Genomic DNA, 111,349 nt, shown 5'->3' on the forward strand with positions numbered 1-111,349 from the left:
TGGTCATGTCATTTCTCCTCCGTTTTGTCGTCATTGCTCACTTGCGCGCGAGGCCTCCTCCCCGCGGCGGCCGAAGCCGCTGTCGACCGGGGCCGGGCAGCGCCCAACCCCGGCCAAAAGGTTCAATGGCCCGCGGCAAACGCCTCGACCGGTGCCTGCCGGCGCGTGCGCACCAGCACCACGGCGACGGCGGCGAGGACCAGCGGCACGGCGAGACCGGCGAAGTAGCCGCTGGTTCCGCCTGCCTGCAGCAGCCAGCCTCCCGCCGCCGAGCCGACGATGGCGCCGGTGCGGCCGATGCCGATTGCCCAGCCGGTGCCGGTGGCGCGCAGCTCGGTCGGATAGGTGCTGGAGATGAGGTAGTTCAGCGCGATCTGCTGGCCGCCGATGCCGAACCCGGCCAGGGCGACGAGCGCAAAGACCACGGTCCAGCTGGTGTTCACCAGGGCCAGCCCGGCGCAGACCGCGATGCCGATCATGAACATCACCGTCAGCGTGCGGCGCACGTCGATGCGCGGCAGGAAGATCGACAGTGGAATGGCGAAGACGATGAAGGCGGCGTTGACGATCACCGTTCCGAGCGCGGCGGTCGGCTGGTCGAGGCCCATGCCGGTCAGGGCCGTCGGCAGCCACAGCAGGAACATGAACCAGGCGATCCAGTTGAGCAGGTAGATGGACCAGATGGCGATCGTACTGGTGCGGTACTCCGGCGTGAACAGGGCTGCGACCGAACCCTTGCCGGCCACTGGCGGAACCATGAAGACCGTGCCATCGGCGATGGGCTTGCCGGCGATGCGGGCGACCAGCCTGCGGGCCCGGGAGAGGTCTTCAGGCCGGCCGCGCGAAGCGAGGAACTGCGCCGATTCCGGCAGGAAGGCGAGGCAGATCAGCAGCACGACCAGCGGGATCGCGCCGCCGACGATGTAGATGCCCTGCCAGCCGATGACCGGCATCCAGCCGGCGGCGAGCACGCCGCCGACCATGGCCCCGGCCGGCAGGCCGAGAAGCACGCCGGTGAGCACCGCACCGCGCAGGCGCGAGGGGCTGTATTCCGCAGCCATCGCCAGCAGGACCGGCGTCGCGCCGCCCATGCCGAGACCGGTCAGGAAGCGCAGCGCCACGATCTGGGTGGGCGACTGGGCAAAGGCGATGGCCAGAGAAAAGACGCCGAACAGCACGATCGAGCCGAGGATGGCGACACGGCGGCCGATGCGGTCGCCGATCATGCCGAGACCCATGGCGCCCAGCGCCATGCCCAGCGTGCCGGAAATGAAGATGTAGGTCATGTCGCCTGGCGACATGCCGAACGCCTTGGCGATGGCCGGGCCGGTGTAGGCGATGGCCTGGGTGTCGAAGCCGTCAAGCAGCGCGACGAGAAAGCACAGGAAGAAGACCCGCAATTGCAGGCTGCTCACCGGCCGCTCGTCCAGCACTTGCCGGATATCCAGTGTCGTGGTTCGCACGTCTATTCCTCCTGTGGGAACTTGCTGTTTGGTCCGGCGAGTTCCCGCCGCACTCCGTTGGTTTGTCCGGGCAGGGGCACGCCTGCCCCCGCGGCGCAGCTTCAGCCGCTGTCGCCGCCGCCCACCGGCAGGATTGTGCCGGTGAGGTAGGAGGCCTCATCCGAGGCCATGAACAGGATGGCGCTGGTCTGTTCAGCGAGCGTGCCGTAGCGCTTCATGAAGCTGGTGGCCTTGGTCTGGTCGACCACCTCCTGCATCCAGGCCGCGTCACGTTCGTCCTGGGCCGAGGTGTTGCGCGGGATGCGGCGCACCGGCGCCTCGGTGCCGCCAGGCGCCACGGCATTGACGCGGATGCCGCGCTCGGCGTTCTCCATGGCAAGCGCCACCGTCAGCGCGTTGACCGCGCCTTTCGAAGCCGAATAGGGCACGCGGTTGATGCCGCGCGTGGCGATCGACGAGACGTTGACGATGGCCCCGCCGCCGGCCTCGATCATCAACGGGAGCACGGCGCGACAGCACCACATGGTCGGAAACAGCGAGCGGCGGACCTCCGCCTCGATCTGCGTCTCGTCGAAATATTCGAACGGCCGCATCCAGATCGCGCCGCCGACATTGTTGACCAGCACGTCGACCCGCCCGAGGGCTGCGCGCGCCTCGTGGATCGCGCCTGACGCGCCCTGCCAGCTTTCGAGGTCGGCCAGGATCGCAATTGCCTTGCCACCGCTGGCGACGATCTCGGCCGCGGCTTCCCTGACCAGGTCCGAGCGGTCGACCAGCGCCACAGCGGCGCCCTCGGCCCCAGCTTCGATCGCCACCTGGCGACCGATACCTTGCGCGGCCCCGGTGACGACCATCGCCTTGCCGGCGAAGCGTTTCATTCGATCCGTCACGATGCGGCCTCCGCGGCTACGAATTTCTCGTGGTAGAAGGCGGCCGGCTTCACGCCGATCTTGTCGAAATGCGCCTTGACGGCGTCGACCATCGGCGGCGGGCCGCAGAGATAGACGTCGGCCTCGCCGTCGTTGAGGTCGGCGGCGCCGAAGTGGTCGGTGACGAAACCAGTCAGGCTATGCGTGCTCGCCTTGTCGGAAACGCAGACGTCGAAGGTGAAATCCTCCATCGCCCCGGCGAAGCGCTCGAGCTTTTCGACCTCGACCATGTCGACGTCGCGGGTGACGCCGTAGACGAGCCTGACTGGGTGGGCGGGGCCGCCCTGCTCTTCCAGATGTTCGAGCATCGCGAGGAAGGGCGCGAGGCCGGTGCCGCCGGCGAGGAACAGCGTCGGCCGGCGGATCTCGCGCAGGTAGAAGGCGCCCACCGGTCCACGCAACGTCAGCCGGTCGCCCGAGGCCGCCTGGCTGGACAGGTAGGTCGACATCAGCCCGCCGGGGATGTTGCGGACCAGGAAGCCGGCGCGGCCACCCGAGATGCAGGTGGAGAACGAATAGGCGCGGCTCTCGGCCGTGCCCGGCACCGAGACCTGCATGTACTGGCCGGGCAGGAAGCTCAGCGCGTCGGGCTGCTCGAGCGCGACGGTGAAGCCGATGGTCGTTTCGGAGAGCTGGCGCACGTCGGCGAGTTCGGCCTCGAACACCGCCGGCCCGCTCTTGCACAGCGCCGACGTCGCCGGAATGCTGATGACGCAGTCGCTGTCGGGCCGCAGCTGGCAGGTCAGCACGAAGCCTTCCGACGCCTCGTCCTCGGTCAGCGCGTCCTCGATGTAGTCGCCCATCCTGAAGCGGCCTGATTCGCACTTGCTCTTGCAGGTGCCGCAGGCGCCGTCGCGGCAATCCATCGGGATGTTGAGGCGGGCGCGATAGGCTGCATCGGCCACGACCTCATTGCCGTCGCATTCGATGAAGCGGGTGACGCCGTCTTCGAAATTCAAAGCGATCCTGTGTGCCATGGCCCGATCCTCCCTGGCCTGTCAGACGTGGTAGATGTCGATGACGTGGTGGATGTAGTCGTTGGTCAGCACGACCTTCTTGCGGGCGATCTTCAGCCCGTCGTCGCCGGTCTCCAGCGTGTAGAAGGAGGCGCCGTAGTAGGAATCGGTGGTCTTGTAGCGGAAGTTGAAGGTCAGCCAATTGAAGCGAACCTCGAGCTTCTCCGCGTCCTGCTCCAGGATCTCGACATTGGAGATGTGGTGGATGGTGCGCGGCTCCGGCAGGCTGGTGGCGCTGGAGCGCTCGGTGCGGATGCGGAAGATGCGGTCCTCCAGCCCCTGCTTGGTCGGGTAGTACATCAGCGAGATTTCGGTCTGCGGGTCCTCGACGAGCGTTTCGTCGTCGTCCCAGGACGGCATCCAGAACTCGGCATGCGGAGCGTAGAGCGCGAGCCACTCGTCCCACTGCCTGTCGTCGAGAAAACGGGCCTCGCGATAGAGGAACTCTTCCACCTCTTGGCGTGAAATGGTCATGACGTCTCCTTCCGCAGACCGGGCTCGGTCCGCGCCGTGCGGGCTTGATGCTTGAAAGGCGGCGAGCCGGGCTCGCCAGGATCAGTCGCGGGTCAGCCGGTCGGATCCTTGCCGACCGCCTTCTCCAGCGTTTCCTTCCAGTATTTGTGCTGGATCACGAACAGTCCTTCGTCCTCGGTCTTGGCGCCGGAGAGCCGCGGCTTGAGGCCGATCGCCTTGGCGCCTTCGTCGGCGCCCTCGATCCAGTGGGCGGCACCGCGGCTGAGGTCGTTCCACGCCGCCTGCCGCGCCTGGTAGCCGATCTGGCAGGAGCGGAACTCCTCGAGATCGTCGGGCGTCGCCATGCCCGACGCGTTGAAGAAATCCTCGTACTGGCGGATGCGGCGGGCGCGCGCCTCAGCCCCCTCGCCCTTGGGCGCGATGCAGTAGATGGTGACCTCGGTCTTGTCGACCGAGATGGGCCGGTACATGCGGATCTGCGAGGAGAACTGATCCATCAGGTAGACGTTGGGGTAGAGGCACAGGTTGCGCGAGCGGTCGATCATCCAGTCGGCCCAGGACTGGCCGAACTTCTCGGTCAACTCGCCGCGCTTCTCGGCCAGCGGCCGGTCCTCCGGGTTGCTCCAGCGGGTCCAGAGCAGCAGATGACCGTGCTCGAAGGAGTAGAAGCCGCCGCCCTGCTTGGCCCAGGACGAGGCGTCCATGGCGCGGGTGACGTCGACGCCGGCGGCGGCCGCCAGCGCGTCCTTGCGATGGTTTGTCGTCGCCGCATAGTTCCAGTGCACGGACGAGACGTGATAGCCGTCGGCGCCGTTCTCGGTCTGCAGCTTCCAGTTGCCGTCATAGACATAGGTCGAGCCGCCGCGCAGCACTTCCAGCCCGTCGGGTGACTGGTCGACGATCATGTCGATGATCCTGGCGGCCTCGCCGAGATGCTGTTCGAGCGGCAGCACGTCGGCATTCAGGCTGCCGAACAGGAAGCCGCGATAGTTCTCGAAGCGGGCCACCTTGGTCAGGTCGTGCGAACCGTTCTTGTTGAACTGCTCGGGATAGCCGGCGCCGTCGGGGTCCTTGGCCTTGAGCAGCTTGCCGCTGTTGGAGAAGGTCCAGCCGTGGAACGGGCAGGTGTAGGTGCTCTTGTTGCCGCGCTTGTGGCGGCACACCATGGCGCCGCGATGCGAGCAGGCGTTGAGGAAGCAGTGAAGCTCGCCCTTGCGGTCGCGCGAGATGACGATGGGCTGGCGGCCGATGTGGCCGGTCAGGAAGTCGTTGGCGTTCGGGATCTGGCTTTCATGGGCGAGATAGACCCAGTTGCCTTCCCAGATGTGCCGCATCTCGAGCTCGAACAGGTCGGGATCGGTGAAGATGTCCCGCCGGCAGCGGTAGGCGCCGGTGGCGGGGTCGTCGACCACGGCAGCCTCGAGCGTTTCCTCGATGTGCCGATTGGCGTTTGAATCCAGCATCTTGAAATCCTCCACAAGGGCTTCGCGCGCCGCCTCCCGCACGGCGCGCCGGTTGCTGCCGTCAGGCCGAAACGCGCTCGCGCTCGACCACGGTGTCCGTCACGCCTTCCACCTGAGGCATCAGCACGAAGTCGAAATCGATGGAGGCGAAAGGCTCCTGCACCTGGCGCTCGGCCAGCACCTTGGGGTCGCTGACGCGGGCAACCGGCGGGATCAGGTCGTTGCGCGTGCCGAAGGCGAAATCCTCGAACAGGTATTCGTCGCCTTCGATGTTGATCTGCGTCGTCAGGTGGCGGTAGCCGGGCGCCGAAACGAAGAAGTGGATGTGCGCCGGACGATGGCCGTGGCGGCCGAAAGCGAACATCAGCTGTTCGGTCGAGCCGCCCGGAGGCGTGGCGTAGCCGCTCGGCATGATCGAGCGGAAGCTGTAGCGCCCCTCGGCGTCGGTCTGGATGCGGCGGCGCAGGTTGTAGGCGGCCTGCTGGGGGTCGAAATGCGAATAGTTGCCGCGCGTGTTGGCATGCCAGACGTCGACGATGGCATCGGCGACGGGCTTGCCGTTCTGGTCGCGGACCTGGCCCTGCATGAACACGACCTCGCCCTTGTCGGAACCGTCGTCGAGGCGTGCGGTGCCCTTGGAAAGCGGCGCGCCGGCGATGTAGAGCGGTCCTTCGATGGTGCGCGCGGTGCCGCCGGCAAGACCGGCGCGGCGCTCGGCCTCGTCGAGGCGCAGGTCGAGGAAATGCTCGAGGCCGATGCCCGGGGCGATCAGGCCGAGTTCGTTGTTGCGCGCGGCCTGGCCGAGATAGGCGACCGCGGACCAGACCTCGTTCATGCTGATGTCGAGATCGTCGATGGCGGTGAACAGGTCGCCGAGCAGCCGGTTGGCAACGGTCTTCAGGCGCTGGTCGCCGCCCGGCTGGTCAAGACCGCTGGCGCGGCTGGCGAGATCGGCGATGACGGACTTTTCAATGAGCTTGCTGGACATGGGAACCTCCCTTTCTGGCTCGCATTTCTGCGCGTTGACTAGAACCCGCTCCCTTGCTCCCGCTCTGCCTGCGCGGAAGGGAGCACCTGCCGGCGCCTAGGCGCCGTCGTCGGCGATCGCCGACCCGTGGCGGCAGAGCGCCTTCACTTCGATCTTCATGAACGGGAACAGCGGCAGCCCGGACAGGATTTCGTGCAGTTCGCCCGGCCCCCTGACATCGAAAATGCTGACATTGGCGTAGCGCCCGGCAACGCGCCAGAGATGGCGCCACTTGCCGTTTCGCTGCAGTTCCTCTGCCCGTGCCTTCTCCGTCGCCTTCAGCCTGTCCGCCACTCCGGCAGGCAGGTCATGCGGCAGCTCGACGGTCATCTCGACATGAAACAGCATGACGTCACCTCACCACGCGCAGGGACGCGGACGCAGCGGTCCGGTCGCGGCGGAAGCGGCTCACAGCCGCGTCGTCCAGTTCGATTCCCAGGCCGGGCCCGGTGGGAACCTCGAGTTCGAAATCGGCGTAGCCGAGCGGCTCGGTCAGCAATTCCTCGGTCAGCAGCAGCGGCCCGAACAATTCGGTGCCCCATTCGAGGCTGCGAACGCCGGCAAACAGATGCGCCGCAGCGATCGTACCGATCGGTCCCTCGAGCATGGTGCCGCCATAGACGGCGATGCCTGCCGCTTCGGCGACCGAGATCACCTTCGATGCCGCAAACAGGCCGCCGGCCTGCTCGATCTTGACGGAGAACACGTCGCCAGCGTGCTTCGACGCTGCTGCCAGGGCACTTTCGGGCCCGGTCAGGATCTCGTCGGCCATCAGCGCGATGCGCGACTTCGCCTGCAGCCGGGCCAGCGGCTCGACACCCGCGACGGGCTGCTCGACCAGCACGCAACCTGCATCCGCAAGTGCGGCAATGCCGTGGGCGGCTTCACGTTCGCGCCAGGCCATGTTGACGTCGACGCGGACGCTGGCGAGGTCCGGCAGCGCCTTGCGGATGGCCGCGACATGGGCAACATCCTGGTCGACCGGGCGCTTGCCGATCTTGAGCTTGAAATCCTTGTGGCGGCGGGCTTCCAGCATGCGCTGAGCCTCTTCGATGTCCTTGGCGGTGTCACCCGAAGCGAGCGTCCAGGCCACCGGCAGGCTGTCGCGCCTGGCCCCCCCGAGCAGTTCCGACAGCGGCAGGCCAAGGCGGCGTGCCTGCGCATCCAGAAGTGCCGTCTCGACCGCGCATTTGGCGAAGTGGTTGCCCTTCACGGCCGCATTGACCTTGTCCATGGCAAGCCCGACGCGGGTCGCGTCGGCGCCGATGAGCAGGGGCGCGATGTACTGGTCGATGGCGAGCTTCATGCTTTCGGGGCTTTCGGCCCCATAGGCGAGACCGCCGATCGTGGTGCCTTCGCCGAGCCCCGAAACCTCGTCGGAGCAGCGCAGCCTGACGATCATCATCGTCTGGCCGCTCATCGTCACCATCGACAGCGCGTGCGGCCGAATGGTCGGCACATCGAGCAGGATGGTATCGATTTCGATGATGCGAATGCCAGAATTCACGGAACTTTCCTCCGAACTTCCTAGGCAAACGCTAGCTTTGAGCCGACAAACAGTCCAAGACTATCTCGGTCGATTTCGATACCTGGAAGGTATAGTGTCATGGACATGCGCCAGCTTCGCTACTTCGTCGCCGTCGCACGCGAGCGCAATTTTTCCAGGGCCGCCGAGGTCCTGCACATCGCGCAACCGCCGCTCAGCCGACAGATCCAGCAGCTCGAGGAGAGCCTGGGCGCCGTGCTGATCGACCGGTCAAGTCGGCCGCTGGCGCTGACCGAGGCAGGCCGGTTCTTTTATGAGCAGGCGAGCCAGATGATCACCCGGATGGAGCATATCCGCGAGCAGACGCGTCGCATCGCGCTGTCGCGGCGCGAGATCTTCATCATCGGCTGCGTCGGCTCGACGCTCTACAGCGGCATCCCCGACCTTGTCCGCCGCATGCGGGTGCGCTGGCCGGAACTCGGCATCGAGTTTCGCGAGATGATGTCGGTCGAGCAGATCGCCGCGCTGAAGGACGGGCGCATCGATCTCGGCTTCGGCCGCGTCCGGCTCAGCGACCCCGATGTCGAGCGGATCACGCTGCGCGAGGAGCGGCTGGTCGTCGCCTTCCCGAAGAACCACCCGAAATCGCTTTCGACCGCGCCGATCGCCCTCAAGGACATCGAGGGCGAGACCCTGGTGATCTATCCCTCGAAGCCGCGACCGAGCTTCGCCGACGAGGTGCTCGGGCTGTTCGCGGAGCTCAATGTCGAGCCCGGCATCGTCGAGGAGGTGCGCGAGATACAGACCGCGCTCGGCCTGGTGGCCGCGGCGGCGGGCCTGTGCATCGTTCCGGCGGCCTCGCAGCGCCAGCGCCCCGACGATGTCTGCTACCGCATCCTGTCCGACGAAAAGGCAACGTCGCCGGTGATCATGAGCTACCGGCGCAACGACCGCTCGGGCCGCATCGACGCGATCAAGGAACTGATCCGGGAAATGTATGCCGACAACCCGCCATGGCTGCAGCTGTCCAACATCACCTGGTAGCCGGGGCAGACTGGCCGGGCGCTGTGGCAGACCTATCTTCAACCGAGAGCCGAAAACAACAAAGCGGCCTTGCGGGCCGCTTTCGGTGGACATCTTCATGAAGGTGATTTGGTGGAGCCAAGCGGGATCGAACCGCTGACCTCCTGCATGCCATGCAGGCGCTCTCCCAGCTGAGCTATGGCCCCACACCCGGCCTAGACCGGTGCCGTTTCCGGCGAATGTCGGCGCGAATTTGTCATCCGCGCCGCATTTGTTGGCGGCTTCTAGCGCCGCATTCGACCCTTGGCAAGCCTTGATCGAAACCTTTTTTCGGTTTCCCGAAAAGGCGTGTCAGATCTCGTCTTCGTCGTCGCCGACGCCGATCATGTCGGAAACGTCGTCGTCTTCCTCTTCCTCGTCGGCGAGGAAGGTATCGTCATCGTCGTCACCGAGGTCGACATCGTCGTCGTCGTCGAGATCCGGCAGATCGTCGCCACCGCCCTTGGCCTCTTCGTCGGCGTCCTCCAGGGACACGACTTCGGCGCCTTCTTCCTCGGAGTCGAGCTCCTTGGCTTCGACTTCCTCATCCTCTTCCTGCATGGCCGAGGCCTTGCCATCATCGAAGTAGGAGCGCGGATAGCTCTTGCCGGTATACGGCGAAACGATCGGGTCTTTGTTCAGGTCGTAGAATTTGCGACCCGTCTCCGGGTCGATACGCTTTGTGCCAAGCTCGGATTTTGCCACGTCAGGCCTCTTTTTCTCGATTTTGGTCCCCTTAACCGCAGTTTGTGGCGCTGTCAAAGCCAAATCCCCAAGCCGGGCAAATGGGGATGACCGCTGCTGCAATCGATGCTACGACACCGCCGCAATCTTGGGAAAAGCCCGGTTTCGTGGTCATCCCGCATGAGGAACCACCATGTCGCATCAAGCTGTGCCACAGCCGGCCGTCGCCCGGAAGTCGAAATCTCTGTCTGGAACCGCCCGCGTTCCGGGCGACAAGTCGATTTCGCACCGCTCCTTCATGTTCGGCGGCCTCGCCTCGGGCGAAACCCGCATCACCGGCCTGCTCGAGGGCGAAGACGTGATGCGCACCGGCGACGCCATGAAGGCGATGGGCGCGCATATCGAAAAGCGCGGCGCGGAATGGATCATCACCGGCACCGGCAACGGCGCCCTGCTGCAGGCCGAAGCGCCGCTCGACTTCGGCAATGCCGGCACCGGTTCGCGCCTGACCATGGGCCTGGTCGGCACCTACGACATGGCAACAACCTTCATCGGCGACGCCTCGCTGTCGGGCCGGCCGATGGGCCGCGTGCTCGACCCGCTGCGCCAGATGGGCGTGCAGGTGATCGACGCCGCGCCCGGCGACCGCATGCCGCTGACGCTGCGCGGCCCGCGCCAGGCCGCCCCCATCACCTATCGCGTGCCGATGGCCTCGGCGCAGGTGAAGTCGGCGGTGCTGCTCGCCGGCCTCAACACGCCAGGAATCACCACCGTCATCGAGCCGGTGATGACGCGCGACCACACCGAGAAGATGCTGAAGGGCTTTGGCGCCAACATCGAGGTCGAGACCGACGAGCAGGGCGTGCGCCACATCTTCATCGAAGGCCAGGGCAAGCTGACCGGCCAGGTCATCGCCGTGCCGGGCGATCCGTCCTCGGCCGGCTTCCCGCTGGTCGCAGCGCTGATCGTGCCGGGCTCCGACATCATCATCGAAAACGTGCTGATGAACCCGACGCGTACCGGGCTGATCACCACGCTGATCGAAATGGGCGGCAAGATCGACATCCTCAACCCGCGCAATGCCGGCGGCGAGGACGTGGCCGACCTGCGCGTGCGCGGCTCGGAGCTCAAGGGCGTCAAGGTGCCGGCCGACCGCGCGCCGTCGATGATCGACGAATATCCGGTGCTCGCGGTCGCCGCCTGCTTCGCCGAGGGCGAAACCCTGATGCAGGGGCTAGAAGAATTGCGCGTCAAGGAATCAGACCGGCTGGCGGCGGTGGCCCGCGGGCTCGAAGCCAATGGCGTCGATTGCACCGAAGGCGAAATCACCCTTTCGGTGCGCGGCGTCCCCGGCGGCAAGGGCCTCGGCGGCGGCACGGTCAAGACCCATCTCGACCACCGCATCGCCATGAGCTTCCTGGTCATGGGGCTGGCCTCGGAAAAGCCCGTCACCGTCGACGACCAGGCGATGATCGCCACCAGCTTCCCCGAATTCATGGGTCTGATGGCCGATCTCGGGGCGGAGATCGACCAGTCCCCGGCCTGAGCTGACACCCCGAAAGGAGAACGGCATGACCACCAAGGTAGCGATGATCGTCGGCGGCGGCAGCGGCATGGGCGCTGCGGCGGCGAAGAAGCTGGCGGCCGACGGCTATCAGGTCGCCGTCCTGTCCTCGTCGGGCAAGGGCGAGGCGCTGGCCAAGGAACTCGGCGGGCTGGGCTTCACCGGCTCCAACCAGTCGAATGACGACCTCAAGCGCTTCGTCGACCTGACCATGGGCAAGTGGGGCCGCATCGACGCGCTGGTCAACGGCGCCGGGCATGGCCCGCGTGCGCCGCTGCTGGAGATCACCGACGAGCAGTGGCACACCGGTATCGACGTCTATTTCATGAACGTCGTGCGCGCGACGCGCCTGGTGGCGCCGATCATGGTTGCCCAGAAGGGCGGCGCCATCGTCAATATCTCGACCGCCTGGGTGAGCGAACCGGCGGCGATGTTCCCGACCTCGGCGGTCGCGCGTGCAGCGCTCAGCGCCTACACCAAGCTCTTCGCCGACCAGTATGCCCCCCACAATGTGCGCATGAACAACGTGCTGCCGGGCTGGATCGACAGCCTGCCGCAGACCGACGAGCGCCGCGACGGCGTGCCCATGCAGCGCTACGGCACGTCGGAAGAGATCGCCGCCACCATCGCGTTCCTGACTTCGGATGGTGCCGGCTACATTACCGGCCAGAGCCTGCGGGTCGACGGCGGCCTGATGCGCAGCATCTGAAATGCAGAGCGCGCGAGAAATGCCCGACACCATCACCATCGCCATCGACGGCCCCGCCGGCGCCGGCAAGGGCACGCTGGCGCGGCGCCTGGCGGATTATTACCACCTCGCGCTGCTCGACACCGGGCTGACCTACCGCGCCGTCGCCCACATGCTGATCGACAAGGGCTGGCCGCTCGACGACGTCGCGCACGCCATCGAGGCGGCGAAGCTCGTCGATCTCGGCCATCTCGACCGCAAGGTGCTGTCGGCGCACGCTGTCGGCGAAGCGGCATCGAGGGTTGCCGTGATCCCCGACGTGCGGAAGATCCTGGTCGAAAAGCAGCGCCAGTTCGCGCGCTCGCCGCAAGGGGCGGTGCTCGACGGCCGCGACATCGGCACCGTCGTCTGCCCCGACGCCGACGTGAAGCTGTACGTCACGGCCAGCGCCGAGGTGCGGGCCCAGCGCCGCCTCGCCGAGATCGAGGCCAATGGCGGCACCGCCGATTTCGCCGGCATCCTGGCCGATATCGAGCGCCGCGACGAGCGCGACACCGGCCGCGCCGACTCGCCTTTGAGGCCCGCCGACGACGCGCACTTGCTCGATACGTCGGAAATGGATATAGAAGCCGCGTTTTCTGCAGCCAGGGACATCGTCGATCGGGTCCTCGGAAGCTGAGAACAGGCTGAGCCCCCAGGGGTTTCGCCACTTAACCGACCTGCCAGCATTCTTCTTGCGCCGATTTGCCGCTTCAGGCGGCCAAGGGCTTTCAGCCCGGAATGCAGGCAGGCCAACGCAACGCTAACCCACGGCGCCGCTCCCGCAAGGCGGGACGCACCAGGAGATCCAATGTCACAAGCTAATCCCTCCCGCGACGATTTCGCGAGCCTGCTCGAAGAGTCCTTCTCGGACGGTCATTCGGGCGAAGGCCAGGTCGTCAAGGGTATCGTCACGGCCATCGAAAAAGACATGGCCATCATCGACGTCGGCCTGAAGGTCGAGGGTCGCGTTCCGCTGAAGGAATTCGGCGCCAAGGCCAAGGACGGCTCGCTCAAGGTCGGCGACACCGTCGAGGTCTATGTCGAGCGCATCGAAAACGCACTTGGCGAAGCCATGCTGTCGCGCGACAAGGCTCGCCGCGAAGAGAGCTGGGTCAAGCTCGAAGAGAAGTTCACCAAGGGTGAGCGCGTCGAAGGCGTCATCTTCAACCAGGTCAAGGGCGGCTTCACCGTCGATCTCGACGGCGCCGTTGCCTTCCTGCCGCGTTCGCAGGTCGACATCCGTCCGATCCGCGACGTCACCCCGCTCATGCACAACCCGCAGCCCTTCGAGATCCTCAAGATGGATCGCCGTCGCGGCAACATCGTCGTTTCGCGCCGTACCGTTCTCGAAGAGAGCCGTGCAGAGCAGCGCTCCGAGATCGTGCAGAATCTCGAAGAGGGCCAGGTTGTCGAGGGCGTGGTCAAGAACATCACCGACTACGGTGCGTTCGTCGACCTCGGCGGCATCGACGGCCTGCTGCATGTCACCGACATGGCATGGCGCCGCGTCAACCACCCGACCGAAATCCTCAACATTGGTCAGTCGGTCAAGGTGCAGATCATCCGCATCAACCAGGAAACCCACCGCATCTCGCTCGGCATGAAGCAGCTCGAGTCGGATCCGTGGTCGGACATCGGCACCAAGTTCCCGATCGGCAAGAAGATCACCGGCACCGTCACGAACATCACCGACTACGGTGCGTTCGTCGAGCTCGAGCCGGGCATCGAAGGCCTCATCCACGTTTCGGAAATGTCGTGGACCAAGAAGAACGTGCACCCCGGCAAGATCCTGTCGACCACCCAGCAGGTCGACGTCGTCGTGCTCGAAGTCGATCCGGCCAAGCGCCGCATCTCGCTCGGCCTCAAGCAGACGCTTGAGAACCCGTGGGAGGCTTTCGCCCGCAACCACCCGGCTGGTTCGCAGGTCGAAGGCGAGGTCAAGAACAAGACCGAATTCGGCCTGTTCATCGGCCTCGACGGCGACGTGGACGGCATGGTGCACCTCTCCGACCTCGACTGGAACCGTCCGGGCGAGCAGGTCATCGAAGAGTACAACCGTGGCGACATGGTCAAGGCTCAGGTCCTCGACGTCGACATCGACAAGGAGCGCATCTCGCTCGGCATCAAGCAGCTCGGCCGTGACACCGTCACTGAAGCCGCGACCTCGGGCGAACTGCGCAAAAACGCCGTCGTCACCTGCGAAGTGATCGCGATCAAGGATGGTGGCCTCGAAGTCCGTCTCGTCGAGAGCGGCATCGAGACCTTCATCAAGCGTTCCGACCTGTCGCGTGACCGTGACGAGCAGCGCCCCGAGCGCTTCGTCGTCGGCCAGAAGGTGGACGCCCGCATCATCGCCTTCGACAAGAAGACCCGCAAGCTGCAGGTCTCGATCAAGGCGCTGGAAATCGCCGAAGAGAAGGAAGCAGTCGCTCAGTACGGCTCGACCGACTCCGGCGCTTCGCTCGGCGACATCCTGGGCGCAGCCCTGAAGAACCGCAACAACTGAGCCATTCGCTCATTGTCGTGAACTGAAGAACCCCGCCGGAGCGATCCGGCGGGGTTTTTCTTTGCAGCCGGTGGGCCGGAAGTGATGCCGGAATGCTTCACGGCGCCTCCGAATGCTTCCGGGCCGCCTGCGTTCGGCGCCTCCGAGGTTGCCGCGGCCGGGATTTGCTGCTCTTAAGTCCGCGAAGCCCTGTCCCGCGTCCCGAGCCCGGCCCATGACCAAGTTGCGTTTTCTGACCTTCTTTCTTGTGCTCGTGGTGCTATCCGGTTGCGGCGGGCGCGCCGTTCTCGGCCTCGGCGACGGCAAGGAAGGCGATTCGGCCGCTGTCGTGCCGATCTATGTCTCGACCATGCGGGCCCGTTCGAAAGACCTGTCGCTGCCCTATTCGGCCGAACGCGCCAAGCAGCTCAACTTCGCCAAGTTCGAGATCGGCATTCCCAAGACGCACGCCGCCGGCGAGGTGGAGAGCGCCAGCCGCGCGCCCAGCCCGGCTCGCAATTTCGTCGCCCGCACCTTCCAGCCCTATGACGAGAAGGCTGAGTTCGTCGCCGCGCTCGATGCCGACCTGATGCGACGCCCCGAGGCCGAGCGCGAGATCTTCATCTTCGTGCACGGCTACAACAACAATTTCGCCGACAGCATCTTCCGCAACGCCCAGATCGTCCACGACTACAAGGTCAAGGCGGTGGCGCTGCACTATGCCTGGCCGTCGGCCGGGTCGCTGCCGCTCTATGTCTATGATCGCGACAGCGCCGCCTACAGCCGCGACGGCCTCGCCGACACCATCGAGATCGCCGCGCGCACCAGGGCCAAGCGCATCGTGCTGGTCGGGCATTCGATGGGCAGCTATGTCGTGATGGAGGCGTTGCGCAGCCTGTCGCTCAGCGGCCGCGACAAATATATCGGCCGCATCAATGGGCTCGTGTTGGCAGCACCCGACATCGACATGGACGTCTTCCAGAGCCAGTTGCGTGACATCGACGACCTGCCGAGCCCGTTCACCATTCTCGTGTCGACCCGCGACAAGGCGCTCAACCTGTCGGGCGGACTGACCGGCGGCCATCCGCGCGTCGGCTCCGGCGCCGATGTCGCCACCCTCCAGGCCGCGAACATCACCGTGCTCGACACGTCCAATCTCGACGGCGGCAGCCACGGTGTTTTCGCCAGCTCGCCGACGCTGATGGCGCTGACGGCGAAGGGCGGACTGATGAACGACGTCACCGAAAGGGGCGAAGGCGCGCCGGCCGAGACCATCCTGGCCGACGGCACTTCGGTCATCCAGGGCGCCGCCTCGCTGGTCATCTACCTGCCGGCAAAATTGCTCGGCGTGCCGAATGGCGGCCTGACGCGCTAGGAATCGCTCGACGGCGACGCAGGGCCGCGCCCAGGCGAGCCCTTATGCGCGCCCGTAGATCGCGGCCACCGTGCCGCTTGTGACCAGATTGGCCGGCGAGGCAAGCTGCGCAATCGCGGTCGCCGCTGCTTCGAGGCTGACCCACTTGGCGAAATCCGCCTTGGGCATGGCGTCGCGGTTGGCCCTGGTGTCGAGGGTTGAAGGCGCAACCGCATTGACCAGGATGTCGGCGCCCTTCAGTTCTTCGGCCAAGGCCACGGTCAGCGCCGCGACGGCTGCCTTGCTGGCCGCATAGGCCGCCATGCCGCCGCCCTTGCGCGGCTCGATGCCTGCCCGCGCCGAGACGTTGACGATGCGGCCACCGGCCTTGCCGGCGAGCATCGCGCGGGCCGCCGCGCGGCAGCAGAGGAAGGCGGTCCTGGCGTTGATGTCCATCATCTTGCCGAACTGGTCGGCATCGACGGTTTCGATCGACCCCATGTCGAAGCCACCGGCAGAATGGATCGAGGCCCAGAGGCCGGGAATGGCGCCGTAGAAGGCATCGACGGCCTTTGCATCGGTCAGGTCCACGCCGGTGGCGATGTGGACGCGATCCTTGCCGGCGAATTCGAAACCGGCGGGCGCTTCGGGCCGGCTGATCGGCAAATGGCAGATGGCGCCTTCGCCAAGCAGGTAGCTTGCCACCGCTGCGCCCAGCGCACCGGTGGCGCCTGACACAACGACATGGCGGCCTTCGAAACTCTTGATCATGGTCAACTCCCGCGACAGGCCGCGACGCGCGACCCTATTCGACGGAAACTTCTATCAGACAGGGCTTTCCCGTCGAGCGCGCCTTTTTCAATGCGCTGCCGAGCGCGCCGACATCCCGCAGGCGCTCGGCCCGAAGCCCATAGGCCTGGGCGATCAGCAGGAAGTCCGGCGGCACCGGCGAAACGCCCACGGGCTCCAAGCCGGCATCGAGCATCGAAGTTTCGATCTCGCGATAGCCGCGGTTGTTCCAGACGACGAAGATGACGGGCGCATTCGCATCGAGCGCCGCGCCCAGTTCCGGCAAGGTGAACTGGAACCCGCCGTCGCCGCTCAGGCACACCACCGGCGCATCTGGCACCGCCAATGCAGCCCCGATCGCCGCCGCCGGGCCATAGCCGAGCGCACCGTAGCCGGTCGCCGCATTGAACCAGCCGCCCGGCCGGTCGTGGTCATAACAGAGATTGGCGGCATAGACCGGCTGGGTCGAATCGCCGACGATGATCGCGCCCGGCAGGGCGTCGCGAATAACCTCCACCGCACGAACCTGCGCCTGCATCGCCGGGCCGATTTCAGTCCAGGCGCCTTCCCGCGTCGCCTTGGCGCGTGCGGCGCCGCCGGCCTGGCGCGCGTTGCCAATGTCGGCGCCCAGACGCGCAAGCGCGGCGCCGGCATCGGCAAGGATCGAAACCGCCGCCGGACGTCGGCCAAGCTGCATCTCGTCGATGTCGATGCGGATCATGGTCTTCGGCAGCACAAAGCCGCCATCGCCATACATGTCGTAGTCGGTCGGGCCGAACTCGGTGCCGACGGCGATCACCAGGTCGGCATCCGCCATCAGCGCCCGCACCGCCTTGAGGCTCGGGCTCGCCGGCACGGCGAGCCGATGCCCGTGCATCAGCCCGCGGCCGTTGGCGGTGGTGACGACCGGCGCGTCGAGCCTTTCGGCCAGCACCGCGAGTTCGGCCTCGGCCCGTCGCGCCCCGCCGCCGGCGAGGATCAGCGGCCGGTTCGCGGCGTTGACCAGGGGCCTTGCTTCGGCGAGCGCGCGCTCGCTCGGAACGGGTGCCGTCGCGCGCTTGGGCAAAGGCACCAGCCCTTCCGCCGGCTTGCCCATGACGTCGAGCGGAACCTCGATGTGCACCGGCCCCGGCCGCCGCGACACAAACATCTCGAATGCCCTGGCAATGGCGCCAGGCAGTTCGGCTGCCTCGCTCACCCGCCGCGACGACAGCGCCACCTTCTCCATCATGCCGCGCTGGTCAGGCAGCTCGTGCAGGTAGCCCAGCCCCTTGCCCAGGGAAGGCAGGCCGTTGACGCCCGAAATCACAAGCATCGGCACCGAATCGGCGCGAGCCTGGGCCATGGCGGTGATGGTATTGGTGAGCCCCGGTCCGGTGATGACAAAGGCGACACCCGGTCGGCCCGAGGCGCGGGCATAACCGTCGGCCATGAAACCGGCACCCTGCTCGTGGCGCGGCGTGACGTGGCGGATGTTCGACCGCGCCAGCCCGCGATAGAGCTCGATGGTGTGCACGCCCGGAATGCCGAACACGGTATCGACGCCATGCGCCTCGAGCAGCTCGATCAGAGCTTCGCCGACCGTCGTCATGCCACCTCCCTTTCACCGCGCAATCGCAGGCCGAGCATCGCTTCCACCGAGCCGATGCCGATCTCGGCCAGTTCGCCTGTCTCGAACATGTCGCCGGCGAGGCAACCCTCGAGCCAAAGCCCGTCGATGACGGCGTTGACGGCAATCGCCAGGCGGCGCAATTCCGCCGGGCTCGCATGCCGTCCGGAGCTTGCAAGGGCGTCCGCGACAAGCGTCTCGACCTCGTCGCGAAAGCCGAGGTAGCCGGCCCGGTGGGCAATGCCCAGCGCCGGGTCGGAGCCCGCCCGGCCGATGAAGCTCGCCCAGATCGAGAATGTCCCGGTGTCGACCACCGGTGGTGCAAGGTTCGCCGCGACGAAGGCGGCGAGCCGCCGCCCGGGTTCATGCTCGACGGTCGCAAGCGCAGTCTTGGCCAACTCCGTCATGCGCTCCATGACGGTGACGTAGGCTGCCTGCAGAAGCTCTTCCTTGCCCGGAAAATAGTGGCGGATCAGGCCTGCCGTGACGCCGGCGCGCAAGGCTATCGCCCGCACAGTCGCGCCCTGCAGGCCGTGTTCGGCGACACAGTCGAGCGTCGCCTCGATCAGGTCCTGCCGCCGACGCTCCTCGCCTTCTCGGCGGAATTTTCTCCGCGCGGCGACTGCCATGTCCACCTTCGCTTCATCTGGAAAAAACGGCCGACCCCGGCTCCGGCAAATATTTATACACTTGCATAACAACGCTGCAAGTGCCGTAATGGGAGCATAAAAGAAGCGGGAACTGGTGCCGTTGACGCCGCAAGGCGGAAAGGTCCATCTTCACCGCCCAGGGGAACATCGCGACGCGACCATGAGCAGCCTGATGCAAGCTGACGGGAAGACGTTCACGCGCCGGGGCCATCGCTGATGGCTGCGGGTCATGCAGCCCAGCACCCTGTCCAATCAGACGGCCAAGCCGCCGAAGCCATCCATGTCGAGAACCTGCACAAGAAGTTCGGCCAGTTGCACGTGCTGAAGGGCGTGTCGCTGTCGGCGCGCGACGGCGAGGTGGTGGCGATTATCGGCGGCAGCGGTTCGGGCAAGTCGACGCTGCTGCGCTGCATCAACTGCCTGGAGAATCCGACCAGCGGCATCATCCGCGTCAATGGCGAGGAGATCCGCCTCAAGCCGAACAGCCTGGGCGACAGCGTGCCGGCCGACCGGCGCCAGATCGAGCGCATTCGCTCGCGCCTCGGCATGGTGTTCCAGAGCTTCAACCTGTGGAGCCACATGACGCTCCTGGAAAACGTCATCGAGGTGCCGGTGCATGTGCTTGGCGTCAAGCGCAGCGATGCCATTGCCGAGGCCGAACGGCTGCTGGCCCGCGTCGGCCTTGCCGAAAAGCGCGACGTCTACCCGGCCTATCTCTCCGGCGGCCAGCAGCAGCGCGCGGCGATCGCGCGCGCGCTCGCCGTCCAGCCGCGGGTCATGCTGTTCGACGAACCTACCTCGGCGCTCGATCCCGAACTGGTCGGCGAGGTGCTGAAGGTGATCGGCGACCTCGCCCGCGAAGGCCGCACCATGGTGCTGGTGACGCACGAGATGAAGTTCGCCCGCGAGGTGGCGACCCATGTGATCTATCTCTGGAACGGGCAGGTCGAGGAGGAAGGCCCGCCGGAACAGCTGTTCGGGTCGCCCAGGTCGGAGCGGCTCAAGCAGTTCATCCGCAACATCGGCTAGCCTGCAAGAAATCGGGAACATCAAGAACAACGACAAACGGGAGTGACAGCATGAAAGCACTGCTTGCAACTGCGGCCTTGGCACTGGTCCTTGGCCTGAGCGCGGGAGCCGCCAGCGCCCAGGCGATCAAGGTCGGCATGGCACCCGAACCCTATCCGCCCTTCGCCTCGCCCGACGCATCGGGCAAATGGGGCGGCTGGGAAATGGACATGATCGACGCACTCTGCGCCGAGGCCAAGCTCCAGTGCGAGGTCACCATGACCGCCTGGGACGGCCTGATCCCGGCGCTCAACTCCAAGAAGATCGACGCCATCATCAACTCGATGTCGATCACCGACGAGCGCAAGAAGTCGATCGACTTCTCCGACAAGTACTACAACACACCGACCGGCATCATCGGCTCCAAGGACGCCAAGTTCGACGCCACGCCGGAGGGGCTGAAAGGCAAGATCATCGGCGTGCAGGTGTCGACCGTGCATGAGGCCTACGCCAAGAAGCACTTCGGTCCCACCGCTGCCGAGATCAAGATCTACCAGACCCAGGACGAGGCCCAGGCCGACCTCGCCGCCGGCCGCATCGACGCGGTGCAGGCGGATTCGCTGTCGCTCAACACCTACCTCGCCACCGATGCAGGCAAGGCCTGCTGCGACGTGAAGGGCGATGTCGCAGAAGATCTCGAAGTGCTCGGACCGGGCGTCGGCGTCGGCCTGCGCCAGGGCGACACCGAGCTGAAGGACAAGTTCAACGCCGCGATCAAGGGCATCCGCGACAACGGCAAATACGCCGAGATCACCAAGAAGTATTTCGACTTCGACATCTACGGCAAGTGATCCGCTGAGCGCGGACGCGCGTTCCGCCTACTGATTGAGGTGCGACGCCGACGCCCTCCCTCCCCCTTGTGGGGAGGGATAAAGGGTGGGGGTTCACCAAGCGCCGGTTGCGCGGGCAGTCACCCCCACCCCTGGCCCCTCCCCACAAGGGGGAGAGGAATTCCGTCTTCTTCAGCTCTCAAGAGGACCACCGCCATCGAGCACCTGCTGAACCCGCTGCTGCAAACGAGCGCCGTCGAGTTGCTGGCGATTTCACCGCCCGGCTGGGGCGGCAACCTGCTGCGCGGGCTGGCGAACTCCGTCCAGATCGCGCTGGGCGCATTCGGGCTCGGCCTCGCCATCGGCGTCGCCGGCGCCTGGGGCAAGCTCTATGGCAGCCCCATCGTGCGCGACCTGATGGAGATCTACACCACGGTCGTGCGCGCCGTGCCGGAGCTGGTGCTGATCCTGCTGCTCTATTATGCCGGCACCGACCTGATCAACCGGGCGCTCGACAGCTTCGGCTACGCCCCCATCGACATATCGGGGCTCGTCGCCGGCATCGGCGTGCTTGGCATCGTCCAGGGCGCCTACGCCACCGAGGTCATTCGCGGCGCCATCCTCGCCATACCGCAGGGCCAGATCGAGGCTGCGCGCGCCTATGGCATGCCGCCCGGCAAGATGCTGCGCCGCATCACCCTGCCGGCGATGCTGCCCTTCGCCATTCCCGGCCTCGCCAACCTCTGGCTGATCGCCACCAAGGACACGGCACTGCTGGCCGTCGTCGGCTTCAACGAGCTGACCCAGGAAACCCGCCAGGCCGGCGCCACCACCAAGGCCTATTTCACCTTCTTCGTCGCCGCCGGCGTGCTCTACCTGCTGCTCACGCTGTTCTCCAACGTCATCATCGGCCGCATCGAGCGCTGGGCGCGGCGCGGCATGCCGCCGATTGCGGAGTCCGGCCGATGAGTGCTGCCGCGCCCGCATCGACGACCTCCACCAGCCGTTCGGAATGGCTGCAGCCGCACCGCATCGTGCTGATTGGCATTGGCGCAGCCCTGGTGTTTTCGGCAGCCGTCTTCATGCGCTGGGACTGGCTGCCCAATTACTACGACCTGGCCCTGCTCGGCATCTGGCGCACCATCTGGATCCTCGCCGTCACCGTGGTGCTCGGCTTCATGCTCGCCGTGCCGCTCGGCCTCGCCCAGGCCGCCGGGCCGTTCTGGCTGGCCTGGCCGGCCAAGGCCTTCTGCACGGTCATCCGCGGCACGCCGCTGCTGCTGCAGCTCTGGCTGCTCTATTACGGCCTCGGCTCGCTGTTCCCGCAATTCCCCTGGATCCGGCAGTCCGAGCTGTGGCCGATCCTGAGGCAGGCATGGCCCTATGCCGTGGTTGCGCTGACCCTGTCCTACGCCGCCTATGAAGGCGAGGTGATGCGCGGCGCCTTCGCCGGCGTGCCGAGGGGGCAGCTCGAGGCCGCCCGCGCCTTCGGCATGAGCCCGTGGAAACGCTTCCGCCGCATCTGGCTGCCGCAGGCGATCCACCGGGCGCTGCCGACGCTCGCCGGCGAGACCGTGCTGCAGCTCAAGGCGACGCCGCTCGTCGCCACCATCACCGTCATCGACATCTATGCAGTCGCTTCGCGCGTCCGACAGGACACCTTCATCGTCTACGAGCCGCTGTTGCTGCTCGCCCTCATTTATCTGATCATCACCGGCATCCTGGTCTTCGCCTTCCGCAAGCTGGAGGCGAAGATCCCGGCCAGACTGGGGTAAGCCTATGCCGCAGACAAAGACAGAAACGGTCACGCTCAGCCTCGACGAAGCCCGCGCGCTCTGCATTTCGGCCGCCATCGGCGCCGGCGCCAGCGAGGAGACGGCGCAGTCGATCGCGCTCGCCGCAGTCGCCGCCGAAGCCGACGGCCAGGCAAGCGTCGGCCTGTCCCACTATGTCGACTATCTCGAGGCGCTCGAGGCCGGGCGCATCGACGGCAAGGCCGAACCGGTCATCGCCCGGCCGGCGCTGGCGATCTACCTGTCCGACGGACAAGGGGGCGCGGCCCATAACGGCTTCGACCGCAACTTCGACGAGATCGCCAAGGCGGCGCGGCTGTTCGGCGTCACCGTCTTTGCGCAGAAGAACGCCTATACCTGCGGTTCGCTCGGCTATTTCACCGGCCGCCTCGCCGAGGCCGGCCTTGTCGCCCTCGCCGCCACCAACGGACCGGCACTCGTTGCCGGCTCCGGCTCCACCAAGCCGGTGTTCTGCACCAATCCGATCTCGCTCGCGGCTCCCACGGCCGACGGCCCGCCGCTGATCATCGACCAGTCCTCCAGCGCCACCGCCTTCGTCAATGTGCGCAAGGCGGCCGTGACCGGGGAGGAAATCCCCGAGGGCTGGGCGCTTGACGCCAGGGGCAAGCCCACCACCGACGCCAAGAAGGCGATGAAAGGCGTGCTGCTCGCTTTCGGCGGGGCGCGCGGGGCCAACATCGCGCTAATGGTCGAAGTGCTTGCCGCCGGCATTTCGGGTGCCAACTGGTCGATCGACGCGCCGTCGATCACGGCGGGCGACCAGACACCCGGCGCCGGCCTGTTCATCGTCGCCCTCGACCCCAAGCTGTTCGATCCCGGCTTCGAGGCGCGCATGCGGGCGCAGCTCGACCGGCTGTCGAGCCAATACCACGTCCACATCCCCGGCCCGGCAAAGGCTGCGGCGCGCGCCCGTGCGGAGGCCGGCGGCATAGCGATCCCCATAGCCCTGCACGCCCGCATCGCCGAGTTTTCGGCGCGGCAGGCAGGGTGAGCGGGAGCGTTCTCGGTTCCGCTTGACCGTTGGGAACGCGAAGCCTGGACCGCAGCAGCGGTGTCACCGTCACGGCATGGCAACTGTGTTCATGCCGTGATTTCTCCGGTGCTCCGGTGGTTCCGAACCACGCCTCGGAACACCCCGCGAAACTCCCGCGAAAATAATTCGAACTCCCTGTGAACCTTTCCCGCCGCCGCCGCGACCCAGTCATGTCCAGGGCGAGGTGAGCTCGCCAGATCAACCGGGGGGAACCCAAACCGAAGATCGTTCCGACGTGGAAGCCAGAGCGTTTCCGCGACCCCGAAACGCAACCTCGAAAGGGAAATGACCATGAAAGCCAAGATCACCATCCTGACCGCCGTTCTGCTGCTTGCCGGCGCCATCGGCAGCGCCAATGCCGCAAGCTTCTCGGCCGGGTCGGGCGGCGGCGACCGTCCGTCGGGTCCGAGCGACATCTCCGACGCACCGGGCGGCAACGGCCCTTCGGGCCCCGGCGGCTTCTCCGACAAGCCGGGCAACGACAAGCCGTCCGGCCCGAGCGGCAAGGCTTCGTCGGGCAATGGCGGCGCCACGGAAGACAAGTACTGCAAGAACGGCTCGAGCAAGTTCCCGGATTGCAACACCAAGTTCATCCAGGACTGCAAGGCCGCAGGTGGCAACATGTCGGGCCAGCAGGGTTGGGGTGGCAAGACTTGCCGGGAACCCTCCTGATGCCAAGGGCATGATCCCGAAAAGTGGTAGCCGGTTTTCGGGATCATGCCCAGCGAGAAGGCGTCGGCCTCGCTCGAGCGTCGGTCGCCTGCATTCTGCCATCCGGAAAACCCCGCAGTTTGCGGGGTTTTCTGCGCTGGGCTCGACAATGAAAAAGCCCCGCAGGCTTGCGGGGCTCCCGTCTGCCGCGCCAATGCGGCCATGTTGCTCAAAGACGGTTCAGTGGCGCGAAAGCCAGGTGTCGATATCCTTTTCGGCCTCGTCCTGCGCCTGGCCGTAACGGGCTTGCAGCCTGCCGGCGAGCTCCTTGCGCTTGCCCTTGATGACGTCGAGGTCATCGTCGGTCAGCTTGCCCCACTGGGCCTGAACCTTGCCCTTGAACTGCTCCCAATTGCCTTCGATCTGGTTCCAATTCATCGCGTTCTCCTTCTCGGGATTGGCACGACAGGTCCGCCGCACTGGGGGATCAACGCCCTTCCGCCGGTCGAGTTCCCAAATTTTGTCAAACATGAGCAGGTCAATCATCTTTCATTCAATCCTTGTTGACTTGACCGTGACGGCGCCTTTGCGGCGTTGGTGCATTGCAACATTTTTTGAGCAGAGCCCCGCAAACGGAGACATGTCCTTGACCCTGACGACCGAAACATCCGGCCGCCGACTTTTCATTCCCGCGCTTCGCGGAATTTATTCGAGCCTGCATGACTCCGCCGAAACGATCGTGCGCATCGTCGCCGGCCTTGCGCTTGTCGCCCATGGCGCCGGCAAGATTGCCGACCCGTTCGGCGCGGCGGAAATGGTCCAGAGCCTCGGCTTCTACCCCGGCGCCTTCTGGTCGCTGCTTTTGTCCTGCACCGAGTTCTTCGGCGGCATCCTGATCGCCATCGGCCTGTTCACACGGCCTGCCGCGCTTGCCGCGACGGTCGTGCTGGCGGTCGCCGCCTGGTACCACTGGGTCACCCTGGGCCAGGGCTACCTGATGGCCGAGAAGGCGATCATCTGGGCCGCGGTCTGCCTGTTCTTCGCCATTCGCGGCGGCAACCGCCACTCGGTCGACGCCCGCATCGGCCGCGAATTCTAGAACCTGCCTCCCAAGGCAAGCCACAAGCCCGCGCCAGATCGGCGCGGGCCGCTCCGCATGCAGCCTCGATGATTGCCTTTTCCGCGAAACGGGCTAAGAACGGCGACGTCCCTGCCCCTTTTGGCGACCGGAGCCAGCGATGACCGAAATTCTGCAGACCCCGCAACTCGTGACCGTATTCGGCGGCTCCGGCTTCCTCGGCCGCCATGTCGTGCGGGCGCTGGCCAAGCGCGGGTACCTGGTGCGGGTCGCCTGCCGCCGCCCCGACCTCGCCTTCCACCTGCAGCCGCTCGGCAATGTCGGCCAGATCCAGCCGGTGCAGGCCAATCTGCGCGTGCGCTGGTCGGTCGACCGCGCCGTCCAGGGCGCATCGCACGTCGTCAATCTCGTCGGCATCCTGCATGAAGGCGGCCGCCAGCGTTTCTCCACGGTCCAGGAATTCGGTGCCCGGGCCGTGGCCGAGGCCGCACGCGCGGTCGGCGCTTCGCTGACCCATGTCTCGGCGCTCGGCGCCGGCGAAACCTCGCATGCGACCTACGCCCAGACCAAGGCGCGCGGCGAAAAGGCCGTTCTGGCGACCGTTCCCGAGGCGGTGATCTACCGCCCGTCGATCGTCTTCGGCCCCGAGGACCAGTTCTTCAACCGCTTCGCCAACATGGCGCGCTTCTCGCCGTTCCTGCCGCTGATCGGCGGCGGCGAAACCCGCTTCCAGCCGATCTATGTCGGCGACGTCGCCGAGGCCATCGCGCGCGCCGTCGACGGCAAGGTCAAGGGCGGCACCATCTATGAGCTCGGCGGCCCGCAGGTGCTGAGCTTCAAGCAGTGCATGGAGCAGATGCTCGAGGTCATCGACCGCAAGCGCAGCCTGGTGGCGGTGCCGTGGTGGGCTGCCAACCTGCAGGCCTCGATCCTCGGCCTGCTGCCTAACCCGCTGCTGACCAAGGACCAGGTCACGCTGCTGCGCTCCGACAATGTCGTGTCGAAGGCGGCGCAGGACGAAGGCCGCACCATCGCGGCCATCGGCATCGCGCCCAAGACCACGGCGTCGATCCTGCCGAGCTACCTCTGGCGCTACCGCGCCGCCGGCCAGTTCACCCGCCGCACGGAAGCCTGACCGGCCGAGGGCGCACAGGCGCCCTCACCAGAAATTTCAGCAAGCGCCTCATCGGTCGCAGCGCACGGCCCGTTGAGTCACGGGGTGAGTGGCCGCGGCCGAATACCCGCCACGATGGCTTCTCCAAGCGTGAGCCCGCTCGAATGAGCGCCAGAGGCGCGTAATAGCGCATCAGGTGGCCGGCAAAGTGGAGTCGGCGACCGGTTCTCAGCCCCAGACCGTCAGCGCGATCAGGCCAATGCCACCGACGATCAGGCGCCACCAGCCGAACAGCGAATAGCCGTTGCGCGAGACGTAATCGAGCAGGTGGCGCACCACCAGCAGCGCCATGACGAAGGCCGCGATGAAACCGACGCCGATGACGGGCAGGTCGGCCACTGAAAGGATGTCGCGGTTCTTGTAGAGGTCATAGGCAAAGGCGCCCGCCATGGTCGGCATGGCGAGGAAGAAGGAGAATTCGGCGGCCGCGCGCTTCTCCACCCCCATCAGCAGCGAACCGACGATGGTCGCGCCCGAGCGCGAAGTGCCGGGGATCATCGCCAGGCACTGGAACAGGCCGATCTTGAGATAGACCGAGAACGGAAAGTTGGTGACGTCGCCATAGCGCGGCTTGAGGTCGAGCTTGTCGAGCAGCAGCAGCACGAAGCCGCCGAGGATCAGCATGACGCAGATCAGCCGCGGCGATTCGAACAGCACCGTCTTGATGAAGCCATGCGCAAACGCGCCGATCAATGCGGCCGGCAGGAATGCAATCAGGATGCCGGCAACGAAACGCTGCGTCTGAGGGTCGCGCGGCAGGTCGACCAGCATTCGCCACAGCCGGGCCCAGTAGACCGACAGGATGGCCAGGATGGCGCCGAGCTGGATCAGGATCTCGAAGGTCTTGCCGGTCGAGTTGAAGCCGAGGAAATGCCCGGCAAGCAGGATATGGCCAGTCGAGGAGACCGGGATGAATTCGGTGAGCCCCTCGAGCAGGCCGAGCAGCAGCGCGTCGATGATAGTCTGGCTTTCCATTCCAGTCCCCGCGGGATCGTTCATTCGCGATTGCTTGTCATGGGGCAGAACTCACCCTATAGGTCGGGTCGCCCGAGAGCCCGGTGCGCCGGGCCCAGAAGCTCTAGCGGCGCGGCCGGCGATTCGCCAGAGCGCCATCGATCACGAATTTCGCAGGACCATGCTGACTCTTTTCCACCACCCGATGTTCGCCACATGCCGCTTCGTCCGCCTGGCGTTCGGCGAATATGGCGAGGAGCTGGCCCTGATCGAGGAAAAGCCGTGGGCGCGGCGCAAGGAATTCCTGTCGCTCAATCCGGCCGGCACGCTGCCAGTGCTGCTGGCCGAGGGCGACGTGCCGATCGTCGGCGCGATGATCATCTCGGAATATATCGACGAGACCCGCGGCGTGCTGAAGCGCGAGCGCCGGCTGTTTGCCGAAGACCCGATGGAACGCGCCGAGATCCGCCGCCTCACCGACTGGTACCTGACCAAGACCGAGAGCGAAGTGACCCGGCATCTGGTGCGCGAACGCGTGCTGAAGCCGCATATGCCCGAGGCCGCCGGCGGCGGCTCGCCCGATTCGGCGGCGATCCGTGCGGCACGCGCCAATATCCGCCAGCACATGAAATACACCAACTGGCTGGCCGGCACCCGCCACTGGCTCGCCGGCACGCGCATCACCTATGCCGACCTTGCCGCCGCAGCCGCGCTGTCGGTGCTCGACTATCTCGGCGAAATCGACTGGCGCGAACACGCCTCGGCGCGCGAATGGTACACCCGGGTCAAGTCGCGGCCGTCCTTCCGGCCGCTGCTCGGAGACCGGGTGCGCGGCCTGGGCCCGGCATCGCATTATGCGGACCTCGATTTCTGATACGGCGCTGCGCCAGCTGATCGAGCGCGAAGCGAAACGCGCCGGCTTTGCCGCAGTTGCGGTGACGCGACCGGACGCGATCCCGCTCGCCCCCGCCCGCCTTGCCCAGTTCGTCGAGGAAGGCCTGCACGGCTCGATGGGCTGGATGGCCGAGACGCTGGAGCGCCGCGCCGAACCCTCCGTGCTGTGGCCCGAGGTGCGCTCGATCATCGTGCTCGCCATGAACTACGGGCCCGACACCGATCCGCGCGACCTGCAGGCCATGCCCGACCGTGCCGCGATCTCGGTCTATGCCCGCAACCGCGACTATCATGACGTCATGAAAGGCCGGCTCAAGGAGATCGCCGGCAAGATCGTCGCCCGCGCCGGCGGCGACGTGAAGGTGTTCGTCGACACCGCCCCGGTGATGGAAAAGCCGCTGGCCGAGGCCGCCGGGCTCGGCTGGCAGGGCAAGCACACCAATCTCGTCAGCCGCGAGTTCGGCTCCTGGCTGTTCCTGGGCACGATCTTCACCACCGCCGAGCTCGTCCCCGACGAGGCCGAGGCCGATCATTGCGGCTCGTGCCGCGCCTGCCTCGACGCCTGCCCAACGGACGCCTTCCCCGCGCCCTACCGGATCGATGCGCGGCGCTGCATCTCCTACCTGACCATCGAGAACAAGGGGCCGATCCCGATCGAGTTCCGCGAGCGGATCGGTAACCGCATCTATGGCTGCGACGACTGCCTTGCCGCCTGCCCGTGGAACAAGTTTGCCCAGTCGGCCTCGGAAGCGAAGCTTGCGGCCCGCGACGACCTGCGCCAGCCGCGCCTCGCCGACCTGCTCCAACTCGACGACGCAGCCTTCCGCAGCTTCTTTTCCGGTTCCCCGGTCAAGCGCATCGGCCGCGAACGCTTCATCCGCAACGTGCTGATCGCAGCCGGCAACTCGGCCGACAGCGCGCTGGGCTGGCCATGCCGGGCGCTGCTGTCCGACGCCGCGCCACTGGTCAGGGGAGCTGCCGTCTGGGCGCTGTCGCGGCTCGTTACGCCGGAAGCGTTTTCGGCCCTTGCGCTTGAAGCGCTGAAAGCCGAAACCGAACAAGACGTGATTGCCGAATGGCAGGCGGCGCTCACGCAGGCTGAACCCGCACGGACGCAGGCATGACCCAGCAGAACATCTTCATCTTCGGCGCCGGCTATTCCGGCAAGGCATTCGGGCGCGATCGTCCGCAGGGCACCCGTGTCGCCGGCACGACCCGATCCGCCGGAAAATTTGCCGAGCTCCAAGCCGCAGGCATCGAGCCGTTTCTGTTCGACGGGCACCTGACGCCCGAAATCCGAGCAAAGCTCGCCGAAACCACGCAGCTGGTGGTGTCGGCAGCGCCCGGTGCCGACGGCGACCCGGTGCTCGACGTCGCCCGCGACGCCATCCTCCACCACATGCCGGCACTGCGCTGGATCGGATATCTCTCGACCGTCGGCGTCTATGGCGACTATGGCGGCCAATGGATCGACGAGACCGCCGCCTGCCGGCCCAAGCCAGGCCGTTCGCAGGCCCGGCTCGACGCCGAACAGGCCTGGCACGACCTTGGCGAAGAGGTCGGGCGCCCGATCGCGATCCTGCGCCTGTCGGGCATCTACGGCCCGGGACGCAACGCCTTCGTCAACCTCGAAAACGGTACCGCCAAGCGCCTGATCAAGAAGGACCAGGTGTTCAACCGCATCCATGTCGACGACATCTCGGGTGCGCTCTGGCATCTGCTCGAGGCGGACCGTGGCGGCATCTACAACGTCACCGACGACGAGCCGGCGCCGCCGCAGGACGTGGTGAGCTATGCCGCCGCGCTGATGGGCGTTGCCCCACCCCCCGAAATTGCCTTCGAGACCGCCCAACTTTCGCCCATGGCCCGATCCTTCTATGGCGAGAACAAGCGTGTCGCCAACACCGAGATTCGGGCCACGGGGTATGAGTTCCGCTTCCCGAACTACCGGACCGCATTCGATCGGATGTGGGCCGAAGGCAGCTGGCGCGGCGAAGGGGAAAACGACAAGCGCAGCCCGATCAGGCAAGGCTGAGCGGGGACGGTCGTGCAGCGAAATGACCGGGTTGCAGGCCCCGGAATTTACCATTCAGTAACCGTGGCGGCCCAAGCTGGCGGAGAGGACAAAACTCCATGACGGCATTTTTCAGCGGAATTCTGGGCAAGGCGGCGCGGCTCGCCATGGCGATCGCCACCCTCGGCCTTGTCGGTCTCGACATGCAGGCGGCAAGCGCGGCGGAACTCGCCAAGGACCTGTTCGGCAACAAGAGGCTGCCGGCGGCGGTTGCCGCGCGCTCCTATGGCTTCTACTCCAAGGGCTGCTTCTCGGGTGGGATGGCGATCGCCACCGACGGGCCGACCTGGCAGGCCATGCGCCTGTCGCGCAACCGGCGCTGGGGCCATCCCAAGATGATCGCGCTGATCGAAAAGCTGTCGCGCGAGGCCACCGCCGACGGCTGGCCCGGCCTGCTGATCGGCGACATCTCGCAGCCGCGCGGCGGCCCGATGCTGACCGGCCACGCCTCGCACCAGATCGGCCTCGACGCCGACATCTGGCTGACGCCGATGCCCGACCGCAGGCTGTCGCCGACCGAGCGCGAGAACATGAGCGCGATCTCGATGGTCAACGAGAAGACCCACCTGGTCATCGACAAGCGCTGGACGCCGGCGCATGCGCGCCTGATCGAGCGCGCCGCCAGCTATCCCGAAGTCGAGCGCATCCTGGTCAATCCGGGCATCAAGAAGAAGCTCTGCGAAACCGTCACCGGCGACCGCTCGTGGCTGCGCAAGGTCCGGCCGTTCTGGGGCCACGACTACCATTTCCACGTCCGCATCGGCTGCCAGGCCGGTTCGAAGGGCTGCAAGGAGCAGGATCCGACGCCGCGCGGCGACGGCTGCGACAAGTCGCTGGCCTGGTGGTTCACCGAGGAACCATGGCGCCCCGCCACCGGTCCGGCCAAGCCCAAGGCACGCGACATCATGACGATGGCGAGCCTGCCCAAGGAATGCCGCGCCGTTCTCGATGCGCCCTCGCCCGTCAACGAGGCAGCGGTGACCTACCATGGCAAGGGCGGCGCACCGACCGCGGTCGTCGCGGCACCCTCGCCTGAAGAACCGGAGGTCGCGGATACGCCCATCATCACCGATGGCGGCACCCCGGCTGCGGCAAACGCTTTTGCGCCCCGGCCTTCGGTCGACATTCCGCTGCCGCGTCCACGCCCGAAAACGCAGTAACGCCGAAACTGCAGGCCGATCGCGGCGCCGATGCCTTGGCGCTTCCAAAGAAGCGGAAATCGGTCTATGGATTTCAACCGATTTAGTTCTTCTGGATGAGCCCGAGTGACACCTGCATTGCGTCTCGCCCTGATCGCCCATGACGAGAAGAAGGACGACCTGGTCGCTTTCGCAAGCGATCACATCGAGTTCCTGAAGACCTGCCACATCGTCGCCACCGGTACCACCGGGCAACGCATCCTGGCTGCCTGTCCGGGCCTCAACCTGACGCCGCTGAAGAGCGGACCGCTCGGCGGCGACCAGCAGATCGGCGCCCTGATCAGCGAAGGCAGGATCGACCAGTTGATTTTCTTCGTTGATCCGCTGACGCCGATGCCGCATGACGTCGACGTGAAGGCATTGATGCGGCTTGCCATCGTCTACGACATTCCCATGGCGTTGAACCGGGCGACGGCCGAGATCATGCTCGAGAACCAAGAGAACGGCTGAACGCCGACGCAGGGACGGAACCGGGAATGTCACATCAGAGCGACCAGGCGCAGGCTCTCCCGTTCCCGATCCTGATCGGCGACATCGGCGGCACCAATGCGCGCTTCGCCATCGTCGAAAGCGCCGACACGGATGCCGGCGAGCCGCGCATCGTCCAGACCGCCAGCTATGCCAATATCGACGACGCCATTCTCGCCGTGCTCGACGGCGCGCCGGTGCGGCCGCGCTCGGCGGTGCTCGCGGTCGCCGGCCCGGTCGAGGGCGACGAGATCGCGCTGACCAATTGCCCATGGGTGGTGCGGCCCAAGGAGATGTTTGCGACCATCGGGCTCACCGACATCCTGGTGCTCAACGATTTCGAGGCCCAGGCGCTTGCGGTCGTGGCGCTCGGCGACGAACACATGGAAAAGATCGGCCCCGGCGAGCCGGAAGAGGGTGCCGGGCGCGTCGTGCTCGGGCCGGGCACCGGCCTTGGCGTCGCTGGCCTGATCCATGCGCTGGGGCGCTGGATCCCGGTCCCCGGCGAAGGCGGACACATGGACATCGGCCCGCGCTCCGCGCGCGACTTCGAAGTCTTCCCGCATCTCGAAAAACTCGAAGGCCGCATCTCGGGCGAGCAGATCCTGTGCGGCCGCGGGCTGGTCAACACTTACCGCGCCGTCGCCCTCGCCGATGGCAAGACGCCGACGCTGACCCTGCCGGCACAGGTCACGGCGGCGGCCCTCGCCGGCACCGACCCGATCGCCGAGGAGGCGCTGGAACTGTTCGTCACCTGCCTCGGCCGCACCGCCGGCGACCTGGCGCTGGTGTTCAAAAGCAAGGGCGGCGTCTTCCTGACCGGCGGCATCGCCCAGAAGATCGTGCCGGCGTTGAAGCAGGGCAATTTCCGCGAGGCCTTCGAGGACAAGGCGCCGCATCGCGAACTGATGGCCTCGATGCCGGTCTACGTCATCACCCATCCGCTCGCAGCCCTTGCCGGCCTCGCCGCCTATGCCCGCACGCCATCCCTGTTCGGCATCGAGACCGGGGACCGGCGCTGGCGCCTCTGACCGCGGCCAAAAGGCGGTTTCCCCCGCGGGCGTCATGCTCTATGAGGGGCGCAGTTTTTGCGTAGCGACAGGACTACCTGTTTGACCACAGCCCAGATGGAAAAGGCTAAGGCCTCGCGCAGCGAGATCGTCGGCGTGATCCGGCGAGTCGCCGCCGAGAATGGCCGCGCCTACGCCTGGCAATACGGGCTCGCCGCGCTGTTCCTGCTCATCATCGCCGGCAGCACCGCCTTTACCGCCTGGGTCATGCGCGACGTCATCGACGAGATCTTCTACCGCCAGCGCGCCGACCTCATCGCCCTGATCTCGCTGGCGATCCTCGCGTCCTTCGCGCTGCGCGGTGTCGCCACCTATGGCCAGGCGGTCATACTCGCCAAGATCGGCAACAATCTCGTCGCCCGCTACCAGCGCCGCATCTTCGACCACCTGATGAAGCTCGGCATGGACTTCTTCTCGGCCCAGCGGTCGTCCCAGCTTGTCGCGCAGATCAACCAGAACGTCGGCGGCGTGCGCGACCTGCTCAACATCACCGTCACTTCGATCGCCCGCGATGCGGTCTCGCTGGTCGCGCTGGTCGGCGTCATGGTCTACCAGGATCCGGTGCTGTCGATGATCGCCTTCCTGATCGGCCCACCGCTGGTGCTGCTCGTCAGTCATCTGATGCGGCGGCTGCGCAGGCTCAACCGCGACGCCATCCTGGTCAATTCGAGGCTGTTCGGCGCGGTGCAGGAAGCCGTCCAGGGCATTGCCATCGTCAAGGCCTTCACCATGGAAGACCAGCTGTCAAAGCAGATGGATACCCTGGTCAACGACGTCGAGGCGCGCTCCAACAAGATCGCCCGGGTTTCGGAACGCCTGTCGCCGATCTCCGAAACGCTGGCAGGCGTCGTCGTTGCCGCGGTCATCGCCTATGCCGGCTACCGCTCGACCATGGGGGCCCAGCCGCCCGGCGCGGTCTTTTCCTTCATCACCGCGCTGCTGCTCGCCTACGACCCGGCACGCCGCCTCGCCCGCACCCAGGTGGGGCTCGAGCGCGCGCTGGTCAACGCCCGCATGATCTACGAGATCCTCGACACCGAACCGCGCCAGGAAGACGCGAGCGATGCCGGCGCCATCAAGGTCGGCAAGGGCGATATCCGCTTCGAGGCCGTCTCCTTCTCCTACGGGCCGGACGTACCGGTCCTGCACGATCTGAGCTTCACTGCTCCGGGTGGCAAGACGACGGCCATCGTCGGCGCCTCGGGAGCCGGCAAGTCGACGCTGGTCGCACTGCTGCAGCGCTTCTACGACGTCGATGGCGGCCACATCGAAATCGACGGGCAAGACATCGCCCACGTCACCAAGCGCTCGCTGCGCCAGTCGATCGCCTATGTCTCGCAGCATCCCTACCTGTTCGAAGGCACGATCCGCGACAACATCCGCTATGGCCGCGCCGACGCCACGAACGACAAGGTCCAGTTGGCTGCCGAACAGGCCTTCGCCGACGAGTTCATCCGTCAGCAACCCGACGGCTACGACACGCCGATCGGCGAAGGCGGCGCCACGCTTTCGGGCGGCCAGCGCCAGCGCATCTCGATCGCCCGTGCCCTCGTGCGCAGTGCACCGATCCTCCTGCTCGACGAAGCCACATCGGCGCTCGACAACGAGTCGGAGGCGCGGGTCCAGCAGGCGCTTGCCGCCGCCACGCAAGGGCGCACCACCATCGTCATCGCCCACCGCCTGTCGACCGTGGTCAGCGCCGACCATATCGTCGTGCTCGAGCAGGGCCGGCTGGTCGAACAGGGCACGCATGCGGGCTTGATGAGCGACCCCAACAGCGTCTATGCCCGGTTCCACAACCTGCATGACGAAGCCAGTCTCGGACTGGTGGACGATACCGGCGAGACGACGAAAGAAGAGGCGCAGCGCGCAGGCGCTGCCGCAGGGAGCTTGCGATGAGCGACATGGGTCTGGTTGTGGTCGGCGCCGCCGGCCGAATGGGTCAGGTGCTGCTGCGCACCGTCCATACGATGGAGGGCGTCCGTGTCGTCGGCGCCATCGAGCGCAGCGGCTCGCCCTATCTCGGCAAGGATGCGGGCGAACTTGCCGGCATCGGCACCATCAATGTCGCAATTTCCGACGACCCGCTTGCGGCCTTCGCCAAGGCCGACGGCGTGCTCGATTTCACCGCGCCCGCCGCGACCGTCGAATTCGCCGGCTATGCGGCCCAGGCGCGCATCGCCCATGTCATCGGCACCACCGGCTGCGCGGCCGAGGACGATGCCAGGATCGCCGCCGCGGCGCGCCATGCCACCATCGTCAAGTCGGGCAATATGAGCCTCGGCGTCAACCTGCTCGCCATCCTCGTCGAGAAGGCGGCGCAAGCGCTCGGCCCCAGCGACTTCGACATCGAGGTGCTGGAAATGCATCACCGCCACAAGGTCGACGCGCCGTCGGGCACCGCCCTGCTGCTCGGCGAGGCGGCAGCCGAAGGCCGCAAGATCGCGCTGGCAGACAGGAGCGTCCGCGTCCGTGACGGCCACACCGGCGTGCGCGAGGCGGGCACCATCGGCTTCGCCACGCTGCGCGGCGGCTCGGTGGTCGGCGACCATTCCGTCATCCTCGCCGGCACCGGCGAGCGCATCACCCTGTCGCATCAGGCCGAGGATCGCACGATCTTCGCCCGCGGCGCGGTCAAGGCGGCGCTGTGGGCGCATGGCCGCAAGCCCGGCCTTTATTCGATGCGCGACGTGCTCGGCCTCTAGATCAATCCACCGTCCTCACCCACAAGGGAGCTAAAATGTCCGGTACTCTCGTGCTCGTCCGCCACGGCCAGAGCGAATGGAACCTGAAGAACCTGTTCACCGGCTGGCGCGATCCCGGCCTGACCGAGCAGGGCCACGCCGAGGCCAAGGCCGCCGGCGAGAAGCTCAAGGCGCGCGGACTGAAGTTCGACATCGCCTTCACCTCGGCGCTGTCGCGCGCCCAGACCACCTGCCAGCACATCCTCGACGCGCTCGGCCAGAGCGACCTCAAGACCATTCGCAATGCAGCGCTCAACGAGCGCGACTATGGCGACCTCAACGGCCTCAACAAGGACGACGCCCGCGCAAAGTGGGGCGAGGAGCAGGTCCATATCTGGCGCCGCTCCTACGATACCCCGCCGCCCGGCGGCGAGAGCCTGAAGGACACCGGCGCCCGCGTCTGGCCCTATTACATGCACGATATGCAGAAGCATGTGCTTGCCGGCGGCACGGTGCTGGTCGCTGCGCACGGCAATTCGCTGCGCGCGCTGATCATGGCGCTCGAAGGCATTTCGGGCCCGGACATCGTCAAGCTCGAGCTCGGGACCGGCGTGCCGATCGTCTACAAGCTCAACGCCGATTCGACTGTCGCTTCGAAGGATGTGCTGGCCTGAGCCGCCACGGGAGCCTCCGATTCGTGGCTCCCAACCTCTTCGCCGGCTATGCCGCGAGACATGCCGCAACGTCATGCGGCATGCCGGAACGCGACAAATCGGTCCTGTCGCGGCATTCGTCGGCAAAAGCTGAAAATGCGCGTTGACACAGTCGCTTCGCCCGCTTACATCAGCGCCCACCAGCCCAGATGGCGGAATTGGTAGACGCGCACGGTTCAGGTCCGTGTGCCGCGAGGCGTGGAGGTTCGAGTCCTCTTCTGGGCACCAGTTTCCAAGGTCAAGCCTCGACTTGACCCCTTGAATTTCAAGGACATCAAAGCCCGGCTCTCACGAGCCGGGCTTTTTCGTTTCTGCGGAATGCTTGATTCCTGGCGACCGGCACCTCGATCTGCGCCGTTCCCCCGAGGTTCGCGTCGCAATTCGATTGACCCCGACGACAACTTCAATTCGTCCTCGCTTGGCGCCTGCCACACCCTTCATCATCGACCGAAAGGCCGGCTTCCGGCAGGCCCCATGCCGGTGGTAATATCAGGTTGCGCTAATATTTTTCGCACAACCTCTTGAGGAGCACGCCGATGCTGCGCTTTGCCCTTTTCGCCGGTGCCCTGGCCCTCGCTGCCGGTACTGCAGCCAGGGCCGAAGACAAACCGCAGGCCGCGCCGACCGTGGTCGAAGGCGTGACCGTCGCGGAATTCCAGGACATCATGACCAAGGCCGGATACCAGGCCAAGGTCGGCACCGACAGCGACAACCTGCCGGTCATCGATTCCAAGGCCTCGGGCATGAACTTCTGGGTCTATTTCTACAATTGCGACGGCGAACCGCAGAAATGCCGGCGCGTGCAGTTCCAGAGCAGTTTCAAGACCGACAAGACGATGCAGGACAAGGCGCTCGACTGGAACAACAAGAAGGTCGCCGGCCGTGCCTCCAACGAAAAGGACAACACCTATTTCGACTATCTGGTCGATTGCGGCGGCGGCGTCTCGTCCGGCAACCTGTCGCAGAACCTCGAGCGCTTCGACACGCTGATGGCCGAATTCACCACCTATATCGGCTGGCGCTGAACAGCACGGCGTCAGCCGCGCGAAGACATGCAAAGGGCGCCGGTCGGCGCCCTTTGCATGTGAGGCTACGGCAAGGGTCCCATCCCGCCGAATGAGGGACCCCAGCCAGGCCGCCTTGCTCACGCCTCGAGGTTGCGGTTGCGGTCCTGCCAGAGTTCCAGGACGGCCAGCACCGCCACGGCGATGCCGAGGCCGACATGCCAGTTGCGCAGCACGCCGCCATATTCGAAGACGAAGGGCTGCACGACCATCCAGACACCGCAGAACAGCACCAGGATTTCCTCCCAGCGCCGCAGGAAGATCTGCTCCAGTCCGGAAAGCACGACGATCGCGGCGCCGACGAGCGCCGTCACCGCCATCATGGTCGGCATGCCGGTTTCGCCGAACCACATCGGCGACACGATGATCGCGGCGCCGAGGATCATCGAAGCGATGTCCTCCCAGCGCCGGTGTTGCGACAGTCCCAGGGGACCCATTACGTTGAGCGTTGCCATGATCAAAATCCTCTCAGGCTACATTTGAGTTCTCTGCTCAAACGCCCGTGAGGACCAAGTGCGTGGCTGTCGAACTCCTCAGTCGGGCGTTCTTCGCACTGGCGCCATTATCTCAAAAAAGAGCAACAAGTTCAATGGATCCGGTTGCGGCGGACGATCACACCAACGCTACCGGGCTACTCGCCGGTGACCTCCGCATAGAGCCGTGAGCGCGAGCCGAGCAGGCCGAGTATCCGGCCTGCCGACCAACCCGACGCACGCGCAAGGGCAAGCACGCCAGGACCGCCGCGGACCGGCACCGTAAGCGCGGTGACGGCTGTGGCAAGCAGCCGGAAGGCGAGCAGCACCGCAATCGACGCGGCCCTGCGGTCGCCGCCCCTTCCCTTGCGGGTGAACGACGCCAGGGATTGATCGCGGGCGCGCCTGAACTGGTAGGAAAAGGTCAGGCGCGACGGCGGCATCGTCTCGTACACCATGGCCCGGTCGGCCCATGCTTTGGCCAGTCCACGGCGCGTGACCTCGTGATCGAATGCCGAGTCGCTGCCACCCGACATCGGATCGCGCTCGTCGAACCGCAGCCGGTGGACCACGAACAGATCGCGCTGCGCGAGCCAGTTGTTGGTGACGATGGTGATCCGCTCCGGCCTGCCCGCCGCGCTCTGGCGCCGGGCCACGGCTGCCTTGTGGCGGAACCGCTGCTGCACCCCGCGCAAGATCGCCCTGCGCCACCGCGACAGCGGAACCGCCGGCGGCTGCGCCTCCACCGGACCGCCGATCAGCAGCGCCCGGCTGCGGCGATACTCGGCGACGAGCTCGACGAGCCAATCCGCGGCGACGCGTTCGTCGTCATCGACGAAGGCGACAAGATCGGCCCCGGATTCCAGCGCATGCTCGACCGCGCGATTGCGCGCGAAAGGAATGCCGATGCAGGGCTCGAGACGATAGTCGAGTTCCAGACCCTTGGCCGCGCCAAGCACGATGTCGCGACAATCGGGCTGCGCGGAATTCTCGACCACGATGAAGCTGACATCGGTGAACGGTGGCATCTCGCAGGCGGTCCATGAGGCGAGAAGCTCGCCGAGCATGATCGGCCGCTGCCGCGTGATCGCAGCAACGCACAGCCGCAGACGCGGCATCGATTTCGAGGACATTGCCCTTGCTCCGCAGGTTTGCGTCGCCCGGGCAGCGGCAACAGGTCTCAAGTGCGGGGGCGGCTCCGTTTCCCACAATTGAACACCTATTGCAAGTAGAAATTTTTATGCGATACAACCGCAGAATCGAACCGGCCCCGAGCGGCCGAAGCAAGCGCGTGAGTTTTTCAATGAGACCGATCCTGTCGTACTGCATCCCGGTTCAGGACCGGGCGGATGACCTCAGGCTGACCCTGCGGACAAATCTCGACCAGAACCGCCCGTTCCAGACGCTGGTGGAGTTCGTCGTCGTCAGTTTCGACCGGGACGATGAGCTGGACCGCTGGATGCGCGAGAGCTTTGCCGCGGACATCGCGTCCGGATACCTCAAGCCGAGGCGCGCCGGCCACCTGGATCCATGGCATTTCGGCCGGGCAAAAAACGTGTTCCGCGACCATCTCGAGGGCGCGATCTATTCCAGCCTCGACGCCGACAATTTCGTGTCGCCGCACGAGACACGGCAGATCCTCGACCTGCATGCCGAGCATGGCGGCAAGATGCTGATCCATCATTTCAGCGGCCACTGGGGCGACGGAACCTGCGGCAGGGTCACGCTGCCGGCAAATCTCTATCGATCCGTCGGGTATGACGAGCGGGCCTTGCCGCGCCAGTTCGACGAGATCGACCTGATCCTTTCCGCGCTCAGGGCCGACCCCGATCTCACCTACGTCTCGCACCTCCCGGGCGGCGCGCTGCAGAAGTCGAAGGCCACGGCAGGATTCCTGCACGGCGAAGGCATGGCGGTGAAGAACCTGGTTGTCGACGACCTGCGCGCCACCAAGCCGCTCAACCCGAGGAACAAGGGTTATGCCGATGACTGTGGCCTTCTCGGCGCCATGCAGCGCTTCAACCGCGCATCGAGCTTCGCCAAGAATGCCGGCAAGGCCGACAGCAAGGAGCGCTATTTCGCCGAAGCCATGCAGGCGGTGCGCGATGCCATAGCCGCACAGGGACCGGCAGAGACGCTGCAGTGCTTTTTCGGCGAACCGGGCCGGCCGCTTCCGCAACTCGTCGACGGCAAGGTGCCGGTCTTCGCCTGCGTCAAGGACGACACCTTCGTGCTGGAGGAGTGGTACAGGCATTACCGCGGCATCGGCTGCGGACCGTTCTACATCATCGACGACCACTCGGCCGTGCCGGTGGCCGAGACCCTGCCCTATCGCGATGTCCTGACGCTGACGCCCAGGGTTGGCCACTACCGAACCTGCAAGAGCGCCTGGCTGATGGCCGCGATGAAGGCCGTGCTGCCTGAAGGTCGATGGGCGCTGACCGTCGACGCCGACGAATTCGTCGACGTTCCGCCTGCGCTCGGCACCACCATGGCGGACGTGACCGTGGCGGCGTCAGCCGCGGGCCGGTCCTGGCTGCCGGGAATGCTCGTCGACATGCTGCCGGCAGCATTGGAGCTGTCGAGCGGCCCGGCACGGGCATCCTTCCTGCGCGCGTTCGATCGCCATCTGCTCGATGGCAAGGGCGACAGCACAGCCTACCGCTGCAATAAGTCGGTTCGCTGGGCCTTCGGCGACCGATGGCGCGCCAGCTATTGCATCGATGCGCGCTACCGCATCGCCGGCACGGTCGACGTGCTGCGCAAGGTACCGCTGGTGAAGTACCGCCAGGATATCAGGATCCATCACGGCTTCCACGATCTCGGCTACTCCGACCAGCCGAACGTCCAGCCCGACGACTGGCGCGGCCCGCTGCTGCTGCCGATGCGCCATTACAAGCTGGTCAAGCTCTTCGATGCCGAGGAGCGCCGGCGCATGGCCGAGCATGCGGGATTGTCCTTTGTCCACGACCGCAAGACGACCGCCAATCTGCGCACGCTCGTCGCCGGCGACCGGTCTACGGCCTGGGAAAAGCTCGAAACACTTGAGACGGTCGAATACGACCCCAGCCTGTTCTCCGACCCGGAATTCTTCCATGCGGTGCCGGGCATGTCGGGCGGATGGGGCTCTTTCCTGCGGCGGGGCATCCGGGCGATGCGCGGCAAAGACGAGGCACGGCGCACGACATAGATCACGGTCGACACACGCCGGAACCGGTTTCCGCAACATGGGGCAAACCGCCCGTTTTGGCGGTGCCGCCGCCGGTGCAATGCTTATTGATTCAACCGAACCATTTTCTGGACGTTACCGATATTTCCTTCGGTGATCGGCGCATGGCAAAGTATACACAAGTAATAATCGCTGCACGTTACATGCACCATGATTCACGGACATCTGAGGCTCACCTCGGCAAGAGGTCGAATTTTGTGAATAAATTCCTTACAGAATCACGGAATCTGGCTGACAAACTGTTACCTTGAGACTCCAAACGTGTGCAGCCGCCACGGAACCGCCCGAAGCTTGCCCCATTCGCTGCCACATTTGAGGTGAAACCGCTCCGTGTGTGCATCAACGGAGCATTAACCAGAAGATGAAGAAGAGCGCCAAGCCCGCGATCGCGGCGGCCACCCTTGCCGCCGGCATGATGATTGCTTTCACCGGTACCGCCTCGGCCCAGTGCGGCAAGGCTTCCTGGTACGCGCTGACCTCGAAGACCGCTTCGGGCGAACGCATGAATCCATCGGCCATGACCGCAGCGCACCGCTCGCTTCCCTTCGGCACCAAGATCCGGGTGACCAACCAGAAGAACGGCAAGAGCGTGGTGGTTCGCATCAACGACCGCGGCCCGTTCATCAAGGGACGCGTGCTCGACCTGTCCAAGGGTGCAGCCCAGCAGATCGGCTTCATCAAGTCCGGCCACACCTCCGTCTGCATGCAGCGCACCTGACGCCTGCGCGGCGATGCGGCACCGACGAAGCTAGCCGATACGCCGCGCCGCCGTCTCGGCCATCGCCTCGACGAGGCCGAGGTGCCATTCGGCCCGGCAATAGGCCCGGAAATCGAAGCATGGCAGCCCGGGGCAAACCTCGAACTCGATGAGGTGGACGGTGTCGTCGGCCTCGACGCGGAAATCGAGCGAAAAGACATCGCGCAGGCCGAGCCCGGCCATCAGCCGCGCCGCGATCCGCCTGATCTTTTCGGCAGCGAGCGGCTGCACCGCATCGACATGAACGAGCTCCGGCTCGCTGTAGCGCCCGGCGGCCCTGGCCGCGGTGCCGGTGTCGCCGTACAGCGCCATGCTGTCCGCCATGGTCTGGAAGTCGCCGCCTGAATCGACAAAGACAATGCCCAGCGCCTCGGGCCCGGCATCGGGATCGATGGCCAGGAAGCTGGCGCGCACGTTGCGCCCGGCGACATAGGGCTGGACGACGACATCGTCACGATAGGCATCGAACACCCTGCGCCCGAGCGCCAGCGCCTCGTCCGCCACGCGGATGCGCGAATCCGCCCAGATGCCGATCTTGGCGCCGAGCCGGTTCGGCTTGACGAAATAGCCCGTCGAAGACGCCGGCGGTTCGACCAGCCAGGTGCCGCCGCGCACAAGGCCTGCCTGCGGCACGGGCAGGTCGAGCGCGGCAAGAACCGCGCCTGCCCTGAACTTGTCCTGGCACAGCGCAAACAGGCTGTCGTCGGCGCCGATGGTTCGCAGGCCATTCAGCCTTGCCAGCGCCGGGGCCGCGCCACCGCGGAAATAGGCGATGCCGTCGGTCAGCGTCCACACCAGGCTGCTGCGGCGGTCGCATGTCGCCAGGACCTCGGCAGCGTCGTCGAGCTCGACGGCACGGAAACCGAGGCCACGCGTCGCGCAGGCTGCGGCGAGCGCATCGAACTCCGGCGCCAGGTCGGTCGACTGCGCCAGATAGGACGAAACCTCCGTCGCCGCCTGGGCCGAAAACCCGTCGGCCCGCAGCCGGTCGAAGCAGGCGCGCTCCGGTTCGTGGACGAGAATGAGCGTCGGGCCTTGTCCAGTCATCGGGCACGCTTCCAGCTGGCATGGCGAAGCAGACGTGCAGCGCCATCAACCGACAATGGCATCCCCGATCCACCCGTCATGCCGGAAAACCGACCTGTTGCCACTGCTCGGGCGACAGGTGGAGCGCGAGCCACGAAAGCGCAGGGCCCGTTTGATAACTCGCCTGCCGAGACCGGCAGGGTAGAGTTTGCAAACAGACCTCAGACCAGGACGTTCGGCTCGTGCCGCCCATTGACGACGACGTCGAGCAGGAAGGTCTTGCCGGCATGCGGGTCGGCCCGCAGCGCCTCGGCGCTCAAACCTTCAGTCGCACTCGTCACCGCCAAGCGGTCCGCCGCGGCGCCGACAAATGCCGGGCAGGTGGCCTGGCCTGCCGGCACCGGCACGCTGCGCAGCAGGCTGCCATCGGGCGCATAGGCGTCGAGGCGACCGCCGCCCCAGCAGGCATTCCACAGCACGCCGTCGCGGTCGACCACCGAGCCGTCGATGCCGCCCTTGTCGCCGCGGCGGTCGACGAACAGCTTCGGCTCGCCCAGCGGCAGGCCGGTGTCGGCATCGCAGTCGAGACGGTAGAGCAGGTTGACGGCGGTATCGACGAAATAGGCGGTCTTGCCGTCGGCGCTGAAGCAGATCGAGTTGGGAATGCTGATCGCGGGAAACAGCAGCCGGAGCTCGCCACGGAAATACCAGTAGATGGCGCCCGCGCCGGCCTCTGCGTTCTTGCCCATGGTGCCGAACCACAGCGCACCGCAAGGGTGCACGCGGGCATCGTTGGAGCGCGTGCCGGTGTTGGCGGCCTCCACCGACATGTGCGGCGTCAGCTTGCCGGTCGCGGCGTCGCGGATATGGAGCCCGGTCTCGGTCAACAGCAGCTGGCGCTCGCCGTCGATCGTGGCGATGGCACTCGCCATCTCGCCAAGCTGATGGGTGCGCGTCGCTCCGCCCGACAGCTTCCTTTCCAGCATCCGGCTGGCCAGAATATCGAACCAATAGAGCGTGTCGGTGGCCGGATCGTAGGTCGGCCCCTCGCCCAGGCTGCAGGCTTCGTCGGACAGGATCACGGTGGCCATGGTCAGGCTCCCTTGCCGATGGCGTCCCAGCCGGCGACGGCGGCACGGGCGCGCTCGCCGACTTCGGCTGCAGCCATGCCCGGCTTGTACAGGCTCGAGCCGAGGCCGAACAGTTGCACGCCGACCTTGGCATAGGCGTCGAAATCGGCTTCCGAAACGCCGCCGACGACGCCAACCTGCGTCTCCTTGGGCAGCACGGCGCGAATGGCCGAAATGCCACCCGTGCCGAGCACGCTTGCGGGGAAGAACTTCAGCGCCGAAGCGCCGAGCTTGAGGGCGAGGAAAGCGTCGGTCGGCGTGAAGACGCCTGGCATCGTCACCATCTTGTGCACGCCGGCGCGGCCCATCACCTCGGCGTCGATGTTCGGGCTGACCAGCAGGCGCCCGCCGGCGTCGTGGAGCCGGTCGACATCCTTGGCCCACACCACCGTGCCGCCGCCGACCAGCGCCGTGGGCAGCGCCTTGGCCAACATCTCGATCGAGCGGAACGGATCGGGCGAATTGAGCGGCACCTCGATCGCCTCGATGCCGGCGTCGAAGACGGCGCGGCCGACGTCGAGCGCCTCCTCGGGTTTCAGGCCGCGCAGGATGGCGACGAGGCCGCGGCCAAGTTCCGGAAATGGAGCCGTTACAGTCATGTCGTCATCCCTCAGCAAGCATTCCATTGCGCCGCGCCGCGGCCACCAGTCCCGAAAGCACCGCCTTGTCGGCATCGGCGATGCGCACCGCCAGCCCGCCGAGCGTCAGCGCCTCGGCATAAAGCGCGCCGAGCGGTCCCGAACCGACGAGCACCACCGGCGTTTCGCGCTTGCCGAAGCGGCGTGTCGCCGAGGCGATCTCGGCGCCGATCAGAAGGCCCGACAGGGCGGCTGCGGCATCGGCCTGTCCGAGGCCGGACAACAGGCCGGCAGCGCGGATGCCGAACAGGCGGGCGCCGATATCGCCATCGCTCAGCGCCTCATTGCACCAGTCCCGGAAGACGGCATTGTCGGGCGCCACCGGTGCCGGCTTCTCGCCGAGCGAGTGGCGCAGGATGGAATGCTGGGCAAAGACCGAAAACATCTCGCCGGTCGGCCAGGTGCCGAAGCCGGCGACGGTGCCGTCGTCGACGCCGACCCATTTGCAGTGGGTGCCGGGCATGCAGACGAGATGGCTGCCGGAGCCGACCTCGGCGGCGACGCCGGCCAGCTGGGTCTCCTCGCCGCGCATCACGTCGGGCGCGCCTTCCTTGCGCTGGGCAAGCCCCGGCACGATGCGCACGTCACGGCCGGCACCGGGGACCGGCACCGCGGCGCCCAGGATGTCGCCGAGCGACGCCGGCACCTCGACATAGGGCGCCTCGATCCAGCCCTGACGGGCGCCGGCCATGCCGCAGACGATGGCCGGCAGGTCGGCGGGCGCCCCCATGCTGGCGAGATGACCGTCGAGGACCGGCGCAAAACCCTTGTGCTGGGCGGTGAGCAAGCCTTCGTCGCTGCGGCGCTCGTCGACGACAGCGCCCGTCGCGTCGAGCAGCCAGACGCGCATCCGCGTGGTGCCCCAGTCGACGGCGGCGATTGTTGGCTTCGGACTCACAGGATACCTCCATCGACGATCAGCGTTTGCGCCGTCAGCATCCTCGATGCGTCCGACGCCAGGAACAGCACGGTGCCCACCATGTCTTCGGGCAGCATCGTGCGCTTGATGCACTGCCGCGATATGTGCGCCTCGAGCGCCTTCTCGCTGACCCACAATTCGCGCTGCCGCTCGGTGATGACCCAGCCCGGCGCCACCGCATTGACCCTGATGTTGTCGGGGCCGTAGCGGCCGGCGAGGCCCTTGGTCAGGCCGACGATCGCGGCCTTTGCCGCGGTATAGGCCGGCATGGCGCCAATGTTGAGCATGTAGGAGGTCGAGCTGAAATTGACGATCGAGCCGCCGCCGGCCTTGACCATGCCCGGCGCCACCGCCTGGATGGTGAAGAAGTGCGGCCTGAGGTTGACCGCCTGGTTGTCGTCCCAGCTCTCCGGCGTGACCTCCGCCACCTCGTGGCGCACGTCGTTGGCGGCGTTGTTGACCAGCACTGTCACCGGCCCATGCTCCTCCTCCGCGCGGCCGACGGCCCGGCGCAACTCGGCGATGTCGGTGAGGTCGGCGCGCAGATAGAGCGGCCGGTTGCCCGTCGCCTGCTCGATCTCGTCGCACAGGTCTTGGCTCGGCTGCAGGGCGATGTCGATGAAGGCGACCTTGGCGCCCTGGCGGGCGAAGGCTTCGGTCAGCGCGGCGCCAATGCCGCTGCCGCCGCCGGTGATGAGCACCGACTGACCTTCGAGATCAGGAAATCGTGCCGATGGCATCATGATCTTTCCCCCGGGCAAGGCTGGCCGCGCAGCGCGCCTGTATTAGCCCATCGACCTGCAAAGCGGAAACGCTTTTCGGCCGCCGGAGACGTCTTTTTCAAACGATTGAAGAAGCGATGAAACGTTGCAACCGGAAGCGGCAGAGCGGGCGCCGAAGCCCCTGCCCTTGCTCAGATCGCCCGTGCGTAGGCCGCGCCGCGATGGGCCTCGCGGAGATAGCCGAGCGTCGCGTCGGCATCGGCCGGGCGGCCGAACAGATAGCCCTGCCCGCCGGCACAGCCGAACTGCACCAGCCGCTCGGCCTGGGCTTCCATCTCGATGCCTTCGGCAACGACATCCATGCCGAGGCCCTCGCACATCGCCAGGATGGCGCGGATGATGTGCTCGGACGGCCGGTCCTCAAGGATCGAGGCGACGAAGGCGCGGTCGATCTTGAGCTTGTCGAAGCGGAATTCGCGCAGGCGGCCGAGCGACGACTGGCCGGTGCCGAAATCGTCGAGCGACACGCGGATGCCGACGCGGCGCAGGTCCTCGACGATCTTTTCGGCCGAAGCCGGATCGGTCATCAGGCCGGTTTCGGTGATCTCGATCTCGAGGCGGCGCGGGTCGAAGCCGGTGCGTTCGAGGATCGACAGGATGTGCAGGCCGGTGTTCTGGTCGACGAGCTGCGACGGCGACAGGTTGAACGACAGGAACATGTCCTGCGGCCAGCTGCGCGCCGCTTCCGCCGCCTTGCGCAGCACCAGCTGCGACAGCGGGCCGATGATGCCGCGTTCTTCGGCGATGGGAATGAACACGGCCGGCGACACCGGGCCGAGATCGCGGTCGGTCCAGCGGGCCAGCGCCTCGAAACCGATGGTGCGGCGGCTGTTGAGGTCGACGATCGGCTGGAAATGCGGCGCGACCTCGCCGGCCGCTACGGCGCGGCGCAGCGCCTGCTCGATGCGGGTGACGCGCTTGGCCGCCTCCTCCATCTCGCGGGTGTAGACGACGACGCGGCCGCGGCCCGAGCGCTTGGCGTGGTAGAGCGCGGTCTCGGCCTTGCGCACCAGCGTCTCGGTGGTGTCGTCGCTGGAATGGAACAGCGAGCAGCCGACCGAGGCCGACAGGCGCGCGGTGCGCTCGCCGACATCGTAGGGCGCCGACAGTATCTCGATCAGCATGCGGGCCTTTTCGGCGGCCGCATCCTCGGAGAACACCAGCGGATAGAGGAAGGCGAATTCGTCGGCGCCGATGCGCGCCACTGCCGAATAGCCGTCGCAGGCGGCACGCAGGCGCATCGCCACCTGGATCAGGATATCGTCGCCGGCCCGATGGCCGAACAGGTCGTTGATCGGCTTGAAGCCGTCGAGATCGAGGATGCCGACGGTGAACGGTGCCGGGTCCTCGGCGCGGTCGTCGATCAGCCGTTCGACCTTGTCGAAGAACCGGCGCTGATTGCCGAGCCCGGTCAAGGCGTCGGTGAAGGCCAGATCCGCCGTGTCCCTGTCCGAAAAGCTCGCGCCGAGTGACATGCCTGGTCTCTGTTCTTCCATTGATTGCAATCGTTGCAGGACACTGGCAGCAAAGCGTTTAGGAATTGTATTCAATCCGTCATTTACGAAACCGGTTTCAATCCCTGCCCCTGGCCCCGGTTCGCCGGCGCTTCGCGGTACTCCTGCAAAGCCGCGTCAGGCGATTGCGCAGCGCCAAGACACCGTCCTGCCATTGCATAAGGCGGCCAAATTGCTACATCCTCGTCACCCAGGCGTGCGGCCGGTTCCGCTTGTCCGCGCCATCACCATCGACCAGCCGCGCCGGAGACCTCCATGCCGCTCAAGATCGCCGTCCAGATGGACCATATCTCCACAGTCAACATCGCCGGCGACACGTCGTTCGCGCTGTCGCTGGAGGCCCAGCGCCGTGGCCACGAGCTCTACCACTACACGCCCGACCGGCTGTCGATGCGCGACGGCAAGGTCTTTGCCCGCATCGAGACGCTGGACGTGCGCGACGTCAAGGGCGACCATTTCACCCTCGGCGAGCCGGTCCGCACCGACCTGTCGGAGATGGACGTGATCCTGTTGCGCCAGGATCCGCCCTTCGACATGAACTACATCACCACCACCCACATCCTCGAACGCATCCATCCGAAGACGCTGGTCGTCAACGACCCGGCGTGGGTGCGCAACAGCCCGGAAAAGATCTTCGTCACCGAATTCGCCGACCTGATGCCGGAAACCCTGATCACCAAGGACCCGGCAGAAGTCACCGCCTTCCGCAAGGAGTTCGGCGACATCATCGTCAAGCCGCTCTACGGCAATGGCGGCGCCGGCATCTTCCACCTGCACGAGGCCGACAGGAACCTGTCGTCGCTGCTCGAAATGTTCGGCCAGATGTTCCGCGAGCCCTACATCGTCCAGCGCTACCTCAAGGACGTGCGCAAGGGCGACAAGCGCATCATCCTGATCGACGGCGAACCCGCCGGCGCCATCAACCGGGTGCCGGCCGAGCATGACGCCCGCTCCAACATGCATGCCGGCGGCCGCGCCGAGAAAACAGAGTTGACAGCCCGCGAACGCGAAATCTGCGCCCGCATCGGCCCGTCGCTGCGCGAACGCGGCTTCATCCTCGTCGGCATCGACGTCATCGGCGACTACATGACCGAGATCAACGTGACCTCGCCGACCGGCATCCGCGAGGTCAAGAAGTTCGGCGGCGCCGACATCGCCGCGCTGTTCTGGGACGCAGTGGAGAAGAAGCGGGCCTGATCGGCCCGCCTCCGTCCTCGCTAGCGCTTCCCGAGCAGCCTGAGGCCGCCCAGCGTCGCCAGCGCCATGACCGCGCAATAAGCCGCCAGCGGCCAGGCCGTGTCGCCGCCGAGCATGACGATGACCAGCGTGCCGACGATGCCGACGATCAGGCTCTGGACGCAGAAATAAAGCGCGACGGCTGCGCCCGCGGCATCGCCGAACGCTTCGAGCGCGCCATTCGCCGTCACCGCGCCGGCGAAGACGATGCCGACCGAAATCGCCCACATCGGCACGACGAAAGTCCAGAACGACGGTTCGGCGAACAGCTGGCCGAGGGCCAGCAATGCGGCACCGAAGATCAGCATCGCCATGCCTCGCGCCAGGCACCCCGCGATGCCCCAGCGCGCAACGAACCATTTGGCGAAGCGCGTGGTGACGATCATCGCCAGCGCCGCCGTGGCAAAGGCCAGGCTGAAACCGAGCTGCGAATAGCCGGCCTTGTCGATGAGCACGCGCGGCGCCGTCGAGAAGAAGACGAAGAACGCGCCCATCGCCGCGCTGAAGCCCAGCGTGTAGACCCAAAAAGCGGGACTCTTCAGGATTTGCCGGAAGGCCGGGCGCGGCTGCGTTGCCCCCTTGGGCCGCGTCTCGTGCCAGCGCGGCAGGGCATTCAGCGCGGCAGCGAGGGCAAGGATGCCCAGCGCCGTGAAGATCGCCCGCCAGCCGAGGCTTTCGGCGACCAGCGCGCCGGCGATCGGGCCGAGCGCCGGCACGCAGGCCAGCATGGAACTGAACAGGCCATAGATGACTGTACCTTCCGCCCGCTCGGCATAGACGTCGCGCACCGTGGCGAAGGTGGCGACGAGAGCCGCCGACGCACCCAGCGCCTGGATCACGCGCAGGACTAAGAAGACCGCCGCAGACGATGTGACGGCGAGCAGGAACGAGGCCATGGCGAACAGCACCGCGCCGCCGAGCAACACGGGGCGGCGGCCGATGCGGTCGGAGACGGGCCCGAAGAAGACCTGGCCGAGGCCGAGCACGATCATGTAGAGGCTCAGCGTCAGCTGGACGATGCCGGGCGTCGTGCCGAGGATGGCAGGCATCTGCGGCACGACGGGCAGGTAGATGTCCATGGCCAGCGAGGCCAGGATGTCGAAGGGCGCCATCAGCAGCAGCGCCGCCGGCAGGGAATGGCCCCAGGTGGAAAAGTTTCGATTGGGCATGACAGGCATCCGCTCAAATGAATTTCATCTGGCGGCGAACTGCCACTTCGCTTGTTTAAGGGATGAGAGGGCAGGGCGCCGCAACAACGTCTCGGGGTTGTTGCGGCCTATCTGTCTGCTGACTTGGCTGTGCCCATGTTCATGTCGCGACTGCTCGCCTTGATCTCCAGGGCAGCCATATCAGCAGGGTTTGCGCGCAACAAGCCTGTGCGGAGACGGATCGGGCCTCAGGCGGCGCGATGGCCGGGCATGCCGGCCGTATCGCTCGGCTTGAAGATACGGAAGGTGTTGCGGCCCGCCGCCTTGGCCTGGTAGAGCGCGGTATCGGCCCTGACCAGCAGCTCCGATGGCGTGCCGGCCTCGAACAGGGCGATGCCGACGGAGGCGCCGAGCCTGAGCAGCGCACCGCAGTGATCGATCGGCTCGCCGAGCCTTTCGATGATCGCGCGCGCCAGCTCGGACACCGCGGAAAGGCCGTGCTGCGGCCCGGTCAGCACAGCGAACTCGTCACCGCCGATTCGAGATACGAGTTGCGCGCCGCAGCAGGCGGCTTCGAGCCGCCGCGCCACCTGCTTGAGACACTCGTCGCCGACCATGTGGCCGAAGGTGTCGTTGATCTGCTTGAAGCCGTCGAGATCGACCAGCAGCAGCGCGCCGACGGCGGGCTTGCCGGCGTCGGACGCAGTCAGTTCCTGCAGCGTCGACTGGAACCGGCCCCGGTTGGCGAGCCCGGTCATGACGTCGAACTCGGCGAGGTAGCGCATCCGGTCGGCGAGGATCTTCTCTTCGGTGATGTCCTGCTTGAGACCGAAGATGCGCACGGCGACGCCGTTCTCGCTCTCGACGCAAGCGGTGATGCGTATCCAGCGGCGGTTGCCCTTGACGGTGACGATCTCGGCGTCGAGGCCGAAGCCGGTGCGGTCCTCGATCGCCTTGCTGCGCCTGACATGCAGCTCCGCCGCCGACTCCGGCGCATAACACTTGACGATCTCCCTGCGCTCCAGCACCGAGCCGCGCGGCAGGTCGAAGATGTCGTAGACGACGTCCGTCCAGTCCAGCGCCTGATCGGCGAGATTGCATTGCCAGACGCCGATGCGGGCGGCGGCCGAGGACCTGTCGAAGATCTTCTGGCTGTGCGCCAGCGAGGCAGCCTGCTGCTCGATCAGCGCAGCCTGCGCCGCGAGCTGCGCCTCGAGGCGCGCGATCCTGGCCGCGCCGCGCTGCGGCTGCCGTCCGACCTTTCGCTTAGACAGCCCGTGGCGCATGGTGAGCGTCGATCGCCTTGTTCGTGTGATGCGCCTTATATTCGCGCACAAGCATTTAATATTCCCTATCCAGCCGGCACGATCCAGCTGCTTTGCCGGGTCGATTTGTGGCGCTAGCATCGCCGGATATGTTCCCTAAATGTTCTTGCGTTCCCATGCAATCTATGCTTGTCTTGCCCAACTTCTTCCACGACCTGTTCGCGCAGGCGAGGGGAGGCCGGGCGGAGGGGCAGCATGGTTTCGCGCGTGCGCACTGTTGCGTTCCAGGGCATCGAGGCGGTTCCCGTCGACGTGCAGGTGATGGTCGCGCCGGGCAAGGTCGGCATGCAGATCGTCGGCCTGCCCGACAAGGCGGTGGCCGAGAGCCGCGAGCGGGTGCAGGCGGCGCTGCATGCCTCGGGCCTGTCGATGCCGGCCAAGAAGGTCACCGTCAATCTCGCTCCCGCCGACCTGCCCAAGGAGGGCAGCCACTACGACCTGCCCATCGCTCTCGGCCTGATGGCGGCGCTGGGCGCGTTGCCGGGCGACGCGCTCGCAGCCTATGTCGTGCTTGGCGAACTGTCGCTCGACGGCACGATCGCGGCGGTCGCCGGCGCGCTGCCAGCCGCCATCGGCGCCAATGCCGAGGGCAAGGGGCTGATCTGCCCGGCCGCCAGCGGGCCGGAAGCCGCCTGGGCCGGCCCCGAAATCGACATCCTGGCGCCGCGCAGCCTGATTGCGATCGCCAACCATTTCCGCGGCACACAGGTGCTGTCGCGGCCCGAAGCCGGCATCCACGCGCCGGCCACCGGCATCGCCGATCTTGCCGACATCAAGGGCCAGGAAAGCGCCAGGCGGGCGCTCGAGGTGGCGGCCGCCGGCGGCCACAATCTGCTGTTCGTCGGCCCGCCCGGCGCCGGCAAGTCGATGCTGGCGGCGCGCCTGCCCTCCATCCTGCCGCCGCTGTCGCCCAAGGAGCTGCTCGAAGTCTCGATGATCGCCTCGGTCGCCGGCGAACTGGCCGAGGGCAAGCTGACCGACCGGCGGCCGTTCCGCGCACCGCACCACTCGGCCTCGATGGCGGCGATGGTCGGCGGCGGCCTGCGGGCGAGGCCGGGCGAAGTGTCGCTCGCCCATCACGGCGTGCTGTTCCTCGACGAGTTCCCCGAGTTTTCGCCACAGGTGCTCGATTCGCTGCGCCAGCCGCTTGAAACCGGCGAATGCATGATCGCGCGCGTTAACCACCGCATCACCTATCCGGCCCGGATCCAGTTGGTCGCGGCGATGAACCCGTGCCGCTGCGGCATGGCCGGCGAACCCGGCTACCGCTGCCTGCGCGGCACACGCTGCCAGTCCGACTACCAGGCGCGTATCTCCGGTCCGCTGCTCGACCGCATCGACCTGCGCATCGAGGTGCCCTCGGTCTCCGCCACCGACCTGATCCGAACGGCCAGGTCGGAGGCGAGCGCGGATGTCGCGGCGCGTGTCGCCCGGGCCCGCACGATCCAGCGCGAGCGGCTGGATCGCCACGGCGTCACCGGTGCCACCACCAATGCGCAATGCTCCGCCGGCCTGATCGAGGACATTGCCATCCCCGATGCCGCCGGGCTGACGCTGCTGCGCGATGCCAGCGAAAAGCTCGGCTTTTCCGCCCGGGCCTATCACCGGGTCCTCAAGGTGGCGCGCACGCTCGCCGATCTCGACGCCAGCGAGGCCGTCGGCCGCATCCATCTCGCCGAGGCGATCTCCTACCGCATCGGTTCAGAACGCATGGCCCAGGCGGCATAGGCGAGGGGCCGGGAGCGATTTCAGCCCCCTTTCGTCGTTCATCTAAAAGAACGAGCGGTCCCTGTCACGGGCTGCCTTGACCTGTCCTGGCACCCGGCTGATCGAGAAATAGATACCAGAACAACGCCGGTGCAGCGTCGTTGCCTTCCGTCGCCAAGTAGAGCAATCGATCGATTCCGCCGAGCTGGAAGCCATAGGCTGCATAGAACCTGCAGGCCGGAAGATTGTTGCCCTGCGTTTCTAGGCGAATACTGAGCAGTTGTTTGTCCCGCACCCAGGCAACCGCCGCATCCATCAGGCGGCGCCCAACTTTGCGGCGGCGAGCGCTGCGATCGACCGCCAGATCCGCGACTGTGGCCAGCCTGTTCCAGGATTTCTGGACCGCGATGAACCCGACAGCCATTCCATCCAGCAAGGCCACGAACACGGCGCCGTCGGCTCCACTCAAAAGACCGCTGATCGAACGCGCGTCGAAACCGTAAGGCTGCTCAGATGGCTCGTGAGCCTGAACCGCATCCGCGCTGGCCAAGGGTGGCGCCACCTGAAACGAGTAGTCACGCTCTTCCAATTGCCGCAGCAATTCCGGTGAGCCTGGGACAATGCGGATCTTATGATCCGAGGCGGACAATCCAGATTGCTCCTTCGCCAACGCATCCGCATGCCACGATAGCAGGTGTCTTTACTCGACATCGGCCACGTTGGAACACGCCCGGCTGGATCGCGCAGACAGCGTCGGGTTTGCGACGCCGCGGCTGAAGGGCTTGCCTGACCGGTTACTTGACCGAACCGACCATCGATTCCTGGCCTTCGCGGATCGAAACCCAGCGGCCGGTGTTCTCGCTCGACTGGCGCTTGAGATAGCGATAGCCGGTCTCGTCCCACTGGCGCACGGTGTCCGTCAGGTTGTCGAGCACGAAGTCGCCCTTGGAAGTGCGCACGGTCAGCACGGCGTGGCCCTCGCCGTCGGGCTTGCGCACGACGGTGATCAGCAGGTTCGCCAGCGAGACGCCTTCCTGGCTCAGCGTGCGGCGCTTCTCCAGGACGTAGTCCTCGCAGTCGCCCTCGCCATTGGCCGGATAGGTCCAGACCTCGTCGCGGCCATAGATGTCGATGTCGTTCATCGGCTTGATCGCCGCGTTGGTGGCGACGTTGACCGCCACCATCTTGCGCCACAGGGCGCCGGTCATCTGCTCGGGACCGGTGTCGCGCTGCTTGATCGAGCACTCTCTCGGGTTGAGGCGGCAGAAGTCGTAATGGCCGATCGGTTGCGAGGTCAGCCCGCCCGTGACCATCGGCTCTGACGCCGCAAAGGCCGCGCCGGCAGACAAAAAGGCGCCTGCCAACAGCCCAAGAAACACACCGGTACGCCCCGCCGCGCACCGCACGCCTGCTGCGGAAATCATCTGCCCCGCTCGCCCCTTTACATCGTTAACAAAACGTTAAGGTCGAGGGTGGCCCGGAGTCAATCGAAGCTCGCGGCAGATTGCAGACATGGTTACCGCGCGTGATGCGACGCGACTATTGTGCAACAGGATGCATCGCGTCAGCTGGCAAGCGACGAACGGCTTTCGGCACGGCGCACAGCATGGATTCAAGGGCTTAGGCCGTCGACTGCGCTCCGTTCGGCCCCCACAAAGCAGAAGGGCCCGGCGGTTGGCGCCGGGCCCTTCTGTGGATAAGACGGATCGTCGCCTGCGGAGGCCTGAGATCAGGCCTTGCGCACCAGCCGTGGCTTGGCCGGCTTGCGCGCCGACGCGCCATAGCTGGCCATGAAATCGACGATGCGCGGCACGATCTCGGCGCGGAAGCGCGAGCCATTGAAGACACCGTAGTGGCCGACGGCCGGCTGCATGTAATGCGCCTTCATCTCCCCGGGGATGTTGCGGCACAGGTCATGCGCGGCCTGCGTCTGGCCGAGGCCGGAAATGTCGTCGTTCTCGCCCTCGACGGTGAACAGCGCGACGTTGCGGATCGCCGATGTGTCGACCGGCTGGCCGCGATGGGTCATCTCGCCCTTGGGCAGCGCGTGGCGCACGAACACTGTGTCGACCGTCTGCAGGTAGAACTCGGCGGTCAGGTCCATCACCGCCAGATATTCGTCATAGAAGTCGCGGTGCTTCTCCGCGCTGTCGCCGTCGTTCTTCACCAGGTGCATGAAGAAGTCCTTGTGGGCGATGATGTGGCGGTCGAGGTTCATGGTCATGAAACCCGACAGCTGCAGGAAGCCCGGATAGACGTCGCGGGTGAAGCCCGGCGCGGGCCACGGCACCTGCATGATGACGTTGTTGCGGAACCAGTCGATGCTCTTCTTCTCGGCGAGCTCGTTGACCGCGGTCGGGTTGCGCCTCGTGTCGATCGGCCCGCCCATCAGCGTCATGGTCGATGGCGCGAAGCGGTCGCCTCGGGCTTCCATGACGGCGACGGCGGCCAGCACCGGCACCGAAGGCTGGCACACCGCCATCACATGGGTGTCGGGTCCCAGCGCGTGGAACATGTCGATGACATAGTCGATGTAGTCGTCGAGATCGAACTTGCCCTCGGTCACCGGCACCATGCGGGCATCGGCCCAGTCGGTGATGTAGACGTCGGCATGGGGCAGCATGGCCTCGACCGTGCCGCGCAGCAGCGTGGCATAGTGGCCCGACATCGGCGCGACGATCAGAAGCTTGGGATCGGGACGGCGGCCGGCGGGCAGGTCGCGCTCGAAACGGATCAGGTTGCAGAACGGCCGCGACCAGGCGACCTTCTCGGTCACCGCCACCGGCTGCCAGTCGACCACCGTCTTGTCGAGGCCGAAGGCCGGCTTGCCATAGCGGCGGGTGGTGCGCTCGAACAGCTCGGCCATCGCCGCCACGGAGCGGCCGAGCGGCATGTGCGAGAAGGGATTCAGCGGGTTGGAATAGAACAGCTTGACCGCATCCGCGTACGCGCGCGCCGGCTGCAGCGCGGCATGGGTCGATTCATAGAGCTGGTAAAACATGATGTCCTCATACGGCCATTCGGGAGGCGAGCCGGCCGGAGGCCCGTCATGCAATGCAGCGAAAGGTAGCAAACATCTGCTGCGATGCAATATCCGACTTGGTGCGAAACAGGGTCATCCTTTAGTCCAAGCTGTTGAAAAAGCGTTTCCAATGCGCCCGCCGGCTTACAAATGGCATGCCTTGACATTGTGCAGTGCCGAAATCTGACGCACGAACAGGCAGGCGCAGACATCGCAGGTGCGAACCGGAACACGCCGGCCAGCAAGGCGGGAGGCCCTGTTTGCAGCCGACGGCAGCTTGCACTAGCGTCGCCCCTGGCGCGGATACGGACGGGAAGGCCCATGCGGATAGCTGCAATCGCTGATGTTCACGGAAACGCGCTGGCGCTCGAGGCAGTCATCGCCCACATCCAGGCGTCCTCGGTCGATCTCGTCGTCAATCTCGGCGATCTGGTCTCCGGCCCGTTCGATCCGGCGCGCAGCGCGGACATGCAGATTGCACTCGACTGCCCGACTGTTGCCGGCAATCACGAACGCCAGTTGCTGGCAGGCGATACGGGGTTTTCGGATGCCTTTGCGAGGCCGCGCCTGACCGACGCGCATTTCCAGTGGATCGCCGGCCTGCCGGCCACGCTCGAATTGGCCGATGGCGAAGTGTTTGCCTGCCACGGCAGCTCGGCCGGCGGCGACCTCGAATATCTGTTGGAGGACGTGAGTTCCGGCCGGCCCATGCTGGACAGGCAAGAGGCCATCCTGCCTAGGCTCGCTGGGATCGGCCGGGCACGCGTGGTCCTGTGCGGACACACCCACATCCCGCGAATCGCCACATCAGGAGGCGTGCTGATCGTCAATCCCGGCAGCGTCGGCATGCCGGGATATCGCGACACGTCGCCCGTCCCGCATGTGATGGAGGCAGGCACGCCGCACGCGCGCTATGCAATCGTTGAAAAGCTCGCCGGCGGATGGGCGGCGGAACTGCGCGCCGTTCCCTATGATTTCGAGGCCGCCGCACGGCAGGCGGAGCAGGCCGGCCGCGATGCGGTGGCCTATTCCGTCCGCACCGGGCGGATGCCGCCCGCCTGACGGCAATAGCGCGGCGCAGCCTGCCAGGAGAACTGCGTCAGCGCCTCCGCAGCTCGAAAGTCAGATGCCCTCTACCAGCATGATCTCGCCGTCGGCGAATTGCTGGCGGATCGACTTGGCGTGCTGGTATTCCGGCGAGAAATAGCAGTTGCGGGCGTCGTCCATCGAGGCGAACTCGATGATGACGTTGCGGGCGCGGCCGGGGCCTTCCACCGCCTCATGGGCACCGCCGCGGGCGATGAACTTGGCGCCGAAGCGCTCGAATGCCGGCTTGGCCGCAGCGACATAGCCCTTGTAGCCCTCGGGGTCGCGCACGTCGACGCGTGCGATCCAGTAAGCCTTGGTCATGAATTCCTCCCCGAAAAATGCTCAGGCCTGCGCCATCTCTTCCAGGATAGCCTGGGCGGCGGCCCGCCTGTCAACCGCGCCGACGATCGGCCGGGCGACGACGAGATGGCTCGAGCCATTGCGGATGGCATCGGCCGGCGTGACGACGCGCTTCTGGTCGCCGTGGTCGCTGCCCGCCGGACGGATGCCCGGCGTCACCACGGCCATGCTCGGGCCGACGATGCGGCGCACGGCGGACGCTTCGCTGGCCGAGCAGACGATGCCGCCCATGCCCGCCTTGAGCGCCTGTTCGGCGCGGCGCAGCACCAGCGTGTGCGGGTCGTATTCGTAACCCGCGTCGATCACGTCCTTTTCGTCCATCGAGGTCAGCACGGTGACGGCGAGCAGGCAGAGGTCGCTGCCCCTGGCCGCCTCGACGGCTGCCTTCATCGCCTTGGGATAGGCGTGCAGGGTCAGCATCGTCATGCCCATCTTGACGATGTTCTCGACGCCCTTGGCCACCGTGTTGTCGATGTCCAGCAGCTTCATGTCGAGGAACACCTTCTTGCCGTCGCTGGCGAGTTCGCGGGCGAAGTCGAGCCCGCCGGCAAAGGCCAATTGGTAGCCGATCTTGAAGAAGGTGGCGGTGCCGTCGAGATCGCGCACCGCCCGCTCGGCGTCCTTCACCGTGGGCACGTCCAGCCCGACGATCAGCCTGTCGCGCACTGCTTCAATGTTCATGGCTCGGTCCTCGTTGACAGCAATATCGCCCGCTGGATCAGTTCGCGGCACAGCCGCTCCATGCCCTTGCGCAGGCGTTCTTCGCGGAAATCGCCGTTGTCGTCGAAGGCCTGGCCGCCATGCGGCACCGAAACCTGCGGCGAGATCACGTCCATCTGGATATGCGACAGCACGGCACGCAGATGGTTGGCGCTGCGGATGCCGGCGAAATGCCCGTCGGAGGAGGAGCAGATGGCCACCAGCTTGTCGGGGTAGGGACGAAGCCGCGTGGTGCCGTCGCGGCTGACGCGACTGACCCAGTCGATGGCATTCTTGAGCAGCGGCGGCATCGAGCCGTTGTATTCGGGGGTGGCGATCAGCACCGCGTCATGCATGTCGATCAGGCGGGCGAGCTTCACGGCGTTTTCGGGCACGCCTTCCTGGTCTTCGAGGTCCTCGTTCATCAGCGGCAGCGCATAATCGGCCAGCGAGATGCGGGTCACGTCGGCGCCCTGCAGCGCCAATTCCTTCTGGGCGCAATCGGCGGTCCGGCCGCTATAGGCGCCGGTCCTGGTCGAACCGGCAAAGACGAGGATCCTGGGAATTATCGGCATCAACCATCCTGCTGCGCGCGTCCAGGCGCGCGCTCAGTGTCATGGCTGCGGGTATAGAGCAAATCGGAAAAACGTGAAGCGGTTTTCAGCCCGGATGCGCACCCGAGCGGCAAGGTCAGTGCTTGCCGCGGCGATAGACCCAGAGCTGGGTCGGCGGGATGTTGCGGATGACGAAGTCGAAGTGCTCGACCGTGTAGTTGCCCAGTCCCGGCGGAATCGGCGACTTCGGCCCGTAGGTGAGCTGGATCACCGGGCGGCCGGCGGGAATGCGCTTGAGCAGGCCCTCGAGATAGGCGACGCGGCTGGCGACGGGGAAGTTGAGCAGCGGCACACCAGAGATGACCGAATCGAACACCAGGTCCTTCTTGTCGCCGAGCGTGGCGTCGAGTGCGAAGGCATCGCCCTCGATGACGTTGACGCGCGGGTAGAGCCGGCGCAGGTGCTGGACGAAATCGGCTGAATATTCAACGGTGTAGAGATCTTCCGGCTTGACGCCGTGGGCCAGGATCGCCTTGGTGATGACGCCGGTTCCGGGGCCGACCTCGAGCACCGGCAGGCCGGACCTGGTGTCGATGACCGAGGCCATGCGCTTTGCCGTGACCGAGCTCGTCGGCACGATCGAACCCACGGCTTTCGGCTTGTCGATCCAGCCTTTGAAGAACTTCAACTCGTCGTCGAACTTGGCCGCAAGGGTTTTGCGCAATCCGGAACCACGTGGCATCGCTTTGATCTCCTCACCCCTGCTGCGGGAGAAATACCAGCAAAGTGGCTCAAGGCAAGCGGAAAGCTGGCTCAATTTACGTTACGGCAGAAACAATTCTCACTTCTCGCCGAAGGACTCGAAAAAGTCCTTCATGCGCGAGAAGAAACCGCTCGACTGCGGCGAATTCTCGGTCGAGGACAGCTTCTCGAATTCCTCCAGCAGCTCGCGCTGGCGCCGCGTCAGGCTCTGCGGCGTCTCCACCGCGGTCTGGATGTAGAGGTCCCCGACCTGCGGCTGGCGCAGGATCGGCATGCCCTTGCCCTTGAGGCGGAACTGGCGGCCGTTCTGGGTGCCTTCGGGCACTTTCACCCGCGTCTGGGTGCCATCGAGCGTCGCCACCTCGAACGAACCGCCAAGGGCGGCGGTGGTCATCGAGATCGGCACCTTGCAATAGAGGTCGGCACCGTCGCGCTGGAAGAACTCGTGCGGCTTGACCGACAGGAAGATGTAGAGGTCGCCCGACGGGCCGCCGCGCAGGCCGGCTTCGCCCTCATTGGCGAGGCGGATGCGGGTGCCGTCCTCGATGCCCGAGGGAATGTTGACCGACAGCGAGCGCTCCTCGGTGACGCGGCCCTGGCCGGCGCACTTGCCGCACGGGTCCTTGATGGTCTGGCCGCGGCCCTGGCACTGCGGGCAGGTGCGTTCGATCGAGAAGAAGCCCTGGCTGGCGCGCACCTTGCCGTGGCCGGCGCACATCGAGCAGGTCACCGGCTGGGTGCCGGGCTTGGCGCCGGAACCGGCGCATTCGGTGCACAGGATCGAGGTCGGCACGCGGATCTGCGCGGTCTTGCCGGCAAAGGCCTCCTCGAGCGTGATTTCCATGTTGTAGCGCAGGTCGGCGCCGCGTTCGCGCCCGCCCGACGAGCGGCGCTGCCGCCCGCCCATCATGTCGCCGAAGATGTCCTCGAAGATGTCGGCGAAACCGCCGGCGCCAAAACCCTGGCCGCCGCCATTGCCCATGCCGCCATTCTCGAAGGCGGCGTGGCCGAAGCGGTCGTAGGCGGCGCGCTTCTGCGGGTCCTTCAGCGTCTCGTAGGCTTCGTTGATTTCCTTGAACTTGTGCTCGCAGGCATCGTCGCCGGGATTGCGGTCGGGATGGAACTGCATGGCGAGCTTGCGGAAGGCCGACTTCAGCTCCTTCTCGTCAGCGCCCTTCTGAACGCCCAGCGTTTCGTAGAAATCAGCTTTCATATCTTCCCGCTGCCGGTTGCCCAATGTCTTGTGGCATTGTTTGCCGGTTTCCTGGCGACAGGCTTCGATTTAGTGAGCCTGAGGCCGCGATGCCAGAGTTTGCGCGGCTTGCGCCGCATTTTTTCGCTTCAGGTTGCAAAAAAGCCCGGCCAAACCGCCGGGCTTTCTTGTCAGAGCCTCGAAATAGGCACTTAGGCCGACTTCTTCTTGTCGTCGTTGTCGTCGATTTCCTCGAAATCGGCGTCGACGACGTCGCTGTCCTTGGCCGCGTCAGCCGCGGCGTCGGATTCGGCCGCTTCCTTCTGCGAAGCCTCGTACATCGCCTGGCCGAGCTTCATCGAAGCTTCGGCGAGCGCCTGCGACTTGGCATTGATCGCTTCTGCGTCGTCGCCCTCGGTGGCGGTCCTCAGCGCGGCGATCGCATCCGAAATCGCGGTGCGGTCGGCCTCGGTGACCTTGTCGCCATAGTCCTTCAGCGACTTTTCCGACGAGTTCAGCAGGCTTTCGGCCTGGTTGCGTGCCTCGACCAGCGCCTTGCGCTTCTTGTCGGCCTCGGCATTGACCTCGGCGTCCTTGACCATCTTGTCGATGTCGGCGTCGGAGAGACCGCCAGAAGCCTGGATGCGGATCTGGTGCTCCTTGCCGGTGCCCTTGTCCTTGGCCGAGACATTGACGATGCCGTTGGCGTCGATGTCGAAGGTCACTTCGATCTGCGGCACGCCGCGCGGTGCGGGCGGAATGCCGACGAGGTCGAACTGGCCGAGCATCTTGTTGTCGGCAGCCATTTCACGCTCGCCCTGGAAGACGCGGATCGTCACGGCCGACTGGCTGTCCTCAGCCGTCGAGAAGACCTGGCTCTTCTTGGTCGGGATCGTGGTGTTGCGCTCGATCAGGCGGGTGAACACGCCGCCCAGCGTCTCGATGCCGAGGGACAGCGGGGTCACGTCGAGCAGCAGCACGTCCTTGACGTCGCCCTGCAGCACGCCGGCCTGGATGGCGGCACCGAGAGCAACCACCTCATCGGGGTTGACGCCCTTGTGCGGCTCCTTGCCGAAGAACTGCTTCACGATCTCCTGGATCTTGGGCATGCGGGTCATGCCGCCGACCAGGACCACTTCGTCGATCTCGCCAGCCCTGAGGCCGGCATCCTTGAGCGCTGCCTTGCACGGCTCGATCGTGCGCTGGACGAGGTCGTCGACCAGCTGCTCGAACTTGGCGCGCGACAGCTTCAGCGTCAGGTGCTTCGGGCCGGTGGCGTCAGCGGTGATGAAGGGCAGGTTGATTTCGGTCTGGGTCGTCGACGACAGCTCGATCTTGGCCTTTTCCGCAGCTTCCTTGAGGCGCTGCAGGGCAAGCTTGTCGTTCTTCAGGTCGATGCCCTGTTCCTTCTTGAACTCGGCCGCCAGGTACTCGACCAGGCGCATGTCGAAGTCTTCGCCGCCGAGGAAGGTATCGCCGTTGGTCGACTTGACCTCGAACACGCCGTCGCCGATCTCGAGCACGGAAATGTCGAAGGTGCCGCCGCCAAGGTCATAGACCGCAATGGTCTTGCCTTCGGTCTTGTCGAGGCCATAGGCCAGCGCTGCCGCGGTCGGCTCGTTGATGATGCGCAGCACTTCGAGGCCGGCGATCTTGCCGGCATCCTTGGTGGCCTGGCGCTGGGCGTCGTTGAAATAGGCCGGAACGGTGATGACGGCCTTCTCGACCTTCTCGCCGAGATAGGCTTCCGCCGTTTCCTTCATCTTCTGCAGGATCATCGCCGAGATCTGGCTGGGCGACTGCTTCTTGCCGCCGGCCTCGACCCAGGCGTCGCCATTGTCGCCATTGACGATCTCGTAGGGGACAAGCTTCTTGTCCTTGGCGGTGACCGGGTCGTCATAGCGGCGGCCGATCAGGCGCTTGACCGCAAAGACGGTGTTTTCAGGATTGGTGACCGCCTGGCGCTTGGCCGGCTGGCCGACGAGACGCTCGCCGTCACCGCTGAAGGCGACGATGGAAGGGGTCGTGCGCGCGCCTTCCGCGTTCTCGATGACTTTCGCGTCCTTGCCGTCCATGACGGCGACGCAGGAATTGGTCGTTCCCAGGTCGATGCCGATAACTTTTGCCATTTTTACGTCTTCTCTCCGCTAAGCAGGCTTTCCGGACCCATAAAGGCGTTCCGACGAAAGCCCCTGTTCACTCGAAATGCCGCTCCGGACACCGGTTTTCCGGGCCGAAGCGGTGTTGCGGCGTATATAAGAACAGGCTTCTGGCAGCGCAAGCGTTCTGCAAATTTCCTGCGCCGGGACTCGGCAAAAGCCTGTGGCAAGCTCATATTCCAGGCATGAGCGAGCTGCATTCCATCAACCTATTCGAGCATCGGCGCAACCGTACACTGAATATGCTGCAAACCTGGCTGCTCGGGGCCGGCAGCCTGTTGCTGCTCGGCATCACCGCCTGGGCCTTCGCCGGCAGCACTGGCCTTCTTTATGCACTGATCTTCGGCGCCGTCTCGATGTGGGCGGTGCGGCGCATCAGCCCACAGATGGTGCTGTCGATGTACAAGGCAAGGGAGGTCAGCGCGGCCGACTTTCCTGCCGGCTTCCGCATCGTCCAGGAACTCGCCCGCCGCGCCGAGCTGCCGGCGGTGCCCAAACTCTACGTCATCCCGTCCAAGATGATGAACGCCTTCGCCGTCGGCCGCCGCGAAGACGCGGCGATCGCCGTCACCGACGCGCTCGCCCGCAGCCTCACCCCGCGCGAACTGGCCGGCGTTCTCGCCCACGAAATCAGCCACATCGCCCATGAGGACGTGAAGGTGATGGCCTTCGCCGACATGGTGTCGCGCTTCACCTCGTTCATGTCGACGGTCGGCCTGTTTTCCCTGTTCTTCAACCTGTTCGGCTTTGCCGGCGGCTTCCGCGCCCAGGTGCCCTGGCTGGCGGTGCTGGTCCTGCTGGCCGCGCCCACCGTCGGAGGGCTGTTGCAGATGGCGCTGTCGCGCACCCGCGAATTCGATGCCGATCTTGGCGCGGCAGCCTTGACCGGCGATCCCGACGGGCTGGCTTCGGCGCTGACCAAGCTCGAACGCGCGCAAGGCAAGCTGTGGGAAAACATCCTCTTGCCCAGCGGCCGCATTCCCGACCCCTCGGTGCTGCGCAGCCATCCGCTGACCGCCGACCGCGTCGCCCGGCTCCGGGCGCTGAAGGGGGATGTCGCCGACGAGATTGCCGCCGCCGGCGCACCGGACCTGCCGCGTGCGCCACGGCCCTCGATGATCCCGAAGATCCGCTCCCATCCCGGAACCTACCTGCCGGGCGGCGCCCGCGGCTTCATCAACGCCGCCAACAGCGACTTCGCCGACGACACGCGGCCCGCCTGCGAAACCCCGCTCAACCCACCCGACAACGGCCGCCCGCGTATTCGTGTGACGCGCGGCGGGGTGTGGTGGTGATTGTCGAGGCGGACAGATTTTCCACGGGGGTGGAGATTTCCTGATGGAGCGTTGCAACGACGGTGTACAGCCATTTCCAGAATCCTGGACCACCGGTGCAGCTTCGGCATCACGGCATCGGTGCATCCTGTCACCATCTGTCACCAACCTCCGTGGATAGCCGCGCCCCTCTCTTCCACGCCCCCAGAAGCCTCCCGTACAATCATCGGCAGTTCCTCCCGCGGGAACACCGGTCGCGACGGTGGCATGTGGGGAGGAACCGGCGCCTCCGGCAATGGGCCAACGTAGCCTGTTGCCCGGGGAGGTTCCGTCCGAGGGTTCCCCTCCGGGCACTACGGCCCGGGTGCGCTGGACGATGCGCTAGGGTGGGCAAGGGCACCAATGCCCAGGCTCCAGGAAGCGGAACGGGCGGGAACAGAAATCGCCGGCGGGGCGCGGACGTCGCGCCGCATAAGATACTATCGGAAGGCACGGCCTCGCGCCCCGCTTCCCGAACCTTTTCGCAAGCAATGGCCAGGCGCGAAAGCGAGCGTGGCAAGGCAGGGACTTGCCTTCTCCCCTTGTGGGAGAAGGTGGCCGAGCAAAGCGAGGTCGGATGAGGGGTGTTGGAAGGAATGAGAGGTTGCAGGAGGCGGCTCTGAATGGCGAACACATCCGAGCGTATGCACCCCTCATCCGCCCTCCCGAGCTTGTCGAGGGGCGGGGCACCTTTTCCCGCACGGGGAGAAGGGAAGAGCGCGCTACCGCCGGCCCTTCGGCTTGGGCGCTCCGCCGCTCACCGCCACCCAGACGACGTGGCGGGCGCCGCCGCCCTTGGTGCTGGCGCGGACCTTGACCTCGTCGGTGACGAAGCCACTCTCGTGCAGACGGCGCGAGAACGACTTGTCGGGCCCTTGCGACCACACGGTCAGCACGCCACCCGGCTTCAGCGCGGCCTTGGCGCCATGGAGGCCGGCGTAGTTGTAGAGGCTGTCATTGGCGTCGCGCGACAGGCCCTCGGGGCCGTTGTCGACATCGAGCAGGATCGCATCATAGGTGCCGGCGCCATCGCGGATGAGCCTGCCGACATCGCCCTCCACCACCTCGACGCGCGGATCGTCGAGGCAACCGCCAAAGACCTCGGCCATCGGCCCGCGCGCCCAGGCGATCACCTCGGGCACCAGTTCGGCGACGACGATGCGGGTATCCTTGCCGAGAAGCGCCAGGGCGGCGCGGAGCGTAAAGCCCATGCCGAGGCCGCCGATCAGGATCGTCGGTTTGCTGCGGCCGCCGATGCGGTCGCAGGCGAGCTTCGCCAGTGCTTCCTCGGAGCCGCTCAGGCGGCTGTTCATCAGCTCGTTGGAACCGAGCATGATCGAAAACTCGGTGCCGCGCTGCTTGAGGCGCAGTTCGCCGCCGCCGGGGATCTTCGCGGTGTCGAGCACTATCCAGGGAATCATCGCCGCGCGCCTTCCATATCGGACATCATGCGGCGCTCCCTAGCACGGCACGGCGCAAACGACAGCCTTCGCGCGACCGGCGGCAAGCCGGCGCGAAGGCTGGGATGCCTAGACTTTCTCCCATCCGTCATGGTCGCCGGCGCGGAAGATAGCGTCGATGACTTTCTGGTTGAGCACCGATTCTTCGAGCGAGAAGACGTGGTCGGGCCCGCCTTGCGCGGCGCGGACGAAGGCCTCGACCTCGAGCCGGTACTGCTTGGCGCCGGAGAAATGGAACACCGTCGTTTCGTTGTGGCCGGCATTGTGCAGCTCGACGCACTCCTGCTCGTAGAGCCCGGCATTGAACGGCGAGCGCACCTCGATGAAGCCCTTGTCGCCATGGAAGACCATCAGCTGGCGGTTGGCGAGCTGGGTGGAGAGGTAGAAGGACAGCTCGAAATCGCCGAAATCGGCGCGCACGCTGGAATAGATGTCGGTGCCGAATTTCGGATCACGCTCGATGCTGGCCTGGACGCGTTGCGGCTCCTTGCCGGTCGAAAACCGCGTCGACACGGTCGGATAGACGCCGATGTCGGGCAGCGCGCCGCCGCCGAGGTCGAGCTGGTTGCGCATGTTGTTGGGGTCGACGTTGAAGTAGGAGAAAGCACCCTGGACGTGCTTGAGCTTGCCGATGGCGCCGCCGGCAATCAGGTCGCGCACCTTGATCCATTGCGGGTGGTAGGTGACCATGAAGGCCTCGGAAACGATGACCTTCTTGCGGTCGCGGATCTCGATCAGCGGAGCGATGTCGGCGGCGTTCAGCGCCAGCGGCTTTTCGACCAGCACGTGCTTGCCCGCCTCGGCCGCCTTCGCCGCCCATTCGAGATGCTGCGAGGTCGGCAGCGGAATGTAGACGCCGTCGACCGTGTCGGAGGCGAGCAGCTCTTCATAGGAGCCGAAGGCATGGCGCGCGCCGAACCGGTCGGCGAGCGCCCGGGCCTTGGCGACGTCGCGGCTGGCGATCGCGGCGACCACGCCGTTGGTGGAATCGGCAATCGCCGGCAGCAGCTGCTCGCGGCCGATCTTGGCTGTCGAAAGTACACCCCAGCGAAACATCTGACCCTCCCGAAACGGACTGCGCGCCAGCCCGGCGCGTCGCCGAGCTTGGCGGAAGCAGCGGCGAAACGCCAGAGGTTTCGGGCAGGGCGCTCAGCCGCGGCGGCCGCTGAACTGCATGTCGAAGGCGACGATGTTGGAATAGATCGGCGTGCCGACATCCATCTGGTAGCGCGAGCGGAACACCTTGCCGCTGACATGGAAGCTGATCTGCCCGCCCTTCATGCCCTGCAGTTCGGCGGTGAACTTTTCGGTGAAGGTGTGACCGCGCGCCGTCAGCTGGCCGGTGATGACGGCCGAGTTGTCGCCAGTGCGCTGGACGCTTGTCGAGCGGAAGGTGATCTGGCGCGAATTGGCGACATCGAAGACGGCGTCCGACTTCAGGAAGGCGTCGACTCGGCCCTGGCCGGTGCCGACGCTGTCTGGGAAGATGGTGAGGTCGACACGCGAGCGGCCGATGTCGCCGCCATCGATGCGGATCGTGCCCTTGAACTGACCGAAGGCGCCGTTCAGCCCGCCGCCGCCGATCTTGCCGATGGCAAAGCGGATGCTCGAGCCGTTGTTGGAAATGGCATACCGGCCGGCCGCATCCGACAGCGCCACCGCCGAAGCCGTGTCGCCGAGAAGACCGACCGCAATGAGGGTTGCGGCGCTCAGAATACGCAAGGACATTTCATCATACTCCCTGATGGCAAGGCCCATCCGGGCCACGCACCGAGACAAACGAACGGGTGGCGGCGGCTATTCCGGCTTTCGCGCGGACGTTGGGAAAAAGGGCGAGATCATCCGCACCAGCACCACATCGCGCAGCCAGAAATGATGTCGCAGCGCCGCCAGCACGTGCAGCACGACCAGCGCGATGCCGGCGTAGGCCAGCCATTTGTGGCCGAAGATCCAGAATGTCTCGGCCGCATCGGACACCTGCAGCGGCAGATGCGGCATGACGAACAGATTGAACGGCATCGACGGGATTTCGAGCACCGAGACCGACACCAGCACCCAGCCCGACAGCGGCACGACGAGCTGAACGGCATAGAGCAGGACATGCACGGCAGGCGCCGCCCGCCGCTCCATCGGCCCAACCTCCTCGGGCAGTTCTGGACTGGCATTGCCGAGCCGCCAGCCGATGCGGACCAGCACCAGCCCAAGCAGCAGGAAACCGAAGGATTTGTGCAGCTGGATCAGCTCGAACGCGATGCGCTGGCTGGCGATGCGGACCATCACCAGCCCGAGCCCGAACTGGCCGATGAACAGGAGAGCGATCAGCCAGTGGAGGCCGATCGACGCCCAGCCATAACGGGTATCGGTGTTGCGCAGCATCGCTGGCTTCAACGAGCGGGAAGGACGAATGTTTCCCGGCAACGAAAAAGGCCAGGCTCGAGGCCCGGCCTTTTCCAGCATTCGGCTATCCGGCAATCAGCTGCGCAGCGCGCCGCCGGTCTGTTTCTTGACGTTCTCGACGATACGGGCCGCGAGCGCCTCGAAGTCCTGGTCGGTCAGCGTCTTTTCCTGCGGCTGGATCGAAACCTCGATGGCGACCGACTTCTTGCCCTCGCCGAGCGATGCACCTTCGAAGATATCGAAGACCGAAACGCCGGTGATCAGCTTCTTGTCGGCGGCAAGCGCTGCCTTGGTCAGCGTGCCGGCCTCGACGGCCTTGTCGACGACGAAGGCGAAGTCGCGCTTGACCGCCTGGAAGGCCGACAGTTCGAGCTTCGGCTTGGTCTTGGTCGGCTTGGCCTTGGGCTCGGGGATGGCATCGACGTAAACCTCGAAGCCGCAGAGCGGGCCCGACACGTCGAGGCCTTCGAGCGTCCTCGGATGGAACTCGCCGAAGGTGCCGAGCACGACCTTGGGGCCGAGCTTGATCACGCCCGAGCGGCCGGGGTGGTACCAGGCCGGGGCACCGGTTTCGATCTGCAGCCGGTCGACCGGTGCGCCGCAGGCTTCGAGTGCGGCGATGGCATCGGCCTTGGCGTCGAAGACGCCGACATTGCCTGCATTGCCGGACCAGTTGCGGCCCGAGCCTTCGAGCTTGGCGGTGCCGCGGCGGGCGCCGGCGGCGACACGGCGCTGGCCCTCGGCGGTGTCGCTCTCATAGGTGCCGGAGACTTCGAACAAGGCGACGTCGCCAAGACCACGATCGGCGTTGCGCTGGGCCGCGGCGATCAGGCCGGGCAGCAGCGAAGGCCGCATGTCCGACATGTCGGCTGCGATCGGGTTCGACAGCTTGAGGCTGTCCTGGCCGCCGCCGAACAGCTCGGCGTGCTTTGCCGGAATGAAAGACCAGGTGACGGCCTCCATCATGCCGCGCACGGCGAGCGCGCGCCGCGCCGAGCGGGTGCGTATCTGCAGCGTGGTCAATATCTTGCCGTTGACGGCATCATGCGCGCCGAGCGGCTGCGGCGCGATGTTGTCGACGCCGTGGATGCGCATGACCTCCTCGACGAGGTCGGCCTTGCCGTCGACATCGGGGCGCCAGGACGGCACGGAGACGTCGACGACGTCGCCATTGCCCTTCACGCCGAAACCGAGGCGGGTGAGGATGTCGAGGCTCTCGGCCTTGGCAACCTCGATGCCGGTCAGGCGCTTGACCTCGCTGAGCGGGAAGGAGACGACCTTGGCCTGATGGCCGGCATAGCCGACGACATCGGTTTTCGTCGGCTGGCCTCCGCAGAGCTCCAGCACCAGCTTCGTTGCCAGCTCGATACCCGGAACCATGAATTCGGGGTCGACGCCGCGCTCGAAGCGGTAACGCGCATCGGTGATGATGCCGAGCGTGCGGCCGGTGCGGGCGACGTTGAGCGGCGCCCACAGAGCCGACTCGATCAGCACGTCGGTCGTGTTCTCGTCGCAGCCCGTGTGCTCGCCACCCATGACGCCAGCGATGGAATCGGCGCCTTCAGCATCGGCAATGGTGCACATCTCTGGAGTCAGAGTGTACTCGCGCCCGTCGAGTGCCAGCACCTTCTCCCCCTCCAGAGCCCGTCGGACGACCAGATTGCCCACGACCTTCTTCAAATCGTAGACGTGCAGCGGCCGGCCGCGATCGAAGGTGATATAATTGGTGATATCGACCAGTGCGCTGATGGGGCGCAGGCCAATGGCCAGCAGGCGTTGCTGCATCCACTTGGGCGAAGGGCCGTTCTTGACGCCGCGCACCAGGCGCAAGGCAAAGCCCGGGCAGAGTTCGGGCGCCTCGATCGAAACCTTGACCGGGCAGTCGCCCTCGCCGGCAACGGCTTCGACCGCATCACCCTTGAGCGTGCCCATGCCGGACGCCGCGAGGTCGCGGGCGATGCCGTGGACGCTGGTGGCGTCGGGGCGGTTCGGGGTCAGGTTGATCTCGATCATCGGGTCGTCGAGATGGGCGTAGGTCGCGAATGACGTGCCGACAGGCGCATCGGCCGGCAGGTCGATGATGCCGTTGTGCTCGTCCGACAGCTGCAACTCGCGCTCGGAGCACATCATGCCGTGGCTTTCAACGCCACGGATCTTGCCGACCGACAGGGTGACGTCGATGCCGGGCACATAGGCGCCGGGCGCGGCGAAGGCGCCGACCAGGCCGGCACGCGCATTGGGCGCGCCGCAGACGACCTGCACCGGCTTGCCGTCACCGGTGTCGACGGTCAGGACCTGCAGCTTGTCGGCGTCGGGGTGCCTGCTTGCCGTCAGCACCTTGGCGATGACGAAAGGCTTGAGGGCCGCCTTGTCGTCGACGGACTCGACTTCGAGGCCGATCGAGGTCAGGCGCTCGACGATCTGGTCGAGCGTGGCGTCGGTGTCGAGATGATCCTTGAGCCAGGAGAGCGTGAATTTCATGGGTTCACTCGTTTCGTGTCGTTGCGGTCGAGCACTTCCACCACACGGAACCGCTCACAAACCAAAATCATGTCCGGCGAGAAGCCGCCATTGCGGGCGAAATAGGCCTCGTGGGCCTGACGCCAGTATTCATAGGACAGGTCGCCCTCGCCTTCCGCGGCAGCAAATTCGGCATCGACCTCGTCGAAGCGACGCTGGATCGCCTCGACGGTCTCGATGACGGCCGCCCTGCGGCCCTGGCCGTCGAGCACCACGTCGCGTCGGCCGACCTCGGGCACCGGCTCGTCGCCACCATAGTCACGCAAGGCGCCGCAGGTCGCTGTCTTCTTGCCCGACAGCACCAGCGCCAGCAGCTCGTCGGCGAGCTCCGGGCTGTCACCGAAGGCGAAGGTCACCGCACCGGCATATCGGTCGGCGGCGTCGATCATGCGCTCAGGCCACCGAACAAGGTCGGCATATCGAGCGGACGGAAGCCATAGTGCTGGAGCCAGCGAACGTCGGCGTCGAAGAAGGCGCGCAGGTCGGGCATGCCGTATTTCAGCATGGCGATGCGGTCGATGCCCATGCCCCAGGCGAAGCCCTGGTACTCGTCGGGATCGAGACCGCCATGGCGCAGCACGTTCGGATGAACCATGCCGCAGCCGAGAATCTCCATCCAGTCGTTACCTTCGCCGAAGCGCACCTCGCCGGGACGCGAACGGTCGCACTGGATATCGACCTCGAGGCTCGGCTCGGTGAACGGGAAGAAGGACGGGCGGAAGCGCATCTTGACCGAGGGCACCTCGAAGAATGCCTTGCAGAACTCCTCCAGCACCCACTTCATGTTGGCGATGTTGGCGGTCTTGTCGATCACCAGGCCCTCGACCTGATGGAACATCGGCGAGTGGGTGGCGTCCGAATCCTGGCGATAGGTCTTGCCCGGGATGACGATGCGGATCGGCGGCTTCTGCGTCTCCATGGTGCGTATCTGCACCGGCGAGGTGTGGGTGCGCAGGAGCTTGCGCTCGCCATTGGCATCCGGCGGGAAGAAGAAGGTGTCGTGCATCTCGCGCGCCGGATGCCCCTCGGGGAAGTTCAGCGCGGTGAAATTGTAGTGGTCGGTCTCGACATCGGGGCCTTCGGCGATGGCGAAGCCGAGATCGCCGAAGATCGCCGCGATCTCGTCGATGACCTGGCTGATCGGGTGGATGCGGCCGCGCTCGGCCGGCGACTGGCGCACCGGCAGCGTCACATCGACCTTTTCGGCGATCAGACGCGCATTGATGGCGACATCGCGCAGCTCGGACTTGCGGGCGGTGAGCGCATCGGTGACGCGATTCTTCAGGCCGTTGATCGCCGGGCCCTTGGTCTGGCGCTCTTCGGCACTCATGCCGCCGAGGGTCTTCAGCATCTCCGAGACCGAGCCCTTCTTGCCGAGGGCGGCGACGCGCACCGCCTCGATCGCCTGCTCGTCGGAGGCGGAAGCGATGTCGCTCAGCAGCGACTGTTCGAGAGTTTCAAGATCGCTCATGGTCCAGTTCCGTTGCGGCCCTAACGGCCCTTCGTTGCTGCAAAGAAAAACCCGCGCCAGCCGTGCCAGCGCGGGTTTCCCAAATCAAGTCAGTGATGCTTGGGAAGGCGCTGGTTAAGCAACAGCGCTTTCAAAAGCATTCGGGGTGGTGTTCTTGAGGTACTCAAGAGCAACCTTGGCCTTGGCCACGAGCGCGGCGAATGCCTGCGGCTCATGGATGGCCATGTCGGACAGGATCTTGCGATCGATCTCGATGTTGGCCTTGTTCAGTCCGTCGATGAAGCGGCCATATGTCAGGCCGTGCTCGCGGACCGCGGCGTTGATGCGCTGGACCCACAGGGCGCGGAAGTTGCGCTTGCGGTTCTTGCGGTCGCGGTAAGCGTACTGCTTCGACTTTTCCACCGCCTGCTTGGCAATGCGGATGGTGTTCTTGCGGCGGCCGTAGAAGCCCTTGGCAGCCTGCAGAACCTTCTTGTGCTTGGCGTGGGCGGTTACGCCCCTTTTTACACGTGCCATGTCATGATCTCCTTAAAACGCTATCCAGGCCGAGTGCTCAGAGGCCGTTCGGCAGAAAATTCTTGATGACCTTCTTGCCGTCCGGTTCAGCCAGAACCATCGTGCCGCGGGCATCGCGAATGAACTTGTTGGAACGCTTGATCATGCCATGGCGCTTGCCGGCGGCAGCCGCCAGGACCTTGCCGGTCGCGGTGATCTTGAACCGCTTCTTGGCAGCGGATTTGGTCTTCATCTTGGGCATTTTGCTACTCCGTTCTTCAGGATTCCGTTGCACCCGAAAGTGCTGCGAACCCCTTCATGTTGTTGTTTTCAGGCCGACCAAAGCCCGAAAAGCAAAGGAAACCGCCACGGCATGCCCTGCCGGGCGGTTCTTGGACGCGGCTATATACGCGGAAGTTTGGCGCAGTGCAACACCCTGAAAGGGCCGCAACGGCAATGATTCCGCGGCCTCAGGGGAGGCGGAACAGCACCGGCAACACGCCCGTCACCTGGGCGTGGTCGATCAGTTCGAAGACGGGCAGCGCCACCAGGAAGACGAGACCATCGAGCAGGGTGTTGAGCAGAAGCTTCGGCCGGAAGCTGCCGGTGTCGTCCTCTTCATAGAGGGAGAGATTGGGAACGAAGCGCGGAACACGCTTGACGTAGGCGGAGTATTCGGGACCGAAGAGGTGTCCGAGGTGCTTTTCCTCGCGCAGGATGACGACGTGGAAGGCCGCGGCGCACATCAGCGCGAAGCCGATGGCGGTGACGATCGAGCCCATCTGCGCACCGACGCCGGCGGCAGCCAGCGTCGAGAAGACATAGAGCGGGTTGCGGGTCATCGAATACGGCCCGCCGGTGACGATCTCGCCCGACTTGCGCCCGCCGATGTAGAGCGTGCACCACAGCCTGCCAACGATGCCGAGGAAGATCATCAGGATGCCGGCCATTTCGACGACCTCGTGGATCGTCGTGTCGGGCGGGAAAGAGGACTGGCCGAACAGCAGTGCTGCAAACAGCGTCACGATCAGCACGGCAAGCACGATGCGGCGCCTGTGCTGGTAATTGCCCAGACCCTGGTATTCCGGCTCGCTCATCGCTTTCCACTCGCCAGCCGCTCGCTTGTGACGAGTGTGCCGCTTGGCGCCTTGCAGGAGAAATGGTCCCGTTCCGGCAGCAATGCCGGAACCCGCCGAGCGCCGCGCGTCCTTTCGGACGCGCAGAAACGCTCGGGCAGTTTCAGTCGCGCCGTGAATTCCGAAAATCTGTGTCGATTTTCGGGCAGCCAGGCATCAACGCGGAGCCAGCACCATCATCATCTGGCGGCCTTCGAGCTTGGGCTCGGCTTCGACCTTGGCGATGGCGGCGGTTTCCTCACGAACCTTGTTGAGGAGCTGCATGCCGAGTTCCATGTGGGCCATTTCGCGGCCGCGGAACCTGAGCGTCAGCTTGACCTTGTCGCCTTCCTCGAAGAAGCGGCGGACCGCCTTCATCTTGGTTTCGTAGTCGTGGTCGTCGATGTTCGGGCGCATCTTGATCTCTTTGATCTCGATGACCTTCTGGTTCTTGCGCGCCTCGGCCGCCTTCTTCTGGTTGGCGTATTTCAGCTTGCCAAGGTCAAGGATCTTGACGACGGGCGGCTGGGCGTTGGGGGAAATTTCTACGAGATCGAGGCCTGCCTCTTCGGCGGCCAGGAGTGCGTCGTTGATGGAAACATCGCCACGGTTGGAACCGTCGACGTCGATCAACTGGACCCGGGGAACCCGGATGTCACGGTTAGCGCGCGGGCCGTCCTTGGTGGGTGCGGCTGCTTTAAAAGGTCTGCGAATGGTCGTTGTCTCCTCGAGCCATTGACGTTGTCATGTGTGCGGACGCGCCAATGTGGGGGCGCGCGGGCGAAGTCAATAACACAGCACTCGCAACAAATCACCTGCTTCCGCGCATGCGAACTGCCCCAAAAGAACGATTCTTACGGCACTTTCGGCATCGGGCCGGCTGTGCCACAAGTCCGTGCCGAGGGGATTTGACATGACTGCCAGCACGCCGGACTTCATCGAGGTCGACAACACCCGCATCGCCATCCGTCATGCAGAGGGGGCGACACCCGGCGTGGTCTGGCTCGGCGGCTACAAGTCGGACATGCTGGGAACCAAGGCCGAGACGCTGGCCGCCTGGGCGGTGGGCGAGGGACGCGCCTTCCTGCGCCACGATTATTCCGGCCATGGCGAAAGCGGCGGCGCCTTTGCCGACGGCACGATTTCCAAATGGCTGGCCGAAAGCATGGCCGCCTTCCGAAAATTCACGAACGGCCCGCAGGTGCTGGTCGGCTCGTCAATGGGCGCCTGGATCGCGCTCAGGATGAACGAAGAGCTCAACAAGGCAGGCGAGGGCGACCGCATCGCCGGCCTGGTGCTCCTGGCGCCGGCGCCCGACTTCACCGCCGAACTGGTCGAACCGGCGCTGACCGAGGCGCAGCGCAGGGACCTCGTCGAGAAGGGCTATTTCGAGGAGCCGTCGGACTATTCGCCGGAGCCCTACATCTATACCCGCGCGCTGATCGAGGACGGGCGCCGGAACCTGGTCATGACCGGGCCGATCCACACGCATTGCCCCGTACACATCATCCAGGGCCTTGCCGATCCTGACGTGCCGCACAGCCACGCGCTGAAGCTGATGAGCCTCCTGCCCGCCGACGACGCGACGCTGTCGCTGGTGCCCAATGGCGATCACCGGCTGTCGCGGCCCGAGGATCTCGACCTGCTGACCCGCGCGGTCGGCGAAATGATCGGACGGGCGGGCTGAACGCATGCGCATATCGATCCCGATCTCGGCCTTCGTGGCAGCCATCGTCGGCTTCGGCGGCACGCTGGCCATCATCATCGCCGCAGCCGTGGCGGTCGGCGCGACGCAGGTGCAGACGGCGAGCTGGGTGACCGCCATCTGCCTCGCCATGGCGGTGGAGACGGCGTGGCTGTCGTGGCGGACGAAGATGCCGGTCATCACCGCATGGTCGACACCGGGCGCGGCACTGATCGCAGCGAGCAGCGGCTTCAGCATCGGCGAGGCGGTCGGCGCCTTCCTCGTCACCGGGGTGCTTCTGGTGCTCACCGGCCTGATCAAGCCGCTGACGCAGCTGATCTCGCGCATCCCGGCCTCGGTGGCCTCGGCGATGCTCGCCGGCATCGTCGTGACCTTCGCCATCAACGCCGCCAAGACGGTGCCCTCCGACCCCTGGCTGATCCTGCCGCTGATCGCGGCCTTCTTCCTGATCCGGCTCTACAATCCTGCTCTTTCGGTGCTGGTGGTGCTGGTCGGCGGCGGGCTGGCGGCATTTCTCACCGGTCGTGTCGGCGGCTTGCCGACGCCGGAACTTTCGACGCTGACGCTGATCGCGCCCGAATTCACCGCCACCGCCATCATCGGCCTGGCCGTGCCGCTCTATCTCGTCACCATGGCGTCGCAGAACCTTTCCGGCCTCGCCGTGCTGCGCGCCGCCGGCTACCACCCCGAACCCGGCCCGCTGATCGGAGTGACCGGGCTGTTTTCGGTGCTGTCGGCGCCGTTCGGCGCCTCGACCACCAACCTGGCGGCGATTTCGGCGGCGATCTGCACTGGGCCGGATGTACATCCCGACATGAAGGAGCGCTGGAAGACCGGGCCATTCTATGCGCTTGCCTATGTCGCCTTCGCCGCCTTCGGCGCCTCGCTGGTGGCGATCTTCGCGGTGCTGCCGCCGAGCCTGATCGTGCTGGTGGCGGGGCTGGCCCTGATGGCTTCGCTCGCCAATGCGCTGGCGATCGCGCTCAAGGACGACCACCACCGCATGGCCGCGACGACGGCCTTCGTCGTCACCGCCTCGGGGCTGACGTTGCTCGGCGTCGGTTCGGCTTTCTGGGGGCTGGTTGCCGGCCTGATCGTGCTGGTCCTGGAAAACCTGAAAAAAGGCTAGGATTCGCAGGCCCTTGTCCGGTTTTGGCCGGCACCGTCTTGAATCGCCATTTTTGCTTTCCCATGTCGTTTGGAGCAGCTTTTTCCCTGGCTGCCTCAAACAAGGAACGGCAATCTACTATGAACACGACTGCACTGATCCGCCCGGCCTGGACGCCGGCAACCATCGCGTTGATGGTGATCGGCTTCATGGTGTTCTGGCCGCTCGGCCTCGCCATGCTTGCCTACATCATCTGGGGCGACCGGCTTGACGGTTTCAAGCGCGATGTCAACCGCGCGACCGACGGCGTCTTCGCCGGCTGCCGCAAGGCTTCCTACCGGGCCAGCGCCCAGACCGGCAATGTCGCCTTCGACGACTGGCGCGAGAAGGAACTCGATCGCCTGAACGAAGAGCGCCGCAAGCTGGACGAGATGCGCGACGAGTTCGACACCTATGCCCGCGAACTGCGCCGGGCCAAGGACCAGGACGACTTCGATCGCTTCATGGCCAACCGCAACAAGCCGACCGCGCCGACGGTCACGCCCAAGAAGGGCGGCAAGGCTGGCCTGCTTGACGACTGAGGTCGCCTCCATCCGTTGAACGCCAACGGCGCCGTGCAAGCGGCGCCGTTTTCTTTGGCTCCGATTTCCCTCGAATCATCTAGTCTGCCGCCATGTCCTTTGGCTTCTTCCGCAAGCTGACCAAGCCAGCGCCTGCACCCGTCCTGGAGCGGGATCACATCGTTGCCGGCCGCACGCTGCCGCTGCGCATCGTCGAGAACGACAGGGCCCGGCGGCTGACGCTGCGCATCGACGCGGGCGGCCGCGGCCTGCGCATCACCGTGCCGCCCGGCCTGCGCCAGGGCGAGGTCGACCGCTTCCTCGACCGCCACCAGGGCTGGCTGGAGCAGCGCCTCGCCAAGGTGCCCGACCGGCCGCTGGTGCGCCCCGGCATCAAGATCCCGATCCGCGGCACCCCGCATCTGATCGTCCACGAAGGTGGTGCGCGCGGAACGGTGCGGCTGGGCGAGGATGAAACAGGACCGACCCTTGTCGTCCACGGCGACCGGGTTCACCTGCCGCGCCGCATCGCCGACTTCCTCAAGCGCGAGGCCAAGCGCGACATCGAGGCGATGGTGGCGAAGCATTGCGAGGCAGCCGGCCGCCGCGCCAAGGCGATCCGCTTCCGCGACACCTCCAGCCGCTGGGGCTCCTGCACCTCGGACGGGGTGCTGTCGTTCTCGTGGCGGATCATGATGGCGCCGACGCCGGTCATCAACTATCTCGTCGCCCACGAGGTGGCGCATCTGCGCGAGATGAACCACGGGCCGAAATTCTGGAAGCTGTGCGAGGACCTCTGCCCCGACACCGAGCGCTGCAAAGCGTGGCTCAAGCGCAACGGCAGCGCGCTGCAGGCGATACAGTTCGAGTGAGCGAGTAGGGAATAGGGAATAGCGAATAGCGAGTAGTGGGATTGCGCGGCGGCGCCGTTGGTGCTTTCAGGCCGCCCTGCGAGTTGGTGGCCTTCCCTACTCCCTACTCCCTACTCCCTATTCGCTATTCGCTATTCGCTGTTTTCCTCGACTTCGCCGCCTTTTCGTGCCACTCCCACCCCATGGCTTTCGACATCAAGATCTGCGGCCTCAAGACCGATGAGGCGCTTCAGGCGGCGCTCGGCAATGGCGCGAGCCATGTCGGCTTCATCTTCTTCGCCAAGAGCCCGCGCAACGTCTCGCCCGAAGACGCCGGGCGGCTGCGCGAGGCAGCACGCGGCAGGGCCAAGGCGGTCGCCGTGACCGTCGATGCCGACGATGTCTTCCTCGACAAGATCGTCGCCGCCATGGCGCCCGACATGATCCAGCTGCACGGCAAGGAAAGCCCGGCGCGGGTGGCCGAGGTCAAGGCGCGCTACGGCCTGCCCGTCATGAAGGCGTTTTCCATTCGCGAGGCGGGAGATTTCGAGGCGATCATACCTTATGCCGGTGTCGCCGACCGCCTGCTTTTCGATGCCAAGCCGCCTGCCGGCTCCGAATTGCCCGGCGGCAACGGCGTTTCCTTCGACTGGCGGCTGCTCGCGGGCCTTGACGCCTCCGTCGATTACATGCTTTCCGGTGGGCTGAACGCCGGCAACATCGGCGACGCCATCCAGCTTGCAAACCCGCCCGGCATCGACATTTCCTCGGGCGTGGAAAGCGCACCGGGCGTCAAGGATGCGGCGCTTATCGAGAATTTCTTCAGGGCCGTCCGGGCAGCTAGCGACCGCAGCGCTGCCTGATCGAGCCTCCAGCCGCAAGGAGATCGGCCGTGAACAAGCCGACTGAGCCCAATTCTTTCCGTACCGGACCCGACGAGCAGGGCATGTTCGGCATTTTTGGCGGCCGGTTCGTTGCCGAAACGCTGATGCCGCTGATCCTCGAGCTGCAGCGTCACTGGGACGAGGCCAAGAACGATCCGGCCTTCAAGGAAGAGCTGCGCGATCTGTCGACCCACTATGCCGGCCGGCCGTCGAAGCTCTATTACGCCGAAGGCCTGACCAGGCATCTCGGCGGCGCGAAGATCTACTTCAAGCGCGAAGACCTGAACCACACCGGCTCGCACAAGATCAACAACTGCCTCGGCCAGATCCTGCTCGCCAAGCGCATGGGCAAGACCCGCATCATCGCCGAAACAGGCGCCGGCCAGCACGGCGTCGCGTCGGCGACGGTTGCTGCCCGTTTCGGCTTCCCGTGCTTCGTCTATATGGGCGCCACCGACGTCGAGCGGCAGAAGCCCAACGTCTTCCGGATGAAGCTGCTCGGCGCCGAAGTGCGCCCGGTCAACGCCGGCCACGGCACGCTCAAGGACGCCATGAACGAGGCGCTGCGCGACTGGGTCACCAATGTCCACGACACCTATTACCTGATCGGCACGGCCGCCGGCCCGCACCCCTATCCTGAGCTCGTCCGCGATTTCCAGTCGGTGATCGGCACCGAGGCGCGCCAGCAGATCCTCGAGCAGGAAGGGCGCCTGCCCGACGTGATCGTGGCCGCCGTCGGCGGCGGCTCGAACGCGATCGGCCTGTTCCACCCGTTCCTCGACGACCGCAGCGTCAAGATCGTCGGCATCGAAGCCGGCGGCCGCGGGCTCGACGGCATCGAGCACTGCGCCTCGATGAACGCCGGCAGCCCCGGCGTGCTGCACGGCAACCGCACCTATCTCCTGCAGAACGACGACGGCCAGATTCTCGACGGCCACTCGATCTCCGCCGGTCTCGACTATCCCGGCGTCGGTCCGGAGCACAGCTGGCTGCGCGACAGCGGCCGTGTCGAATATGTGCCGATCCTCGACGACGAGGCACTGGAGGCGTTCCAGCTCACCACCAAGGTGGAAGGCATCATCCCGGCGCTGGAATCGGCCCATGCCATCGCGCATGCGGTCAAGGTCGCGCCGACGATGGGCAAGGACAAGGTGATGATCGTCAACCTGTCGGGCCGCGGCGACAAGGACGTGCATACGGTCGCGCAAATGCTGGGCATGGAGATCTGAAGATGAAAGTCCTTCAGACGCTAGGGCATCGAAACGGATTTCCGCCGACTCCGTTCTACTATCGACGAGAAGCTGATGGCATTCGAATCGAAAGTATCGTCGGTAAGAAGATTCGCCGCCTGATCGACACCGATGTCTGGAACGAAATACTGAGGACAGTGTTTGACAATGGTTCTGAAGTTTTTGGTGTATCGTCTAGTGCTAATTCGGAACTGGACGCTCCAAAGCTCCACGACTTGATCAAGGCCGGCTCGAACATCGGAGATACACGCACACTTGCGTACATATCCGCTGTACTTGTTCACGAAGGCTCCCTCATTCTAGATCACGGCCCGAGACAGGATGACCTGGATGCAAGAATTTTCTTGCGCCGTTCAACTTTCACCAACGTAGATTACGCCTCGAGGCACCCTGAATCATGACGACCACCCGCATCGACCGCCGCATGGCGAAACTGAAGGCCGATGGACGCCCGGCGCTGGTGACCTATTTCATGGGTGGCGACCCCGACTACGAGACGTCGCTGTCGATCATGAAGGCGCTGCCCAAGGCCGGCAGCGACATCATCGAGCTCGGCATGCCGTTTTCCGACCCGATGGCCGATGGCCCGGCGATCCAGGCCGCCGGCCTGCGCGCGCTGAAGGCCGGACAGACGCTGGCCAAGACGCTTGAGATGGCGCGCGAATTCCGCGCTGACGACAACGACACGCCGATCGTCTTGATGGGCTACTACAACCCGATCTACATCTACGGCGTCGACCGCTTCCTGGCTGACGCAGTCGCTTCAGGCATCGACGGCCTGATCGTCGTCGACCTGCCGCCGGAGATGGACAACGAGCTGTGCATCCCCGCGCTCAAGGCCGGCGTCAACTTCATCCGCCTGGCGACGCCGACGACCGACGACAAGCGCCTGCCGAAGGTGCTCGAGAACACGTCGGGCTTTGTCTACTACGTGTCGATGACCGGCATCACCGGTTCGGCGCTGGCCGACACGGGCAAGGTGGCCGAGGCGGTGCAGCGCATCAAGGCGCATACCGACCTGCCGGTCTGCGTCGGCTTCGGCGTCAAGACCGCCGAACAGGCCAGGACCATCGGCGCGTCGGCCGACGGCGTCGTTGTCGGCACCGCGATCGTCAATGCAGTTGCCAATGTCATCGGGCCGAAGGGCGAGAAAACCGCCGATCCGGCCGAAGCGGTGGCGACCCTGGTCAACGGCTTGTCCCAGGGCATTCGCGCCGCACGCCTTGCTACCGCCCAATAAATACCCCATGTCCCGGGATCGAAGAGGACCACTGCCATGAACTGGATCACCAACTACGTTCGCCCCAAGATCAACTCGATGCTTGGGCGCCGGGAAATGCCCGACAATCTCTGGATCAAGGATCCCGAGAGCGGCGAGATGGTGTTCCACAAGGACCTGGAAGAGAACCAGTATGTGATCCCGTCGTCGGGACATCACATGAAGATTTCGGCCAAGGAGCGGCTGCGCTTCTTCTTCGACGACGGCCGCTACGAGCCGATCGAAAATCCCAAGGTGATGGTCGACCCGCTGAAGTTCCGCGACGAGAAACGCTATGTCGACCGCCTGAAGGACGCCAAGGCCAAGACCAGCATGGAAGACGCGATCCTGTCGGGATCCGGCAAGATCGAGGGCCTTCCGGTCGTCGTCACCGTGCAGGATTTTGCCTTCATGGGCGGCTCGCTCGGCATGGCGGCGGGCGACGCGATCATCCGCGCCTTCGAGGTCGCACTCGAGAAGAAGCGCCCGCTGATCTTGTTCGCCGCCTCGGGTGGCGCGCGCATGCAGGAAGGCATCCTGTCGCTGATGCAGCTGCCCAGGACGACGGTTGCGGTGGACCGGCTCAAGGAAGCCGGCCTGCCCTACATCGTGGTGCTGACCAATCCAACGACCGGCGGCGTGACCGCCTCCTATGCGATGCTGGGCGACGTGCATATCGCGGAACCCGGTGCGCTGATCGGCTTTGCCGGCCCGCGCGTCATCGAACAGACGATCCGCGAGAAGCTGCCCGAAGGCTTCCAGCGCTCGGAATACCTGATGGACCACGGCATGGTGGACATGGTGGTGTCGCGGCTTGAGCTCAAGTCGACGATCGCCAGCCTGCTCAAGATCCTGACCAGGACGCCTGCGGAAGCCAAGACCACCGAGGCCGAGATCCTGCCGCCTGTCGTTCCGGTGCCGGAACGACGCCCGCAGGCCTGACCACACAGACACGGCCCTTGGCCCGGGGGATTGCCATGACCACGCTCGAAGCCGATCTCGAAATCGAGCGCCTTTTGGCGCTTCATCCGAAGGGTTTCGACCTTTCGCTCGACCGCATCACGCGGCTGCTCGAACGCCTCGGCAACCCGCAGGACCACATGCCGCCGGTGATCCACATCGCCGGCACCAACGGCAAGGGCTCGACCGCCGCCTTCTCGCGTGCGTTGCTCGAGGCCTCCGGCCGGCTGGTGCATGTCCACACCTCGCCGCATCTGGTGAACTGGCACGAGCGCTACCGCCTGGCAGCACCCGGCGGCGGCAAGCTGGTCGACGACGACGTTCTGGCCGATGCCGTCCGCCGCGTCGGCGAAGCCAATCGTGGCGAAAAGATCACCGTCTTCGAGATCCTCACCGCCGTCACCTTCGTGCTGTTTTCCGAACATCCGGCCGACGTCTGCATCATCGAGGTCGGGCTTGGCGGGCGCTTCGACGCGACCAACGTCATCAAGCGCCCGGCGTGCTCGGTCATCATGCCGGTGTCGATGGATCACGAGGCCTATCTCGGCGACAAGGTCGAGCTGATCGCCGCCGAAAAGGCCGGCATCATCAAGCGCGGCTGCCCGGTCGTCGTCGGCGCCCAGGAAACCGAAGCGGCGCAGCAGGTGCTGATCGACACCGCCGAGCGGCTCGATTGCCCGCTCGAGGTCTACGGCCAGGATTTCGTCGCCTTCGAGGAAAACGGCCGCATGGTCTACCAGGACGAGAGCGGGCTGATGGACCTTTCGCCGCCACGCCTGCCGGGACGCCACCAGTTTGCCAACGCAGCGGCGGCCATTGCCGCGGTCAAGGCGGCTGGCTTCCCCCTGACCGAGCGCGCCATCGACAAGGCGATGACGTCGGTGGCCTGGCCGGGGCGGATGCAGCGCATGCCGCAAGGCGCGCTAACCGAGCTCGCCCCGAAAGGGGCCGAGGTCTGGATCGACGGCGGCCACAATCCCGGTGCCGGCACAGTGATCTCCGAAGCGCTCGCCGAGCAGGAAGAGAAGTCGCCGCGGCCGCTGTTCCTGATCTCCGGCATGATCAACACCAAGGACCAGACCGGCTATTTCAAGCCGTTCCACGGCATGGCGCGGCATGTCTACACCGTTCCGGTGACGATGAGCGAAAGCGGCGTGCCAAATGAAGAGCTGGCGGTGCGCGCCACCGAGGCCGGGCTGTCTGCCGAACCTGTCAGTTCGGTCGCCAACGCGTTGATGCTGTTGCGCGATACCTGGAACGAGAACGAGCCGGCACCGCGCATCCTGATCGGCGGCTCGCTCTATCTCGTCGGCGAGGTGCTGGCCGCGAACGGCACGCCGCCGACCTGAGCCGTCGACAAGCCAATAAAAAAGCCCGGCACTGCCGGGCTTTTTCGTATTCAGGCGTCGGATCGGTCAGACGTTGCCGTTGATCCAGCTGGACAGGGCGGTCTTGGGCGCGGCGCCAACCTTGATGTCGGCGACTTCGCCATCCTTGAAGATCATCAGCGTCGGGATCGAGCGCACGCCGAACTGGGCGGCGATCTCGGGGTTCTCGTCGATGTTGACCTTGGTGATCTTCACCTTGCCGGCCATCTCGTTGGAAATCTCTTCCAGCGACGGGCCGATCATCTTGCAGGGACCGCACCACTCGGCCCAGAAATCGACGACGACGGGCTCCTTGGCCTCGAGCACGCCGGTCTTGAAATTGCTGTTGTCGATCTTGACGGTGGCCATGATGCGATCCTCTAGGGGTTAGCTGTCGTGCCATATGTGGTGGTAGGAGGCCCGACGTTCAAGCAGTTCTTGTGTCACGCTTGGGTGAGTCGAGCAAGGGCGGCGTCCATTGCCGCGGGAGGCAGAGCGATCAGCCGGGGCGCTTCGGTGAAGAGCAGGGCGGCGGTAACCGCCTTGCCGGGATAGAGCGGCTGGAGCAGCGCCCGGTAGAGCGCAAGCTGGACGACATAGGCATTGGGCACCTCGTCGAGCGAGGCCGGCGGGGCAGCGTTGGTCTTGTAGTCGACGATCAAGACCTCGTCATGCGTGACCGCCAGCCGGTCGATCTTGCCCGACACCGAGCGCGGGTTGCCCCGGATGTCGAGGCTGCCCATGACCGCAACTTCGGCACGGGAAGCCGGCGCAAACAGCGGTGCGAAATCATCGTCGTCGAGAACGGAGAAAACCGAGGCCAAGGCCGAGCTTCGCTGCGCATCATCCCAGTGCCGGCTGGCGCGGGCGAGATAACGTTCGGCGGCCTGGCGCCGCTCCGCTGGGTCGAGGCGCGGCAGCATCTGCAGCAGCCGGTGCAGCGCCGAGCCGCGGGCGATGGCAAAGGCCGGCTCGGCATCGGCATCCAGCACCGGCGAGCGACCTGAAATCACCGGCTCCTCGACCTCCTCGATCAGCGCCGATGCACCCGACGGTGACAGCGGCCGCGGCAGGTCCTCGAAGGGCGGCGGACGGTCGAACAGGCTTTCGGGCAGCGGAGCCGGCGCGGCAAATTCGGCCGCCTCGCGTTCGGGCGCGATTTCCGCCGCGCCCGACAAGGGCGTGACCCGGAAGCGATGCACTTCGAGGTCGGCGACGACGGGATGGTCGCGCAGCTCGCTCTCCGACGCGGCCGACAGCGCCCGGCTGACGATGGAGTGCCAGGTGTTGCTGCCCGGCGCGCGCTTGCCATGGTAGCCACAGACGATGAGACGATCCTCGGCACGGGTCATGCCGACATAGAGCAGGCGGCGGTATTCGTCGTCGGCCAGTTCGCGCGCGGTGAGAGCCGCCCCCTTGGAAAAGGCATTGGCGACGTCGGCGCCGGCGCGCCAGAGGTAACCCTTGCCGTGCCAATGTCTTCCGCGCGGCATGAACGGCATCAGGCGTGGCAGATGCTGGTCGCTGAACGGCGCCGAGCCGCTGTCGACCAGGAACACCACAGTCGCCTCCAGGCCCTTGGCGGCGTGCGCGGTCATGATGCGGACCTCGTCGCGGGTCTGGTCCATCTCGCGCTTGATCTCGGGACCGGCGTTTTCCAGCGTCGACAGGAAGGCTTCGAGGCCGGGCAGGCCGGTGCGCTCCTCCGCCAGGCAGAAGTTCAGGAACTCGTCGAGAATGTCGCCGGCTTCCTGGCCGAGGCGGGAGATCATCTTCTTGCGCACGCCGTCGCGGGCGCGCCCGCCCGAGAGCACGCCGGAATAGAATTCGAAGACCGGCCGGAAGGCCGCTTCGGTGGCCCAGGCGTCGAGCTGTTTGGCGACCACTTCCAGGGCCGAATCGGTCTCGGCGGCATCACGCAGCGAGGCAATCAACGAGCGGCTGCGCGAGCGCTCGGAGGCGAGCGCAAACAGCGCCTCCTCGGAGAAGCCAAAGATCGGGCTGCGCAGCACGGCCGCCAGCGACAGGTCGTCCTCGGGCTGGATGAGGAAGCGGCCAAGCGCGATCAGGTCCTTGACCGCGATGTGGCCGGGAAGGCTGAGCCGGTCGGCGCCGGCGACCGGGATGTCGCGGCGCTTGAGGGCGCGTGACAGCGCATGGACGAAGCGGTCGCGCTTGCGCACCAGCACCATGACATCGCCGGCACGCAGGCGTTTTCCCGTGCCCTCGATGACCTCGCCGTCGTCGAGCCACTTGCGGATGGTCGCGGCCACCTGTTCGGCCACCACGACGGCCGGGGCATGGGCATGGTCGATGGGCTTGCGCCAGTCGTCAGGCTCGTCGACCACGTCGGTGCCGACCGAAGGCCAGACCTCGACATAGCCCGGCGCCCCGGCGCGGATGGCCTTGTGGCTGGGCGGTTCGGGCGCACGGGTGACGCCACGACGGACCGTCGGATCCTCGAACACGCGGTCGACGGCCGACAGCACGTCATCGGTCGAGCGGAACGACCAGGTCAGCGTGACGTCCTCGAAGCGCGCTTCGGCGGCGCGGATGCGGGCGGCGAATTCGTGCTTGCTGTCGTCGAAGGATTCGGGCGCCGCCCCCTGGAAGGAATAGATCGACTGCTTCTCGTCGCCGACGGCGAAGACGGTGCGATGGACATGGTCGCGGGCGCCTGAGCCGGAGAAGAACTCTTCGGCCAACCGCTTCACCACCTCCCACTGGTCGGGGCTGGTGTCCTGTGCCTCGTCGAGCAGGATGTGGTCGATGCCCTTGTCGAGCTTGTATTGCACCCATGGCCCGGCGTCGGGGCGGGCGAGCAGGTTGACCGTGCGGGTGATGAGGTCGTTGAAGTCGAGGAAGCCGCGGCCGGTCTTGAGCCGCTCGTAGCGGGCGATCAGCCAGTCGGCGATGGTGAGGGCGGCGCGTGTCGCCTCGAGCATGCGGAAATGGGCGAGGCGGTCGGCGGCGCGCATGATCGCCTCCGATGTTGTTTGGTACCGCTCGGGCAGGTCGGGCAGGCGGTCGAGCAGCGCCTTCTTGAAGGCGCTCTGCGTATAGGGATCGCCGTCGGCCTTGAGGAAGGCGTCAGCGAGCAATCCGAGGCGCCGGATCGGGTCCGGCTCGACATAGGCAAGCCGGGCGAAGGGCAGGATGTTGTTGAGCACGCTGCGCGCGTCAGTCGCGTCGGCCGCGGCGGCGAAGGCGTCGAAGAAATCGGGTTCAAAGCCGGGCAGCGGCCAGATCAAGGCGGCGATGCCTTCGGCGCTGTCGCCCTGGGAAAAGCCGAATTCCTCGTAGAGTGCGCCGAACGGCCAGGCAAAATCCATGACCTGGCCGATGAAGGCGCGCAGGCCGTCGCGCTTGGCGACGATCTCGGAGAGCAGGGCGTCGAGCCCCGCCTCGCCGCCGCGCTCCAGCACCATGGCGAAGGCCTCGGCCAGTTCGGGATTGGCAGCACCGCCGGTCACCATCTCGCGCCGCGCGGTGGCAAACAGCGTCGCCTCCATCTGCGGGTCGAGCATCTCGAAATGGGCGGCGATGTTGGCCTCGAGCGGAAACTGGTGCAGCACCGACTCGCAGAAGGCGTGGATGGTCTGGATCTTGAGGCCGCCCGGCGTCTCCAGCGCCTCGGCGAAGAGCCGGCGGGCACGGCGCAGCATAGGCCGGTCTGGCCGCGCGCCATCGAGGGCGGCGATGCGCTCTGCCAGCTCCAGATCCGGCAGCATGGTCCATTCCGACAGGTTGGCGAAGACGCGGTTCGACATGTTGGCGGCGGCGGCGCGCGTGTAGGTCAGGCAGAGGATCTTCGACGGATCGGTGCCGCGCAGCAAAAGCCGCATAACGCGCTGCGACAGCACGTGGGTCTTGCCCGAGCCGGCATTGGCCGACACCCAGACGGAGTTGCCGGGATCGGAGGCCCGTGCCTGGCGGTCGGCTGTTTCGGTGGGTACGAAGAACTTCTTCTTCATTCCTCGCCCTCCGAACCGCCGTCGCCACCGGCCGACCATTCGAGAACGCGGGCGAGATGGTCGTAGTCGCCATCGGTTTCGCCCTCGCGGAAGGGCAGCGCGCGGGAGAGATAGCCCGTCGCCGGATCTTCGTAATGCTGGAGCAGCTGCTCCAGCCGCGTCCAGGCCTCCTCTGACAGCTCCGCCGCCGACTTGGGCTTGCGGTTGTGTTCGAGGATCGATTCCTCGAACACCTCGCCATTGGGCTTCAGCCTGACGAAGGCCAGCTGCGACGGCTCGCGCTGGCCAAGCTCGCGGAAGGCGCCGCGACGGAGCAGCGCGCCTTCGAGCGCCAGCTGCGGCGCGATCAGCGTATGGGCCTGCGCCTTGGACGGCGACGAGCCGGTCTTGTAGTCGATGATGTCGGCCATGCCGCCGGCGAGCAGGTCGATGCGATCGGCGCGGCCGGACAGCGTGATACCGGTGCGGCCGACTTCGGTGGCGGCAGCACCTTCCTCGGCATGGCGGCTGGCGACGGCGGCGGCGCGGCTGCGCTCCCATTCGAGGATGCCTTCTGCCATGCGCTCGAAACGCGGCCACCAGACCGCCTCGACATCGGCGGGCAAGGCGGCCTCGGCGAAGCAGTGCCTGCCGGCGGCGATGAGCACGTCGAGCGCCTGCGGCGCGCGCGGGTCGCCGACCGTTGCCGAGAAGAGGTGCAGGATGTCGTGAAACAGCGTGCCGCGCTCGGCTGCGCCGGGATCTCGCACCAGCGGATCGACGGGCATCAGCCCAAGGATGCGGCGGGCATAGACGGCGTAGGGGTCGCGGCGCAGCGTCTCGATCTCGGTGACGGAGAAGCGGCGGGGGCGCACCACGACCGCCGGCTTGGGCTCCGGTCGGGCAGCGAAATCTGTCTTGTCCCCGGCGTCGAGCTGGCGAGCCCAGCCAAGCAGCGCTGCACCGCGCTGGCGCAACACGGCGGCATGGTCGGGACCGACATAAGTCAGCAGGCGCTGCAACCAGCGCGACGGCACGGCCGGCGCGTCGCCCGAGCGGGCGGAGCGCGACAGGACGACGTTTTTCGCGCCCAGCGCCATCTGGAAATCATGGGCGGCGAGGCCGATGCGGCGCTCAGGCGGTTCGAGGTCGATGCCCGACTTCATGACCCGCGACATGAAACGGTCAGCCTCGGCCTTGCGCGGCCAGCTGCCTTCGTTGAGGGCGCCGATGACCAGCGTGTCGACGGTCAGCAGGCGCGCTTCGAGCGCGCCCCAGATGGAGATGGCGCGGTCGGCGCCCTGCGACGGCTTCACCGCCTCGGGGGCGACAAGCGCGTCGAGCACGTCGGGCCACTCGACCGCGGCGAAACCGAACGATGCCTGGGCCGAGACAAGCCCACGGAGCGCTTCCGCCAACTTGGCGCCGGCGTCGCCGTCATAAAGCACAGCCAGCCCGCCAAGTTCGTCGCGCCCGAGGTTTTCCAGCGCTTCGACCGTCGCGCGGACGATAGCGCCGAGGTCGACGGCCTCGTCGCCACGCAGTGCGGCGAGCGGCGCCACCGCAGCGACCAGCCGGGCCGCAACGTCACGCGCGTCTTCGATGCGGCGGACATTGACGCGGTCGAACCAGAAGGGTTTTCGCGACGCGTCGCCGATGCCGGCAAGGCGCCCGTCGAAATCCTCGGCGAGCCGAGCGACATCGGGCCGGCCAACGCCGCCGCGCAGCACCACAAGCTCGATGGTTTCGGCGGCGCGCCTGACGATGTGGCGATCGAGCCCGAGCCGCAGCAGCGGATGCTTGAGCAGCGACAGCACGGCGACGGGATCGCCGGGGCGGATCGCCGCCTCGACCATGGTGCGCAGCAGGGCGGCGGGCGGGGTGTTGGCCAACGGAACGCCGCCGGAATCGTCGGCCTGGATGCCGAAGCGGCGGAGTTCGGCGGCGACGCGGCGGGCAAGGTTACGATCGGAGGTGACAAGAGCGGCGCGATGGCCGTCGGCGGCAACGGCCTCGCGTAGCGCGATGGCGATGGCGGCTGCCTCGTCGCGCTCATGGGCGGCTTCGAGCAGCGTGATGCCGGCAAGGGCATCCGAAATTTCGGCGTCGCTGACGCTGCCGCGCTTTTCGGCCCAGGCGTCGGTGGTCTCGGCCGGGCGCAGCGCCTCGCCGACGATCGTCGCACGGCGGACCAAGGCGGGAGACGGCGTGCCCAGTTCCTCGACGTCGCCGCGCAGGATGCCGATCTTGCCGATCAGCTTGGCGAGGCCGTATTGCGGATGGCCGAGGACCGAGGCGCGGAGATCGGGCGCGGTGATGGCCTCGAAGGCAACCTCATCGAGCGTCGCGTCGAGCCCGGGCAGGACGACAGCGCCGCGCGGCAGGCGGGCGATGGCCGCCAACAGTTCGGCGGTCGCAGGAATCGAACCGGTGGACCCGGCGGCGATGACCGGTCCGGCGGGTGGACTGCGCCTGAGGCGCTCGGCCTCGAGCCGGATCAGGGCGCTGCGATGCGCGGCCGGATTGGACTGATCGCGCTCGGCGAGCAGGTCGGGCCAGACCGAGGTGACGATGGACAGGAAGTCGAGCGTGACCTGCCACCAGCTGGACAGCTCGCCGGAGACGAGGCCGCCGAGCTTGGCCCAATCGGAGCCTTCGGTCTCAATCTCGTCCATCAGCCCGGCGAGATCGCGCGCCAGCCAGATGGCGTCGGCGGCGGAGGCCGGCACCACGACTTCTTCCTCGAACAGCGCGGCGACATGGGCCGGCAAGCGGCGCTTCCAGGCGCGCACGAGGGGTGCCAGCATGAGCAGCCGATCGACCGACGAGATCGGCGGCGCAAGGTCGAGAGCGCCAGCGCCTTCGGTCTCGAAGGCGGCCTCGTCCTCGTCGAATTCGCCAAGCGGCTTGATGACCGGCAAAATGGCCGAGCGGCCGCCGGCGGCATCGACGAAGACGCCGCGCAGGGCGCGCGCGGCGCGGCGCGTCGGCACGTAGATGGTGACGTCGGCCAGCGCCAGCGGGTCGCCGTCGAAGCGGAAGTCGGGGATCAGGCGGCCGTCGAGCAGGGATGCCGCCAGCGTCGGCAGGAAGGGCGTGCCGGGCGGGATGGAAAAGACGCGTGGCGACGCGCGGCCGCTCATTGCACCCCTGCCAGGGCCCTTTTCACCGCAGCCTCGGCCGGCGCGATGGCGTCGGGCGTGCCGACGGTGATCCAGCTGCCCTGCATCTGCATGCCATGGAGGCGGCCGGCCGATATCGCCTCGTCGAAATAGCGGTTGAGCGAGGCGGGAGTGGCGGTCGCGCCGGCGAAGATGCGAGGGTGGATGATGGCGGCACCGGCATAGATCAGGCCGTCGGGCGCACCCCTGGCACGACTCAGCCGGCCGTCCGGTGCGACGAGAAAGTCGGTGCCGCCGAAATGGCCGGTCGCCTGGTCGAGAGCCGCGAGCATGATGAGAATATCCATGCGCTCATCGTCCCAGGCAAGGGCGAGGCGGGTGAGATTGGGCTTGCCCTCGTCGATCCAGAAGGTGTCGGCATTGACGATGTAGAACGGTTCGGCGCCGAGCCCGGGCAGCGCCTTGACGATGCCTCCGGCGGAATCGAGCAGGCCGTCGCGCTCGTCGGAGATGGCGATGCGCGGAGCGATGCGCGAAGCGGCATGCGCGACGATCTGGTCAGGCAGGTAATGAACGTTGACGACGGCCTTGTCGACGCCCGCTTCGGCAAGGCTGTCGAGGCCCCAGTCGAGCAGGGTCTTGCCGGCAATTTTCACCAGCGGCTTGGGGATCGTGTCGGTGATCGGCCGCATGCGCTTGCCGAGACCGGCCGCAAGGACCATGGAGACGGACGGGATCTTGGCACTCACGCGTCAAACTCCTCGAGCAGGCGGTTGTCGCGGTAGAAGTCGCGCAGGTCGGCCAGGGCGGGATGCGCCAGAGCGCGGTGCAGATAGTCGCGGATGCGCGGCAGGTGCTTGAGATATTGCGGCTTGCCGTCGCGGCGGTCGAGGCGGACGAAGATGCCGAGGATCTTCGAGTTCCGCTGCGCCGCCATGATGGCGTAGGCCTCGCGGAAGGCGGGCTCGTCGAAGCTGCCTGCGGCATGGCGTGCGGCGACATAGGCATCGACGGTGGTCCGCTCGATGTCGGGCGAGACGGTGACCCGCGCGTCCATGGCGAGCGACGCGACGTCGTAGGCGACCGGGCCGATCAGCGCATCCTGGAAGTCGACGATGCCGAGCCGGTCGAAACCTTTCTTCTCCCCGCGCCAGATGATGTTGGGCGAGTGATAGTCGCGCAGCACCAGGCCGTGTTGCTTGTCGGCGAGACGGTCAAAGACGGCGTTCCACGCGGCATGGTAGCCGTCGCGCAACGCGTCGGAAGCGGGCGCGCCGGTGACGGCGGGCACGTACCAGTCGACCAGCAGGTCGACCTCGATCATCAGCGCATCGCGGTCGAAGGGTGGGACCTGGTGGACGACGCCGGGCGCTGCCTCAAGGCGATCGTCCCACTGTTTCCCGTGAATCATCGCCAGCAGCTCGGCAGCGGCGGCGTAGCGCTCGGCGATGGGCTTGCCCACGGGGTCGAGGAAAGCGCCGGTGCCGAGATGCTCGAGCAGCAGGAAGCCCTGGTCGAGATCGTGGGCGACGATGCCGGGCACGGTGACGCCGCCTGCGGCGAGCGCACGATCGATGGCTACGAAGGCAGCGACCGTCTGGGCCGTGTGGGCGATCTCGGCATAAGGCTTGCCGTCGCGGACGGGCGGTCCGAGGACCAGCCTTGGCGAATTCATCAGCACGAGCGGAGCCTGGCCTTCCGGCGTGACGGTTTCGTAGCCTCGGGCCGAAGCGTCGCCGGTGAAGCGGGCACGGCGGGCGTCGCCGAAATCGGCCGAAACGAGGAAGTCTCGCATGGCGAGCGAACGGGCGATGCGGTCGAAGACCGGGCCATCGCCCGAGATGACGATGCGGCGGCCATCGCCCTCGTGCTCGATGGCGAGCCGCAGGCTGACAGCGGGCATCGCTTCCGCCGCTCGCTCGGGCCACTCGACCAGCGCGACACCAGAAGCGACCGCTTCGTCGAAGCCGAGCTCCAAGAATTCCTCCGAGGAAGACAGCCGGTAAAGGTCGAAATGATGGACGGGGACAGGCGTGTCGTAGCTCTGCACCAGCGTGAAAGTCGGGCTCGGCACTTCGTGCGCAGGATCACCGGCGAGCGCCCGGATCAGGCCGCGCGCCAGCGTCGACTTCCCGGCACCGAGATCGCCGTCGAGCAGGAGCACGTCACCCGGCTTGACCGCCATGGCGAGGTCTTCGCCCAGCCGCGTGGTGGCGGCCTCGTCGGGCAGGAAGCGCTCCAGCGATCTGGCCGCCATGAAGCCTACTCCGCCGCCACCCGCACGCCGGCAGGCGCATCGGGGAACAGGCAGACCACCGTGGTGCCACGGTCCTTGCCGCTGTCGATGCGGACGGTGCCGCCATGCAGTTCGACGAAGCTCTTGACGATGGACAGGCCGAGGCCGGCGCCACGGCGGCGACCGCCGTTGACGCGGGATTCGAAGCGCTGGAACACTGTGTCGAGCACCTCCGACGGCATGCCCGGGCCGTCGTCATGGACGGAGAACTCCACGCCCTCGGCGCGCTGGCGGCAAACCAGCGTGATGGTGCTCGCCGACGGCGCGTAGTTCACCGCGTTGCTGAGCAGGTTGTAGAGGATCTGGCGCACGCGCGTTTCGTCGCCATTGAAGCTCTTCGGCGCGCTGGCGGTTTCGATGGCGAGGCTGATGGAATGCTCTTCCAGGCGGTCGGCGACCAGTTCGGCGGCGGCCTCGATGGCACGGTCGACACGGACCTCGGCGATTTCGAGCTGCATGATGCCGGCGTCGACGGTGGCGAGGTCGAGAATGTCGTTGACGATGGTCAGGAGCACGCCCGACGACGAGCCGATGTGCTCGACATATTCGCGCTGGCGCGGCGACAGCGGGCCGGTGCCCGGCAGCGACAGAAGTTCGGTGAAGCCGATGATGTTGGTCAGCGGCGAGCGCAGCTCATAGGAAACGTGCTGGACGAACTCGTTCTTGATCTGGTCGGCGCGCTGCAGCGCCTCGTTCTTGTCCTTCAGCGCGCGCTCCATGTTGACGCCGTCGGTGACGTCGACAAAGGTCAGCATCACCTGGCCGTTGGGCAGGTGGATGACAGCGTGCTGGAGCACCGAGCCGTTGTTGAGCTCGGTTTGGCCATGACGGTCGCTGCGCTCGTCGAAGCCGGTGACGGCGGCGACGAAATCGGCCCATGGGCTGTTTTCGGCGCGCGTGTCGCATTCGGCGCGGATCGCCGAGATATGCGTGGTCTGCCGCAGGACCTCGGGCGAGACGCCCCAGAGCTGGCCGAAGGCGGGGTTGAACAGGCGGATGCGGCCGTCGGGGCCGAAAACGACGACGCCCTCGGCGAGATTGTCGAGGGTTTCACCCTGGACGCGCACGGCCGTGGTGTAGCGGCTTTCGAGATCGATCTTCTCGGTCAGGTTCTCGAACACCCAGGTGACGCCGCCCTTGGGCTGCGGGTTGGCGACGACGCGGATGGTGCGGCCGTCGGGCAGGTGCCAGAGATGCTCCTGCGGCTCGACGGCGCGGTAGGCACCGAGCAGGTTTTCCTTCCAGCGCCGCCATTCCGGCTGTTCCGGGAGCTTGCGCTCGCTGCGCAGGCGATCGAGCAGGAGGGCATTGTCGGGCGCGCTGGAGAGATAGCCGGCATCGAGCTCCCAGAGCTTCTGGAAGGCGTTGTTGTGGAACCGCAGCTTCTGGCCGGCATCGAAGGTGGCGACGGCGGTGGCCACCTGGTCGAGCGTGTCGGCGTGGCTGCGCACGACCTGGCTGTATTCCTCGCGGATGGCATCGGCTGCGCTCATGTCGGCGGCGATGCCTGCAGAACCTTCCCTGCCGACGACGTCGGTGACGGCAAACATGCGGCGGTCGCCGTCGATAACGGTCGACAGCGTCTGCTGGAAGACGGGACGCGACAGGTGCTGCTGGGCGATCGCCTCGCGCGACTGCGTGCCCAGAAACTCCTTGCCGTCGCGGATGGCTGCGGCGGAATCGGTTGCTTCGACGGCCTTGGCGAAGGCCTTGTTGACCCATTTCAGCCGGCCGTCGGCATCGCGCATCCAGAACGGCATGTCGATGGCATCGACCAGGCCGACGAGCGTTTCGTATTCGGCGCTGAGCCGCTGGTTGTCGAGCGTCAACCGCGCCTGGCCGCGCTGGGCCTCGGAGATCGAGACAAAGCGGACGATGGCGTGGGCGCCGCTCTTGCGGCCATGGACTTCGAGTGCGGCACCGGCATGGGTCTCCGCCACCAGCTCGAAAGCGGTGCCCTTGTCGCGCAAGGCGGCGATGGCATTTTCGAGCGCTGCGGCCGAACGCGGCATCAGCCAGCGGCCAAAACCGAGGAAGGCGGCGCGATCGTCCGGCGCGCCGGTTTCGATCGGCAGCGAGCCGATCAGCTCTGGCTTCTTGTTCTCGTTGGCCCAGACGATGACGCGCTGGTCGCGCAGGTTGAGCAGGGCCTCCGACCGCTGCAGCGATGCATTGAGGTCGGCGACGCGGCCGCGCAGTTCGACGTTTTCGGCGGCAATGCGGGCCTTTTCACGGATCAGCGCGATGGCGGAAATGAGCGCCGCGCCCATGACGCCGACGAGCACGGCGAGCTGGATGACTTCGGCGGTGGGCAGGCTGGCGATGGTTGCCTGCTGGGCGTGGGCATATCCGACAGGCGCGCACAGGGCAGTGGCGCCAAGCAAAGCCACGGCAGAACGGCTGCCGAGCCGGCGCACGGCCTGCCACATACCGCCTGGTAGAGGCATCTGCGAATCCTGTCGGCCGCCGGAAACGGCCTGTCCCGCTGAAAGCGGGTATTCCCCCGGCATGTCTTGTTCCTCTCCGCCGCCTGACTGCAAGACCGCCCTGAAGCGCCCCAAAAAGTTCCGCCGAGAACGGGCGCGTGGCGAATCACGCCACAATAGCCGTTAGGCGAATCGCCGTGAAGAAGGCGTGCGCGCAAAAAAGAAACCGGGCGAAAGTCAATCGCCCGGTTTCAATATGTTGTATGTATTTACGCTATGGTTAATAGCGGTAGTGTTCCGGCTTGAACGGGCCCTTCGGCGTCACACCGATATAAGTGGCCTGTTCATCAGACAGAGTGGTCAGCTTGGCACCGAGCTTGTCGAGGTGCAGGCGGGCGACCTTCTCGTCGAGATGCTTGGGCAGGACATAGACTTCGTTCTTGTACTGGCCGGGCTTGGTGAAAAGCTCGATCTGGGCCAGCGTCTGGTTGGTGAACGACGCCGACATGACGAAGCTGGGGTGGCCGGTGGCATTGCCGAGGTTGAGCAGACGACCTTCCGACAGGAGCAGCATGCGCTTGCCATCCGGGAAGGTGATCATGTCGACCTGCGGCTTGACGTTGGTCCACTTGAGGTTGCGCAGGGCGGCGACCTGGATCTCGTTGTCGAAGTGGCCGATGTTGCCGACGATGACCATGTCCTTCATCCGGCGCATGTCGTCGAGGGTGATGACGTCCTTGTTGCCGGTCGTGGTGATGACGATGTCGGCGGTCGGCGCTGCGTCCTCCAGCGTGACGACCTCGAAGCCGTCCATCGCGGCCTGGAGCGCGCAGATCGGGTCGACTTCCGTGACCTTGACGCGGGCGCCGGCACCCTGGAGCGAAGCGGCCGAGCCCTTGCCGACGTCGCCGTAACCGCAGACGACGGCGACCTTGCCGGCCATCATGACGTCGGTGCCGCGGCGGATGCCGTCGACCAGCGATTCCTTGCAGCCGTACTTGTTGTCGAACTTCGACTTGGTGACGGAGTCATTGACGTTGATTGCCGGGAAGGGCAGCAGGCCCTTCTTCTGCAGCTGGTAGAGACGGTTGACGCCGGTCGTGGTCTCTTCGGTGACGCCGCGGATGGCAGCCTTGTGCTTGGCGAAGAAGCCCGGCGTTTCAGCCATGCGCTTCTTGATCTGGGCGAACAGGATCTCTTCCTCTTCGCTGCCCGGGTTGGACAGCACGTTCTCGCCGGCCTCGGCACGGGCGCCGATCAGGATGTACATGGTGGCGTCGCCGCCATCGTCGAGGATCATGTTGGTGGCACCGCCATCGGTCCACTGGAAGATCTGGTCGGTGTACTGCCAGTATTCCTCAAGCGTCTCGCCTTTGACGGCGAAGACCGGGATGCCGGCGTCCGCGATGGCTGCCGCGGCATGATCCTGGGTCGAGAAGATATTGCACGAGGCCCAGCGGATGTCAGCGCCGAGTTCCTTCAGCGTCTCGATCAGCACAGCCGTCTGGATGGTCATGTGCAGCGACCCGGAAATGCGCGCGCCCTTGAGCGGCTTTGCTTCACCGAACTCCTCGCGGCAGGCCATCAGGCCCGGCATCTCGGTTTCGGCGATCTCGATTTCCTTGCGACCCCAGCCGGCGAGCGAAATGTCGGCGACCAGATAATCCTTGCTACCCGTCATGGCTTGCTCCGATTCCTGTTTGCTTCACGCCGCCGCGGGAGGGATGCGGGGGCGCGCGAAAGATCGGCCTGACTACCAGATCAGGCCATCATCGACAATGGGACATAAAGAAATCTTTATTCGTGCATGTCACGCAGGACTCAGTCCGGCGATCAGCACTCCTCGCCGAAGCGGGCGGCGACGAGCGTCGAAAGCGCTTCCATCGCCTCGGTGGCCTCCGGGCCGCTGGCTGTGACGCGGATGGTGCAGCCGGGGCTGGCGGCGAGCATCATCAGGCCCATGATCGAGGTGCCGCCGACGGAAATGCCGTCCTTCTCGACGCTGACATTGGCCTGGAACTCGCCGGCGATCTGGACAAACTTGGCCGAGGCGCGGGCATGCAGGCCGCGCTGGTTGACTATGGTGAGATCGCGGACGATGTGGCCCTTCTCGGGCGAGTAGGGCATGCCGCTCATTTGCCGCTCAACACCTGACTTGCAACATTGATGTATTTGCGGCCGGCGGCCTGTGCCTCGTCGAGGGCGGCGGCCATGTTGTCGGCCTTGCGCACGCTCGTCAGCTTGATGAGCATCGGCAAGTTCATGCCGGCGATGACTTCGACACGGCCGGCTTCCATCACCGAAATGGCGAGGTTGGACGGCGTTCCGCCGAACATGTCGGTGAGAACGACCACGCCATTGCCGGTGTCGGCGCTGGCGACGGCGTCGATGATGTCGCTGCGACGCTGCGCCATGTCATCGTCGGCTCCGATGGAGACTGTCTCGAAATTGTCCTGCGGTCCGACGACGTGTTCCACGGCATGGCGGAACTCTTCGGCCAGCTGACCGTGCGTCACAAGCACGAGTCCGATCATTCTGATTTGGCTCCCGTCATGGCCTCTTCACAGCCGCGCAGTACTCTTGCCGCCTTCGCGGAGGGCGGGAGCGCTATCTTGTCGAGGGCGAGAGCGTTTACAAGCCCCAATCTGCTGCTCGCCACGCCATTTTGACGCAATGCAGCAAAAAGTTTGTGCAGCGTCAGGCGAAGAGGGTGATGCCCAGCCGGGCCAGAATTGCCGGGGTAGCCATGGAAATTTCCCGCTCAGCGAGCAGCAAACGATTTATCATGCAACCAAGGATCGTCTCGCTGTCCTGTCCAGGCAACCGTTCCACTTCGGTCGCAGGAACGAGCCTGACCAGCAGGTCGACTGCAGCTGCGGCTTCATGCTCGACCGGAACCGGACCGACGCCGCGGACTTCGGCCAGGCCGGAAATGGCTTGCGGAGCATGGCACAAAAGCCTGCCATAGTGCACCGACAGGAAGACCTGATCGTCGGAAACCAGCCTAGCAAATCGGCCTGCGCCGCGGAATTTCTCGACCAGCGCCAAAGCAAGCGCCGTCTTGCCCGATCCCGACGATCCGGCGACCAGCACGCAGCGATCGCCGAGCACAACCGCCGTGGCATGCATGTTGGCTGGCGCCACGGGTCAGCTTTCGGCCGGCAGGGCAACGACGAAGCGCGCGCCCTTGAGTTCGCCCGGCTTGGTGCCTGTGATGTTTTCAGCACTCAGCGTGCCGCCATGGGCCTCGACGATCTGGCGGCTGATCGACAGGCCGAGGCCGGAATTCTGGCCGAAAGCCTCGCCCGCCGGGCGGTCGGTGTAGAAGCGCTCGAAAATGCGGTCGATGTTTTCGGCACGAATGCCGGGGCCGTTGTCCTCGACCGTGATGACATTGAACTTGCCGACACGGGCCAGCGAAATGGCAATGTGGCCATGGTCGTCGGGCACGAAGGAGCGGGCGTTCTCGATCAGGTTGGTGATGACCTGGCCGATGCGCAGGTCGTGGCCGACGACGTTGTAGTTCTTCATGCCAGCAGGCAGCTTGGCGACGGTGAACGCGATCTCAACCGCCTTCTTGTGGCGGCCGGCCTCGCGCGACACGGAAACCAGGTCGCCGATGAACTTCTTGAGATCCACCTTGCCGGCATCCTCGCGCGCCAGCTCGGCATCGAGACGGGAGGCGTCGGAGATGTCGGTGATCAACCGGTCGAGACGCTTCACGTCGTGCTGGATGACCTCCATCAGCCGCTCGCGCGAGCTTTCGTTCCTGGCGAGCGGCAAAGTCTCGACTGCGCTGCGCAGCGAGGTCAGCGGGTTCTTGAGCTCGTGGCTGACGTCGGCGGCAAAACTCTCGATCGCTTCGATGCGGGCGTAAAGCGCCTTGGTCATGTCGCGCACGGCAACCGACAGGTTGCCGATCTCGTCCTGGCGGTCGGAGAAATCGGGGATTTCCTCGCGGCTCTTGCCGCCGCGGCGCACCCGGTTGGCGGCAGCAGACAACCGGCGCAGCGGGTTGGCGATGGTCGACGCCAGCAGCATCGACAGAATGGCCGTGACCAAAGCAGCGACGCCGAAGACGCGCAGGATGGCCTTCTGCTCGGCAGCGACGATCTTGTCGATGTCGCCGCCTTCGGTCGACAGCATCAGCACGCCGAGCACGGCGCGGAAGCGCTGGATCGGAACGGCGACGGAGACGATCTGCTCGCCCTGTTCGCTGACCCGGACGATCGTCGCCGGGCCGCCGGTCAATGCCTGGACGACCTCGGGGAAGGCAGCGCCATTGCCGCCGGGCTGTTCCTTGTAGACCGGCAGCGCGCTGTCGCGGAAAAAGTCGAAGACGAACTTCTGCGCCCGCTCGAACACGGTCGGCTCGTCTTCCTCGACAGGCGGAAGGTCGTAGCGCAGGATCTGGCCGCGCGAATAGAGATGACGCGAATCGAGCAGCAGATTGGCGTCGCGGTCGTAGATGCGGGCGCGCGTCCTGGTCGGCGAGATCAGCCGGCGCAGGACGGGCGCCACGCGCTCGGGATTGATCGGAAAATCGAGGCTGTCGAGCTGGTCGGAGCCCGGGCCAAGCGTTTCGCCGGCCTGCAGCTCGAGCAGCTTTTCCGGGTCGATGCTGATCGAATCGGTCTCGACGGTGGCCGAGGCGGCAATGGCGCCGGCAATGATCTCGCCCTGCGTCATCAGGCTCTCGACACGAGCGCCGATCAGGCCGTCGCGGAACGTGTTGAGATACAGGATTCCGGCGACCAGCACCGCCAACCCGGCGAGGTTGAGGAACAGGATGCGGCGCGTCAGGCTGGAGAAGAAATAGTGGCCGAGGAAGCGGCTCAGCCGAATCCTTGCCCGGTCGAGGAACAGCGACAGGCGACCGCGCGACCGCTTCGTGGCGGCCACGGGCTTCCTGATCTCTGCTTCCATCGCCATGTGATCTCAGCCCCCGCCGATCTCACGCTTCGCGGAATCTGTAGCCGACACCATAGAGCGTTTCGATCATCTCGAAGTCGTCGTCGACGGCCTTGAACTTCTTGCGCAGGCGCTTGATGTGGCTGTCGATGGTACGGTCGTCGACATAGACCTGCTCATCATAAGCCGAATCCATCAAGGCGTCTCGGCTTTTGACGACACCCGGGCGCTGGGCCAGCGAGTGCAGGATCAGGAATTCGGTGACGGTCAGGATGACCGGCTCGCCCTTCCAGGTGCAGGTGTGGCGCTCCTGGTCCATCACCAGCTGGCCGCGCTCCAGCGAACGCGACTGCGGGCTCGGCGTCTTGGCCGCAGCCTCGCGGGCACTGGCACGGCGCAGCACGGCGCGTACGCGCTCGACCAGCAGACGCTGGGAGAACGGCTTGCGGATGAAATCGTCGGCGCCCATCTTGAGGCCGAACAGCTCATCGATCTCATCGTCCTTCGACGTCAGGAAGATCACCGGCAGGTCGGTCTTCTGGCGCAAACGGCGCAACAGCTCCATGCCGTCCATGCGCGGCATCTTGATGTCGAGGATGGCGAGGTTCGGCGGCCGCGCGGCCAGCCCCTCCAGTGCCGAGGCACCGTCGGTGTAGGTCTCGACACGATACCCTTCGGACTCGAGCGCTATCGAAACCGATGTCAAAATGTTGCGGTCGTCGTCGACAAGCGCGATCGTTGCCATTTCCAGCGGCTCCCTCATGAGCGGGTGTCCCTTCCTGCTTCCGAGCAGGGCTTTTGCAGGACAAATTAGGTACAAAATGTGGCATACCCCCCGATGAAGGGGAGTGCAACCACCACAACCAGTTCGCTTGCTATATGGGGCGGCACGAAAAAAGCTCGAACAAAAAACCTGCCTGACTCCCGGGCAAGGTGCCGCCAATCCCCACCATTTAAACGATTTAGATAAATTTCAAAATTTTTAAATCGATTAATGATTTGAAATCGCTTGGCTTTTCTGTTTCTGGCTGCCTCGGTCCCTCGGGGACAGCGGCGTCCGGCCCGCAGACCGGACATTGGCGTCAAATCGAACGAGGGTTCACCGAATGTCGGAAATCGGTAAGCGTAATCCCGCCAACGGGATCGAAACGGCAGGGCTCAAGACGTCGGGCACCGTGCATTACAACCTGGGCGCTGCACTGCTGGTCGAAGAGGCGGTTCGCCGCGGCGAGGCCCAGCTGACGGCGCACGGCGCGCTCGTCGCCGACACCGGCCAGTACACCGGCCGCTCGCCCAAGGACAAGTTCGTCGTGCGCGACGAAAACACCGAGACCCAGGTCTGGTGGGACAACAACAATGCCATGACGCGGGCGCAGTTCGACGCGCTGCACGCCGATTTCCTCGCCCATGCGGCTGACAAGGACCTGTTCGTCCAGGACCTGATCGGCGGCGCCGACCGCTCGCTGAGCCTGCCGACGCGGGTCATCACCGAATATGCCTGGCACTCGATGTTCATCCGCAACCTGCTGATCCGCCCAGACGAGGCGGAGCTGGCCGGCTTCGCACCGAAGATGACGATCATCGACCTGCCGTCGTTCCGGGCCGACAATGCGCGCCATGGCGGCCGCAGCGAGACGCTGATCGCCGTCGACCTGACGCGCATGATCGTGCTCATCGGCGGCACCGAATATGCCGGCGAAATGAAGAAGTCGGTGTTCACCGCGCTCAACTACATCCTGCCCGCCGGCGGCGTGATGCCGATGCACTGCTCGGCCAATGAGGGCCCGGACGGCGACGCCGCCATCTTCTTCGGCCTTTCCGGCACCGGCAAGACGACGCTGTCGGCCGACCCTGCGCGCACGCTGATCGGCGACGACGAGCATGGCTGGGGCCCGGGCGGCATCTTCAACTTCGAAGGCGGCTGCTACGCCAAGACGATCAGGCTCTCGGCCGAGGCCGAGCCAGAAATCTTCGCGACGACCCAGCGCTTCGGCACGGTGCTCGAGAACGTCATTCTCGACGACAACCGCGTGCCTGACTTCAACGACGGCTCGCGTACCGAAAACACCCGTTGCGCCTATCCGCTCGACTTCATTCCAAACGCCAGCGCCACCGGCCTCGCCAGCCACCCGAAGAACATCATCATGCTGACGGCCGATGCCTTCGGCGTGATGCCGCCCATCGCCAAGCTGACGCCGGCACAGGCGATGTACCACTTCCTGTCGGGCTACACCGCCAAGGTCGCCGGCACCGAACGCGGCGTGACCGAGCCCGAGGCGACCTTCTCGACCTGCTTCGGCGCGCCGTTCATGCCCAGGCACCCCAGCGAATACGGCAACCTGCTGCGCCAGCTGATCTCCGACCACGGCGTCAATTGCTGGCTGGTCAACACCGGCTGGACCGGCGGCGCCTATGGCACGGGTTCGCGCATGCCGATCAAGGCGACGCGCGCACTGCTTGCTGCGGCCCTCGACGGCTCGCTCAACGCGGTCGAATTCCGCACCGATGCCAATTTCGGCTTCGCCGTGCCGGTTTCGGTTCCCGGCGTCGAAGGCAAGATCCTCGACCCGCGCTCGACCTGGGCCGACGGCGCTGCCTATGACCGCCAGGCCAGCAAGCTGGTGTCGATGTTCATCGACAATTTCGGCAAGTTCGAAAGCCATGTCGACGCCACCGTGCGCGGCGCGGCGCCCCGCACCCAGGAAGCCGCCGAGTAGTCGCGGCCTGCCGAAACGACATCGAAAAGGCCCGGCCAAGCGCCGGGCCTTTTCTTTTGCGCCGCGCCACGGCATGACTTGGCGCATGAGCGCCGACGACAAGATCATCATTGCCCATGACGTGGTCATCCATCCCGACGACCTCGAGGAGAACTTCATCCGCTCGTCGGGGCCGGGCGGCCAGAACGTCAACAAGGTCGCCACCGCCGTGCAACTGCGCTTCGACGCGGCGAACGCGCCAGGCCTGCCCGAGCGCGTGCGCGTGCGCACCATCAAGCTTGCCGGCCAGAAGGCAACCAAGGAGGGCGTGATCGTCATCGAGGCCGGGCGCTACCGCACCCAGGAGCAGAACCGGGCCGACGCCAGGGCGCGGCTTGCGGCACTTGTCGCCAAGGCTGCCGAACCGCCACCGCCGCCGCGCAAGAAGACCAGGCCGACAAAAGGCTCGGTGGAGCGACGGCTGAAAAGCAAGGCCGGGCGCTCGACGGTCAAGAAGCTGCGCGGACGCGTCGACGGCGATTAAGCCTCGGGAATCAATACCGCTTCCATTTCGGCAATGCAGGTGCCAAGCTCCGGCGAATGCCACAGCAAGGGAGACCACGAATGGGCATGTTCGATTTCGTCAAGAATGTCGGCAAGAAGCTTGGCTTCGGCGACGACGAGGCACCGAGCGCCGACACGCTGAAGAAAGAGCTCGATTCGCACAAGCTCGGCACCGACAACGTGCAGGTGGTGGTCAAGGGCGACACCGCCGTGCTGACGGGCGTGGTCAAGGACCAGTCGATCTTCGAGAAGGCGGTGATCGCCGTCGGCAACACGCTCGGCGTCTCCAAGGTGCAGGCCGACGAACTGAAGGTGGTGGCGCCCGATTCCGGCCTCAAGCTCGACAGCAAGGTCGACATGACCGAACTGGTCAAGGCGGCGACCCCGGCCAAGGCGCCGGTGTTCTACACCGTCAAGAAGGGCGACAACCTGTCGAAGATCGCCGAAGCCCAGTACGGCAAGGGCAAGGCGTCGAAATACACCGTCATCTTCGAGGCCAACAAGCCGATGCTGACGCACCCCGACAAGATCTATCCCGGCCAGGTGCTGCGCATCCCCGACATCGCGACGGCCTGAAGCCAAGCCATCATATCATGCGGAACGGCGGCTTTCGGGTCGCCGTTTTGCTTGTGGAGTGGCATTCTGGGCGGAATCGAAAGGTCCCTAACGTGCTCGTGCTTCCCAAAGGCATCCGCCACATGCCCGGCTTTCTCCCGCGCGATGCCCAGGAAAGCCTGGTCGACAGCATCCGCGAGGTGGTGAAGACGGCAGCACTCTACACGCCCGCCATGCCGAAGACCGGCAAGGAAATGAGCGTGCGGATGACCAATTGCGGCTCGCTGGGCTGGGTCACCGACAAGGAGGGCGGTTACCGCTACCAGCCGACCCATCCGGTCACCGGGGCGCCGTGGCCGCCGATCCCCGAAGCGCTGCTTTCCCTATGGCGCGAGGTCGCAGGCTATCCGCATCCTCCGGAGGCCTGCCTGGTAAACTTCTACACCGACACCGCCAAGATGGGCCTGCACCAGGACCGCGACGAAAAGGAGTTCGAAGCTCCCGTGGTGTCGGTATCCCTGGGCGATGCCTGCCTGTTCCGCGTCGGCGGCATGCGGCGCGACGACCGGACGGTGTCGTTCAGGCTGGAAAGCGGCGACGTGGTGGTGCTGGGCGGGAAAGGGCGGCTCGCCTTCCATGGCGTCGACCGCATCTATCCGATGACGTCGGCGCTGCTGAAGCAGGGCGGCCGGATCAATCTCACGCTGCGACGGGTGACGAAGCCGACCTAAAGCTTGCGGATCGCCACTTCCTCGACGAGATGGCCGGCACCCTTCTTGAGGATGAGATCGGCGCGCGGGCGCGTCGGCAGGATGTTCTCGCGCAGGTTCTTCAGGTTGATGTTGGCCCACAGCCCCTCGGCAATGGCGCGGGCTGCATCCTCCGACAGCTGCGAGTAGCGATGGAAGAACGACTGCGGATTGCGGAAGGCGGTTTCGCGCAGCCGCATGAAGCGGTCGATGTACCACTCGTGGATGATGCTCTCATCGGCGTCGATGTAGATCGAGAAGTCGAAGAAGTCGGAGACGAAGGGCACCAAGTTGCCGTCCTTCGGCAACTCGCGCGGCTGCAGCACGTTGATGCCCTCGAAAATCAGGATGTCGGGGCGGTCGACGGTGACGAACTCGCCGGGCATGACGTCATAGGTCAAATGCGAGTAGACCGGCGCGCGGACGTTGGGCTGGCCCGACTTGATCGCCGAGAGGAAGCGCAGCAGCGCGCCGACATCGTAGCTGTCGGGGAAACCCTTGCGCTCCATCAGGCTGTCGCGGCGCAGCACGTCGTTGGGATAGAGGAAACCGTCGGTGGTGACCAGATCGACCTTCGGGCTCGACGGCCAGCGGGTGAGAAGCTCCTTGAGGATACGCGCGGTGGTCGACTTGCCGACGGCGACCGACCCCGCCATGCCGATGATGAAGGGGGTCTTGGTGCCCTTCTTGTCCGAATTGAAGAAGCGCTGGCGCTGGCGAAACAGCTGCTGGCTGGTTTCGACATGGGCCGAAAGCAGCCGCGACAAAGACAGGTAGATGCGCCGGACCTCGACCAGGTCGATGGGCTCGTACATCGAGCTCAGCCGCCTGACCTCGTCCGCGGTCAGGGTCATCGACATGTCGGCGCCGAAGCCGGCCCAATGCTCAGCCGAGAAAAACCAGTAAGGCGAGTATTTGTCCGCCGGCGCGAGTTGATCCATCGAACCTCCCCTGCGGGACCTGACCAGCGGTCAGCCCTCGTTCTTGCGCGCGGCCTTCTCGGCGACACCCGACTGGGCGGTGCGGCGCTCGAGCTCGGCCATCACCTCGGCCATCGGCACGCCGGCAACAGCCAGCACGACGAGCCAATGATAAAGGAGATCGGCACTTTCCGAAACGAGGGCGCGATCGTCGCCCTTGACCGCAGCGATAACGGTCTCGACCGCCTCTTCGCCGAGCTTCTTGGCCGCGCGTTCCATGCCGCCCTGGTAGAGCTTGGCGGTCCATGAATTGGCATCGCCCGAACGCGCCCGCTCGGTGACGATCTTTTCCAGGTCGGAAAGGGAAAATCCGCTCATCTTGGCCTCGATACATTAGAGCCTGTTCCATTCCGATTGAATCGGAATGGGGCTCTATCTTCTTGTTGGAGCATGATCTTTTCCGAAAACCGGTTCCCACTTTTCGGGATCATGCTCTAGTCAGCCAATCGGGTCGCGCCGCATCGGCAAACCTGCTTTTGCCATGTGCGCCTTGGCCTCGGCAACGGTGTAGGTGCCAAAATGGAAAATCGACGCGGCAAGCACCGCCGTCGCATGTCCCTCACGGATACCGTCGACCATGTGGTCGAGGTTGCCGACGCCGCCCGAGGCGATGACCGGCGCACGCACGGCGTCCGCCACCGCGCGGGTCAAGGCGATGTCGTAGCCGATCTTGGTGCCGTCTCGGTCCATCGAGGTGAGCAGGATTTCGCCGGCGCCGAGATCGACGACCTTGCGGGCGAACGCGACCGCATCGATGCCGGTACGCTCGCGGCCACCATGGGTGAAAATCTCCCAGCGGTCGGCTTCGTTGGCCTGCGACACCTTCTTGGCGTCGATGGCAACGACGATGCACTGGTTGCCGAACTTGTCGGCGGCCTCGGCGACGAAGGCGGGGTTCTTCACCGCCGCCGTGTTGATGGCAACCTTGTCGGCACCGGCGAGCAGCAGCCTGCGGATGTCGGCAACCTGGCGCACGCCGCCGCCCACGGTCAGCGGCATGAAGCACTGCTCGGCAGTGCGGGCGACGACGTCGAAGATGGTCTCGCGATTGTCGGACGAGGCGGTGATGTCGAGAAAGCAGAGCTCGTCGGCACCGGCGGCGTCATAGGCCTTGGCGGCTTCGACCGGATCGCCGGCGTCGATCAGATCGACGAACTGGACGCCCTTGACGACACGGCCGTCCTTGACGTCGAGGCACGGAATGACACGGGCTTTGAGGGTCAAAGGACGGCCTCCTCTTTTGTTTGCGCGTCCTCGCCGCTTCGCGGCTGCGGGCGACGCTGGCTGTCCTTGACGTCGAGACAGGGGATGGCGCGGGCCTTGAGGGTCATTTCCGTTCCTCGAACAATCCCGGCTCGGGTTTCAGCTCGCCGCGCAGGATCGCCAGCGCCTGGGCAGGGTCGATGCGGCCGTCATAGAGCGCGCGGCCGGAGATGGCGCCTTCGAGCTTCTTCGCGTCGGGCATGGTCATGCGGACGATGTCGGCCAGCGAGGCGAGGCCGCCTGAGGCAATGACCGGGATCGAGACCGCCTCGGCGAGGTCGATGGTCGAATCCCAGTTGATGCCGGCCAGGACGCCGTCACGGTCGATGTCGGTGTAGATGATGGCGGCGACGCCGGCGCCCTCGAATTTCTTCGCCAGTTCGACAACGCCGAGGCTCGACGCTTCAGCCCAACCCTCGACGGCGACCTTGCCGCCCTTGGCATCGATGCCGACGGCAACCTTGCCGGGGAACTTCCTGCAGGCTTCCTTGACGAGTTCGGGGTCACGGACGGCGACGGTGCCGAGGATGACCCGGGCGAGGCCCTTGGAGAGCCAGCGCTCGATGTGATCGAGCGTCCGGATGCCGCCGCCGAGCTGGACCGGATTCTTCGTCGCCTTGAGGATCGCCTCGACGGCCGCGCCATTGACGCTCTCGCCGGCAAACGCACCGTTGAGGTCGACGACATGCAGCCATTCGAAGCCCTGGTCCTCGAAGGCTTTCGCCTGGGCGCCGGGGTCATCGTTGTAGACGGTCGCCTGGTCCATGTCGCCAAGCTTGAGGCGAACGCACTGGCCGTCCTTGAGGTCGATGGCCGGAAAGAGGATCATGGCTTCCACCTCAGGAAATTGGCGATGAGGGCAAGGCCAAGGGCCTGGCTCTTTTCAGGATGAAACTGCGTGCCGACCAGATTGTCGCGCGCAACGGCCGCCGTGACACGGCCGCCATAGTCGGCACTGGCCAGGACCTGTTTCTCGTCGGTTGCGTCGAGATGGTAGGAATGCACGAAATAGGCGTGCAGGCCGCCGGGTCCGGTAGGGATTCCCTCGAAGACCGGGTGCGGATGTTTCACGTGAATCGTGTTCCAGCCGATCTGCGGAATCTTCAGCGACGGGTCGCTCGGCGTGATCTCCTTGACATCGCCGGCGATCCAGCCAAAGCCCTCGGTGACCGTCTTTTCCAGTCCGCGCTCGGACATCAGCTGCATGCCGACGCAGATGCCGAGGAAGGGATGCGCCTTGCGGATGGCGACTTCCTCGACCGCGTCCCACATGCCGTCGACGGCGCGCAGGCCGCGGGCGCAGTCGGCATAGGCGCCGACGCCGGGCAGCACGATGCGGTCGGCCGAAAGCACGCGGCAGGCATCCGCCGTCAGCTCGATCTCGGCCGATATGCCGGCCTCGCGGGCAGCACGCTCGAAGGCCTTGGTCGCCGAGCGCAGATTGCCCGAGCCGTAGTCGATGATGGCAACGCGCATGTCAGTTTCTTCCGGGATAGTGCAGGAGGCCGAGCGCTCCGCCAGCAGGCTGGGGCCGGGGCGTGGCAGGGGAGATGGCAACAGGAGCCGGGGCGGGCTCATCGTCGGCTTCAGCGGCGAAGAGGTAGCGCATCTCGGCGTCTTCCACCGAATCCGCCTCGACGACACCCCACTGGTGCCAGCCGGCACGGCGAAGCGCTGCGATGCGCAGCGCGCCGCCTTCGAGCCCGACATAGAGCGAGATGAGCAAGGGCAGCAGCGGTGCCGCAAACGTCAGTCCTGCCCATTCGCTGGCCGCGGCAAGCGCCAGGGTGGCGGCGAGGGTCATCGCCGCTTCGAGCCAGAGCCGATGCCACAACAGCCACAGCAGCGGCGCAATGAAGCCGAAGAAATGGAAGCCATCGCGAATGAAGACGGCCGCTTCCGAAGCGTTTTGTCCCGCCTTGGCGGGCGGCTCCATGACGACATGGATGGCCATGGCTATCCCTTCAGGCTGCCCTTGGTCGAGGGTACTGCGTCAGGCTGGCGCGGATCGCTTTCAAGGGCCATGCGCAGCGCGCGCGCCACGGCCTTGAAGCAGGTTTCGGCGATGTGGTGGTTGTTGGCGCCGTAATGGTTGGTGACGTGCAGGGTGATGCCGGCATTCTGGGCCAGTGCCTGGAAGAACTCGCGCACCAGCTCGGTGTCGAAGGTGCCGATCTTGGGCGCCGAGAAGGCGACGTTCCAGACCAGGAACGGCCGGCCCGATACGTCGATGGCCGCGCGTGTCAGCGTCTCGTCCATGGCGAGGTCGATCGAGGCGTAGCGCATGATGCCGCGGCGGTCGCCCAGCGCCTTGGACAGCGCCTGGCCGATCGCGATGCCGCAATCCTCGACGGTGTGGTGGTCGTCGATGTGCAGGTCGCCCCTGGCGGAGACCTTCATGTCGATCAGCGAATGCCTGGAGAGCTGGTCGAGCATGTGGTCGAAGAAGCCGACGCCGGTCGCCATCTCCGAACGGCCGGTGCCATCGACGTGGACCGAGACCGAAATCTCGGTTTCCTTGGTCTTGCGGCTGACTTCGGCGGAACGGGGGGCCATTGGCGGATCCTTGTCCTCAAAAACGAGATGCTAATAACAGCATGTTCGACCGCTTGCCAATCGCCGCGAAAGGGCATTTCGTGACGCGGCATGCGGATTTGCATTCCTTGCGCCGCGTCATACATAAGATCGAACTTCCACTCGTAACGCACGAGCCGCCTCGAAGGGGCCGTGCGCCATCGGAGCTACATATGTCCAACGAACAGAGCATGCACGCCACGACCATCGTGACGGTGCGCAAGGGCAACAAGGTGGTCATCGCCGGCGACGGCCAGGTCAGCCTCGGCCAGACCATCATGAAGGGCAATGCCCGCAAGGTCCGCCGCCTCGGCAAGGGCAATGTGATTGCCGGGTTTGCCGGCGCCACCGCCGACGCCTTCACCCTTCTCGAAAGGCTCGAAGCCAAGCTCGAGCAGTATCCCGACCAGTTGACGCGCGCCTGCGTCGAACTCGCCAAGGACTGGCGCACCGACCGCTACCTGCGCCGCCTCGAAGCGATGATGCTTGTCGCCGACAAGAACGTGTCGCTGGCGCTGACCGGTACAGGCGACGTGCTGGAGCCCGAATTCGGCGTGATGGCCATCGGTTCGGGCGGCAACTATGCACTGGCCGCGGCCCGCGCACTGATGGACACGGACAAGGACGCCGAGGAGATCGCTCGCAAGGCGATGCAGATCGCCGCCGACATCTGCGTCTACACCAACCACAGCTTCGTGGTTGAGACGCTCGATGCCGACTGAGGCAGCCGCGCGCTACGACTTCCGTCCTGTCGAACGAAAAGACATGCCGCTGCTCGCCAGATGGCTGGCAGCGCCGCATGTCGCGGAATGGTGGGGCGATGCGGCCGAAGAGCTGGCCTCGATCGCGGAACATATCGACAGCATCTCGGTCGAGCCGCTGATCGTCGAACTCGATGGCAAGCCGATCGGCTATCTCCAGAGCTACGATCCCCACCTGGAAGACGATCATCCCTATCAGGACCAGCCTTTCGGCACGCTCGGCCTCGACCTTACAATCGGCGTGGCCGACCTGGTGGGGAAGGGCCACGGTTCGGCGATCCTCAGGCAGTTCGTCGACGAACTGTTCGAGGAAGGGGTACCGCGCGTGATCATCGATCCGGATCCTGCCAACAAGCGGGCTATCCGCGCCTATGAAAAGGCCGGTTTCGCGGCCTTCGACACACGCTTGTCGATTTACGGTCCCGCGCTGATGATGGCGCGAGACGCGGAGGAGGGGGAATTCGACGCATGAGCCTATCGCAGGACAGTGAAGCCGCCGCGCGACGTGAAAAACTGGGCTGGTGGCTGCTGGTCGCCGCCCTGATGATCGCCGGGCAGGCGGTCGCGCTGT

General features: G+C 65.8%; 111 protein-coding genes and 2 tRNA genes (2 of these 113 only partly in view). 48 read left to right on the forward strand and 65 right to left on the reverse strand.

All coding sequences use genetic code 11. The features are described 5' to 3' along the window. The 9 genes from GGR00_RS15375 to GGR00_RS15415 all read right to left on the reverse strand — a co-directional run. A protein-coding gene (locus GGR00_RS15375; protein WP_184699912.1) for an ABC transporter substrate-binding protein crosses the window boundary here: on the reverse strand, positions 1 to 7 show its beginning. 1,208 nt of this gene lie to the left of the window's left edge; only the first 7 of its 1,215 coding nucleotides appear in the window; it begins with the start codon at positions 5 to 7; its stop codon lies beyond the left edge, outside the window. A 115-nt stretch (positions 8 to 122) separates the two neighbouring features. After that, on the reverse strand, positions 123 to 1,463 hold the full coding sequence (locus GGR00_RS15380) for an MFS transporter (protein ID WP_184699913.1): 1,341 nt from the start codon (positions 1,461 to 1,463) through the stop codon (positions 123 to 125). Between the two features lie 101 nt (positions 1,464 to 1,564). Next, entirely contained in the window at positions 1,565 to 2,341 is a 777-nt protein-coding gene (gene benD / locus GGR00_RS15385) for a benzoate diol dehydrogenase BenD (protein ID WP_184699985.1), read from the reverse strand. A gap of 8 nt (positions 2,342 to 2,349) precedes the next feature. Further along, positions 2,350 to 3,369: a benzoate 1,2-dioxygenase electron transfer component BenC gene (gene benC / locus GGR00_RS15390; protein ID WP_184699914.1), complete on the reverse strand. Its 1,020-nt coding sequence runs from the start codon at positions 3,367 to 3,369 to the stop codon at positions 2,350 to 2,352. 21 nt (positions 3,370 to 3,390) lie between these two features. Then, on the reverse strand, positions 3,391 to 3,882 hold the full coding sequence (benB, locus tag GGR00_RS15395) for a benzoate 1,2-dioxygenase small subunit (protein ID WP_184699915.1): 492 nt from the start codon (positions 3,880 to 3,882) through the stop codon (positions 3,391 to 3,393). 92 nt (positions 3,883 to 3,974) lie between these two features. Continuing rightward, on the reverse strand, positions 3,975 to 5,345 hold the full coding sequence (gene benA, locus GGR00_RS15400) for a benzoate 1,2-dioxygenase large subunit (protein ID WP_184699916.1): 1,371 nt from the start codon (positions 5,343 to 5,345) through the stop codon (positions 3,975 to 3,977). Between the two features lie 61 nt (positions 5,346 to 5,406). Next, positions 5,407 to 6,333 carry a catechol 1,2-dioxygenase gene (gene catA / locus GGR00_RS15405; RefSeq protein WP_184699917.1) on the reverse strand — a complete coding sequence of 309 codons (927 nt, stop codon included), beginning with the start codon at positions 6,331 to 6,333 and terminating at the stop codon, positions 5,407 to 5,409. A gap of 96 nt (positions 6,334 to 6,429) precedes the next feature. Beyond that, positions 6,430 to 6,720 (reverse strand): muconolactone Delta-isomerase, encoded by a 291-nt coding sequence (gene catC / locus GGR00_RS15410; RefSeq protein WP_184699918.1) that lies wholly within the window; start codon positions 6,718 to 6,720, stop codon positions 6,430 to 6,432. Between the two features lie 4 nt (positions 6,721 to 6,724). After that, positions 6,725 to 7,879, reverse strand: a complete 1,155-nt coding sequence (locus GGR00_RS15415) for a muconate/chloromuconate family cycloisomerase (protein ID WP_184699919.1) — start codon at positions 7,877 to 7,879, stop codon at positions 6,725 to 6,727. Positions 7,880 to 7,978: 99 nt separating this feature from the next. Here GGR00_RS15415 and GGR00_RS15420 point away from each other — a divergent pair, with 99 nt between their 5' ends. After that, the gene (locus GGR00_RS15420) at positions 7,979 to 8,902 is read left to right on the forward strand and encodes a LysR family transcriptional regulator (RefSeq protein ID WP_055982165.1); all 924 of its coding nucleotides are present in this window, start codon (positions 7,979 to 7,981) and stop codon (positions 8,900 to 8,902) included. A 109-nt stretch (positions 8,903 to 9,011) separates the two neighbouring features. Here GGR00_RS15420 and GGR00_RS15425 read toward each other — a convergent pair. Both GGR00_RS15425 and GGR00_RS15430 read right to left on the reverse strand, forming a co-directional pair. After that, a tRNA-Ala gene (locus tag GGR00_RS15425) sits at positions 9,012 to 9,087 on the reverse strand. A gap of 145 nt (positions 9,088 to 9,232) precedes the next feature. After that, positions 9,233 to 9,625, reverse strand: a complete 393-nt coding sequence (locus GGR00_RS15430; RefSeq protein WP_055982162.1) for a TIGR02300 family protein — start codon at positions 9,623 to 9,625, stop codon at positions 9,233 to 9,235. Positions 9,626 to 9,797: 172 nt separating this feature from the next. Here GGR00_RS15430 and aroA point away from each other — a divergent pair, with 172 nt between their 5' ends. The 5 genes from aroA to GGR00_RS15455 all read left to right on the forward strand — a co-directional run bounded on the left by aroA (position 9,798) and on the right by GGR00_RS15455 (position 15,758). Then, complete coding sequence (aroA, locus tag GGR00_RS15435) at positions 9,798 to 11,150, forward strand: 3-phosphoshikimate 1-carboxyvinyltransferase (protein WP_184699920.1); 1,353 nt, start codon at positions 9,798 to 9,800, stop codon at positions 11,148 to 11,150. 25 nt (positions 11,151 to 11,175) lie between these two features. Then, positions 11,176 to 11,877 carry an SDR family oxidoreductase gene (locus GGR00_RS15440; protein ID WP_184699921.1) on the forward strand — a complete coding sequence of 234 codons (702 nt, stop codon included), beginning with the start codon at positions 11,176 to 11,178 and terminating at the stop codon, positions 11,875 to 11,877. A gap of 19 nt (positions 11,878 to 11,896) precedes the next feature. Next, entirely contained in the window at positions 11,897 to 12,535 is a 639-nt protein-coding gene (cmk, locus tag GGR00_RS15445; protein WP_184699922.1) for a (d)CMP kinase, read from the forward strand. A gap of 171 nt (positions 12,536 to 12,706) precedes the next feature. Beyond that, positions 12,707 to 14,404 (forward strand): 30S ribosomal protein S1, encoded by a 1,698-nt coding sequence (rpsA, locus tag GGR00_RS15450; protein ID WP_055982150.1) that lies wholly within the window; start codon positions 12,707 to 12,709, stop codon positions 14,402 to 14,404. A 214-nt stretch (positions 14,405 to 14,618) separates the two neighbouring features. After that, positions 14,619 to 15,758: an alpha/beta hydrolase gene (locus tag GGR00_RS15455; protein ID WP_055982149.1), complete on the forward strand. Its 1,140-nt coding sequence runs from the start codon at positions 14,619 to 14,621 to the stop codon at positions 15,756 to 15,758. Between the two features lie 42 nt (positions 15,759 to 15,800). Here the strand turns inward: GGR00_RS15455 and GGR00_RS15460 are convergent, their stop codons facing one another. From GGR00_RS15460 to GGR00_RS15470, 3 genes are read right to left on the reverse strand one after another with little or no spacing between them, the layout of a single operon-like run. After that, the gene (locus GGR00_RS15460) at positions 15,801 to 16,508 is read right to left on the reverse strand and encodes an SDR family NAD(P)-dependent oxidoreductase (RefSeq protein ID WP_184699923.1); all 708 of its coding nucleotides are present in this window, start codon (positions 16,506 to 16,508) and stop codon (positions 15,801 to 15,803) included. Positions 16,509 to 16,542: 34 nt separating this feature from the next. Continuing rightward, entirely contained in the window at positions 16,543 to 18,117 is a 1,575-nt protein-coding gene (locus GGR00_RS15465) for a 5-guanidino-2-oxopentanoate decarboxylase (RefSeq protein WP_184699924.1), read from the reverse strand. After that, complete coding sequence (locus tag GGR00_RS15470; protein ID WP_055982139.1) at positions 18,114 to 18,764, reverse strand: TetR family transcriptional regulator C-terminal domain-containing protein; 651 nt, start codon at positions 18,762 to 18,764, stop codon at positions 18,114 to 18,116. The genes GGR00_RS15465 and GGR00_RS15470 overlap by 4 nt, the downstream gene beginning before the upstream one ends. Positions 18,765 to 19,001: 237 nt before the next feature. Here GGR00_RS15470 and GGR00_RS15475 point away from each other — a divergent pair, with 237 nt between their 5' ends. The 6 genes from GGR00_RS15475 (at position 19,002) to GGR00_RS15500 (ending at position 24,142) form a co-directional block, all read left to right on the forward strand. Then, positions 19,002 to 19,814: an ABC transporter ATP-binding protein gene (locus GGR00_RS15475; protein ID WP_055982137.1), complete on the forward strand. Its 813-nt coding sequence runs from the start codon at positions 19,002 to 19,004 to the stop codon at positions 19,812 to 19,814. A gap of 50 nt (positions 19,815 to 19,864) precedes the next feature. After that, positions 19,865 to 20,644: a transporter substrate-binding domain-containing protein gene (locus tag GGR00_RS15480; RefSeq protein WP_184699925.1), complete on the forward strand. Its 780-nt coding sequence runs from the start codon at positions 19,865 to 19,867 to the stop codon at positions 20,642 to 20,644. Positions 20,645 to 20,884: 240 nt separating this feature from the next. Beyond that, positions 20,885 to 21,592, forward strand: a complete 708-nt coding sequence (locus GGR00_RS15485; RefSeq protein ID WP_343065563.1) for an ABC transporter permease — start codon at positions 20,885 to 20,887, stop codon at positions 21,590 to 21,592. Continuing rightward, positions 21,589 to 22,398 carry an ABC transporter permease gene (locus tag GGR00_RS15490; protein ID WP_184699926.1) on the forward strand — a complete coding sequence of 270 codons (810 nt, stop codon included), beginning with the start codon at positions 21,589 to 21,591 and terminating at the stop codon, positions 22,396 to 22,398. The genes GGR00_RS15485 and GGR00_RS15490 overlap by 4 nt, the downstream gene beginning before the upstream one ends. A 4-nt stretch (positions 22,399 to 22,402) precedes the next feature. Further along, complete coding sequence (locus tag GGR00_RS15495; protein ID WP_184699927.1) at positions 22,403 to 23,428, forward strand: Ldh family oxidoreductase; 1,026 nt, start codon at positions 22,403 to 22,405, stop codon at positions 23,426 to 23,428. A 333-nt stretch (positions 23,429 to 23,761) separates the two neighbouring features. Continuing rightward, complete coding sequence (locus tag GGR00_RS15500; RefSeq protein WP_184699928.1) at positions 23,762 to 24,142, forward strand: hypothetical protein; 381 nt, start codon at positions 23,762 to 23,764, stop codon at positions 24,140 to 24,142. 219 nt (positions 24,143 to 24,361) lie between these two features. On the opposite strand, the gene GGR00_RS15505 is transcribed toward GGR00_RS15500, so the two are convergent. Beyond that, positions 24,362 to 24,559, reverse strand: a complete 198-nt coding sequence (locus GGR00_RS15505; RefSeq protein ID WP_055982117.1) for a CsbD family protein — start codon at positions 24,557 to 24,559, stop codon at positions 24,362 to 24,364. Between the two features lie 202 nt (positions 24,560 to 24,761). On the opposite strand from GGR00_RS15505, the gene GGR00_RS15510 reads away from it, so the two are divergent. Together GGR00_RS15510 and GGR00_RS15515 are read left to right on the forward strand one after the other, a co-directional pair. Beyond that, a complete protein-coding gene (locus GGR00_RS15510; RefSeq protein ID WP_156381380.1) occupies positions 24,762 to 25,220 on the forward strand; it encodes a DoxX family protein in 459 nt (152 codons plus the stop codon). 139 nt (positions 25,221 to 25,359) lie between these two features. Beyond that, positions 25,360 to 26,334 carry a complex I NDUFA9 subunit family protein gene (locus GGR00_RS15515; protein WP_055982109.1) on the forward strand — a complete coding sequence of 325 codons (975 nt, stop codon included), beginning with the start codon at positions 25,360 to 25,362 and terminating at the stop codon, positions 26,332 to 26,334. Positions 26,335 to 26,541: 207 nt separating this feature from the next. Here GGR00_RS15515 and GGR00_RS15520 read toward each other — a convergent pair whose 3' ends face one another. Next, a complete protein-coding gene (locus tag GGR00_RS15520; RefSeq protein WP_055982106.1) occupies positions 26,542 to 27,348 on the reverse strand; it encodes an undecaprenyl-diphosphate phosphatase in 807 nt (268 codons plus the stop codon). A gap of 160 nt (positions 27,349 to 27,508) precedes the next feature. Between GGR00_RS15520 and GGR00_RS15525 the strand changes: the two genes are divergently transcribed. The 11 genes from GGR00_RS15525 (at position 27,509) to GGR00_RS15575 (ending at position 37,454) form a co-directional block, all read left to right on the forward strand. After that, positions 27,509 to 28,201 (forward strand): glutathione S-transferase family protein, encoded by a 693-nt coding sequence (locus GGR00_RS15525; protein ID WP_055982103.1) that lies wholly within the window; start codon positions 27,509 to 27,511, stop codon positions 28,199 to 28,201. Next, complete coding sequence (gene queG, locus GGR00_RS15530; protein WP_055982100.1) at positions 28,182 to 29,345, forward strand: tRNA epoxyqueuosine(34) reductase QueG; 1,164 nt, start codon at positions 28,182 to 28,184, stop codon at positions 29,343 to 29,345. Before GGR00_RS15525 ends, queG begins: the two co-directional genes overlap by 20 nt. Beyond that, complete coding sequence (locus GGR00_RS15535; RefSeq protein ID WP_184699929.1) at positions 29,342 to 30,256, forward strand: SDR family oxidoreductase; 915 nt, start codon at positions 29,342 to 29,344, stop codon at positions 30,254 to 30,256. The genes queG and GGR00_RS15535 overlap by 4 nt, the downstream gene beginning before the upstream one ends. Before the next feature lie 98 nt (positions 30,257 to 30,354). Continuing rightward, positions 30,355 to 31,455, forward strand: coding sequence for a penicillin-insensitive murein endopeptidase (gene mepA / locus GGR00_RS15540; protein ID WP_055982094.1), 1,101 nt, complete (start codon positions 30,355 to 30,357; stop codon positions 31,453 to 31,455). Positions 31,456 to 31,560: 105 nt separating this feature from the next. Then, complete coding sequence (locus tag GGR00_RS15545) at positions 31,561 to 31,944, forward strand: methylglyoxal synthase (RefSeq protein WP_055982092.1); 384 nt, start codon at positions 31,561 to 31,563, stop codon at positions 31,942 to 31,944. 26 nt (positions 31,945 to 31,970) lie between these two features. Further along, the gene (locus GGR00_RS15550; RefSeq protein ID WP_184699930.1) at positions 31,971 to 32,993 is read left to right on the forward strand and encodes a glucokinase; all 1,023 of its coding nucleotides are present in this window, start codon (positions 31,971 to 31,973) and stop codon (positions 32,991 to 32,993) included. A 96-nt stretch (positions 32,994 to 33,089) separates the two neighbouring features. Beyond that, positions 33,090 to 34,931 (forward strand): ABC transporter ATP-binding protein, encoded by a 1,842-nt coding sequence (locus GGR00_RS15555; protein WP_184699986.1) that lies wholly within the window; start codon positions 33,090 to 33,092, stop codon positions 34,929 to 34,931. Then, on the forward strand, positions 34,928 to 35,737 hold the full coding sequence (dapB, locus tag GGR00_RS15560; RefSeq protein ID WP_055982083.1) for a 4-hydroxy-tetrahydrodipicolinate reductase: 810 nt from the start codon (positions 34,928 to 34,930) through the stop codon (positions 35,735 to 35,737). The genes GGR00_RS15555 and dapB overlap by 4 nt, the downstream gene beginning before the upstream one ends. A gap of 35 nt (positions 35,738 to 35,772) precedes the next feature. Then, a complete protein-coding gene (locus GGR00_RS15565) occupies positions 35,773 to 36,390 on the forward strand; it encodes a 2,3-bisphosphoglycerate-dependent phosphoglycerate mutase (RefSeq protein ID WP_055982081.1) in 618 nt (205 codons plus the stop codon). A gap of 182 nt (positions 36,391 to 36,572) precedes the next feature. Continuing rightward, positions 36,573 to 36,657 (forward strand) — tRNA-Leu (locus tag GGR00_RS15570). 308 nt (positions 36,658 to 36,965) lie between these two features. Continuing rightward, positions 36,966 to 37,454, forward strand: coding sequence for a YbjN domain-containing protein (locus GGR00_RS15575; protein ID WP_055982078.1), 489 nt, complete (start codon positions 36,966 to 36,968; stop codon positions 37,452 to 37,454). Positions 37,455 to 37,573: 119 nt separating this feature from the next. On the opposite strand, the gene GGR00_RS15580 is transcribed toward GGR00_RS15575, so the two are convergent. Both GGR00_RS15580 and GGR00_RS15585 read right to left on the reverse strand, forming a co-directional pair. Continuing rightward, positions 37,574 to 37,948 (reverse strand): SPW repeat domain-containing protein, encoded by a 375-nt coding sequence (locus tag GGR00_RS15580; protein WP_055982075.1) that lies wholly within the window; start codon positions 37,946 to 37,948, stop codon positions 37,574 to 37,576. 176 nt (positions 37,949 to 38,124) lie between these two features. Continuing rightward, complete coding sequence (locus tag GGR00_RS15585) at positions 38,125 to 39,099, reverse strand: glycosyltransferase family 2 protein (protein ID WP_082496747.1); 975 nt, start codon at positions 39,097 to 39,099, stop codon at positions 38,125 to 38,127. Positions 39,100 to 39,269: 170 nt separating this feature from the next. Between GGR00_RS15585 and GGR00_RS15590 the strand changes: the two genes are divergently transcribed. Further along, entirely contained in the window at positions 39,270 to 41,156 is a 1,887-nt protein-coding gene (locus tag GGR00_RS15590) for a glycosyltransferase family 2 protein (protein WP_184699931.1), read from the forward strand. A 400-nt stretch (positions 41,157 to 41,556) separates the two neighbouring features. Beyond that, entirely contained in the window at positions 41,557 to 41,913 is a 357-nt protein-coding gene (locus GGR00_RS15595; RefSeq protein WP_184699932.1) for a septal ring lytic transglycosylase RlpA family protein, read from the forward strand. Between the two features lie 30 nt (positions 41,914 to 41,943). Here GGR00_RS15595 and GGR00_RS15600 read toward each other — a convergent pair whose 3' ends face one another. From GGR00_RS15600 to GGR00_RS15625, 6 genes are all read right to left on the reverse strand, one after another. Next, complete coding sequence (locus tag GGR00_RS15600) at positions 41,944 to 42,999, reverse strand: D-alanine--D-alanine ligase family protein (RefSeq protein WP_184699933.1); 1,056 nt, start codon at positions 42,997 to 42,999, stop codon at positions 41,944 to 41,946. Between the two features lie 200 nt (positions 43,000 to 43,199). Then, a complete protein-coding gene (locus GGR00_RS15605; RefSeq protein ID WP_184699934.1) occupies positions 43,200 to 44,069 on the reverse strand; it encodes an SMP-30/gluconolactonase/LRE family protein in 870 nt (289 codons plus the stop codon). 2 nt (positions 44,070 to 44,071) lie between these two features. After that, positions 44,072 to 44,707, reverse strand: a complete 636-nt coding sequence (locus GGR00_RS15610) for a 2-dehydro-3-deoxy-6-phosphogalactonate aldolase (protein ID WP_055982338.1) — start codon at positions 44,705 to 44,707, stop codon at positions 44,072 to 44,074. A 4-nt stretch (positions 44,708 to 44,711) separates the two neighbouring features. Next, positions 44,712 to 45,644 (reverse strand): 2-dehydro-3-deoxygalactonokinase, encoded by a 933-nt coding sequence (locus GGR00_RS15615; RefSeq protein ID WP_082496745.1) that lies wholly within the window; start codon positions 45,642 to 45,644, stop codon positions 44,712 to 44,714. Next, positions 45,641 to 46,408, reverse strand: a complete 768-nt coding sequence (locus tag GGR00_RS15620; RefSeq protein ID WP_184699935.1) for an SDR family NAD(P)-dependent oxidoreductase — start codon at positions 46,406 to 46,408, stop codon at positions 45,641 to 45,643. Before GGR00_RS15620 ends, GGR00_RS15615 begins: the two co-directional genes overlap by 4 nt. Before the next feature lie 170 nt (positions 46,409 to 46,578). Continuing rightward, positions 46,579 to 47,922 (reverse strand): putative bifunctional diguanylate cyclase/phosphodiesterase, encoded by a 1,344-nt coding sequence (locus GGR00_RS15625; RefSeq protein WP_055982049.1) that lies wholly within the window; start codon positions 47,920 to 47,922, stop codon positions 46,579 to 46,581. Positions 47,923 to 48,216: 294 nt separating this feature from the next. Here GGR00_RS15625 and gshB point away from each other — a divergent pair, with 294 nt between their 5' ends. Further along, positions 48,217 to 49,158, forward strand: coding sequence for a glutathione synthase (gene gshB, locus GGR00_RS15630; RefSeq protein WP_184699936.1), 942 nt, complete (start codon positions 48,217 to 48,219; stop codon positions 49,156 to 49,158). Positions 49,159 to 49,178: 20 nt separating this feature from the next. On the opposite strand, the gene cml is transcribed toward gshB, so the two are convergent. Both cml and GGR00_RS15640 read right to left on the reverse strand, forming a co-directional pair. Beyond that, complete coding sequence (gene cml, locus GGR00_RS15635) at positions 49,179 to 50,366, reverse strand: CmlA/FloR family chloramphenicol efflux MFS transporter (RefSeq protein WP_184699937.1); 1,188 nt, start codon at positions 50,364 to 50,366, stop codon at positions 49,179 to 49,181. Positions 50,367 to 50,593: 227 nt separating this feature from the next. Beyond that, a complete protein-coding gene (locus GGR00_RS15640; RefSeq protein WP_184699938.1) occupies positions 50,594 to 51,631 on the reverse strand; it encodes a diguanylate cyclase domain-containing protein in 1,038 nt (345 codons plus the stop codon). Between the two features lie 234 nt (positions 51,632 to 51,865). Between GGR00_RS15640 and GGR00_RS15645 the strand changes: the two genes are divergently transcribed. After that, the gene (locus GGR00_RS15645) at positions 51,866 to 53,398 is read left to right on the forward strand and encodes a YifB family Mg chelatase-like AAA ATPase (RefSeq protein WP_184699939.1); all 1,533 of its coding nucleotides are present in this window, start codon (positions 51,866 to 51,868) and stop codon (positions 53,396 to 53,398) included. Positions 53,399 to 53,462: 64 nt separating this feature from the next. Here GGR00_RS15645 and GGR00_RS15650 read toward each other — a convergent pair whose 3' ends face one another. The 3 genes from GGR00_RS15650 to GGR00_RS15660 all read right to left on the reverse strand — a co-directional run bounded on the left by GGR00_RS15650 (position 53,463) and on the right by GGR00_RS15660 (position 56,378). Beyond that, positions 53,463 to 54,026: a GNAT family N-acetyltransferase gene (locus tag GGR00_RS15650; protein WP_184699940.1), complete on the reverse strand. Its 564-nt coding sequence runs from the start codon at positions 54,024 to 54,026 to the stop codon at positions 53,463 to 53,465. Positions 54,027 to 54,171: 145 nt separating this feature from the next. Further along, positions 54,172 to 54,801, reverse strand: a complete 630-nt coding sequence (locus GGR00_RS15655) for a transglutaminase-like cysteine peptidase (RefSeq protein WP_055982031.1) — start codon at positions 54,799 to 54,801, stop codon at positions 54,172 to 54,174. Positions 54,802 to 55,106: 305 nt separating this feature from the next. Next, positions 55,107 to 56,378, reverse strand: a complete 1,272-nt coding sequence (locus GGR00_RS15660; RefSeq protein ID WP_184699941.1) for a polyhydroxyalkanoate depolymerase — start codon at positions 56,376 to 56,378, stop codon at positions 55,107 to 55,109. A gap of 342 nt (positions 56,379 to 56,720) precedes the next feature. Between GGR00_RS15660 and GGR00_RS15665 the strand changes: the two genes are divergently transcribed. Beyond that, the gene (locus GGR00_RS15665; protein ID WP_184699942.1) at positions 56,721 to 57,461 is read left to right on the forward strand and encodes a metallophosphoesterase family protein; all 741 of its coding nucleotides are present in this window, start codon (positions 56,721 to 56,723) and stop codon (positions 57,459 to 57,461) included. A gap of 60 nt (positions 57,462 to 57,521) precedes the next feature. Here GGR00_RS15665 and GGR00_RS15670 read toward each other — a convergent pair whose 3' ends face one another. The 6 genes from GGR00_RS15670 to dnaK form a co-directional block, all read right to left on the reverse strand. Next, positions 57,522 to 57,809 carry a DUF1330 domain-containing protein gene (locus tag GGR00_RS15670; RefSeq protein WP_055982026.1) on the reverse strand — a complete coding sequence of 96 codons (288 nt, stop codon included), beginning with the start codon at positions 57,807 to 57,809 and terminating at the stop codon, positions 57,522 to 57,524. Between the two features lie 21 nt (positions 57,810 to 57,830). Beyond that, a complete protein-coding gene (pyrF, locus tag GGR00_RS15675; RefSeq protein ID WP_055982023.1) occupies positions 57,831 to 58,529 on the reverse strand; it encodes an orotidine-5'-phosphate decarboxylase in 699 nt (232 codons plus the stop codon). After that, a complete protein-coding gene (locus GGR00_RS15680; RefSeq protein WP_055982021.1) occupies positions 58,526 to 59,122 on the reverse strand; it encodes an NADPH-dependent FMN reductase in 597 nt (198 codons plus the stop codon). Before GGR00_RS15680 ends, pyrF begins: the two co-directional genes overlap by 4 nt. A 115-nt stretch (positions 59,123 to 59,237) precedes the next feature. Continuing rightward, positions 59,238 to 59,843, reverse strand: a complete 606-nt coding sequence (pmtA, locus tag GGR00_RS15685) for a phospholipid N-methyltransferase PmtA (protein WP_055982018.1) — start codon at positions 59,841 to 59,843, stop codon at positions 59,238 to 59,240. 99 nt (positions 59,844 to 59,942) lie between these two features. Then, entirely contained in the window at positions 59,943 to 61,076 is a 1,134-nt protein-coding gene (dnaJ, locus tag GGR00_RS15690) for a molecular chaperone DnaJ (RefSeq protein ID WP_055982014.1), read from the reverse strand. A 191-nt stretch (positions 61,077 to 61,267) separates the two neighbouring features. After that, positions 61,268 to 63,184 carry a molecular chaperone DnaK gene (dnaK, locus tag GGR00_RS15695; protein WP_055982012.1) on the reverse strand — a complete coding sequence of 639 codons (1,917 nt, stop codon included), beginning with the start codon at positions 63,182 to 63,184 and terminating at the stop codon, positions 61,268 to 61,270. Positions 63,185 to 63,456: 272 nt separating this feature from the next. Between dnaK and GGR00_RS15700 the strand changes: the two genes are divergently transcribed. Beyond that, positions 63,457 to 64,509: a zinc metalloprotease HtpX gene (locus GGR00_RS15700; protein ID WP_246441403.1), complete on the forward strand. Its 1,053-nt coding sequence runs from the start codon at positions 63,457 to 63,459 to the stop codon at positions 64,507 to 64,509. 740 nt (positions 64,510 to 65,249) lie between these two features. Here GGR00_RS15700 and GGR00_RS15705 read toward each other — a convergent pair. From GGR00_RS15705 to infC, 11 genes are all read right to left on the reverse strand, one after another. Beyond that, positions 65,250 to 65,948, reverse strand: coding sequence for a spermidine synthase (locus GGR00_RS15705; protein WP_184699944.1), 699 nt, complete (start codon positions 65,946 to 65,948; stop codon positions 65,250 to 65,252). A gap of 108 nt (positions 65,949 to 66,056) precedes the next feature. Continuing rightward, complete coding sequence (locus tag GGR00_RS15710) at positions 66,057 to 67,043, reverse strand: Gfo/Idh/MocA family protein (protein WP_184699945.1); 987 nt, start codon at positions 67,041 to 67,043, stop codon at positions 66,057 to 66,059. A 93-nt stretch (positions 67,044 to 67,136) separates the two neighbouring features. After that, entirely contained in the window at positions 67,137 to 67,715 is a 579-nt protein-coding gene (locus tag GGR00_RS15715; protein ID WP_184699946.1) for a YceI family protein, read from the reverse strand. A gap of 69 nt (positions 67,716 to 67,784) precedes the next feature. Next, on the reverse strand, positions 67,785 to 68,363 hold the full coding sequence (locus GGR00_RS15720; protein ID WP_055981989.1) for a cytochrome b: 579 nt from the start codon (positions 68,361 to 68,363) through the stop codon (positions 67,785 to 67,787). Positions 68,364 to 68,459: 96 nt separating this feature from the next. Then, the gene (pheT, locus tag GGR00_RS15725; RefSeq protein ID WP_184699947.1) at positions 68,460 to 70,865 is read right to left on the reverse strand and encodes a phenylalanine--tRNA ligase subunit beta; all 2,406 of its coding nucleotides are present in this window, start codon (positions 70,863 to 70,865) and stop codon (positions 68,460 to 68,462) included. After that, positions 70,862 to 71,293, reverse strand: coding sequence for an ASCH domain-containing protein (locus GGR00_RS15730; protein WP_055981984.1), 432 nt, complete (start codon positions 71,291 to 71,293; stop codon positions 70,862 to 70,864). The genes pheT and GGR00_RS15730 overlap by 4 nt, the downstream gene beginning before the upstream one ends. Then, positions 71,290 to 72,375, reverse strand: a complete 1,086-nt coding sequence (gene pheS, locus GGR00_RS15735) for a phenylalanine--tRNA ligase subunit alpha (RefSeq protein ID WP_055981979.1) — start codon at positions 72,373 to 72,375, stop codon at positions 71,290 to 71,292. Before pheS ends, GGR00_RS15730 begins: the two co-directional genes overlap by 4 nt. Positions 72,376 to 72,489: 114 nt before the next feature. Continuing rightward, positions 72,490 to 72,891, reverse strand: coding sequence for a 50S ribosomal protein L20 (rplT, locus tag GGR00_RS15740; RefSeq protein ID WP_055981977.1), 402 nt, complete (start codon positions 72,889 to 72,891; stop codon positions 72,490 to 72,492). Between the two features lie 37 nt (positions 72,892 to 72,928). Next, complete coding sequence (rpmI, locus tag GGR00_RS15745; protein ID WP_055981974.1) at positions 72,929 to 73,132, reverse strand: 50S ribosomal protein L35; 204 nt, start codon at positions 73,130 to 73,132, stop codon at positions 72,929 to 72,931. A 208-nt stretch (positions 73,133 to 73,340) separates the two neighbouring features. After that, positions 73,341 to 73,967 (reverse strand): methyltransferase family protein, encoded by a 627-nt coding sequence (locus GGR00_RS15750; protein ID WP_184699948.1) that lies wholly within the window; start codon positions 73,965 to 73,967, stop codon positions 73,341 to 73,343. Positions 73,968 to 74,162: 195 nt separating this feature from the next. Next, complete coding sequence (gene infC, locus GGR00_RS15755; protein ID WP_082496743.1) at positions 74,163 to 74,699, reverse strand: translation initiation factor IF-3; 537 nt, start codon at positions 74,697 to 74,699, stop codon at positions 74,163 to 74,165. 199 nt (positions 74,700 to 74,898) lie between these two features. On the opposite strand from infC, the gene GGR00_RS15760 reads away from it, so the two are divergent. From GGR00_RS15760 to GGR00_RS15805, 10 genes are all read left to right on the forward strand, one after another. After that, positions 74,899 to 75,672: an alpha/beta hydrolase gene (locus GGR00_RS15760; protein WP_184699949.1), complete on the forward strand. Its 774-nt coding sequence runs from the start codon at positions 74,899 to 74,901 to the stop codon at positions 75,670 to 75,672. Between the two features lie 4 nt (positions 75,673 to 75,676). Beyond that, the gene (locus GGR00_RS15765) at positions 75,677 to 76,819 is read left to right on the forward strand and encodes a benzoate/H(+) symporter BenE family transporter (protein ID WP_184699950.1); all 1,143 of its coding nucleotides are present in this window, start codon (positions 75,677 to 75,679) and stop codon (positions 76,817 to 76,819) included. A gap of 119 nt (positions 76,820 to 76,938) precedes the next feature. Further along, positions 76,939 to 77,379, forward strand: a complete 441-nt coding sequence (locus GGR00_RS15770; protein ID WP_055981963.1) for a DUF2852 domain-containing protein — start codon at positions 76,939 to 76,941, stop codon at positions 77,377 to 77,379. Between the two features lie 92 nt (positions 77,380 to 77,471). Further along, positions 77,472 to 78,230 (forward strand): M48 family metallopeptidase, encoded by a 759-nt coding sequence (locus GGR00_RS15775; protein ID WP_184699951.1) that lies wholly within the window; start codon positions 77,472 to 77,474, stop codon positions 78,228 to 78,230. Positions 78,231 to 78,412: 182 nt separating this feature from the next. Beyond that, the gene (locus GGR00_RS15780) at positions 78,413 to 79,072 is read left to right on the forward strand and encodes a phosphoribosylanthranilate isomerase (RefSeq protein ID WP_184699952.1); all 660 of its coding nucleotides are present in this window, start codon (positions 78,413 to 78,415) and stop codon (positions 79,070 to 79,072) included. 29 nt (positions 79,073 to 79,101) lie between these two features. Beyond that, a complete protein-coding gene (gene trpB / locus GGR00_RS15785) occupies positions 79,102 to 80,322 on the forward strand; it encodes a tryptophan synthase subunit beta (RefSeq protein WP_184699953.1) in 1,221 nt (406 codons plus the stop codon). Positions 80,323 to 80,324: 2 nt separating this feature from the next. Continuing rightward, positions 80,325 to 80,744: a hypothetical protein gene (locus tag GGR00_RS15790; protein WP_184699954.1), complete on the forward strand. Its 420-nt coding sequence runs from the start codon at positions 80,325 to 80,327 to the stop codon at positions 80,742 to 80,744. Next, the gene (gene trpA / locus GGR00_RS15795; RefSeq protein WP_184699955.1) at positions 80,741 to 81,583 is read left to right on the forward strand and encodes a tryptophan synthase subunit alpha; all 843 of its coding nucleotides are present in this window, start codon (positions 80,741 to 80,743) and stop codon (positions 81,581 to 81,583) included. The genes GGR00_RS15790 and trpA overlap by 4 nt, the downstream gene beginning before the upstream one ends. A gap of 36 nt (positions 81,584 to 81,619) precedes the next feature. After that, positions 81,620 to 82,543, forward strand: coding sequence for an acetyl-CoA carboxylase, carboxyltransferase subunit beta (gene accD, locus GGR00_RS15800; protein WP_184699956.1), 924 nt, complete (start codon positions 81,620 to 81,622; stop codon positions 82,541 to 82,543). A gap of 35 nt (positions 82,544 to 82,578) precedes the next feature. Then, on the forward strand, positions 82,579 to 83,910 hold the full coding sequence (locus tag GGR00_RS15805) for a bifunctional folylpolyglutamate synthase/dihydrofolate synthase (protein ID WP_184699957.1): 1,332 nt from the start codon (positions 82,579 to 82,581) through the stop codon (positions 83,908 to 83,910). Positions 83,911 to 83,976: 66 nt separating this feature from the next. Here GGR00_RS15805 and trxA read toward each other — a convergent pair whose 3' ends face one another. The 12 genes from trxA to GGR00_RS15865 form a co-directional block, all read right to left on the reverse strand. After that, a complete protein-coding gene (gene trxA, locus GGR00_RS15810) occupies positions 83,977 to 84,297 on the reverse strand; it encodes a thioredoxin (RefSeq protein WP_055981937.1) in 321 nt (106 codons plus the stop codon). 74 nt (positions 84,298 to 84,371) lie between these two features. Further along, entirely contained in the window at positions 84,372 to 87,902 is a 3,531-nt protein-coding gene (gene addA, locus GGR00_RS15815) for a double-strand break repair helicase AddA (RefSeq protein WP_184699958.1), read from the reverse strand. Continuing rightward, positions 87,899 to 91,024, reverse strand: coding sequence for a double-strand break repair protein AddB (gene addB / locus GGR00_RS15820; RefSeq protein WP_184699959.1), 3,126 nt, complete (start codon positions 91,022 to 91,024; stop codon positions 87,899 to 87,901). The genes addA and addB overlap by 4 nt, the downstream gene beginning before the upstream one ends. Continuing rightward, complete coding sequence (locus tag GGR00_RS15825) at positions 91,021 to 91,725, reverse strand: nucleotidyltransferase family protein (protein WP_184699987.1); 705 nt, start codon at positions 91,723 to 91,725, stop codon at positions 91,021 to 91,023. The genes addB and GGR00_RS15825 overlap by 4 nt, the downstream gene beginning before the upstream one ends. Positions 91,726 to 91,748: 23 nt before the next feature. Next, a complete protein-coding gene (gene tsaE, locus GGR00_RS15830) occupies positions 91,749 to 93,260 on the reverse strand; it encodes a tRNA (adenosine(37)-N6)-threonylcarbamoyltransferase complex ATPase subunit type 1 TsaE (protein ID WP_184699960.1) in 1,512 nt (503 codons plus the stop codon). A 5-nt stretch (positions 93,261 to 93,265) separates the two neighbouring features. After that, positions 93,266 to 95,809, reverse strand: a complete 2,544-nt coding sequence (locus tag GGR00_RS15835; RefSeq protein ID WP_055981920.1) for a sensor histidine kinase — start codon at positions 95,807 to 95,809, stop codon at positions 93,266 to 93,268. A gap of 196 nt (positions 95,810 to 96,005) precedes the next feature. Then, positions 96,006 to 97,406 (reverse strand): adenosylhomocysteinase, encoded by a 1,401-nt coding sequence (gene ahcY / locus GGR00_RS15840; protein ID WP_055981916.1) that lies wholly within the window; start codon positions 97,404 to 97,406, stop codon positions 96,006 to 96,008. Positions 97,407 to 97,558: 152 nt separating this feature from the next. Beyond that, positions 97,559 to 97,861, reverse strand: coding sequence for an HPr family phosphocarrier protein (locus tag GGR00_RS15845; RefSeq protein WP_184699961.1), 303 nt, complete (start codon positions 97,859 to 97,861; stop codon positions 97,559 to 97,561). Beyond that, positions 97,858 to 98,259 (reverse strand): PTS sugar transporter subunit IIA, encoded by a 402-nt coding sequence (locus tag GGR00_RS15850; RefSeq protein ID WP_055981908.1) that lies wholly within the window; start codon positions 98,257 to 98,259, stop codon positions 97,858 to 97,860. The genes GGR00_RS15845 and GGR00_RS15850 overlap by 4 nt, the downstream gene beginning before the upstream one ends. A 163-nt stretch (positions 98,260 to 98,422) precedes the next feature. Further along, a complete protein-coding gene (locus GGR00_RS15855; RefSeq protein WP_210315041.1) occupies positions 98,423 to 98,854 on the reverse strand; it encodes an HPr kinase/phosphorylase in 432 nt (143 codons plus the stop codon). Between the two features lie 18 nt (positions 98,855 to 98,872). Beyond that, the gene (locus tag GGR00_RS15860; protein WP_184699963.1) at positions 98,873 to 100,657 is read right to left on the reverse strand and encodes a sensor histidine kinase; all 1,785 of its coding nucleotides are present in this window, start codon (positions 100,655 to 100,657) and stop codon (positions 98,873 to 98,875) included. 22 nt (positions 100,658 to 100,679) lie between these two features. Beyond that, complete coding sequence (locus GGR00_RS15865) at positions 100,680 to 101,381, reverse strand: response regulator transcription factor (protein ID WP_055982326.1); 702 nt, start codon at positions 101,379 to 101,381, stop codon at positions 100,680 to 100,682. 361 nt (positions 101,382 to 101,742) lie between these two features. Between GGR00_RS15865 and GGR00_RS15870 the strand changes: the two genes are divergently transcribed. From GGR00_RS15870 to GGR00_RS15885, 4 genes are all read left to right on the forward strand, one after another. Next, positions 101,743 to 103,353, forward strand: a complete 1,611-nt coding sequence (locus GGR00_RS15870; RefSeq protein WP_184699964.1) for a phosphoenolpyruvate carboxykinase — start codon at positions 101,743 to 101,745, stop codon at positions 103,351 to 103,353. A gap of 85 nt (positions 103,354 to 103,438) precedes the next feature. After that, a complete protein-coding gene (gene arfB / locus GGR00_RS15875; RefSeq protein WP_184699965.1) occupies positions 103,439 to 103,876 on the forward strand; it encodes an alternative ribosome rescue aminoacyl-tRNA hydrolase ArfB in 438 nt (145 codons plus the stop codon). Positions 103,877 to 103,956: 80 nt separating this feature from the next. Then, positions 103,957 to 104,472 carry a peptidoglycan-binding protein LysM gene (gene lysM, locus GGR00_RS15880; protein ID WP_055981896.1) on the forward strand — a complete coding sequence of 172 codons (516 nt, stop codon included), beginning with the start codon at positions 103,957 to 103,959 and terminating at the stop codon, positions 104,470 to 104,472. A gap of 92 nt (positions 104,473 to 104,564) precedes the next feature. Continuing rightward, a complete protein-coding gene (locus tag GGR00_RS15885) occupies positions 104,565 to 105,182 on the forward strand; it encodes an alpha-ketoglutarate-dependent dioxygenase AlkB (RefSeq protein WP_184699966.1) in 618 nt (205 codons plus the stop codon). On the opposite strand, the gene coaA is transcribed toward GGR00_RS15885, so the two are convergent. The 7 genes from coaA to hisB all read right to left on the reverse strand — a co-directional run bounded on the left by coaA (position 105,179) and on the right by hisB (position 109,999). Beyond that, the gene (coaA, locus tag GGR00_RS15890) at positions 105,179 to 106,141 is read right to left on the reverse strand and encodes a type I pantothenate kinase (protein ID WP_055981890.1); all 963 of its coding nucleotides are present in this window, start codon (positions 106,139 to 106,141) and stop codon (positions 105,179 to 105,181) included. The two genes, GGR00_RS15885 and coaA, sit on opposite strands and share 4 nt — an antisense overlap. A 30-nt stretch (positions 106,142 to 106,171) precedes the next feature. Then, the gene (locus GGR00_RS15895) at positions 106,172 to 106,498 is read right to left on the reverse strand and encodes a phosphoribosyl-ATP diphosphatase (protein ID WP_055981887.1); all 327 of its coding nucleotides are present in this window, start codon (positions 106,496 to 106,498) and stop codon (positions 106,172 to 106,174) included. Between the two features lie 120 nt (positions 106,499 to 106,618). Further along, complete coding sequence (gene hisF, locus GGR00_RS15900) at positions 106,619 to 107,404, reverse strand: imidazole glycerol phosphate synthase subunit HisF (RefSeq protein WP_184699967.1); 786 nt, start codon at positions 107,402 to 107,404, stop codon at positions 106,619 to 106,621. 103 nt (positions 107,405 to 107,507) lie between these two features. After that, complete coding sequence (gene hisA, locus GGR00_RS15905; RefSeq protein WP_055981881.1) at positions 107,508 to 108,272, reverse strand: 1-(5-phosphoribosyl)-5-[(5-phosphoribosylamino)methylideneamino]imidazole-4-carboxamide isomerase; 765 nt, start codon at positions 108,270 to 108,272, stop codon at positions 107,508 to 107,510. Then, positions 108,269 to 108,919, reverse strand: coding sequence for an imidazole glycerol phosphate synthase subunit HisH (hisH, locus tag GGR00_RS15910; protein ID WP_055981878.1), 651 nt, complete (start codon positions 108,917 to 108,919; stop codon positions 108,269 to 108,271). The genes hisA and hisH overlap by 4 nt, the downstream gene beginning before the upstream one ends. 1 nt (position 108,920) lies before the next feature. Then, complete coding sequence (locus tag GGR00_RS15915) at positions 108,921 to 109,397, reverse strand: DUF2628 domain-containing protein (protein ID WP_055981875.1); 477 nt, start codon at positions 109,395 to 109,397, stop codon at positions 108,921 to 108,923. Positions 109,398 to 109,399: 2 nt separating this feature from the next. Then, complete coding sequence (gene hisB, locus GGR00_RS15920) at positions 109,400 to 109,999, reverse strand: imidazoleglycerol-phosphate dehydratase HisB (protein ID WP_055981872.1); 600 nt, start codon at positions 109,997 to 109,999, stop codon at positions 109,400 to 109,402. A gap of 191 nt (positions 110,000 to 110,190) precedes the next feature. Here hisB and hslV point away from each other — a divergent pair, with 191 nt between their 5' ends. The 3 genes in view from hslV to GGR00_RS15935 are tightly spaced (each overlapping or abutting the next) and all read left to right on the forward strand, a layout consistent with a single transcriptional unit that may run on beyond the window. Further along, positions 110,191 to 110,739 carry an ATP-dependent protease subunit HslV gene (hslV, locus tag GGR00_RS15925; RefSeq protein WP_055981869.1) on the forward strand — a complete coding sequence of 183 codons (549 nt, stop codon included), beginning with the start codon at positions 110,191 to 110,193 and terminating at the stop codon, positions 110,737 to 110,739. Beyond that, positions 110,729 to 111,250, forward strand: coding sequence for a GNAT family N-acetyltransferase (locus GGR00_RS15930; protein ID WP_055981866.1), 522 nt, complete (start codon positions 110,729 to 110,731; stop codon positions 111,248 to 111,250). Before hslV ends, GGR00_RS15930 begins: the two co-directional genes overlap by 11 nt. Further along, positions 111,247 to 111,349: the start of a DUF2585 domain-containing protein gene (locus GGR00_RS15935; RefSeq protein ID WP_055981864.1), read on the forward strand. 497 nt of this gene lie beyond the right edge of the window; only the first 103 of its 600 coding nucleotides appear in the window; the start codon lies at positions 111,247 to 111,249; the stop codon falls past the right edge of the window. Before GGR00_RS15930 ends, GGR00_RS15935 begins: the two co-directional genes overlap by 4 nt.

The sequence above is a fragment of the Aminobacter aganoensis genome, assembly GCF_014206975.1.
In the GTDB taxonomy this organism is placed as follows: domain Bacteria; phylum Pseudomonadota; class Alphaproteobacteria; order Rhizobiales; family Rhizobiaceae; genus Aminobacter; species Aminobacter aganoensis.

Bases quoted from the DNA above. Each gene is read 5' to 3' on its own strand.
- benD (WP_184699985.1), bottom strand. From the start codon at position 2,341: ATGAAACGCTTCGCCGGCAAGGCGATGGTCGTCACCGGGGCCGCGCAA.
- benC (WP_184699914.1), bottom strand. From the start codon at position 3,369: ATGGCACACAGGATCGCTTTGAATTTCGAAGACGGCGTCACCCGCTTC.
- benB (WP_184699915.1), bottom strand. From the start codon at position 3,882: ATGACCATTTCACGCCAAGAGGTGGAAGAGTTCCTCTATCGCGAGGCC.
- benA (WP_184699916.1), bottom strand. From the start codon at position 5,345: ATGCTGGATTCAAACGCCAATCGGCACATCGAGGAAACGCTCGAGGCT.
- catA (WP_184699917.1), bottom strand. From the start codon at position 6,333: ATGTCCAGCAAGCTCATTGAAAAGTCCGTCATCGCCGATCTCGCCAGC.
- catC (WP_184699918.1), bottom strand. From the start codon at position 6,720: ATGCTGTTTCATGTCGAGATGACCGTCGAGCTGCCGCATGACCTGCCT.
- GGR00_RS15420 (WP_055982165.1), top strand. From the start codon at position 7,979: ATGGACATGCGCCAGCTTCGCTACTTCGTCGCCGTCGCACGCGAGCGC.
- aroA (WP_184699920.1), top strand. From the start codon at position 9,798: ATGTCGCATCAAGCTGTGCCACAGCCGGCCGTCGCCCGGAAGTCGAAA.
- GGR00_RS15440 (WP_184699921.1), top strand. From the start codon at position 11,176: ATGACCACCAAGGTAGCGATGATCGTCGGCGGCGGCAGCGGCATGGGC.
- cmk (WP_184699922.1), top strand. From the start codon at position 11,897: ATGCCCGACACCATCACCATCGCCATCGACGGCCCCGCCGGCGCCGGC.
- rpsA (WP_055982150.1), top strand. From the start codon at position 12,707: ATGTCACAAGCTAATCCCTCCCGCGACGATTTCGCGAGCCTGCTCGAA.
- GGR00_RS15455 (WP_055982149.1), top strand. From the start codon at position 14,619: ATGACCAAGTTGCGTTTTCTGACCTTCTTTCTTGTGCTCGTGGTGCTA.
- GGR00_RS15460 (WP_184699923.1), bottom strand. From the start codon at position 16,508: ATGATCAAGAGTTTCGAAGGCCGCCATGTCGTTGTGTCAGGCGCCACC.
- GGR00_RS15465 (WP_184699924.1), bottom strand. From the start codon at position 18,117: ATGACGACGGTCGGCGAAGCTCTGATCGAGCTGCTCGAGGCGCATGGC.
- GGR00_RS15470 (WP_055982139.1), bottom strand. From the start codon at position 18,764: ATGGCAGTCGCCGCGCGGAGAAAATTCCGCCGAGAAGGCGAGGAGCGT.
- GGR00_RS15475 (WP_055982137.1), top strand. From the start codon at position 19,002: ATGGCTGCGGGTCATGCAGCCCAGCACCCTGTCCAATCAGACGGCCAA.
- GGR00_RS15480 (WP_184699925.1), top strand. From the start codon at position 19,865: ATGAAAGCACTGCTTGCAACTGCGGCCTTGGCACTGGTCCTTGGCCTG.
- GGR00_RS15490 (WP_184699926.1), top strand. From the start codon at position 21,589: ATGAGTGCTGCCGCGCCCGCATCGACGACCTCCACCAGCCGTTCGGAA.
- GGR00_RS15495 (WP_184699927.1), top strand. From the start codon at position 22,403: ATGCCGCAGACAAAGACAGAAACGGTCACGCTCAGCCTCGACGAAGCC.
- GGR00_RS15500 (WP_184699928.1), top strand. From the start codon at position 23,762: ATGAAAGCCAAGATCACCATCCTGACCGCCGTTCTGCTGCTTGCCGGC.
- GGR00_RS15505 (WP_055982117.1), bottom strand. From the start codon at position 24,559: ATGAATTGGAACCAGATCGAAGGCAATTGGGAGCAGTTCAAGGGCAAG.
- GGR00_RS15510 (WP_156381380.1), top strand. From the start codon at position 24,762: ATGTCCTTGACCCTGACGACCGAAACATCCGGCCGCCGACTTTTCATT.
- GGR00_RS15515 (WP_055982109.1), top strand. From the start codon at position 25,360: ATGACCGAAATTCTGCAGACCCCGCAACTCGTGACCGTATTCGGCGGC.
- GGR00_RS15520 (WP_055982106.1), bottom strand. From the start codon at position 27,348: ATGGAAAGCCAGACTATCATCGACGCGCTGCTGCTCGGCCTGCTCGAG.
- GGR00_RS15525 (WP_055982103.1), top strand. From the start codon at position 27,509: ATGCTGACTCTTTTCCACCACCCGATGTTCGCCACATGCCGCTTCGTC.
- queG (WP_055982100.1), top strand. From the start codon at position 28,182: ATGCGGACCTCGATTTCTGATACGGCGCTGCGCCAGCTGATCGAGCGC.
- GGR00_RS15535 (WP_184699929.1), top strand. From the start codon at position 29,342: ATGACCCAGCAGAACATCTTCATCTTCGGCGCCGGCTATTCCGGCAAG.
- mepA (WP_055982094.1), top strand. From the start codon at position 30,355: ATGACGGCATTTTTCAGCGGAATTCTGGGCAAGGCGGCGCGGCTCGCC.
- GGR00_RS15550 (WP_184699930.1), top strand. From the start codon at position 31,971: ATGTCACATCAGAGCGACCAGGCGCAGGCTCTCCCGTTCCCGATCCTG.
- GGR00_RS15555 (WP_184699986.1), top strand. From the start codon at position 33,090: ATGGAAAAGGCTAAGGCCTCGCGCAGCGAGATCGTCGGCGTGATCCGG.
- dapB (WP_055982083.1), top strand. From the start codon at position 34,928: ATGAGCGACATGGGTCTGGTTGTGGTCGGCGCCGCCGGCCGAATGGGT.
- GGR00_RS15565 (WP_055982081.1), top strand. From the start codon at position 35,773: ATGTCCGGTACTCTCGTGCTCGTCCGCCACGGCCAGAGCGAATGGAAC.
- GGR00_RS15575 (WP_055982078.1), top strand. From the start codon at position 36,966: ATGCTGCGCTTTGCCCTTTTCGCCGGTGCCCTGGCCCTCGCTGCCGGT.
- GGR00_RS15580 (WP_055982075.1), bottom strand. From the start codon at position 37,948: ATGGCAACGCTCAACGTAATGGGTCCCCTGGGACTGTCGCAACACCGG.
- GGR00_RS15585 (WP_082496747.1), bottom strand. From the start codon at position 39,099: ATGTCCTCGAAATCGATGCCGCGTCTGCGGCTGTGCGTTGCTGCGATC.
- GGR00_RS15590 (WP_184699931.1), top strand. From the start codon at position 39,270: ATGAGACCGATCCTGTCGTACTGCATCCCGGTTCAGGACCGGGCGGAT.
- GGR00_RS15595 (WP_184699932.1), top strand. From the start codon at position 41,557: ATGAAGAAGAGCGCCAAGCCCGCGATCGCGGCGGCCACCCTTGCCGCC.
- GGR00_RS15600 (WP_184699933.1), bottom strand. From the start codon at position 42,999: ATGACTGGACAAGGCCCGACGCTCATTCTCGTCCACGAACCGGAGCGC.
- GGR00_RS15605 (WP_184699934.1), bottom strand. From the start codon at position 44,069: ATGGCCACCGTGATCCTGTCCGACGAAGCCTGCAGCCTGGGCGAGGGG.
- GGR00_RS15610 (WP_055982338.1), bottom strand. From the start codon at position 44,707: ATGACTGTAACGGCTCCATTTCCGGAACTTGGCCGCGGCCTCGTCGCC.
- GGR00_RS15620 (WP_184699935.1), bottom strand. From the start codon at position 46,408: ATGATGCCATCGGCACGATTTCCTGATCTCGAAGGTCAGTCGGTGCTC.
- GGR00_RS15625 (WP_055982049.1), bottom strand. From the start codon at position 47,922: ATGTCACTCGGCGCGAGCTTTTCGGACAGGGACACGGCGGATCTGGCC.
- gshB (WP_184699936.1), top strand. From the start codon at position 48,217: ATGCCGCTCAAGATCGCCGTCCAGATGGACCATATCTCCACAGTCAAC.
- cml (WP_184699937.1), bottom strand. From the start codon at position 50,366: ATGCCCAATCGAAACTTTTCCACCTGGGGCCATTCCCTGCCGGCGGCG.
- GGR00_RS15640 (WP_184699938.1), bottom strand. From the start codon at position 51,631: ATGCGCCACGGGCTGTCTAAGCGAAAGGTCGGACGGCAGCCGCAGCGC.
- GGR00_RS15645 (WP_184699939.1), top strand. From the start codon at position 51,866: ATGGTTTCGCGCGTGCGCACTGTTGCGTTCCAGGGCATCGAGGCGGTT.
- GGR00_RS15655 (WP_055982031.1), bottom strand. From the start codon at position 54,801: ATGATTTCCGCAGCAGGCGTGCGGTGCGCGGCGGGGCGTACCGGTGTG.
- GGR00_RS15660 (WP_184699941.1), bottom strand. From the start codon at position 56,378: ATGTTTTACCAGCTCTATGAATCGACCCATGCCGCGCTGCAGCCGGCG.
- GGR00_RS15665 (WP_184699942.1), top strand. From the start codon at position 56,721: ATGCGGATAGCTGCAATCGCTGATGTTCACGGAAACGCGCTGGCGCTC.
- GGR00_RS15670 (WP_055982026.1), bottom strand. From the start codon at position 57,809: ATGACCAAGGCTTACTGGATCGCACGCGTCGACGTGCGCGACCCCGAG.
- pyrF (WP_055982023.1), bottom strand. From the start codon at position 58,529: ATGAACATTGAAGCAGTGCGCGACAGGCTGATCGTCGGGCTGGACGTG.
- GGR00_RS15680 (WP_055982021.1), bottom strand. From the start codon at position 59,122: ATGCCGATAATTCCCAGGATCCTCGTCTTTGCCGGTTCGACCAGGACC.
- pmtA (WP_055982018.1), bottom strand. From the start codon at position 59,843: ATGCCACGTGGTTCCGGATTGCGCAAAACCCTTGCGGCCAAGTTCGAC.
- dnaJ (WP_055982014.1), bottom strand. From the start codon at position 61,076: ATGAAAGCTGATTTCTACGAAACGCTGGGCGTTCAGAAGGGCGCTGAC.
- dnaK (WP_055982012.1), bottom strand. From the start codon at position 63,184: ATGGCAAAAGTTATCGGCATCGACCTGGGAACGACCAATTCCTGCGTC.
- GGR00_RS15700 (WP_246441403.1), top strand. From the start codon at position 63,457: ATGCTGCAAACCTGGCTGCTCGGGGCCGGCAGCCTGTTGCTGCTCGGC.
- GGR00_RS15705 (WP_184699944.1), bottom strand. From the start codon at position 65,948: ATGATTCCCTGGATAGTGCTCGACACCGCGAAGATCCCCGGCGGCGGC.
- GGR00_RS15710 (WP_184699945.1), bottom strand. From the start codon at position 67,043: ATGTTTCGCTGGGGTGTACTTTCGACAGCCAAGATCGGCCGCGAGCAG.
- GGR00_RS15715 (WP_184699946.1), bottom strand. From the start codon at position 67,715: ATGTCCTTGCGTATTCTGAGCGCCGCAACCCTCATTGCGGTCGGTCTT.
- GGR00_RS15720 (WP_055981989.1), bottom strand. From the start codon at position 68,363: ATGCTGCGCAACACCGATACCCGTTATGGCTGGGCGTCGATCGGCCTC.
- pheT (WP_184699947.1), bottom strand. From the start codon at position 70,865: ATGAAATTCACGCTCTCCTGGCTCAAGGATCATCTCGACACCGACGCC.
- GGR00_RS15730 (WP_055981984.1), bottom strand. From the start codon at position 71,293: ATGATCGACGCCGCCGACCGATATGCCGGTGCGGTGACCTTCGCCTTC.
- pheS (WP_055981979.1), bottom strand. From the start codon at position 72,375: ATGAGCGATCTTGAAACTCTCGAACAGTCGCTGCTGAGCGACATCGCT.
- rplT (WP_055981977.1), bottom strand. From the start codon at position 72,891: ATGGCACGTGTAAAAAGGGGCGTAACCGCCCACGCCAAGCACAAGAAG.
- rpmI (WP_055981974.1), bottom strand. From the start codon at position 73,132: ATGCCCAAGATGAAGACCAAATCCGCTGCCAAGAAGCGGTTCAAGATC.
- GGR00_RS15750 (WP_184699948.1), bottom strand. From the start codon at position 73,967: ATGAGCGAGCCGGAATACCAGGGTCTGGGCAATTACCAGCACAGGCGC.
- GGR00_RS15760 (WP_184699949.1), top strand. From the start codon at position 74,899: ATGACTGCCAGCACGCCGGACTTCATCGAGGTCGACAACACCCGCATC.
- GGR00_RS15765 (WP_184699950.1), top strand. From the start codon at position 75,677: ATGCGCATATCGATCCCGATCTCGGCCTTCGTGGCAGCCATCGTCGGC.
- GGR00_RS15770 (WP_055981963.1), top strand. From the start codon at position 76,939: ATGAACACGACTGCACTGATCCGCCCGGCCTGGACGCCGGCAACCATC.
- GGR00_RS15775 (WP_184699951.1), top strand. From the start codon at position 77,472: ATGTCCTTTGGCTTCTTCCGCAAGCTGACCAAGCCAGCGCCTGCACCC.
- GGR00_RS15780 (WP_184699952.1), top strand. From the start codon at position 78,413: ATGGCTTTCGACATCAAGATCTGCGGCCTCAAGACCGATGAGGCGCTT.
- GGR00_RS15790 (WP_184699954.1), top strand. From the start codon at position 80,325: ATGAAAGTCCTTCAGACGCTAGGGCATCGAAACGGATTTCCGCCGACT.
- trpA (WP_184699955.1), top strand. From the start codon at position 80,741: ATGACGACCACCCGCATCGACCGCCGCATGGCGAAACTGAAGGCCGAT.
- accD (WP_184699956.1), top strand. From the start codon at position 81,620: ATGAACTGGATCACCAACTACGTTCGCCCCAAGATCAACTCGATGCTT.
- GGR00_RS15805 (WP_184699957.1), top strand. From the start codon at position 82,579: ATGACCACGCTCGAAGCCGATCTCGAAATCGAGCGCCTTTTGGCGCTT.
- trxA (WP_055981937.1), bottom strand. From the start codon at position 84,297: ATGGCCACCGTCAAGATCGACAACAGCAATTTCAAGACCGGCGTGCTC.
- addA (WP_184699958.1), bottom strand. From the start codon at position 87,902: ATGAAGAAGAAGTTCTTCGTACCCACCGAAACAGCCGACCGCCAGGCA.
- addB (WP_184699959.1), bottom strand. From the start codon at position 91,024: ATGAGCGGCCGCGCGTCGCCACGCGTCTTTTCCATCCCGCCCGGCACG.
- GGR00_RS15825 (WP_184699987.1), bottom strand. From the start codon at position 91,725: ATGGTCCTTGCGGCCGGTCTCGGCAAGCGCATGCGGCCGATCACCGAC.
- tsaE (WP_184699960.1), bottom strand. From the start codon at position 93,260: ATGGCGGCCAGATCGCTGGAGCGCTTCCTGCCCGACGAGGCCGCCACC.
- GGR00_RS15835 (WP_055981920.1), bottom strand. From the start codon at position 95,809: ATGCCGGGGGAATACCCGCTTTCAGCGGGACAGGCCGTTTCCGGCGGC.
- ahcY (WP_055981916.1), bottom strand. From the start codon at position 97,406: ATGACGGGTAGCAAGGATTATCTGGTCGCCGACATTTCGCTCGCCGGC.
- GGR00_RS15845 (WP_184699961.1), bottom strand. From the start codon at position 97,861: ATGAGCGGCATGCCCTACTCGCCCGAGAAGGGCCACATCGTCCGCGAT.
- GGR00_RS15850 (WP_055981908.1), bottom strand. From the start codon at position 98,259: ATGATCGGACTCGTGCTTGTGACGCACGGTCAGCTGGCCGAAGAGTTC.
- GGR00_RS15855 (WP_210315041.1), bottom strand. From the start codon at position 98,854: ATGCATGCCACGGCGGTTGTGCTCGGCGATCGCTGCGTGCTGGTCGCC.
- GGR00_RS15860 (WP_184699963.1), bottom strand. From the start codon at position 100,657: ATGGCGATGGAAGCAGAGATCAGGAAGCCCGTGGCCGCCACGAAGCGG.
- GGR00_RS15865 (WP_055982326.1), bottom strand. From the start codon at position 101,381: ATGGCAACGATCGCGCTTGTCGACGACGACCGCAACATTTTGACATCG.
- GGR00_RS15870 (WP_184699964.1), top strand. From the start codon at position 101,743: ATGTCGGAAATCGGTAAGCGTAATCCCGCCAACGGGATCGAAACGGCA.
- arfB (WP_184699965.1), top strand. From the start codon at position 103,439: ATGAGCGCCGACGACAAGATCATCATTGCCCATGACGTGGTCATCCAT.
- lysM (WP_055981896.1), top strand. From the start codon at position 103,957: ATGGGCATGTTCGATTTCGTCAAGAATGTCGGCAAGAAGCTTGGCTTC.
- coaA (WP_055981890.1), bottom strand. From the start codon at position 106,141: ATGGATCAACTCGCGCCGGCGGACAAATACTCGCCTTACTGGTTTTTC.
- GGR00_RS15895 (WP_055981887.1), bottom strand. From the start codon at position 106,498: ATGAGCGGATTTTCCCTTTCCGACCTGGAAAAGATCGTCACCGAGCGG.
- hisA (WP_055981881.1), bottom strand. From the start codon at position 108,272: ATGATCCTCTTTCCGGCCATCGACCTCAAGGACGGCCAGTGCGTTCGC.
- hisH (WP_055981878.1), bottom strand. From the start codon at position 108,919: ATGCGCGTTGCCATCATCGACTACGGCTCGGGCAATCTGCGCTCGGCG.
- GGR00_RS15915 (WP_055981875.1), bottom strand. From the start codon at position 109,397: ATGGCCATCCATGTCGTCATGGAGCCGCCCGCCAAGGCGGGACAAAAC.
- hisB (WP_055981872.1), bottom strand. From the start codon at position 109,999: ATGGCCCCCCGTTCCGCCGAAGTCAGCCGCAAGACCAAGGAAACCGAG.
- hslV (WP_055981869.1), top strand. From the start codon at position 110,191: ATGTCCAACGAACAGAGCATGCACGCCACGACCATCGTGACGGTGCGC.
- GGR00_RS15930 (WP_055981866.1), top strand. From the start codon at position 110,729: ATGCCGACTGAGGCAGCCGCGCGCTACGACTTCCGTCCTGTCGAACGA.